The 103,838-nt window shown below is 46.6% G+C and carries 85 protein-coding genes, 4 pseudogenes and 1 riboswitch (1 of these 90 running past the window's edge); of the genes and pseudogenes, 21 read left to right on the plus strand and 68 right to left on the minus strand.

What is annotated here, in order from left to right; genetic code table 11:
- From ACFQZT_RS00810 to ACFQZT_RS00840, 7 genes are all read right to left on the minus strand, one after another.
- Positions 1–1,083: the 5' portion of a nicotinate phosphoribosyltransferase gene (locus ACFQZT_RS00810; RefSeq protein WP_379295581.1), read on the minus strand. Its footprint begins 360 nt before the window's first position; 1,083 of the gene's 1,443 nt are visible here — the first part of the coding sequence; the start codon lies at positions 1,081–1,083; its stop codon lies off the left edge, out of view.
- Between the two features lie 48 nt (positions 1,084–1,131).
- Positions 1,132–1,674, minus strand: coding sequence for a cysteine hydrolase family protein (locus tag ACFQZT_RS00815; RefSeq protein WP_379295583.1), 543 nt, complete (start codon positions 1,672–1,674; stop codon positions 1,132–1,134).
- 142 nt (positions 1,675–1,816) lie between these two features.
- On the minus strand, positions 1,817–2,620 hold the full coding sequence (locus ACFQZT_RS00820) for a pyruvate, water dikinase regulatory protein (protein ID WP_379295585.1): 804 nt from the start codon (positions 2,618–2,620) through the stop codon (positions 1,817–1,819).
- 63 nt (positions 2,621–2,683) lie between these two features.
- A complete protein-coding gene (gene ppdK, locus ACFQZT_RS00825; protein WP_379295587.1) occupies positions 2,684–5,362 on the minus strand; it encodes a pyruvate, phosphate dikinase in 2,679 nt (892 codons plus the stop codon).
- A complete protein-coding gene (locus ACFQZT_RS00830; protein WP_379295589.1) occupies positions 5,359–5,538 on the minus strand; it encodes a GapA-binding peptide SR1P in 180 nt (59 codons plus the stop codon). The genes ppdK and ACFQZT_RS00830 overlap by 4 nt, the downstream gene beginning before the upstream one ends.
- Entirely contained in the window at positions 5,517–6,569 is a 1,053-nt protein-coding gene (gene gap, locus ACFQZT_RS00835) for a type I glyceraldehyde-3-phosphate dehydrogenase (RefSeq protein ID WP_379295591.1), read from the minus strand. The genes ACFQZT_RS00830 and gap overlap by 22 nt, the downstream gene beginning before the upstream one ends.
- Before the next feature lie 533 nt (positions 6,570–7,102).
- Positions 7,103–7,423, minus strand: a complete 321-nt coding sequence (locus tag ACFQZT_RS00840; protein WP_379295593.1) for an SPW repeat domain-containing protein — start codon at positions 7,421–7,423, stop codon at positions 7,103–7,105.
- A 225-nt stretch (positions 7,424–7,648) separates the two neighbouring features.
- On the opposite strand from ACFQZT_RS00840, the gene ACFQZT_RS00845 reads away from it, so the two are divergent.
- Positions 7,649–11,413, plus strand: a complete 3,765-nt coding sequence (locus ACFQZT_RS00845; RefSeq protein WP_379295595.1) for a response regulator — start codon at positions 7,649–7,651, stop codon at positions 11,411–11,413.
- 117 nt (positions 11,414–11,530) lie between these two features.
- Positions 11,531–12,430 carry an oxygen-dependent tRNA uridine(34) hydroxylase TrhO gene (gene trhO / locus ACFQZT_RS00850; RefSeq protein WP_379295597.1) on the plus strand — a complete coding sequence of 300 codons (900 nt, stop codon included), beginning with the start codon at positions 11,531–11,533 and terminating at the stop codon, positions 12,428–12,430.
- A 95-nt stretch (positions 12,431–12,525) separates the two neighbouring features.
- Here trhO and ACFQZT_RS00855 read toward each other — a convergent pair whose 3' ends face one another.
- Both ACFQZT_RS00855 and ACFQZT_RS00860 read right to left on the minus strand, forming a co-directional pair.
- Positions 12,526–13,056 carry a hemerythrin domain-containing protein gene (locus ACFQZT_RS00855; protein WP_379295599.1) on the minus strand — a complete coding sequence of 177 codons (531 nt, stop codon included), beginning with the start codon at positions 13,054–13,056 and terminating at the stop codon, positions 12,526–12,528.
- Positions 13,057–13,206: 150 nt separating this feature from the next.
- Positions 13,207–15,414: a methyl-accepting chemotaxis protein gene (locus ACFQZT_RS00860; RefSeq protein WP_379295601.1), complete on the minus strand. Its 2,208-nt coding sequence runs from the start codon at positions 15,412–15,414 to the stop codon at positions 13,207–13,209.
- A 332-nt stretch (positions 15,415–15,746) separates the two neighbouring features.
- On the opposite strand from ACFQZT_RS00860, the gene ACFQZT_RS00865 reads away from it, so the two are divergent.
- The 3 genes from ACFQZT_RS00865 to ACFQZT_RS00875 are packed head-to-tail and all read left to right on the plus strand — an operon-like array spanning position 15,747 to position 19,060.
- Positions 15,747–17,201, plus strand: a complete 1,455-nt coding sequence (locus tag ACFQZT_RS00865; RefSeq protein WP_379295603.1) for a circularly permuted type 2 ATP-grasp protein — start codon at positions 15,747–15,749, stop codon at positions 17,199–17,201.
- 42 nt (positions 17,202–17,243) lie between these two features.
- Entirely contained in the window at positions 17,244–18,203 is a 960-nt protein-coding gene (locus ACFQZT_RS00870) for an alpha-E domain-containing protein (protein WP_379295605.1), read from the plus strand.
- Entirely contained in the window at positions 18,200–19,060 is an 861-nt protein-coding gene (locus tag ACFQZT_RS00875) for a transglutaminase family protein (protein ID WP_379295607.1), read from the plus strand. The genes ACFQZT_RS00870 and ACFQZT_RS00875 overlap by 4 nt, the downstream gene beginning before the upstream one ends.
- Before the next feature lie 57 nt (positions 19,061–19,117).
- On the opposite strand, the gene ACFQZT_RS00880 is transcribed toward ACFQZT_RS00875, so the two are convergent.
- Positions 19,118–19,909, minus strand: coding sequence for a DUF817 domain-containing protein (locus ACFQZT_RS00880; RefSeq protein ID WP_379295609.1), 792 nt, complete (start codon positions 19,907–19,909; stop codon positions 19,118–19,120).
- A 164-nt stretch (positions 19,910–20,073) separates the two neighbouring features.
- On the opposite strand from ACFQZT_RS00880, the gene ACFQZT_RS00885 reads away from it, so the two are divergent.
- Positions 20,074–20,310 carry an AbrB/MazE/SpoVT family DNA-binding domain-containing protein gene (locus tag ACFQZT_RS00885; RefSeq protein ID WP_379295611.1) on the plus strand — a complete coding sequence of 79 codons (237 nt, stop codon included), beginning with the start codon at positions 20,074–20,076 and terminating at the stop codon, positions 20,308–20,310.
- Between the two features lie 69 nt (positions 20,311–20,379).
- Here the strand turns inward: ACFQZT_RS00885 and ACFQZT_RS00890 are convergent, their stop codons facing one another.
- The 4 genes from ACFQZT_RS00890 to ACFQZT_RS00905 form a co-directional block, all read right to left on the minus strand.
- Positions 20,380–20,673 (minus strand): hypothetical protein, encoded by a 294-nt coding sequence (locus tag ACFQZT_RS00890; RefSeq protein WP_379295613.1) that lies wholly within the window; start codon positions 20,671–20,673, stop codon positions 20,380–20,382.
- A gap of 96 nt (positions 20,674–20,769) precedes the next feature.
- Positions 20,770–21,336 (minus strand): peroxiredoxin, encoded by a 567-nt coding sequence (locus ACFQZT_RS00895; RefSeq protein ID WP_379295615.1) that lies wholly within the window; start codon positions 21,334–21,336, stop codon positions 20,770–20,772.
- 47 nt (positions 21,337–21,383) lie between these two features.
- Positions 21,384–21,623 (minus strand): glutaredoxin family protein, encoded by a 240-nt coding sequence (locus ACFQZT_RS00900; protein ID WP_379295617.1) that lies wholly within the window; start codon positions 21,621–21,623, stop codon positions 21,384–21,386.
- 21 nt (positions 21,624–21,644) lie between these two features.
- The gene (locus ACFQZT_RS00905; RefSeq protein ID WP_379295619.1) at positions 21,645–22,568 is read right to left on the minus strand and encodes an FAD-dependent oxidoreductase; all 924 of its coding nucleotides are present in this window, start codon (positions 22,566–22,568) and stop codon (positions 21,645–21,647) included.
- Positions 22,569–22,962: 394 nt separating this feature from the next.
- Between ACFQZT_RS00905 and ACFQZT_RS33990 the strand changes: the two genes are divergently transcribed.
- On the plus strand, positions 22,963–23,187 hold the full coding sequence (locus ACFQZT_RS33990) for a Ger(x)C family spore germination protein (RefSeq protein ID WP_460871380.1): 225 nt from the start codon (positions 22,963–22,965) through the stop codon (positions 23,185–23,187).
- A 513-nt stretch (positions 23,188–23,700) separates the two neighbouring features.
- Here ACFQZT_RS33990 and ACFQZT_RS00910 read toward each other — a convergent pair.
- The 5 genes from ACFQZT_RS00910 to ACFQZT_RS00930 all read right to left on the minus strand — a co-directional run bounded on the left by ACFQZT_RS00910 (position 23,701) and on the right by ACFQZT_RS00930 (position 28,854).
- Positions 23,701–24,486 carry an arylamine N-acetyltransferase family protein gene (locus ACFQZT_RS00910; protein ID WP_379295621.1) on the minus strand — a complete coding sequence of 262 codons (786 nt, stop codon included), beginning with the start codon at positions 24,484–24,486 and terminating at the stop codon, positions 23,701–23,703.
- Positions 24,487–25,184: 698 nt separating this feature from the next.
- Positions 25,185–25,574 (minus strand): tautomerase family protein, encoded by a 390-nt coding sequence (locus ACFQZT_RS00915; protein WP_379295623.1) that lies wholly within the window; start codon positions 25,572–25,574, stop codon positions 25,185–25,187.
- A 49-nt stretch (positions 25,575–25,623) separates the two neighbouring features.
- Positions 25,624–26,478, minus strand: coding sequence for an alpha/beta fold hydrolase (locus tag ACFQZT_RS00920; protein WP_379295625.1), 855 nt, complete (start codon positions 26,476–26,478; stop codon positions 25,624–25,626).
- Positions 26,475–27,638, minus strand: coding sequence for an NAD(P)H-dependent flavin oxidoreductase (locus ACFQZT_RS00925; RefSeq protein WP_379295756.1), 1,164 nt, complete (start codon positions 27,636–27,638; stop codon positions 26,475–26,477). The genes ACFQZT_RS00920 and ACFQZT_RS00925 overlap by 4 nt, the downstream gene beginning before the upstream one ends.
- 10 nt (positions 27,639–27,648) lie before the next feature.
- A complete protein-coding gene (locus tag ACFQZT_RS00930; RefSeq protein ID WP_379295627.1) occupies positions 27,649–28,854 on the minus strand; it encodes a YbfB/YjiJ family MFS transporter in 1,206 nt (401 codons plus the stop codon).
- Positions 28,855–29,036: 182 nt separating this feature from the next.
- Here ACFQZT_RS00930 and ACFQZT_RS00935 point away from each other — a divergent pair, with 182 nt between their 5' ends.
- Complete coding sequence (locus tag ACFQZT_RS00935; RefSeq protein ID WP_379295629.1) at positions 29,037–29,213, plus strand: LysR family transcriptional regulator; 177 nt, start codon at positions 29,037–29,039, stop codon at positions 29,211–29,213.
- A 375-nt stretch (positions 29,214–29,588) separates the two neighbouring features.
- On the opposite strand, the pseudogene ACFQZT_RS00940 reads toward ACFQZT_RS00935, so the two are convergent.
- The 9 genes and pseudogenes from ACFQZT_RS00940 to ACFQZT_RS00980 all read right to left on the minus strand — a co-directional run.
- A pseudogene (locus ACFQZT_RS00940) lies at positions 29,589–29,702 on the minus strand (aldehyde dehydrogenase family protein); the annotation flags it as partial.
- A gap of 118 nt (positions 29,703–29,820) precedes the next feature.
- The gene (locus ACFQZT_RS00945; RefSeq protein WP_379295631.1) at positions 29,821–30,681 is read right to left on the minus strand and encodes a polysaccharide deacetylase family protein; all 861 of its coding nucleotides are present in this window, start codon (positions 30,679–30,681) and stop codon (positions 29,821–29,823) included.
- Between the two features lie 178 nt (positions 30,682–30,859).
- Positions 30,860–32,329 carry a serine hydrolase domain-containing protein gene (locus tag ACFQZT_RS00950; protein ID WP_379295633.1) on the minus strand — a complete coding sequence of 490 codons (1,470 nt, stop codon included), beginning with the start codon at positions 32,327–32,329 and terminating at the stop codon, positions 30,860–30,862.
- Between the two features lie 12 nt (positions 32,330–32,341).
- Entirely contained in the window at positions 32,342–33,304 is a 963-nt protein-coding gene (locus ACFQZT_RS00955; protein WP_379295635.1) for an ABC transporter permease, read from the minus strand.
- Between the two features lie 31 nt (positions 33,305–33,335).
- Positions 33,336–34,835 (minus strand): sugar ABC transporter ATP-binding protein, encoded by a 1,500-nt coding sequence (locus ACFQZT_RS00960; RefSeq protein ID WP_379295637.1) that lies wholly within the window; start codon positions 34,833–34,835, stop codon positions 33,336–33,338.
- A 20-nt stretch (positions 34,836–34,855) separates the two neighbouring features.
- Positions 34,856–35,815: a sugar ABC transporter substrate-binding protein gene (locus ACFQZT_RS00965; protein ID WP_379295639.1), complete on the minus strand. Its 960-nt coding sequence runs from the start codon at positions 35,813–35,815 to the stop codon at positions 34,856–34,858.
- 31 nt (positions 35,816–35,846) lie between these two features.
- On the minus strand, positions 35,847–36,818 hold the full coding sequence (locus ACFQZT_RS00970) for an NAD(P)H-dependent flavin oxidoreductase (protein ID WP_379295641.1): 972 nt from the start codon (positions 36,816–36,818) through the stop codon (positions 35,847–35,849).
- A gap of 717 nt (positions 36,819–37,535) precedes the next feature.
- The gene (locus ACFQZT_RS00975; RefSeq protein ID WP_379295643.1) at positions 37,536–38,450 is read right to left on the minus strand and encodes a pyridoxamine 5'-phosphate oxidase family protein; all 915 of its coding nucleotides are present in this window, start codon (positions 38,448–38,450) and stop codon (positions 37,536–37,538) included.
- Positions 38,450–38,890 carry a VOC family protein gene (locus ACFQZT_RS00980; protein WP_379295645.1) on the minus strand — a complete coding sequence of 147 codons (441 nt, stop codon included), beginning with the start codon at positions 38,888–38,890 and terminating at the stop codon, positions 38,450–38,452. The genes ACFQZT_RS00975 and ACFQZT_RS00980 overlap by 1 nt, the downstream gene beginning before the upstream one ends.
- Positions 38,891–39,022: 132 nt before the next feature.
- Here ACFQZT_RS00980 and ACFQZT_RS00985 point away from each other — a divergent pair, with 132 nt between their 5' ends.
- Complete coding sequence (locus ACFQZT_RS00985) at positions 39,023–39,619, plus strand: CGNR zinc finger domain-containing protein (RefSeq protein WP_379295647.1); 597 nt, start codon at positions 39,023–39,025, stop codon at positions 39,617–39,619.
- Between the two features lie 657 nt (positions 39,620–40,276).
- Here the strand turns inward: ACFQZT_RS00985 and ACFQZT_RS00990 are convergent.
- Positions 40,277–40,372 (minus strand): annotated as a pseudogene (locus tag ACFQZT_RS00990) (DMT family transporter); the annotation flags it as partial.
- 498 nt (positions 40,373–40,870) lie between these two features.
- On the opposite strand from ACFQZT_RS00990, the gene ACFQZT_RS00995 reads away from it, so the two are divergent.
- Positions 40,871–41,770 carry a LysR family transcriptional regulator gene (locus ACFQZT_RS00995; RefSeq protein ID WP_379295649.1) on the plus strand — a complete coding sequence of 300 codons (900 nt, stop codon included), beginning with the start codon at positions 40,871–40,873 and terminating at the stop codon, positions 41,768–41,770.
- A gap of 626 nt (positions 41,771–42,396) precedes the next feature.
- Here ACFQZT_RS00995 and ACFQZT_RS01000 read toward each other — a convergent pair.
- The 13 genes from ACFQZT_RS01000 to ACFQZT_RS01060 form a co-directional block, all read right to left on the minus strand.
- Positions 42,397–42,747 carry a cupin domain-containing protein gene (locus ACFQZT_RS01000; RefSeq protein WP_379295651.1) on the minus strand — a complete coding sequence of 117 codons (351 nt, stop codon included), beginning with the start codon at positions 42,745–42,747 and terminating at the stop codon, positions 42,397–42,399.
- A 199-nt stretch (positions 42,748–42,946) separates the two neighbouring features.
- Positions 42,947–43,156, minus strand: a complete 210-nt coding sequence (locus ACFQZT_RS01005; RefSeq protein ID WP_379295653.1) for a hypothetical protein — start codon at positions 43,154–43,156, stop codon at positions 42,947–42,949.
- Between the two features lie 21 nt (positions 43,157–43,177).
- Complete coding sequence (locus tag ACFQZT_RS01010; RefSeq protein WP_379295655.1) at positions 43,178–45,550, minus strand: glycoside hydrolase family 95 protein; 2,373 nt, start codon at positions 45,548–45,550, stop codon at positions 43,178–43,180.
- 41 nt (positions 45,551–45,591) lie between these two features.
- The gene (locus tag ACFQZT_RS01015; protein ID WP_379295657.1) at positions 45,592–47,949 is read right to left on the minus strand and encodes a right-handed parallel beta-helix repeat-containing protein; all 2,358 of its coding nucleotides are present in this window, start codon (positions 47,947–47,949) and stop codon (positions 45,592–45,594) included.
- A complete protein-coding gene (locus tag ACFQZT_RS01020) occupies positions 47,912–49,123 on the minus strand; it encodes a family 43 glycosylhydrolase (protein ID WP_379295659.1) in 1,212 nt (403 codons plus the stop codon). Before ACFQZT_RS01020 ends, ACFQZT_RS01015 begins: the two co-directional genes overlap by 38 nt.
- Positions 49,124–49,262: 139 nt before the next feature.
- Entirely contained in the window at positions 49,263–50,189 is a 927-nt protein-coding gene (locus ACFQZT_RS01025; RefSeq protein WP_379295661.1) for a family 43 glycosylhydrolase, read from the minus strand.
- Entirely contained in the window at positions 50,186–51,844 is a 1,659-nt protein-coding gene (locus ACFQZT_RS01030; RefSeq protein ID WP_379295663.1) for a glycoside hydrolase family 43 protein, read from the minus strand. The genes ACFQZT_RS01025 and ACFQZT_RS01030 overlap by 4 nt, the downstream gene beginning before the upstream one ends.
- 16 nt (positions 51,845–51,860) lie before the next feature.
- Positions 51,861–55,319, minus strand: a complete 3,459-nt coding sequence (locus ACFQZT_RS01035) for a discoidin domain-containing protein (protein WP_379295665.1) — start codon at positions 55,317–55,319, stop codon at positions 51,861–51,863.
- Positions 55,320–55,521: 202 nt separating this feature from the next.
- Complete coding sequence (locus tag ACFQZT_RS01040; protein WP_379295667.1) at positions 55,522–57,141, minus strand: extracellular solute-binding protein; 1,620 nt, start codon at positions 57,139–57,141, stop codon at positions 55,522–55,524.
- A gap of 64 nt (positions 57,142–57,205) precedes the next feature.
- Complete coding sequence (locus ACFQZT_RS01045) at positions 57,206–58,078, minus strand: carbohydrate ABC transporter permease (RefSeq protein ID WP_379295669.1); 873 nt, start codon at positions 58,076–58,078, stop codon at positions 57,206–57,208.
- On the minus strand, positions 58,075–59,037 hold the full coding sequence (locus ACFQZT_RS01050; protein WP_379295671.1) for an ABC transporter permease: 963 nt from the start codon (positions 59,035–59,037) through the stop codon (positions 58,075–58,077). Before ACFQZT_RS01050 ends, ACFQZT_RS01045 begins: the two co-directional genes overlap by 4 nt.
- A 170-nt stretch (positions 59,038–59,207) precedes the next feature.
- The gene (locus ACFQZT_RS01055; RefSeq protein WP_379295673.1) at positions 59,208–60,647 is read right to left on the minus strand and encodes a response regulator; all 1,440 of its coding nucleotides are present in this window, start codon (positions 60,645–60,647) and stop codon (positions 59,208–59,210) included.
- The gene (locus ACFQZT_RS01060; RefSeq protein WP_379295676.1) at positions 60,640–62,406 is read right to left on the minus strand and encodes a sensor histidine kinase; all 1,767 of its coding nucleotides are present in this window, start codon (positions 62,404–62,406) and stop codon (positions 60,640–60,642) included. Before ACFQZT_RS01060 ends, ACFQZT_RS01055 begins: the two co-directional genes overlap by 8 nt.
- Positions 62,407–62,826: 420 nt before the next feature.
- On the opposite strand from ACFQZT_RS01060, the gene ACFQZT_RS01065 reads away from it, so the two are divergent.
- Complete coding sequence (locus tag ACFQZT_RS01065) at positions 62,827–63,723, plus strand: AraC family transcriptional regulator (RefSeq protein WP_379295678.1); 897 nt, start codon at positions 62,827–62,829, stop codon at positions 63,721–63,723.
- Positions 63,724–63,831: 108 nt separating this feature from the next.
- Here the strand turns inward: ACFQZT_RS01065 and ACFQZT_RS01070 are convergent, their stop codons facing one another.
- The 4 genes and pseudogenes from ACFQZT_RS01070 to ACFQZT_RS01085 form a co-directional block, all read right to left on the minus strand.
- Positions 63,832–66,564 carry a glycosyl hydrolase family 95 catalytic domain-containing protein gene (locus ACFQZT_RS01070; RefSeq protein ID WP_379295680.1) on the minus strand — a complete coding sequence of 911 codons (2,733 nt, stop codon included), beginning with the start codon at positions 66,562–66,564 and terminating at the stop codon, positions 63,832–63,834.
- Positions 66,565–66,951: 387 nt separating this feature from the next.
- A pseudogene (locus ACFQZT_RS01075) lies at positions 66,952–67,086 on the minus strand (sigma factor-like helix-turn-helix DNA-binding protein); the annotation flags it as partial.
- A 38-nt stretch (positions 67,087–67,124) separates the two neighbouring features.
- A complete protein-coding gene (locus tag ACFQZT_RS01080) occupies positions 67,125–68,015 on the minus strand; it encodes a Gfo/Idh/MocA family protein (protein ID WP_379295682.1) in 891 nt (296 codons plus the stop codon).
- 222 nt (positions 68,016–68,237) lie between these two features.
- A complete protein-coding gene (locus ACFQZT_RS01085) occupies positions 68,238–70,304 on the minus strand; it encodes a peptidoglycan D,D-transpeptidase FtsI family protein (protein ID WP_379295684.1) in 2,067 nt (688 codons plus the stop codon).
- A gap of 793 nt (positions 70,305–71,097) precedes the next feature.
- Here ACFQZT_RS01085 and ACFQZT_RS01090 point away from each other — a divergent pair.
- Both ACFQZT_RS01090 and ACFQZT_RS01095 read left to right on the plus strand, forming a co-directional pair.
- A complete protein-coding gene (locus tag ACFQZT_RS01090; protein WP_379295686.1) occupies positions 71,098–72,654 on the plus strand; it encodes a PAS domain-containing sensor histidine kinase in 1,557 nt (518 codons plus the stop codon).
- Between the two features lie 22 nt (positions 72,655–72,676).
- On the plus strand, positions 72,677–72,829 hold the full coding sequence (locus ACFQZT_RS01095) for a hypothetical protein (protein ID WP_379295688.1): 153 nt from the start codon (positions 72,677–72,679) through the stop codon (positions 72,827–72,829).
- 24 nt (positions 72,830–72,853) lie between these two features.
- Here ACFQZT_RS01095 and ACFQZT_RS01100 read toward each other — a convergent pair whose 3' ends face one another.
- The 7 genes and pseudogenes from ACFQZT_RS01100 to ACFQZT_RS01130 all read right to left on the minus strand — a co-directional run bounded on the left by ACFQZT_RS01100 (position 72,854) and on the right by ACFQZT_RS01130 (position 77,966).
- Positions 72,854–73,012, minus strand: a complete 159-nt coding sequence (locus ACFQZT_RS01100; protein ID WP_379295690.1) for a hypothetical protein — start codon at positions 73,010–73,012, stop codon at positions 72,854–72,856.
- A gap of 161 nt (positions 73,013–73,173) precedes the next feature.
- Complete coding sequence (locus ACFQZT_RS01105) at positions 73,174–73,494, minus strand: hypothetical protein (protein ID WP_379295692.1); 321 nt, start codon at positions 73,492–73,494, stop codon at positions 73,174–73,176.
- Positions 73,466–73,690: a hypothetical protein gene (locus ACFQZT_RS01110; RefSeq protein WP_379295694.1), complete on the minus strand. Its 225-nt coding sequence runs from the start codon at positions 73,688–73,690 to the stop codon at positions 73,466–73,468. Before ACFQZT_RS01110 ends, ACFQZT_RS01105 begins: the two co-directional genes overlap by 29 nt.
- Positions 73,691–73,811: 121 nt before the next feature.
- On the minus strand, positions 73,812–75,707 hold the full coding sequence (locus ACFQZT_RS01115) for a PrkA family serine protein kinase (protein WP_379295696.1): 1,896 nt from the start codon (positions 75,705–75,707) through the stop codon (positions 73,812–73,814).
- Positions 75,708–75,941: 234 nt separating this feature from the next.
- Positions 75,942–76,160 (minus strand): glycoside hydrolase family 95-like protein, encoded by a 219-nt coding sequence (locus tag ACFQZT_RS01120; RefSeq protein ID WP_379295758.1) that lies wholly within the window; start codon positions 76,158–76,160, stop codon positions 75,942–75,944.
- Positions 76,117–76,245 (minus strand): annotated as a pseudogene (locus ACFQZT_RS01125) (glycosyl hydrolase family 95 catalytic domain-containing protein); the annotation flags it as partial. The gene ACFQZT_RS01120 and the pseudogene ACFQZT_RS01125, both read right to left, overlap by 44 nt.
- A 401-nt stretch (positions 76,246–76,646) precedes the next feature.
- A complete protein-coding gene (locus ACFQZT_RS01130) occupies positions 76,647–77,966 on the minus strand; it encodes a sn-glycerol-1-phosphate dehydrogenase (protein WP_379295698.1) in 1,320 nt (439 codons plus the stop codon).
- Positions 77,967–78,110: 144 nt separating this feature from the next.
- Here ACFQZT_RS01130 and ACFQZT_RS01135 point away from each other — a divergent pair, with 144 nt between their 5' ends.
- Complete coding sequence (locus ACFQZT_RS01135) at positions 78,111–78,812, plus strand: DUF2161 domain-containing phosphodiesterase (protein ID WP_379295700.1); 702 nt, start codon at positions 78,111–78,113, stop codon at positions 78,810–78,812.
- On the opposite strand, the gene ACFQZT_RS01140 is transcribed toward ACFQZT_RS01135, so the two are convergent.
- The 5 genes from ACFQZT_RS01140 to ACFQZT_RS01160 all read right to left on the minus strand — a co-directional run bounded on the left by ACFQZT_RS01140 (position 78,802) and on the right by ACFQZT_RS01160 (position 84,419).
- The gene (locus tag ACFQZT_RS01140; RefSeq protein WP_379295702.1) at positions 78,802–79,752 is read right to left on the minus strand and encodes an NAD(P)/FAD-dependent oxidoreductase; all 951 of its coding nucleotides are present in this window, start codon (positions 79,750–79,752) and stop codon (positions 78,802–78,804) included. The genes ACFQZT_RS01135 and ACFQZT_RS01140 overlap by 11 nt on opposite strands.
- A 115-nt stretch (positions 79,753–79,867) precedes the next feature.
- On the minus strand, positions 79,868–81,100 hold the full coding sequence (locus tag ACFQZT_RS01145) for an MFS transporter (protein WP_379295704.1): 1,233 nt from the start codon (positions 81,098–81,100) through the stop codon (positions 79,868–79,870).
- 104 nt (positions 81,101–81,204) lie between these two features.
- Positions 81,205–82,527 carry an ABC transporter substrate-binding protein gene (locus ACFQZT_RS01150; RefSeq protein ID WP_379295706.1) on the minus strand — a complete coding sequence of 441 codons (1,323 nt, stop codon included), beginning with the start codon at positions 82,525–82,527 and terminating at the stop codon, positions 81,205–81,207.
- Between the two features lie 171 nt (positions 82,528–82,698).
- On the minus strand, positions 82,699–83,535 hold the full coding sequence (locus tag ACFQZT_RS01155) for a carbohydrate ABC transporter permease (protein WP_379295708.1): 837 nt from the start codon (positions 83,533–83,535) through the stop codon (positions 82,699–82,701).
- On the minus strand, positions 83,535–84,419 hold the full coding sequence (locus ACFQZT_RS01160) for a carbohydrate ABC transporter permease (RefSeq protein WP_379295710.1): 885 nt from the start codon (positions 84,417–84,419) through the stop codon (positions 83,535–83,537). The genes ACFQZT_RS01155 and ACFQZT_RS01160 overlap by 1 nt, the downstream gene beginning before the upstream one ends.
- A 159-nt stretch (positions 84,420–84,578) precedes the next feature.
- Here ACFQZT_RS01160 and ACFQZT_RS01165 point away from each other — a divergent pair, with 159 nt between their 5' ends.
- The 4 genes from ACFQZT_RS01165 (at position 84,579) to ACFQZT_RS01180 (ending at position 89,731) form a co-directional block, all read left to right on the plus strand.
- Positions 84,579–86,369: a cache domain-containing sensor histidine kinase gene (locus ACFQZT_RS01165; protein WP_379295712.1), complete on the plus strand. Its 1,791-nt coding sequence runs from the start codon at positions 84,579–84,581 to the stop codon at positions 86,367–86,369.
- Positions 86,366–87,997 carry a response regulator gene (locus tag ACFQZT_RS01170; RefSeq protein ID WP_379295714.1) on the plus strand — a complete coding sequence of 544 codons (1,632 nt, stop codon included), beginning with the start codon at positions 86,366–86,368 and terminating at the stop codon, positions 87,995–87,997. Before ACFQZT_RS01165 ends, ACFQZT_RS01170 begins: the two co-directional genes overlap by 4 nt.
- A 235-nt stretch (positions 87,998–88,232) precedes the next feature.
- Positions 88,233–88,664, plus strand: coding sequence for a hypothetical protein (locus tag ACFQZT_RS01175; RefSeq protein ID WP_379295716.1), 432 nt, complete (start codon positions 88,233–88,235; stop codon positions 88,662–88,664).
- Positions 88,664–89,731, plus strand: coding sequence for a phosphodiester glycosidase family protein (locus ACFQZT_RS01180; RefSeq protein ID WP_379295718.1), 1,068 nt, complete (start codon positions 88,664–88,666; stop codon positions 89,729–89,731). Before ACFQZT_RS01175 ends, ACFQZT_RS01180 begins: the two co-directional genes overlap by 1 nt.
- Before the next feature lie 283 nt (positions 89,732–90,014).
- Here ACFQZT_RS01180 and ACFQZT_RS01185 read toward each other — a convergent pair whose 3' ends face one another.
- On the minus strand, positions 90,015–90,269 hold the full coding sequence (locus ACFQZT_RS01185) for an AbrB/MazE/SpoVT family DNA-binding domain-containing protein (RefSeq protein WP_379295760.1): 255 nt from the start codon (positions 90,267–90,269) through the stop codon (positions 90,015–90,017).
- A 181-nt stretch (positions 90,270–90,450) separates the two neighbouring features.
- Positions 90,451–90,915: a tRNA (uridine(34)/cytosine(34)/5-carboxymethylaminomethyluridine(34)-2'-O)-methyltransferase TrmL gene (gene trmL / locus ACFQZT_RS01190; RefSeq protein WP_379295762.1), complete on the minus strand. Its 465-nt coding sequence runs from the start codon at positions 90,913–90,915 to the stop codon at positions 90,451–90,453.
- 143 nt (positions 90,916–91,058) lie between these two features.
- Between trmL and ACFQZT_RS01195 the strand changes: the two genes are divergently transcribed.
- Positions 91,059–91,772 carry a response regulator gene (locus ACFQZT_RS01195; protein WP_379295720.1) on the plus strand — a complete coding sequence of 238 codons (714 nt, stop codon included), beginning with the start codon at positions 91,059–91,061 and terminating at the stop codon, positions 91,770–91,772.
- A 263-nt stretch (positions 91,773–92,035) separates the two neighbouring features.
- On the opposite strand, the gene nrdF is transcribed toward ACFQZT_RS01195, so the two are convergent.
- The 4 genes from nrdF to serC form a co-directional block, all read right to left on the minus strand.
- Entirely contained in the window at positions 92,036–93,022 is a 987-nt protein-coding gene (gene nrdF / locus ACFQZT_RS01200) for a class 1b ribonucleoside-diphosphate reductase subunit beta (RefSeq protein WP_379295722.1), read from the minus strand.
- Between the two features lie 22 nt (positions 93,023–93,044).
- Positions 93,045–95,129: a class 1b ribonucleoside-diphosphate reductase subunit alpha gene (gene nrdE, locus ACFQZT_RS01205; RefSeq protein WP_379295724.1), complete on the minus strand. Its 2,085-nt coding sequence runs from the start codon at positions 95,127–95,129 to the stop codon at positions 93,045–93,047.
- Positions 95,116–95,475, minus strand: coding sequence for a class Ib ribonucleoside-diphosphate reductase assembly flavoprotein NrdI (gene nrdI / locus ACFQZT_RS01210; protein ID WP_379295726.1), 360 nt, complete (start codon positions 95,473–95,475; stop codon positions 95,116–95,118). The genes nrdE and nrdI overlap by 14 nt, the downstream gene beginning before the upstream one ends.
- Positions 95,476–95,667: 192 nt before the next feature.
- Positions 95,668–95,876, minus strand: a riboswitch (cobalamin riboswitch).
- Between the two features lie 1,122 nt (positions 95,877–96,998).
- Complete coding sequence (serC, locus tag ACFQZT_RS01215; protein ID WP_379295728.1) at positions 96,999–98,087, minus strand: 3-phosphoserine/phosphohydroxythreonine transaminase; 1,089 nt, start codon at positions 98,085–98,087, stop codon at positions 96,999–97,001.
- 144 nt (positions 98,088–98,231) lie between these two features.
- Between serC and thpR the strand changes: the two genes are divergently transcribed.
- Positions 98,232–98,876 carry an RNA 2',3'-cyclic phosphodiesterase gene (gene thpR / locus ACFQZT_RS01220; protein ID WP_379295730.1) on the plus strand — a complete coding sequence of 215 codons (645 nt, stop codon included), beginning with the start codon at positions 98,232–98,234 and terminating at the stop codon, positions 98,874–98,876.
- On the opposite strand, the gene ACFQZT_RS01225 is transcribed toward thpR, so the two are convergent.
- Positions 98,873–99,493 carry an NUDIX hydrolase gene (locus ACFQZT_RS01225; RefSeq protein ID WP_379295732.1) on the minus strand — a complete coding sequence of 207 codons (621 nt, stop codon included), beginning with the start codon at positions 99,491–99,493 and terminating at the stop codon, positions 98,873–98,875. The genes thpR and ACFQZT_RS01225 overlap by 4 nt on opposite strands.
- Complete coding sequence (gene mug, locus ACFQZT_RS01230) at positions 99,490–100,020, minus strand: G/U mismatch-specific DNA glycosylase (RefSeq protein WP_379295734.1); 531 nt, start codon at positions 100,018–100,020, stop codon at positions 99,490–99,492. The genes ACFQZT_RS01225 and mug overlap by 4 nt, the downstream gene beginning before the upstream one ends.
- A gap of 122 nt (positions 100,021–100,142) precedes the next feature.
- On the opposite strand from mug, the gene ACFQZT_RS01235 reads away from it, so the two are divergent.
- Positions 100,143–101,036 (plus strand): GNAT family N-acetyltransferase, encoded by an 894-nt coding sequence (locus ACFQZT_RS01235; RefSeq protein ID WP_379295736.1) that lies wholly within the window; start codon positions 100,143–100,145, stop codon positions 101,034–101,036.
- Positions 101,037–101,081: 45 nt separating this feature from the next.
- Here the strand turns inward: ACFQZT_RS01235 and ACFQZT_RS01240 are convergent, their stop codons facing one another.
- Both ACFQZT_RS01240 and ACFQZT_RS01245 read right to left on the minus strand, forming a co-directional pair.
- Positions 101,082–102,317 (minus strand): DUF1501 domain-containing protein, encoded by a 1,236-nt coding sequence (locus ACFQZT_RS01240; RefSeq protein WP_379295738.1) that lies wholly within the window; start codon positions 102,315–102,317, stop codon positions 101,082–101,084.
- Between the two features lie 21 nt (positions 102,318–102,338).
- Positions 102,339–103,652, minus strand: coding sequence for a DUF1800 domain-containing protein (locus ACFQZT_RS01245; RefSeq protein ID WP_379295740.1), 1,314 nt, complete (start codon positions 103,650–103,652; stop codon positions 102,339–102,341).
- Positions 103,653–103,838 lie beyond the last annotated feature (186 nt).

Genomic DNA, 103,838 nt, shown 5'->3' on the forward strand with positions numbered 1-103,838 from the left:
CTTGAAGCCGGGATTCGATACTTTTTCGGGATTTCCCGATATCTTGATCACCGGCACATATTCCCCGTTCTTCTCACGCGCGACCAACTTGTACACCCCGCCAAGCGCGGGTTGATCTGCCGCCGTAATCAGCTGGGTGCCTACGCCCCAGATATCGATTTTGGCATCCTGACTCTTCAAATTGAAGATAATGTTCTCATCCAAATCGTTTGACGCTACAATCTTCACGTCCGGGAAGCCTGCATCATCCAGCATTTTCCTCGCTTGCTGCGATAAGTAGGCCAAATCGCCGCTGTCTAGGCGGATCGAATTCATACGCTTGCCTTGGCTTTGCAGCAGACGCGCCGTCTTGATCGCGTTCGGCACGCCGCTCTTCAGCGTGTCGTACGTGTCCACGAGCAGCGACACTTGATCAGGAAGGGCCTCCGCGAATTTGCGGAAGGCCTCTTCTTCCGTGTCGTGCGCCTGCACCCAAGCATGGGCGTGCGTACCCTTGGTCGGGATGCCAAACAGCATACCCGCACGCAGGTTGGATGTCGCGTGGAAGCCAGCGACATAAGCCGCTCTTGCTCCCCAGATCGCGGCATCCGCCTCCTGGGCGCGCCGTGTGCCGAACTCCAGCAGCACATCGCGCGGCGCTACCTGCTTAACGCGTGAAGCTTTAGTCGCGATGAGCGTCTGGTAGTTCATAAAATTGAGCAGCGCCGTTTCCACCAGCTGCGCTTCAAACACGCTCGCCTCCACCCGGATGAGCGGCTCATTCGGGAATACGAGCGTGCCCTCGGGCACAGCATGCAAATTCCCATTGAATTTGAACGTTCTCAATTCATCGAGGAATGCTTCGCGATAATTTTCCTCCTGCGTTCGCAGATAAGCAATTTCCTCATCGCCGAAACGCAAGTTCTGGATGTAATGAACAATTCGTTCCAAGCCCGCAAAAACAGCATAGCCATTGCCGAAGGGCAGTTTGCGGAAATAGACTTCAAAAACCGCCTTCTCCTTATGCGAGCCCTGCAGCCAATGCGCGTACATCATGTTGATTTGATATTTATCCGTATGAAGCGTTAAATTATCGTAGTTCATTGCGTTCGTCCCTTTCAGCATCGAATATCCTATTTTCAATAACTACCATTAATCCCTGCGAACAACCTGAGCCCCAAGCGTCCCTTTAAAATGCTGCAGTGCCCAGTCGTGGCCTTGCGGGTTGAAGCTGGCAACTGCATCCTCGTGCACAATGATATCAAACCCCTTATTATAAGCATCAACAGCAGTATGCAGGACACAAATGTCGGTGCAAACGCCAACGAGGTGCAGCTCTTGTATGCCTCTCGCTCTTAATTGAAGCTCCAGATCCGTCCCGCAAAAGGCGCTGTATCTCGTTTTATCCATCCAGTAGATCCCTTCGAGATGTTCTTCGTAAACCGCCTTCAACTTCCCATAAAGCTCGCGCCCTGTCGTACCGCGAAGATTATGCGGAGGAAACAGCTTGGTCTCCGGATGATTCACATCTCCATCATCATGAAGATCAACGGCCATGACGACATAATCCTGAGCGGCAACAAACTGCTCTGTAAGCTCGCAAATCCGCCCCTCTATTGCTACAGCGGGTTCCCCGCATGGAAGCTTGCCAACTACAAAATCAACCGTATAATCAATGACGATTAACGCTTTCATAACGAACACACTCCTAGGTCGAAATCATTTTCATTATTATACCATTTTCTCCCGCGGAATTCCGGGGTGAATTCCCCGCCTCATACAAATAAGAGGCATGCTGTCAGCATGCCCCAACTCGTTTTCGATCATTTTCCTAACGTTATTGCATCATTTCCATAATAATTCCAGCCGTTTCTTCAATGGCTCTTTCGGTTACGTCAATCACGCGGCAGCCAAGTTGTTTATACAAATCAAGTGCAAATTCAAGCTCATCGGCTACTCTCTCCAAGGCTGCATACTTGGCTCCGAAAGGCAGACCCACGGATTTCAATCGTTCGCTTCGTATCTTCATAAGTTGTTCCGCACTCATGGTCAGACCGATTAATCTGCCAGGGTTAAGGCTAAATAAATTGGAGGGTGTCTTCACTTCCGGTACAAGCGGATAATTGGCTACCTTATACCCTTTGTGGGCCAAAAATATGCTTAACGGCGTCTTTGATGTCCTCGACACGCCAAGCAGCACGAGATCAGCTTTGTTTAAGGCACTGGTATCTTTTCCATCATCGCATTTAACGGCAAACTCGATAGCTTCCACCCGCCGGTAGTAATCTTCATCCAGCTGGTGCAGCAATCCAGCTTGCCTTTTGGGCGAACCATTGAAGGTATCGATAAAGGCTTGCATCACAGGGCCCAGGATATCTACCGTGCTAACGTTTAATCGAATGGATTCTTTGCGAATCATCTCTCTTAATTCCGGAAGCACGAGTGTATATACAACAAAAGTGCCTACACGGGACGCTTCCTCCATCATACTGCGGATTTCTTGCTCCGTACGAACGGAACCGAAACGTCTAACGTGAACTTGATTCGCGTTAAACTGTCGAATCGTCGCCTGAACGACCGTATTTGCGGTTTCCCCGATCGAGTCGGAACAAACGAAAATCGTTTGCGATTTCTCCTCCACCCTTGAATTCCTCCTAATTCCTTGCCTTAAGCTGCTTCCTGCTGAGATCTCTGAGATCCCTCGTCAAACCGCCTCAACGGTTTTCCTTTCACCGGTAATGCCATAATGAATAAACGCTTGTGCCGCTGCTATGCGGGCGAGAGGAATACGGTAAGGAGAACAACTGACATAATCTAAGCCGGTTTGGTGGCAAAAGAAGATCGATTCTTTATCTCCGCCATGCTCCCCGCAAATGCCTGTTTTTAACGACGGCTTCACTTGCCTGCCGGCATGTACGGCCAAGTCAATCAATTGTCCGACTCCTTCCGTATCAAGCACCTGAAACGGATTATGAGGAAGCAGCTTCTGCTCGATATAATGGGATAAAAACTTTCCTTCCGCATCGTCCCGGCTGTAGCCGAATGTCATTTGGGTCAAATCGTTCGTACCGAATGAAAAGAAGTCCGCATATGCAGCAATTTGACGTGCCGTAAGAGCGGCACGGGGCACTTCAATCATGGTCCCGACCTTGTACGGACAATCGTGTAGCTTATCTTTGCCTAAAACCTGATCTGCTACGAAATCTACAAGCTCTCTTAAAAGCTTGAGTTCACTGGCATGCCCGACAAGCGGAATCATGATCTCCGGATGCACGCGGACTCCCCTATCTATACAGCGGGAAGCTGCCCGAAAGATAGCTTCGATTTGCATATCATAAATTTCCGGGTATACGATCCCCAGTCTGCATCCTCTTTGGCCCAGCATCGGGTTCGTTTCGTGAAGGGTTTGGACTTTGCGGAGAAGCTGAGCTACCTCCTCTTTTTCCAACTCAGTCCCGCCTTCGTAAGTGAGCTGGGCATACTTCTTCTGCAGCTCTTCAAGGTTAGGCAAAAACTCGTGCAAAGGCGGATCCAGCAAACGGATTGTTACTGGAAGGCCATCCATGGCCTCGAACATTCCTTCAAAGTCCGACTGCTGCATCGGAAGCAGCTGCCGAAGAGCTTGATTGCGTTCACGGGTATCGTCAGCCAGAATCATACGTTGAACGACGGGGAGTCTTTTGGGCGAGAAAAACATATGCTCTGTACGGCACAGACCGATCCCTTCCGCTCCCATTTGTCTGGCGATACTTGCGTCGTGCGGATTATCCGCATTCGTGCGCACTTTTAATGTGCGTATTTCATCCGCCCACTTCAGTACGGTTAGAAGTTCCTCCGTCATTCGCGCTTCCTGTAAAGGCATAGCGCCGAAAATGACTCGACCGCTTGCGCCGTCCAAGGTGATCCATTCGCCTTCCTCCAGCACTCTGTCTCCAACCAGCATTCGCTTCTCATTTGGCAAAATCCGGATGTCTTCACAGCCGCAAACGCAAGGCTTGCCCATTCCCCTTGCCACAACGGCAGCATGGCTCGTCATCCCGCCACGGCTTGTCAGAATGCCTTCAGAAGCAAGCACACCATGGATATCTTCAGGCGTAGTTTCCGGTCTGGCGAGAATAATGACTTTGCCTGTGCGATTCCAATCGGCTGCGGTATCCGCATCGAATACCAGTTGTCCCACCGCTGCACCGGGGGATGCAGGCAATCCTTTGGCGAGTACATCCTTCACGGCATGTTCTTCAATGCCTCGATGCAGAAGCTGCTCCAGATGAGATACTTCGATTCTTGCAACGGCTTCTTCTTTGGACAACAAACCCTCTTGAACCAGATCGACAGCAATTTTCAATGCAGCTTGCGCGTTGCGTTTACCGCCACGTGTTTGAAGTAGATACAACTGATTATCTTCAACCGTAAACTCAATGTCCTGCATATCCTGGTAATGCTTCTCAAGCTGCTTGGATACCCGGTACAATTGGTCGTAAATCTCGGGCATCTCGCTTTTCAATGCGGCGATGGCCAGCGGAGTTCGTACCCCAGCCACCACGTCTTCTCCTTGTGCGTTAATCAGATATTCGCCAAAAAACTCATTCTCACCCGTAGAAGGATTTCGCGTAAATACAACCCCAGTGCCGCAATTGCTTCCCCTGTTGCCAAACACCATGCTCTGTACGTTGACCGCGGTTCCCTGCTCATCAGGAATCCGGTTTATTTTACGGTATATCTGAGCCCGCGGGTTATTCCATGATTTGAATACTGCCTCTACAGCCATTCTTAGCTGCTCATATACATGCTGCGGAAAATCGCGCCCGGCTTTAGCCTTAATGCATGTCTTGTAGTCCCCGATAAGCCGCTTCCAGCCCTCAGCTGTAACATCTTGATCTTGTTTGACGCCTTCTTTTTCTTTTAATCGGTGCAAGAGCTGCTCAAAATGAAAGGACTCAATGCCCAGCACAACACTTCCGAACATTTGCATCAAACGACGGTAACAATCGTAAGCGAACCGCTCATTGTTCGTAAGCTCAGCCAAGCCCTGTACGGTCACATCATTGAGCCCGAGATTCAAAATCGTATCCATCATGCCCGGCATCGAAGTTACGGATCCGGAACGTACCGAAACCAACAGCGGATTGCGAGCATCCCCGAATGTTTGCCCTTTTTGTTGTTCAAGCTGCTTCAGCGCGCTCGCGATTTGTTCAAGCAATTCTTCTGACAACCGATTTCCGACCTTAAAAAAAGTGTGGCAAGCTTCAGTTGTGATGGTAAAGCCAGGAGGTACAGGAAGCTGGGCACGCGTCATCTCCGCAAGGTTGGCTCCCTTTCCTCCTAATAATGCTTTCATGGAAGCATTCCCTTCCTGAAAAGGAATCACTTGATTCTTCATCATTGACTTTCCCCCGCCTTCTTTTTCTCCAAGCAAGCAGCTGAATTGCAAATACTGTAAAATTTCTTGTACCCGTTCGTTGGTAACGTACCTATAACCGCATTGCACTCCTTGCAAAGGATAACGCCAAGATCATGTCTTTGAATCGCCGCTAATTTTACACCGTTTGTGTTAGACATTTCGTTTCCCCCTTCAGCTCTGTGCTTCCCGCACGTGAAATATAGGATACAAAATCAATCACTCTGCTTGCGTAGGCCCACTCGTTGTCATACCACGCTAACAGTTTGATTTGGTTTTCTTGCGTCATCATGCTGAGGCCATCGATAATAGCCGATTTGTCATTCCCGATATAATCCGCAGAAACAAGCGGCAGCTCGTTGTAATCAACGAATGTGCCCATACTTCCGGCAAGAGCTTGTTTGATAGCAAGTCTCACATCCTCAACTGCCACTTTACGGCCAACAGCTACATGAAGATCGAGCAATGAAACGTCCGGCGTCGGCACCCGGATCGAGACACCTTGAATCGAATTTGCCAGATGAGGAAGCACATCGATAAGTGCTTTACCGACCCCGGTAGAGGTTGGAATGATGGAATTCGTACATGCCCGAGCCCGGCGAAGGTCTTTATGCGGATTGTCCATATGATTTTGATCGTTGGTGAAAGCATGCACCGTTGTCATCCATCCCTGCATGACACCAAATGCTTGATCCAGAATGTGAAGGATGGGCGCAATACAATTGGTTGTACAAGAAGCTGCCGATAGCAAATGATGCCGCTCGGGGTCATACCGTTCTTCATTCACGCCCATGACTACCGTCAAATCCATGTTACCGGCTGGCGCTGTAACCAAAACTTTCTTCGCGCCGGCAAACAAGTGTCGTTCTGCACCATGCCGGTGATTGAATTTGCCGGTTGCATCGACGACCAAGTCAACGCCATGCTCTTTCCACGGCAGCAAATTAGGCTCTCTTTCACAGACCACAGCAATCCGCTGACCGTTAATTATCAAGCACTCATCGGTCGCTTCGATATCCGCATCCCAAATACCGTGTACGGAATCATACTTTAATAAATGCGCTAATGCATGAATAGAGCTGGTTGAGTTAATGACGGTAACCTGATAATCCAGGTGCCGTTCTGTCAATGCTTTTCGCAAACAAAGCCTGCCGATTCTACCTGTACCGCTAATGCCTACTCGCATCTCCATCCTCCAAAATTCATAATTAGTATGTATTAAATATATATTATGACGATTAAATACGCAATATATAATTGATTAAATCATATAAAATAGTCATAAATAACGATAATAGAAGGTAGATACTATTATATGACGTCATATAAAATAGAAATTAGCATAAGAACAACCGTCAGGGACTTCCCTAACGGTTAGATATGCATCTGTTGTCCACTACAAAGTAACGATGGAAAACATGCTTATATGCTCGATTCCCTTTTCTCTTACGTCTGTAACGATGAAAATCAAGTTGTGCGGGGGAGTTCCCACGCGCCAGCGAATAAAGGCGAACTGCAACGATGAAAAACATCGCTATTCACTTGTTTCCATTTACATTTACGTCTGCAACGCTGAATAACATCATTAACGCATCGATCAGCGCTACATTGGGTCAAACTCGCTTAGAAAGGTGAGCCACACGTCCTCACCATTATTCATTAGATAAACAAAAACCTAAGCTCAGCGCTTAGGTTCGATATATAAGTATGATGTTCTACATACCATCAGCTTTGATCCGAATATAAATTCGAATAATTCACCAGCATTGTCAGAAAACCCAGTACAACAAACACGAAAAATTCCGTCATGTCCCAATGATACAAATTCGGAAGCACAATGAATACAGCGCCTGTGAAAAAGCAAACCCAGTTCTGCCATACGTTCTTGCCAGACTTGCCAAGCGCAAGCAGCGAGCAGACGAACTGCAAACCGCCAAGAATACAACAGGCAAGCAATGCACCATTTTGAGCGGCAAAGCCAAACACCCATGGGGTCAATAGGAACCAGACACCTAAACATGCGGATAACAAATTTTTGAAGGTCATCTCCATTCCACCTCCCAATTACGAGATGTTCTATTATATGCAAACGCTTCCAATAATGTGTTACTTTTAATGCCCCCAAATTTGAATGAATGTTCGAACTCTGTCGCATACTCAGATCAACTGTTGGGATTAATTGTATTGGAAATACGTTAGAAATTTACCGATACAAAGGTTATGTAGCTATGCGTTTTTCTAACATTTTTTATGACACCCGGAGGCTGCTTCATGCTCAAAACTTCATCCCTGCGCTTTAAATTGCTAACAACGCTCGTACTCATTACCTCACTCTCGCTTTCGCTGGTAGGTGCGGCGAATTATATGCTTTCCAAAAGCAAACTTATCCATCAAATGGAAGACCAATCCATATCATCCGTTATCAACTCGGCCCAAAATTTGTATGACTTTTTGTCCATCCGGATAGCTGAAGCAGAACTGATTAGTCGAGTAAGCGTGATGACCAAGGGGACAATGCCTGAGCAGCTCGATTTTCTGAGAGAAGAAATGAAAACAGGCTCTGGGCGTTTTTACGCTATGGGTATTGCAGATCTATCGGGTAAACTTACGCTAACATCAGGTCAAACGGTCAATATGTCAGAAACGCCTCAATTTAAAGAGGCCATGTTGGGCAAAACGTTTATATCCGAGCCGCATTTCGGAAAAATAACTCAAAAGTATATTATTTCCATCACAACCCCTGTTTTTAATGACAAAAACGTCATCACGGGTATTATCGATATGTCCCTGGATGCGAACCAAACATTTCGTCAACATCTCCATCCGCCTTCTGAATTCAACAAAATTTTTATCGTAAATAAAGAGGGTCTCTTGCTCTATAATACCGATCCCTCTGAGGCTCTGATGTCCAATATACTAGAGAAATATCCGGATTTTGCTTCTAAATTTAATCTGGCCATCACGAAAGAATATGGAATCGTTGACGATGTTCACGATGATCAAAGGGTTCATCTATTTTATGCCCATATTCCGCATTCCGATTGGTATCTTGCTTTTTCAACGCCCATAGCTGCTTTCGAAGCGCCAACGAGTCCCTTGTTGTGGTCAACTATAGGGCTGCTGATATTGACCGAATTGGTCCTTTCAGGACTCATTTACTGGACGTCAAACTCTATGATTATCGCACGTATTCAGGAGATTCTCAGGGTCACGGAAGCTGTCGCCGATGGAGACTTCTATATGAAGCCCCTTACTTTCAAAAGTAAAGATGAACTCGGTGCGTTGGCGTACTCGGTCAATGGAATGATTGAAAATTTACGGGAGCTTTTTGAACCGTTTAACGCTTTTATTCACCACAATAACTATGCCATGATCGTCACGGATCCTTCATTTACGGTGAATCACTTCAACCGTTGCGCGGAGGAAATGTTGGGCTATACCTATACGGAGATCTATAAGAAAGCAACGCCTCTGCTATGGTTGGATCATGAGCAACTGAACCAAAGGGCCGCTCAATACTCAGCGGAGCTTCAAGAGAATATACCCGCTGACTGCACAGTGCTCGTGATCCGAACCCAGCGCCACCTTAAAGAGGATACGGACTGGACGTGGCATCATAAAGACGGGAGCCGTATTTATGTGCAGGCCAATGCCAGCATCATTACGCATCCCGACGGCAGCCTGAAAGGCTATGTATTTATTGCCCGCGACATCAGTGATATCAAAGAAAGCATGGAAACCAAAGAGCGGTTGTTATCCATTGTAGAGAGCGCGCATGAAGCGATTATCTCTTTCGATAAAGATGGTAATATTTTCTACATGAATCAAGTGGCAAGACGTTCCGTAGGGCTGATCGATCTACAGAAAGATTTCAGTCACTTCAGTAATTTTGTGGATGTTCTAAGCGACAGCAACCTGGATGAAGGGCTGGCTATCGCAACCGAGCAAGGTTTCTGGGAATTCGAAGCAGAGATCACAACCAAGGGCAACCTACGAATTTTCGCTTCACTTACGATAGTCCCGCATTTTCCTGTTGATGGCGGAGATTATTATTATTCAGCCATAGCGAGAGATATTACCGATCAGGTGCGGTCGAAAGCGGAACTCATTCAAGCCAAGCAGGAGGCCGATGAAGCGAATTTAGCCAAAGGCATTTTTCTGGCCCGAATGAGTCACGAGATTAGAACGCCGCTCAATGGGATCATCGGGTTATCGTACTTGATGGAGCGAACGAGCATGACGGCTCTGCAAAAGGATTATATGAGTAAGATAACGGCTTCTTCGCTTTCATTATCTAAGATCATCAATGATATTCTGGATTTCTCCAAGCTGGACGCGAACAAGCTGACTATTGAGCATGTCGCATTCGAGCTGGATGAAACGATTAATCGTGTCTGCGAGACGCTTAGCGTGCTGCTTGGCCATAAGCCGATAGATTTTATATGCCAAATCAATGAAGATGTTCCCCTTGCTTTGATTGGCGATCCGCTGCGTATGTACCAAGTGCTGCTGAATTTGACGAGCAATGCGGTTAAGTTCACGGAGCAAGGCACGATAACGCTTCATGTGGAAACTGAGCAACTGAACGATGAGGAAGTCCGGCTCGCTATCAGCATTATCGATACAGGCGTCGGGATGAGTGAAGATCAGCTGTCGCAGCTTTTCCAGCCTTTCGTTCAAGCTGATGGTTCCACGAGCCGCAAATACGGAGGAACGGGTCTTGGACTTGTCATCGCCAAAAATCTGATTGAAAATATGGCCGGTTCGATCGAGGTATGGAGCGCCCCCAACCTTGGCAGCGAATTTCGCATCTCCATCCCTTTCGCTCTATCGCGAGCACCGCTTGCTCATGTAACGAAGCTCCCGCTCCGAGCGCTGGTTGTGGAGGATCATCCGCTCTTAAATCAGGTACTCGTTGGACAGCTGCAAAGCATGTGTGATCATGCGGCAGGCGTATATGCCTGGAAAGAGGCTAGAGATCGAGCAGAAATGGAGCCATTCGATGTTATTTTACTCGATATGGAAGCTCCGGACATGTACGGCTTAGAGATATGGCTGGATATGATGCGCCTTTGCACCGGCAAACAAATCCTGACGATCGCATGTACGACTTTGCCGGGTCGGGATGCCTTGGAGCAGCTTCCGCGGGATAAGGCGCCTGACGCCATTTTAGTCAAGCCGATCTCAAGCTGTGTCCTAAATCAGACTTTAAAAAAACTGACGAATCGCCCCGCTGCCAGCCCTGCTACCAGCCACGCGGCAAAGCCGACGGTAAGCAAGAGGACGCCGATCGGAAAAACGCACCGAATACTGCTCGTTGAAGATAATGAAATTAATCAGACGGTCGCAAGGTCGCTCCTGGAGAACGAATCTTGCCAGGTCGATGTTGCGAACAACGGATTTGAAGCTTTAGATCGGTTGCAGAACGAATCTTATGATTTAATTTTTATGGATATTCACATGCCGGAATTAGATGGCATAGAGACTACAAAACAAATACGCCAAAAGCCTGAATGGCGCCATATCCCGATCATAGCGCTAACGGCCGATTCCACTTCAGAGCAGCGTAAAGCTTGTATGATGGCTGGTATGAATGACACCGTATCTAAACCGATTACTCCGGAGCGTTTGTTCGAGGTCGTCGACAGATATTTACAAGAGGGATGCAAAACAAAAGTTCATGGACTGGATATCGATCAAGCGTTGGTCCGTTTCAGCGGCAAATCTTATCTATATGATCAAATGCTCCGCAAATTCTACGAACAATATGGAGATGCGACCCAGCAGTTAAAAAAATGGATCCAACATGAAAATTATTCCGAAGCGATCCATTACCTACACACTTTACGCGGGACTTCAAGCAATCTGTCAGCCAACCGGGTTTACGAGGCAGCGACAAAATTAGAAGACGCTTTGGCTAGCGCGCAAGAATCTTCTGAAAGTTTGAGCCCGTGTAAGCTTGATCTCATCTTGCAGACTGTTGCGGACGCGTTGCAGGAAGTTTTTCACACAATTGAAAAGCGGCTGTTTGATTGAAAGTTGTGCCGATTTATGTCACTATATGCTTATGCAACTATCCAGCATGCAATTTATCGAGAAAGGAAGAGACTTAGAGCTGCGACTCAAAGGTCCCTATATTAGGTGGTTAACGTTATGACAACAGCAGAATACCGCATATTGTTATATTATAAATTTGTAACGGTCGATAATCCGGAGGCTCTCGCCAAAGAACATTTGGCTTACTGCAAAAAGCTCGGCGTCAAAGGACGCATTCTCATTGCACCCGAAGGCATTAACGGTACCCTGTCCGGAACGGTCGAACAGACCGAAGCCTACATGAACATGATGCGCCAAGTCCCGCTTTTCAAGGACATGGTTTTCAAAATAGACGAGAGCGAGAAACACGCGTTCCAGAAAATTTTTGTCCGTCCCAAAAAAGAGCTCGTTACCTTCCGTCTGGAAGAGGACGTGAACCCGAACGACTTGACGGGTACTCATTTGAAGCCGAAAGATTTCTACGAGAAGCTGCAGCAGGAAGATGTCATTGTGCTCGACGGCCGCAACAATTACGAATTCGACATCGGCCATTTCCGAGGCGCCATCCGTCCTGAAGTTGAATCGACCAAAGAATTCCCGGAATGGATTCGCAATAACCTGCAAGAATATAAAGACAAGCCGATTCTTACGTACTGCACAGGCGGTATTCGTTGTGAGAAGCTGTCCGGGTTCCTGCTGAAGGAAGGTTTCAAAGAAGTGTACCAGCTTGATGGCGGGATCGTTACGTACGGCAAAGATCCTGAAGTACAGGGCCGCCTGTTCGACGGCAAATGCTACGTTTTCGATGAGCGGATTTCCGTACCGATCAACCGCACCGACGAAGACGTCATCGTCGGTCATTGCCACCACTGCGGCAAGCCGGAAGATCGCTACATCAACTGCGCAAACGATTACTGCCACTTGCAACATATTTGCTGCGAGGAATGCGAAGAGGAGCATAACCGCTTCTGCTCGAAAGAGTGCGAGGAAGCGACGCTCGCCCGTTTGGAAGCTTGAGTCCATACCGGATATTAACATGAAAAATGAGGGATCTCTTTAGTCTCACGACTTTAGAGATCCCTCATTTTTTTGCGACGTTGTTACAGCATTCATCATGCCAGATTATTTACAATTTGATCTGCCAGCGGATACACCAACTCTTCCTCCAGAGTTATATGCTTAAGCAAGATAAGACAGGCGGTAACGAGCTCGGACGTCATCAGCTGCAGAAATTCCAGATCTATCGGCACTTTCATTCCGTTCACGCCATCTACATAAGATTGGACGACTCTTTTGGCCAGATCGTGATCTTGCTCTAAAACCGTAATCGAACGTGAAATGGAGAGCGCCGTGGTCGGATGGAGGAAAGTATGCAGCTTAGGAAAAAGCTCCTGCTCTTCCCACTCGGAATGCTGTTCCAACTCTTCGATTAACGAAAGTATACGATCCTGCAGCTCAATGAGCCTGCACATCCCTATTGAGCAATCCTCAAGGGAGTACAAGGATACCGCAGTCATTCGGATTTCTGAGAGCTGATTGCGCATCTGCCGATGCTCTTCCTTCCATCGCTCCACAATCGCCGGGAAGGGTATCCCCTGGGCAGCATACTCCCTATTCGTTTGAATGCTCAAACGGTATTCCATTCGACTTCCTCCTTCATGTTCAGCTTCATTCACGCAACATTACCATTGTATGCGTTACAGGTAGGCCTACATGCGAAGGAAGTTAAAAAAGCCCACGTCAGGGCCTTCTCGGTTCTGAAAGCGGGCTTTTTTAACTCTCATCTTAGCGTTTTAACGAATTCGGCTTTCATTCAGCCGGAATTGATTCACAAGCAGGAGCAGCGACTGCGTGATCGCGCCTACATGATTAGTGGTGTGCCGCACATGATGCATATCTTGCAGCAGCTCTTGTACGGTGCGCTCGACCTCCGCCGACACTTGGCGGTTCTCGATGCTGACAGCCGCCACGCGCTCCATCAGCGCGACGACCTCGTCCACCACCTGCGCCTTCATGGTGTCATGCGCGTTCGCGCTGCTCAAAATCTCGGAGGCCGCAGCGACAATTTGCGTCCCCTCCTGCACAACCTTCGTGCCTTCCTGCATGGATTGGAAGGCATCGTGAGCGTGACGTTCGATGTGCTCGATCGTCTCCTTGATCTCCATGGTCGACTGCTTCGTTAGGTCGGCCAGTTTGCGAATTTCGCCGGCGACGACGGCGAAGCCTTTACCATGTTCCCCTACGCGCGCCGCCTCGATGGAAGCATTGAGCGAAAGGAGATTCGTTTGCGCAGAAATCTCTTCGATCACCTGCAGCAATTTTGGAATTTGTTGCGTCGTCTGTAAGAACGTTTGAATGGTACGGTTCGTATCCGCAACCTTTTGCGAAATGTCGTTCATTTTATCGCCGATACGGCCGACTTCATCCTGAGCGACCACGATTTGCGCGGAGGCCTTGTTCTCCAGTTCGCGCAGCGTACCACTCATATTTAGCGAGACATCCTTCGCTACATCGATATCCTGCAGTTGACCTAGCAAGGATCGGATCATGACGTGAATTTTACTGCTCATCCGCTGCGTCGATTCCTCGGTTAATCCCGTTGATTCGCTCAAAATTTCCTGACTACCCTGCACATCGGCTGCGGCCTGCTTCACGAGCAGCATGATGCCCTCTAGGGAATCGATCATGTTATTAATCCATTTGGCTAACTCTCGAGTCTCATCACCTGCAAAATCCTGCACGCGCAAACGCTGCGTCAAGTCCCCGCTCCCCTCAGCGTTCATGCGGATGAACTTGTTAATTCGCGCCAGCTGCCGCGCAATCGGCTTCGCCCCCTTGTTTTGCAGGAAACGCGCGCCGATACCACCGTACAGTAATGTTGCAGCTGCAAGAATACCTGCTCCTGCCCATTCAGATACACGCTGACTGAGCAATAAAAAGCCACCTGCTGACAGCAGCATAAAGCCAAGCACGAACCACATTTGCATCCGAAGCAGCTTCCAATCAATCGTTCGAATCCGGTACACCTCTTCGAGATCACCTTCGCACATCATCCCCCACACGTCCGGGCAATGAGGCAGTTGGAACGTCACACCCTTACCGATAACAGATATATGCCGGTAATCGGAATAGCCCGGGAATTCGACGAACAGATTGCTTCCATTCGCAATTGTGCCTGCGACCCCCGGATGTAACTGCCCCGTAGCCGGATCCGTGAAGATCAGCTCAAGCTCCGTATGCGCCTTCACATTGACGGTTCCGTAGTCGGTTCGCACACCATCTTTCAAATTATCTCCATGCGTGAACGTCAAATCTTCAAACCGACTGCGGGACAACGCAGTGCCCGGGGCGATATGCGTATTCAATCCGGGCTTCGCCATAAATAGGTAATTATCGCCTGAATCCGGGTACACATGTCCCGATTCGCGTTGTATTAAATCTCCCAATACGTCATTCGGCACACGGCCACAAATAGCGCCTTTCCAGATGCCTCTTTCCATAACGGGAACGATATAAAGCAGCGTCATCGCATCGTGAAAAAGGGAAGTACTCGGTCCAATTTGCAAAGTGAGCGGGTCCGAAAATGGTCCGAATAAACATTTCTTTCCTTTGCGGGCTTCCTGCAGACCTTGATAGAGGATACTTTGACCCGAATAGGAAATCCCTACGTGCGTGACATGCGTCGAGCATACAACAATGTCTTTTTCATTCAGCACGAAAATCTCTGAAAAGTCCGGACCGCGCCTTCGAGCAGCAGCGAGCAGACGCTGGGCTGCCTCATCATCTTGACGCAGCAGCCCCTGTTGATCCTGTAATTCCATAACTTGCTCGTGCAAACGGTCCAGATATGACCAATAAGCCTCAACCCAACTTTGTAAAATGTGCATTCGTGTTTGAGCAATCCCTTCAAAAATATGCTCCACATCTTCCTTGCGGTGCCGATTCAACCAATAGGACCACCACAGAGGAAAACCTTTTCGTAACCCAAGCCAATCGAACATACCCCAACCCCCTTTTTAATCACATCAAACGTTATTTTATATAACATGGTCTTATTCGACATTTTAAAGTGCTTTTCGAAGCAAAGCAAGGAAGATTCACAAAAAATATATTTGTAACATTCAACAATTTGTTCATTTCTTGCGGTTAATATTTAGGTGAGATATATTGACATAATTTTCTGAAATCTCTACAATGAAAGAAATACCAAGAACTTCTTGTTATATTTATTAACATCAAATGAACTCAGATCGGAAAGGAGGCCTGGTTTCTGCTTCGGGCCCACGATCAACCGCCGCTTCCGAATGCAAACTGATGAAACCAGGGAGCCGCGATGTCCAAACCTGTTAAACTGGTCTCCACCCCTTATGAACCCGGCCCTTTTTTTGACGAGATGTTCATGAGCCCCTACGCAGTCAGAACGCATTACCAGAATGCGTACCGCCAGTTTATGGCGATGAAAGCAGGGAACTTAAGCAAACGCCAGTCCGCCACCATGAAACGGATGATGGAAGAAGGCATTACATTCACCTTGTACAGCCCCGATCAAGCAGAAGCTTTAGAACGAACCATCCCTTTCGACCCCATCCCCCGCATCATCCCGCAGGAAGAATGGCTGAAGCTCGAACGCGGACTTCAGCAGCGTGTCAAGGCGCTTAATTTATTTATCAAAGATATTTATCACAATCAGGACATTTTGAAAGAGGGCATTATCCCTCGAAAAATGGTGCTGTCGAACCGATATTTCCGACCCGAGATGATGCGATTATCTGTACCCAATGATGTCTATGTCACAGTATCAGGCATCGATTTAATCCGCGATGAGCAGGGTGAGTATTTCGTACTGGAAGATAATCTTCGCTCGCCCTCAGGCTTTTCCTACTTGTACAAAAGCCGTTCCATCATGACGCATTTATTCCCTGAACTCGTCTTCAGTCACACCATCCAAGATATTGAGCAAAGTTTAAACCTATTTTTGTCCGCATTACGCAGGTTGAGCCCATCCGGCAAACCCGACCCTGTCATCGGTTTATTGACGCCAGGCTGTTTCAATTCCGCCTACTTCGAACATACGTTCCTTGCACAGCAAATGGGCATAGAACTGGTGGAAGGACATGATCTTGTTGTAATCGACCATAAGGTCTACATTCGCGGCATCAACGGCCTCCGCCAGATTGACGTCATCTATCGGAGAATCGACGATGATTTCCTCGACCCGCTGGCTTTTAATCCAACCTCGATGTTAGGCGTAGCCGGCATTATGAACGCCTACCGTGCCGGGAATGTTAATATCGTCAATGCGCCTGGAACAGGTGTAGCCGACGATAAAGCCATTTATGCTTATGTGCCTGAGATGATTCGCTACTATTGCAACGAAGAACCTATTTTGAACAACGTCCCTACCTATGTGCTTTCCAGGCCTGAAGAGAGGGAGTACGTCCTTGGACGGCTCCATGAAATGGTCGTCAAAGAAACCTCGCTTTCCGGAGGTTACGGCATGCTGATCGGCCCTTCCGCGTCCGAGCATGAAATCGCAGATTTCGCTCAGAAAATCATTGCCGAACCGGATCGCTATATCGCTCAGCCTACCATACAGCTCTCACGGGCTCCCGTCATGCTGGACGGACAAATGGCGCCTCGCCATATCGACCTTCGTGCTTTTGTCATCAAAGGCGAGAGCACACAAGTGATCCCCGGCGGGCTAACACGCGTTGCGCTCAAAGAAGGGTCGCTGGTCGTGAACTCCTCGCAAGGCGGAGGCTGCAAAGATACTTGGGTTATTAGCTAAGAAGAATAGAAACGTAGATGGAGATGGAGGAGGCCACGGAATATGGTCATGATGGGGCGTACGGCTGAAGCTTTATTCTGGATCGGACGGTATGCGGAACGCACGGAAAACCACGCGCGATTGATCGATGTGTATTACCACATCCGCGAAGAAAAGGAGATCGGTGGCGGACAGTCCTGGAGCCGGCTAATCGATACGATCGGTGATCGCACCGTGTTCACAGAGCAATATGGCAGTTTCACCGAGCAGAACGTTCTGCAGTACATTACACTCGACAAAAATAATGCCAATTCACTGCTAGCCTGCACGAATCATGTTAGAGCCAATCTCCGCAATATCCGGGAGAAAATGCCAGGAGAACTGTGGGATATTCTCAACAGCTTGTATTTGTGGCTCAAAGAAAAAGAAGTCCGCGATATTACAGCGGACTCGCCTCATCTTTTCTATCGGTATATACGTGACTCCTTGTCCATGTTTCAAGGCTCAGCCACCTCTGTAATGCCCAGGGAAAACGAATGGTACTTCATCGAAGCCGGCCGATACCTGGAGCGTGCCGAAAATCTGTTGCGCTTGCTCCAATCGCTTTGCAACGATTACGCCCGAGAGGAGCTCTGCTCGTATCCGCTCATGCTCGCTGTGCTCAAGTCAGTGAGCGGTTATGAAACTTACCGCCGTCAGTATGCGGATACGGTAAGCCTAGGCCATATCGTCCGATTCCTCATGCTAAGCGAATCGTTCCCACGTTCGGTCAGTTACTCATTTAGCACGCTCGAAAGCTCACTCTGTTCGATCGAGGAGGACGAACCGGATTTGAACGCCGCCTTGCAGAAGCTTGCCAAGCTTGCAGGTAAAGTAAAAGCAACTCTCGCCTGTATGGATGAGGACGATATTTTATCCGGCAAGCTCGAATTGACCTTGCATGCGCTACTAGAATCTTGCAGCCAGTTGGGCGTGCGGATGTCCAAAATCTTTTTTCCCTCGCGGGAGGAGGTTAGCGCATGAAGCTCGAGATCACACATATCACACGCTACGCCTACGCGGAATCGGTGCAGGACAGTGTCAATGAAATACGATTGACGCCCTCCACCAACAACCGTCAATCCTGCTATCATCATACAATCGTGACCGAGCCCGTTTCCTCGCTGTTTACGTATGAGGATTTTTTTCACAATCGCGTTCACGCGTTTACGGTCAACAAAACGCATCGTGAACTTACGATTAAAATGGTTTCCACCGTCGTAACTCACGACAACGATAACATCCCTTCCTCCGAATCTCCTCCATATGCGGAGAAGTCTGTAAGGCTCAGCGATGCCTTCCAGAATCAATACGCCGAGTACCTCCTGCCTACCGGCTATACGGAGCTAACCCCCGAGCTCAAGGCGTACTCGGATGCGATTCCCGATGATGATCTGAGCCTATATGAGCTATTAAGTCATATCTGCAAGACTATCCATCGGGACTTCACCTACGACCCTATGGCCACCTCCGTTCAAACCACGGTTGGTGAAATGCTCCAGATTAAGCGTGGTGTCTGCCAGGACTACTCCCACTTCATGATCGCGGTCTGTCGCGACAAAGGCATCCCCGCCCGATATGTAAGCGGCTATCACTTCGTAGGCGATTTGCAAGGCGGAAGCGCCGATTTCACCCAGGCGTCACACGCTTGGGTAGAGTGTCTCATCCCCGGGACCGGTTGGTTCGGATATGATCCGACGAACAATTGCGAAGTCAACTGGCGTTACGTCAAGTTGGGACACGGCCGGGATTATAACGATATCGTGCCCGTCAAGGGCGTTTATCGGGGGACCGGCCAGCAGGAGCTTGAGGTGATCGTTGACGTTCGTTTGATCGACTAGACAATACGAAGAAAGCCAGGCCCGCTTTTACCATAAGCAGACTGGCTTTCCTTTTTTTCACCCTTTTACACTGAAATCCGTATGCTGTGCCTGAGCTTCCTTTACACGTTTGAGCTGCCCGACAATCATAAAGCTAACAATCACTAGCAATGACCAGGAACTGATTTTACCGAAGGAGACCAGGCTCCATCCCGCTTCCTGATTCGGATATTGCCATGCGCCAAGCAGCGTCGCGATATTTTCGGCAATCCAGATGAAGAAACCGATCAACCCGAAAGAGACTACCAGCGGCATACGGTACCGCTCCGTTCCAACTTTAAAGGAGACCCAAGTACGGAAGTACAAAATAAAGAGCAGAACAGTTAACACCCATCTAAAATCATAGATATAGTGATGCGTCATAAAGTTCAGGTAGATTGCGATCCCAAGGGGAATGGTCCATATCGATCGCGGCCAGCCATCCAGATGGATCTGCAGCCGTCGCCACGCCTGGCATAAGTAACTCGCTACACTTGCATACATAAATCCGCTGTATAACGGCACGCCTCCAATTTTGGTCCAAGCCTCCTGCGGATATTGCCACGACCCCATATGCACCTTGAACAACTCTAGGCCCAAACCAATGAGATGGAACATGCAGATCACTTTCAACTCATCCCATGTCTCCAGTTTGGTCCATAGCATCAATGCCTGAATGACGATGCAAATCAGTAAGATCAGGTCATACCTAGGTATGTAGGGCACATGAACAAATTTAAGTACGGCTAATGTGAGAAAAATGAGGGCTGGAAACAAGCACGAAAGCGCCTCTAAATAAGCAAAAAGAAACCATTGACGAATCGCATACATAAATGAACCTCCCCTATGACCCTGTGCGGATTCCCTTGTCTATTATAGCTTCTTTTTATCGAGGATGTTCAAAGTAAATAAAAGGAATTGGAGTTCATATGTGGAATATAAGTAATGAATCCATTTATGTTCGACGATATGAAACGAATAAGGAGGTTGAACGGATGAAATCGACGGGAATCGTAAGAAAAGTAGACGAATTAGGTCGAATCGTACTCCCTATTGAACTGCGGCGCACACTGCGAATTGAAATCGGGGACGCGATTGAGGTTTATGTGGATCCGGAGCGCATTACGCTAAAAAAGTACAATCCGGCCTGCGTATTTTGCGGTAATTTTGACAATATGACCTATTTCAAAGGAAAGCTTGTCTGTCATACTTGCATCGAAGAGATTGTCTGATCGCACGCGATTCGGATTTAAAATGAAGGAGCCTGGTGACCTCGCTTAAAGCGAATACCAAGCTCCTTTTCACAAATAAGAAAGACCAATCGAGATCAAAATGCCAGCCACCGCAATCCAAAATAAGTAAGAGCGATATACCCGTTGCAAGCTCTTGTCCTGACGTTCCATGACAGCTCTCTTTCTCGAGCTGTTTCCTTGCGTTTCCCCATCCGCTTCATCAGAAATCTGCGTACGCCAATTTATAAATTGAAAACCAATTCCGCTTATGACCACGGATATCATGAGTAAAATTAAAGACCCCATAAATAGCTTGTCCGATATGGATTGCAGCATGCCGTTTCTTACCTCTCTGTTCATCATTATCATAGTCGCTTTTATTATACTGCAAACGGCGCTTAAAAACACAAAAGCCTTAACCGAGTGAGAGTCGGTTAAGGCTTTTTACATCGATCCGGCTTACAGTGTTTTGTCACCGGGTTTCCAATTCGCCGGGCACAATCCGCCGGCCTGCAGCGCTTGAAGAACGCGAAGCGTTTCATCGACGGAGCGTCCAACGTTCATATCCGTGACGACTTGATAACGCAAGACGCCGTCAGGATCGATAATAAACAATCCACGGTGCGCTGCTCCGGATTCTTCATCCAACACGCCATAGGCGTGGGCTGTTTCTTTAGAAAAGTCGCTCACCAACGGGAACTTGACGGGACCGATCCCATTTTGCTCGCGCGGCGTTTGCGTCCAAGCTCTATGCGTGTAGACACTGTCCACCGATGCGCCCACAATCTCTGTATCCAGTTCCAAGAACTGCTCATAGTTATCGCTGAATGCCGTTATTTCAGTCGGACATACAAAGGTAAAATCAAAAGGCCAGAAGAAAAATACAAGCCACTTGCCTCTGTAATCCTCCAGTGAAATTTTCTCCTCCAAAGTTTCCATATTTTTCGTTGAAAGCAGTGAAAAAGAAGGGGCGGGTTGTCCAATTTTGGCAAACGGATAGGATGTTTGTAAAGTTGCTTGTGTCATCGTATGTTTCTCCTCTCTTTTATCCAATCTATTTCTGTATGCTGATATTAGCTGGCGATTTCGGCTAACGCTTTTTTCAATTTGGTTACGTTGAGTCCTAAAATTTTGTGCTCGCCGATAACGGTCACCGGCAAAGACATGAGCCCCATATCGTGTAGCTCTTGACCGAACTGATCGTTTAGGTCAATATTTCTTTCTTCGTAAGCGACATTTTGCTCGGTTAAATATTTTTTCAATTGTTGGCAATAAGGACAGTTTGTGCTGGAATATACGATTACATTAGACATTGAAATCATCTCCTATATGAATTATTTGTACTGCGGGATCAATTGCGCCCGCTTATTTATAAATTTGTCAACCGCCATCGCGGCAATCGCGCCGTCAGCTGCAGCTACGACAGCTTGCTTGACCGGCGTTCGTCTGACTTCGCCTGCGCCAAACACCCCCGGAACTGCAGATTGCATGGAGCTGTCGAGAATCATAAACCCTTCCTCGTCAAGCGGGACCTGATCCTGAAGGAAATCCGTTCCGGGCTTGCTGCCGGATAAGAAAATAAACACGCCGTCGACCGGCAAAACATCTTCACTGCCCGAAGCCGTGCGGATTTTCAGCCCCTGTACATGCTGTTCGCCAACCACTTCAAGCGCTTTTGTTTTATAAAGAAGCTCGGTATTCGGCAGCTCCGGCACATGGTGAACACCCTGCAACTCCGGCCGCGGTACAACGAAGTAAATTTTCTCCGTAAACTTGGTGAGCGCTTGGGCTTCCTCCAACGCCTCCTCCGAGTCGCCAATGACCGCCACCGTTTTCCCTTCGAAAAAGGCACCATCACACGTTGCACAAGTACTCACTCCGCGCCCCAACAGATTCTCTTCACCCGGAAGCATTCGGTTGCGACCTTTAGAGCCTGTGGCGATAATGATGGTCTTACCTTCGTAAATTCCATCAGCCGTAAACACATACTTCGTATCGCCTTCCACATCAACCGCGGTGATCGTCGTTTGAACGAACTCGGCGCCAAATCCCTTCGCCTGTTCGCGCATTGTATCCAGCAGTTGTTTGCCGGAAAGCTCGCCGATGACGCCAGGATAGTTTGCAATTTTGTGCGTAATCGCCAGCGCGCCCGTATTAGGAGCCTTATCAATGACCAATGTCTTTAAATTTCCTCTTGCCGTATAGATCGCAGCCGAAGCCCCTGCAGGCCCCGCGCCAACAATTATGACATCATACATGTGATAGCCACTCCTTTTGATCAGGATCATTCTCAGGACCCAAGTCTAGCATGTCCATTGATAATTTATATCAGATAATAATTATTATAAATAAAAATATTTTAAAGTCAATCTCTTTTTAGAATTATTATAAATAGTCCTCCTATCCATATGAGTCCGGAGATCTTGAATCAGGCTGCGGAAAAAATGGCTGCCTGACATTAGCCCCTGTTCCGATAATCGTATACGCTAGCAACGGTATTCTATGGTCCTTGTACATTAATGATCTAATTTCCTCATCGTTGAGGCACCCTCTATAGTCCAATAAATATTCAGAAGGTGTTTCAACGAAAAAAGGCGGTTCAGGGGGCGCAGCCGTATACACGTTTGATTTCAAGGAATATAGTTCGGGGAGATTTGCGATAAGACCAGCAGAGTAATGCCAAGGTTGTTTTATACACCTCAAATACAGTGTTATATTGTTTCGCAACGGTATGCCCGGCAAGGGTTATTAGATTTAATTAATTTTCTGGAGCGAGATCCGGAACATCGTACGAATGTGGATATTATCGTCTCCGATGCACTGCTATCAGTTGTCATGAACAGTTTTACCTCTCTGGAAAGGGTACCGGGTCGGTAGTATATTCGCTCTTTGTTTGAACTTCATGCGTGCAATTTTCATATGAGTGTATTTCCTAGCAGGTTAAACGATTTAGCGAAAGGTATCAATTTCCACCAACCGACCGTCATTCCCCTTCTAGAATATAGCAGCAAGCAACCTGCTTCAAAGACACTTGATGGTGTTGGGTATTAAACCCTTGGAAAACCCATCATACCGAGGCGTTCCTTTTTTGACAAAGGCCATTTCTTAGCATTAGCAGGAATGGTTTAGCTTAATGGCCATGTGTTTGTTCCGCAAAACGATTAAGCACCTATGTTTGTGTCGTGACCTTGCGACACAAACATAGGTGCTTTGAAATAAAAAATCCCCGATTGGCGGGGATCTAAAAGCACTAATGTTTGTGTCACCGGACAACTCTATAACACTTGCAGCTAATTCCTAGCTCCATTCCATTTACAGACGCTTCAAAAAATTGATTAAACGGCGTCTTATTTAGACTCCCGATTTAATTTTCATGGGAGTTCAGAACCTTCAATAAGAGTTTATGCAAAACTTATCCATGAGTATCTCTTTGAATAAGTTTTTGTCAATTTCTTTTTTATCTTCTTTTCCATCAATCCATTCGGTGAACGAGGTATCTGTTAGAATTATGTTTCCTCGTTGATTTTGCCTAGTGATTAATGGTCTCTTATTAAAACGAGATTCTGGATGCTCCGCTATTATCCTCTGTACCTCATTCAGTTCCGAAAAATCCTTAACTGCAACTGTGGAATCAAACACATACCCTAGTTTCCAACAATCATGTTTATGTTTCAACCTCATATACAAAAAGTAATCACCGTACTCACTGTCCGCTTTTTCTACTTTAAATTTACCATTATTGGATATAACAATGTCCCCATTTAATGGAACTGGCTTTAACGGTAAGTTCCCTCCAAATCCGGTGTCGACCAAAAATTGTTGTCCATCGTGAGTTATGATATTGAGTACATGTGTTCTTCCTGTCGCGCTCCATCGTTGTCCAATATGGTCATAAGTAACACCTCTAACCAGGGTTGTATTAAAGAAATTTTCAATTAAAAATAAATATAAAATAGAATTTAGCTCATAACAAAGCCCTCCCTCATTTCTTTTGATTATTTTGTCGATTAGATTCTCTTTTGTAATGTCAGTGGTTCTATTTTCAATTACACATAAATTTTCAAATGGGATTTCTCTTGCAGTCTTTTCAAGAACAATGTCTAAGTTTTCAAAAGTTATTATTTCGTTTTTTAAGATACCTATTCTATGACGAAATAGCAAATCTAACTTGTCCATTAATCATTTACCTCCTAACAAACTATGTACGAAATAATTTTAACATGAACTGAATAAGGCTGCCGTTCATTTTTCGCGGCAGCCTTAGTTTGGAGTTGTTTAGCTCTAGTTCAACGGCATTATTTTAACGCTTTCTCCGTTAGCACAACTTCAGCTTTTTCTTTTAACACCTCTGGGTTGTTCTACGAATATCTTTACACGCGAGTCTTGATTACTCTTTTGCATTAAGGGCTGCTCGTTTCCTCTTTCATCAATCGAGCGTGTCATCACACAATATTCTCCCACAGATCTTGGACACCAGTTTAGGACGAATCGCTGCCATTCCATATTCTCGCGCGGTTCAACACTTGCTTCTTCCCAGGTTTCTCCCCCGGCGGGGGCTATGCCGGTCTAACACAGGTTATTGTCATTAACGGCACCAAGAAGAGAGTGATGCTTGCTGACACGGATGAACCGATGAGTGTTGGAACAGAACAGAATCCAGCGATTCAAGTGATCGAGCCGACGCCGTATATTTAATAACGCAATCGAATAGGACATTTGATATGGGACGATTTTTCAAGGTAAACCTCTCCCTTTCGGTTCATACGCTTGGAGCGTGTTCATATGATCTTGTAAGGTTCTCTCATCAGCCGCATCCAATTTTCTTTCATGTCTATCGCCGCTAATGGCTGTTATTTATGCATACCATCTTCGCCTCATAACTTTCCGGTTAAAAACTGTGCCTCACCTAGTCCAAAACTCCAGTCAGAATCCGTATTTTCGACGATAGACACCATTAAATCGCTTGGTGCGATGCCACACTCAGCTTCCAGCCGTTCGGACAGTAAGGAATAGAATTCTTGCTTCTTCTCTTTTGGTCGGGCTTTGCTTACAATGGATAAAACAACTAAATTATTGGTGCGGTTAAGTCCTAACCCTGTATCTTCAATAATCATATATTCTGCTGGGTGTTCATGAACAATTTGATAACGGTCACGCTGAGGAACGTCGAAAACTTCTACGACAACAGTATGAACAACTTCTAAAAGTTTTTTCAGACTTGCTTTATCTCGACCTTCTATAAGGTCAAAACGAAGTAAAGGCATATATTTTTTTCTCCTTCAATATTGAAATATAACTTTCTGGCGTTTGGTGTTATAACTCATTTCTCTTTAAGAAATCTAAAATTAATTCACCTATTTCATTTGCATGTGTTTCCAATGCAAAATGACCAGTATCTAATAAATGAATCTCGGCATTAGGTAAATCTTTTTTAAAAGCGTTAGCTCCCTCTGGAATAAATGAAACATCATTTTTACCCCAAGTTGCCATAAATGGTGGTTGATATTCGCGAAGATACTGTTGAAAGATTGGGTACATCTTTACATTATTTTGGTAATCAAAAATTAAATCTAATTGTTTTTCATCATTTCCAGGTCGAGACATATATGCAATATCTAAAGAATAACCATCCGGAGAAACTTTATTAACTTGTGTTCCATCAAGATATTGATTTTTAATCGTGACAGGTTCAAATGCTGTCCGATAACTTTCTCTTTTTTCTTGTGTTGGATTACGCCAATATTCTGCTCGGACAGCCCATTTCTTACCCAAACCCTCGTTATATATATTTCCATTTTGGCTAATTATCGCTGTCACACGATCTGGATGGTTCATTGCTAAACGAAAGCCAATAGGCGCCCCATAATCAAAGACATACAGTGCATACTTAGTAAGTCCCAATCGGTCAACAAAAGCTTCAATTATTTCAGTAAGATGGTCAAATGTATAGATAAATGTACTTCTATCAGGTGATGTTGTTTGCCCGAATCCTGGATAATCAGGAGCAATCACGTGATAGTCTTTTGCCAAAACAGGTATTAGATCTCGGAACATGTGACTTGAGGAGGGAAAACCATGGAGTAATATAATTACCGGTTTATTGGGATCCCCAGCCTCGCGGTAAAAAACACTTAATCCCTCTACCTCTGAATAATGATATGTCGTCAATTTAATCCCTCCCACTTACAAATTCTAGTGCTCGAATCAGAATCGTTCCCCCGAATAGAGGAAACTTTTTTAACAAGTTCATCTGCTTGCTCGATGGTTTGTTTGACGATTGCAGCTGCAGATTGGTCGCTGGCTAACCTAAGACCCTGCCCCGCCCAGAGTGACATATATTCAGGGTCATTCGCTTTTGCAGCTGCCTGTCTAATGTCTCGCGTCATAGCGTTTTGTATTGGGTAGGCAGGGATTGTTCCGGGATACTGATGCATGTCGTTCATAAATGTCGTTCGAATACCTCTTGCCGCTTTGCCCGAGTATGCGCGTGTAATTTCAGTGGAGTCCTCATTGGCTGAGAGGATCTTCTGTTTGTACGTTTCATTGGCGCCGCTCTCCGGACACGCCAGAAACGCAGTGCCCATCTGTACAGCTCCGGCCCCTAATGCAAGGCTTGCTACAAGTCCCCTTCCATCCATGATGCCCCCCGACGCGATGACCGGAATCGACACATGGTCTACAATCTGCGGAACAAGAGCCATGGTGCCAATCAGCGATTCGGAAACATCTTTCAAGAATGTGCCTCGATGACCACCTGCTTCACATCCCTGGGCCACAATTGCATCTACGCCGGCCACTTCCAAATGATTAGACTCTTCAACTGTTGTTGCAGTGCCTATTACGACTGTTCCACGCTGCTTCATAGCTTGGATCAAGTCATGTGGCGGTATACCAAAAGTGAAACTAAATACCGGGATCTTCTCTTCAAGCAACACTTGCACTTGCTCTTCAAACGATTCCGAAGACTTCGGAATTGACGGATTTTGAGCAATACCAAGCCTGACCCGGTAGTTATTGAGATAATCTGTCATTTGAACAACTGCTTCTTCCGATTCTTCTGATTGCTCAGGTACAAACAAGTTTACCCCGAAAGGCTGGTCTGTTAATTCTCTGATCTTTTGAATCGCGCCGCGAAGTTGTTCCGGCGTTAAGTATCCGGCTCCCAGATTGCCTAGGCCTCCGGCATTTGAAACTGCTGCTACTAACTCGGGAGTCGTGGGACCACCTGCCATCGGCGCTTGGAAAATTGGGTATCGAATTTTTAGCGTGCGTGTTAACTCAGTTTTGAACACCGTTGAACGCCTCCTGTTACTGTGCTTTGGACGAATACGAAATTTATTAATAATTTCTTAACAATCCTCTTTTATTTGAATTGACTGCACCGGTTATCAATAACGTAACAGCCATAACGAGCACCAAAGTAGCAAGAATGAGCGACAGACTGTAACTATGCGCCACTTCCAAAACGATCCCGGCTCCGATCGGACCTAGTATTTGCCCGATTCCATAAATGCCAGTCATCAGTGCAATTGCTCTATTGCCACTGGATGGTCTCGCCATACGAGCTGCAGCGATTGCGAGCATGGAAATCCCCATAAACGTCCCGCCGAAAAGGATAGACCCTAGTGTTACACCGATTATATTGGGCAGCCATACAGGCATTATGACCCCGAAAGCTTGCAGGATAAACGCAGTAATCAATGGTTTGATGTAACCTGCTTTACTCGTCCACCAAGACCAGAGAACTGTCGATGGTACTGCCGCTATTCCAACGATAATCCAACTATAGTCAGCAAAACTTGACATATGGGGCATTTGTTTGACCATTGCTACTAGAAACGTCGCACTAACAATATAACCAAGCCCCTCAAGTCCATAAGTAACAAGTAGCCAACCAAAGATAGATTCATTTTCGGCTGATGAAGTCGGGGAATCAGTATTTGGAGCTATCGGCTTCGTTTTATCATCTCGGATAAAAGTCCAAACTGGAACTAATAAGACGATGCCGATAACCAAAAGACCAATCCAAGTTCCCCTCCATGAGAAATGGCTCAGAATGGGTGTAAGTAAACCAGTTAAAGCAATACCGGTACCAACCCCGCCATAAAAAATACCTACCCACTTTTCGCGTTTGTCTGAAAGCAGAGCATCCAATACTAAACTTGATGACAAGACGAAAATAAGGCCACTGCTAATTCCAGTTAAGAAGCGCAAAATCATCCACCAAATAAAAGATGAAGCAATTCCCATAAGCCCCGTTGAAATGATGCAAAGTACCAATTGAATCTTAAGATGGTAAGCTCTACGGGTTCCCCAAGCAATAAAGCCTGCGCCAAAGGCAGCGATAAGGTAACCCAAGTTATTGCTACCAGCCAAATACCCAGATTCCGTGACGGAAAGATGAGCTTGTGATTGCATCAATGGAAGTATGGAAGTGTATGAAAAACGTCCGATTCCCATTGCAATGATGAGCATAACAAATCCACCTATCATGATCTTGGTGGATTCAAAAATTTTCGTATGTTTAGTTCCTGCATTCTCCATGAGACAAGCCCCTTTCTAAATTCATTGTACCTCCCCTTAGATATCACGTAAAATGAATATAATCGATAATAAACATTAAAATCTTCAATACCTAAACGAAGGAACGGCAGTGAACATCCGGGACTTGCAGATTTTTCTGGCTGTTGCAAACGAGGGCGAGTATTTCAAGGGCAGCTGAGAAAATGGAATACGTTCAGTCGAGTATATGTATCCGTATCCAGCAGCTCGAAAGTGAATTGAAAACTGAGTTATTCCGCCGTGGGCGGCAAGGGGTTCGGCTAACAACCTCCGATGAGGCATTAAAATCCTATGCTGAGAAAATTATCTTTCTTACGCAAGGAACGTGCCGTCGCAGATAACTCGATCCCTAGAGGGACACTTCGGATCGGATCGTTTGAAACCACAGCAGTCACTCGGCTTCCATATATTATCTCCGATTACCATATGTCTTATCCGGAGGTCGATTTGACATTTAGGTATAGGAGGACTAATATTTCCGATCTCTCCCAAAAGGAAACAATTCTTAGCTTCGAGCATTGCATAAGCGAATCGATGCGTAAACGCAATGCGCAACTGATCTAAATACGAAGAGAGGCACTCCCTACCGGAGTGCCTCTCCCCACAGAAATCAATAATGAATCACCCACTTGATTGTAAGGATCAAATTGATTTTTATAAGTTTCCAATCGATAAATATTTTGTTTCCAAATATGGTTCGATACCTTTTATTATAGTTCCTCCAGGGTCTTAAAAGTAATGATTGGAGCGACCGGCCCAAATGTTTCTTCCTGCTTGATCGCCATATCGAGTTGGACGTTAGTCAATACGGTAGGGTAGACAAAGAAATAGCCTTATTCCTTATCGCATTCCCAACTTTTAGTTTGGCTACTTCTTTGCCGCACTAGGTCTTGTTCCATACGGATACCTATTGATAAGGTTTGGGAACATGGGACTCTCTTGATTTTTTTATTCACCCCGTTGCAGACTACGCAATTCTTTCCAACCAATGAGTTGGATATTTTGTTCGTGGATGATGGATTGAATGAGTGGTTCACGAAATACCATATACTCGAAATGCCTTATTTCCCACGTGTCGGTGATGGCCATCAGCTCATTAGTAGCGACGGATGGATGAAAAACGATCTCCGTGACTCCAGGCTTAAGATTGCGTAGGCACTCTGAAACATGTTCAATGACAAAACTGTATCTTTGTGTCTTGCTTGGCAAATGAAACGGTAGGACTACCACATAGTCAGGTAATTTGACACCCTTGTTGTCCGCTAAACGAATCAATTTCTCATTGTGTGGAATCGGCGCACTCGTTTGCCTCGGCATCCTAAGCGGTAATCCATAATTCGCACAAAGTTCAATTACAGTATTCATGAAGGGCTCTGCAGAACCGATTTGAAGACTCAACATGTGATTATCCAAGTGTGTGACATCAACCCCCATCTGCAACGCACATTCTATTTGTGCAATGCATTCCTGTTTAATGTCATCCGCTATCGCCAATCCGACCGGGGCTACGTCCTCGGGAAAATGTCCAAACTCATCGACAAAAGGTACAGGATGTGCAAATGATGAAATCGGCCCCCACTTGTAATTCTTCCATTCACTCGTAAACGTCAAATGAACTCCTACGTCATAACAACGTGTACTAGCCAAGTTTGCAGCTTGAGTCATCCAAGGACATGTCATCATAAGCGAAGAAGAAGTGATGGCTTTTTCTTCGAATAAGGTTCCAATTGCTTGATTCGTACTGCAACACATTCCGAAATCGTCCGCATTGATGATTAACAACTTTTGATCTCCATTGCTTAATCCCATTTGCTAATCCCCCTACTGTAAACGAAAGTACATGGCCATAACCAAGACTAGTATCATGGGAAATTCCAGTCATCACAGTATTTGATGAACCGAATTGGCCTTGGCAAATTGCTTGGGTATTCGTCCCTTTGGTATTATTTCGCCACTACATTCATCCCCTTTATTAGATCGAGATGTCTCAATTACCGCGACCGCTGCGGCCTAGCCACATATCGCGATCATCAGTTGCGCTTCCTGTAAGAGTGGGTAAAAGTGCAGCATTCGAAAAAGGGGTAACCCAGACATTGCGTGAAATAGTCACTTGAACACTATCTCCAACAAAGTGGCAGGTTAAAGTGTCAGTAAATGGCAATTCTACCATGCATAGGGTCATAATGAACTTGCTGTTGTTCATCCAAGAACCTTTTGCAGAGATCTTAACTAATTTACCTGAAATAATAAGTTCACCTTCACACCATTTCCCCATACCAGAGGTGATGGTTTGTACTCTTTGCTCATCCCGTAGCGTAAAAACGCATTCATCTGAGGTAAATTTAAATGAAATTGCTCGAATCCCTAACAAATTTTCCTCTACCAAATACAATTTACTCGATATAGATTCACCATTAGCAGAAACATGCTTACCTAGAAATGATTCGATTTCTAGTTCCTCATATTGAGAACAACTTTCTTCAAGATCTAAAGAAGCTCCTGTACTCATGCCAGGCAACAAAAATTGCCATACAAGATCTAAAACAGCTTGCATATCCATTTCACCTGCTGTTGTTACGATCACTGCATCTTGCTCTGGTAATATGACGCAAAATTGTCCAAATGCACCATCGCCCCTGTAAGCTCCATAGCGACAACGCCAAAATTGAAACCCATAACCTTGAGCCCAATCACTACATTCATCGTCTCCATTAACAATATGCATCTGTGTCGCTTGTTCAATCCATTCTGCTGACAGGATATTCAGTCCGTTCCACTTGCCTCTTTGTAAATACAATTGTCCAAACTTTGCAATATCTTCAGTTCGTATACTTAAACCGAATCCTCCCGCAGTTATCCCTTTAGGACAAGATTCCCAAGTATAGTTTTCTATACCCAACGGCTTAAATAATCGAGGTTGCAAGTAATCTTGCAAAGTTTGTCCAGAAACCTTTTGTACGATTGCAGAAAGAATATACGAAGCACCAGAATTGTATAAAAATTTTGTTCCTGGTTCATGTTTTAGCGGAATTTCAAAAAATACTTTTGCCCAATTATCACTTTGTCTCATCTGATGAATGGTGTCCATGTCATGACCTGTCGACATGGACAGCAGATGTCTTACTTTTAATGCTGCCATGTTTTCTAAATATGTTTCTGAACTTAATTCGGGAAAGAATGTAATAACTTGATCATCTACTGTCAGCCGCCCTTCTTCCACTGCAAAGCCAATAGCTGTTGAAGTAAAACTCTTACTCAATGAATTTAAAAGATGAACGCTATCTTTTTTATAAGGTTTCCACCAGCCTTCCGCCACTACATGACCATGACGAAGTATCATGAAACTATGCAATTCCAGCTTCTGCTCCTTTATTGCATCTAAGAAAGAATTTATTGAACTAGATGTCATGCCTTGTTCTTCTGGTTTGCAACGGGGCAATGGATAAGATGTATTCATCTTTGTACCTCCTTAAGCTTCTTTAACTTTAAGTTTTACTTTCTTTTCCCTTCTTTGTATGGAATCAACGCCAACGGCTGCAATAAGTACAATACCTTTAATTAATCCCTGCCAATTAGAATCTACATTCATTAACTGAAGACCATTGTTTAGGATACCAATAATCAGAACACCTACAACTGCTCCCCCTACTTTTCCTTCCCCTCCTGCAAAGCTGATCCCCCCCAGTACTGCTGCAGTCATACAGTCAAAAGGATAGGATGCGCCAGCAGCTGGTTGAGCAGAATTTGTACGGGATAACATAATTAAGGAAGCAATGCTGGTTATAAATCCGCAAAGTGCGTAAACAAGATAGGTCATTTTTTCGATATTAATCCCCGCTAATCGAGCCGCTTCACGACTACCACCCATAGCATAAACGTAACGTCCGAAGTATGTTTTCTTTAAAATAAACCAAGCGACTGCTATAACGATTACAAAAATAATGACTGGTATTGGAATGGGTCCAAAGTATCCTTGACCAAGCATGGCAAACCCGCGAGGAAGCCCGAAAACAGGGATTCCTTTAGTAATAACAAAAGCTAGACCCTGTAACGCCAACATTGTACCCAGTGTCACTATGATTGGAAGAATGTTGAATTTCACCGATATTAACCCATTAATGGCCCCTATTAATGTCCCAATAATAATACCTAAAATACAAGCTGGTACTATACCTATACCCATCTTAACCATCAGATTACCGACAATCATACCCGTTACCGCCATTTGCCCGCCGACAGAAAGATCCATACCACCGGAAATCATGACAAATGTAACACCAACGACAACGATGCCAAACATGGATACTTGACGTAATATATTCATAACATTATCTACACTCATGAAATGTGGAGCAAAAGAGCCAAAAAAAGCTAGAACAAACATTAACACAATATATATTCCATATTTTTTGTATATTTGATAAAAGTTCATATAATACTCCCCTTTAGTTCCCTTATGCGTATTAAGAAGCGTGCTGCTCGCCACCTGATGCAAGATCCAAAATTTTAGTTTGATCAAATTCCTCTTTTGAAAGAATACCCGTTTGTTTACCCTCTGCAATAACTACGATACGGTCGCTCATACCAATTAACTCCGGCATCTCTGAAGATACAATAATAATGGCAATTCCTGAACTTGCAAGTTCATTCATTAATTTATATATTTCTTGTTTTGCCTGTACATCAATCCCGCGAGTAGGTTCGTCAAAAATAATGACTTGTGTTTGTGCAGCCATCGTCTTTGCGATGACAACTTTTTGTTGATTACCGCCACTTAGTGTACCTACATGCTGCAGAAGCGTGGGAGCTTTGATCTGGAATTTATTTTTGTAATACTGAGAAAGTTCCAGCTCTTTTTTTGTATCAACAACTCCAAATCTACTTATATTTTTAATAGAATTAATGACCGTATTCCATTGAATGGACATCGATAAAAATGCTCCAGATTTTTTTCGGTCTTCAGGAATAAGTCCAATTCCCTTTGCAATGGCATCTCCGGGTGATTTGATTTTCACTTCCTTGCCATTCAAAAATATTTTTCCATTGGTACAACGGGCAGCACCGTATATTAACTGCATCAACTCTGAACGACCTGCACCAACTAATCCGGCAAAACCGAGAATTTCTCCCTTATGGAGTGAAAAATTAATATTTTCCACTCCATTACCGCTCAAATGTTCTACCCGCAAAGCTTCTCCGCCAATATCTTTTCTTCGTTCAGGATAACTTTCAATTAAATCACGGCCTGCCATTAACGAAACTAATTCTCTGCGGTTTGTATCGGAAATATTTTTTGTATCAATATAAGTGCCATCCCTCATAATCGTTACTTTATCTGCAATTTCAAACAGTTCTTCTAACCGGTGGCTTATATAAATAATGGTAACTCCCTTAGATTTTAAATCTCGAACAATATCAAATAACATATCCACTTCCGATACAGTTAAGGGTGCCGTTGGCTCGTCCATAATAAGTACTTTAACTTCTCTGCTAACAGCTTTTGCAATTTCAATAATCTGCTGGTATGCAGGAGAAAGGTCACGAACAGGTTTAGTCGGATCAATGTTCACCTTCAGTTGTTTAAAAATCTCAGCAGCACGCTTTCTTCGTTCATGATCATCTACAACAAAAGCCCCGAATTTTATCTCGCCCAAAAACACATTATCCGCAGCTGAAAGAGATGGAACTAATGTAAACTCTTGATAAATGACTTCTACACCGTTTTCTTTAGCAAATTGCGGTTCCATAGCTTTATGCCTGTTTCCATTAATCATGATTGTGCCGCTATCTGGAGCAATTGCACCGGAAATGATTTTCATCAAGGTCGATTTTCCGGCACCATTCTCACCAACAATCGCATGTACTTCACCCTTGGCAAATTCAATGGATACATGGTCTAATGCCTTCACACCAGGATAAGATTTACATATATTTTCAATGCTTAGCACCATTTGTTCTTCCAATTGTTAAGCCTCCATTCTTACTATTTTACATACTTGCTTATGTTTTCTTTCGTAACTTTAATACCTGGAACGACAACCTTCTTGCCCATAGAATTGTCTCCACTAACTAAGCGATAGGCATTATCGGCAGTCATTGTAGGAAAGTTTCCCCAATCAATGGTACCTCGGAATATATCGCCATCAGCAATTTTTTGTAATCCCTGCTTAGTTGCGTCTGCTCCGAACGCAGCAAAACCATCACCAGTCTTGCCTGCAGCTTTAAATACTTCAACTGCTTCCAGGGCCATTGCATCACCATAAGCAACAACTACCTTTGTATCCGGATATTTCTGAAGCAGGTTCTCCGTAAAGGCAGTTCCTTCACCAATATTGATAGCCTCCTGCTTCATAACGATCGTACTGTCCGGAAGAAGCTTCTGAAGGGTGTCCACGATTCCACTAGATCTCAATGTCAAATCTGTATTCTTGGTATTCGTCATAACTCCAATTTGTGTTTTACCATTATATTTTTGTTTTACATAATCAGCCGCCATTTCAGCAATATTGTTTCCCACTGCAGTATTATCAGCAATCTCAAGAAAATCGTAATATTTTGTTTCTTTTCCTACAGCAAAAATCTTGATTCCTTTATCCATTGCTGCTTTCATTGCTTCGCTAGCGGCATCGTCTTGCAACATGACAATGATTTCATCAACACCTGCTACCGTATAATTTTCAATAGCAGAAATTTCTTTACTTGAATCAGAGTCAAAAGAAGTAGCTTCAACGGTATAACCTTTTTCTTTAAGCTTATCAGTGACATCTTTAACCAGATTGATAAAAAATTCACCTTGAAGAGTTGGTACTAAGAAACCTATCTTCTTTGTAGGCGTTTTAGTTGGAGCAGAAGAATTAGCAGGTGATGTAGTTGGCTGCATGCTGCAAGCTGCCAAACTAAGACCTAGTAACACCGTTAATGCAACTGAAATCATTTTTTTCATTGGAAATCTTCCCCTTTTCTGTTGAGTGAAATCATGACCAAAATTTTTTATCCAAAATAGATATAGCCTCCAGAATTACATTGTCAACGGCTTCTTTTGCATTTTGAATGCTGTGTATCCTATCAATTCCTTGGCCTGCGAATACGGCAGCAGTATTAAAATCATTAGTAGTCTGAGCATTTTGATATAAAATCTGTACTTCGTTCAATCGCAGCTGCATCTCTTCGACTCGATTATGCCAGTACTCCGTAAATTCATTTTTTAATGCACGTGCGTTATAAGGTACCGGCCAATTTAGCCCGCGTGCAATATCGAAAGTCGGAGTTCGAATGGTATCGGAGCCCTTACCGCGAATTATTCTGGACTTTGCCTCTGTATCGCCGGAAGACTCGACAGAGGCATAAAATCGACTTCCCATGACGACACCGTCTGCGCCAAGCATAAGTGCAGCGGCCAAACCGCGACCGTCACAAACTCCTCCCGCTGCCAATACAGGCGTTGGTGCTACTGCATCAACAATAGATGGAACTATACAGAAAGTTCCTTGCTCGTTTGTAGAATGCCCCCCTGCTTCCATTCCTTGCGCGACAATAAAATCAGCACCCTCATCACGAGCAATCAGAGCATCATCAATATTCTGCACTTGACAGACAAGCAGCTTACCCGCCTTTTTAATTTTTGAAGCAAATGGGCGAATATCCCCGAAAGAAAGAAAAAGGATATGCGGGTCATATTCAAGAGCAATGTCTAAAAGATATGGTTTGAGAGAGAGTGACCAAGTGATAAATCCAACACCCCAAGGATGATTAGTCCTATTTGCTACAATTTCCAATTCAATTGGGAGACTTTTCTCGTCACCGTAACCTCCACCGACAATCCCCACACCTCCTGCCTCGGATACTGCCGCAGCTAGTCTTCCACCTGAGATTCTTGCCATAGGGGCTAAAACAATTGGAGTCTGAATATTCAATCTTTTCGTTAGGGCTGTCTCCCATTTTTTCATTGGTTTCATCCCTTTCCGTTAAATTTATTTAGAACACGCAATTAGTATCGTCCTGTAATCATTTTCTTACGGGAGTAGAACTCCACAGCATCCCTCCCGTTCGCATGGAGATCTCCGTAGAAGGAATCCTTCCAACCTGAAAATGGAAAGAATGCCTCGTTTGGTTGAGATCGGTACGAATGCCATTGTTTCTCCTGTTGCCGGATTAAGAACTTCAATGCTTTCGGCCTCAGTGGCTTCTTTCCATTGACCACCGATGAGATTCATGAGTACTAACGGAGTTCGGAGTTTCGTTCATTTTTTCCCTCCAATAATTTTTTTCATTAATCCATTTGAGTAGCTCGCTTTGGTAACCGTTTTCATTGAGATATGCCCCTTTCTAAATTCATTGTACCTCCCCGCAGATATCACGTAAAATGAATATAATCGATATCAAACATTAAAATATTCAATACCTAAACGAAGGAATGACGGTGGACATCCGAGACTTGCAGATTTATCTTTTCTGGGGATTTCAGGAATGATAGCCTAAATGCTTCAAGCTATTTCAAGGCAACAAGTATTCGTTCATTTGATCACGGACGGGATTCCTCCCCCTTTATAATGCGGGGATAGCATAAAATTCATACAAATATATACAGTAAATGTAAGACAAAAACAAAAAAGCTTCTCCTTCGTCGAGAAAAGGGAGAGAAGCTTGTCGTCTTTCCTTATCGTTCATTCCTCCTGGGTTCTTGGATTGGCGGGTGAAAACTGTGCCGAGCTCCAGTTCAATGGCATCGCGTTCCTTGTTAAATGTCCACGTTCCAAACGAAACTTTATGAGACGCTCGGCGCCAGGGAGCGAAAACCTGCTCTTTGACACGTCCCATTCGACCACGGCGGTACCCGTCAACTGCAAGAGACTACCTGAATCGAAATCCATGAACAACAGCCCTGCCTGGGGATAGCCAATTAAGTTGCCCAACGTATTGAACATGGCATTCCCTGTATAATCGGGAAATACCAACGTTTTATCATTTTCTGTCTTTATGAATCCCGGCATGCCGCCACGGTGCGATACATCCGCACCGTATTCAGGATGGTGGCTAGCAATAAAGCACGTGTCCGCATGTCTCACAATTGACATGGCTTCATTCGGAAGCGCAGTGAAACTGATGCTTGACTGTGCAAGTCTACTAGTATCCTCTTCTTTCGGCGACCACTTGCGGGCTTGAATGTATTTTGGACAATTAGCGTAAACCTGTTCCGTAACGATTTCCAAACGCCCCCGGTCTACGGCGGTAATGATGCCGTTCGCACGCATTCGGCGTCTCTCAGCGAAGTCCATGGCGATAGTCGCGACGGGATAGCCTAAGCGAAGACCGCAGCTAATCGGATCTGTTACCTCAGGAGATCCATCTATAGCGATGCTTCGAGAATCCACGACCTGAACGAAGCCGGGGGCACCAAAAAGAACCGAAGCCCACACAGTTCCGTCGTCCTTCGGTGCGCCGAGAATTAGAAACGGCTGCTGCTCGAGAAAGATCTTCGCCACATCCGGAATGTCGGAACGAATCCCTCTGCTCCGTTCGGCGATATGCCTCACACCCGCACGTTCTTGAACCTGAATTTCCCCGGGATGGTACGTCATCAGAAGAAACCGCAGGCTCTGCCGTGAGCCACGTTGTTCGTATGTCCGCCTATTCCTTGGCGCACGTAAATTTCTAGACGGATGCCGTCAGGATCCTCGAAGAAGATGCCTCCTGAATCCCCTCCTTCAGCATGAGCGGTGATGCCATTGTAGATGAACTTGACGCCGTGCTCCTTCAGCCTTGCTTCGTAAGCCTGAATGATTTCAACCGATTCTACTTCAAATGCCAAATGATGCAGACCGGGAGTCTGTTTGGAGAACGAGCCTTCGCTTTGTTCCCATAAAGTTACCCGATTCACCTGATCATCGCCCAGAAAAGCGAATTTCCTGCCGGGTTCCTCCGATTTCATACGAAGCGTGAAGCCAAGCACCTCCTTATAAAACTGAATCGAACGGTCCAATTCTGTAACATTCAAACCGACATGTCCTAATACTAGCATCTCCATTCATCCCCTAACCACCAAAATAATATTACAGGTATTATAATATCCTCAATATTATAATTTGTAAACATAGTTTTAGACGGTTATAATTTATTTGAATCCAAATCATTTAAAAGGAACTAAAAAGTCATGGAGCAAACGAATTTTGTATTTATCGGCAATCATTTTGCCACAGATTTCGTGAATACGCGCAAAAATGTCAAGGAGCAGCGCACAGAATTACTGCATTCTTGGGAGGATCTCATGAAATGGCTGGATCGTTCCGGTAAGCGGGACGTTATTACGGGGGATTTTGAACAACTCCCGGCAGCTGAACGAATGAATCTATTTCAAAAGACCCTTGCCTTCCGCGGCAAGTTGGAGCAAGCCTTCATAACGATCGTTGAGGAACGAGCCGTCCCCGTTTTATTCATCGCCGATCTGAATGACGAGTTGTCTCGGTATCGCAGCTATTACCAGATCAAAGAGAAAGAAAATGGTATAACCACTAAACGTTTCTACGATATATCGCAGCTGCCTGCCTTGTTTTTGGAGGAGGCGGCGCTGTTCTTGACGACGTTCAAACCGGATAACCTGAAGAAATGTGAAAATCATAAATGTATTCTGTTTTTCTACGATACGAGCCGAAATCAACAACGACGCTGGTGCAGCATGGAAAGATGCGGCAACCGCGTGAAGGTCAACCAGCATTATCACCGTCATAAATCGGCAACCGAGGAAGCCTGACGCCCTTCTAAGAGGTTTTCATTCTTATGTGGCCTAAGTATTACTGAAATTACTCATCAAGTTCTTGCATGTACTACTCCGGATTGTTCTTGGCTACGATAGTCAATCGACAGCCCCCGTTGGGACTTTCACCTTAAAGATAACTCCCATGCTGGGCGTATCACATAAAGAGCTAGGTAACAGCCTTACTGTTTCCTAGCTCTTTATTCGGCCAAGTTATTCGTCAATAGCTGGACAGCAAATTCAGTCTAAAAGTCATTATGTGGTGTTACTATAACTTCGACTTTCGGCGGTGAGAAGGATTGTCACGATTCTTTTTACAGATATGCTTTAATCCACATGATACAAAGAAAGTCAAGAAAGCTTTGATCATCTGGAAGCTCGGACGCGTCATCACGGTCGTCGACCGCCGCTTTTGTTCCGAAGTCAACTTGCATGTGCTCCAGCAAACCGGCAGACACTACATCGAAGACGAATAGATAAGCTCTGTTGATATAGAGGCATTACATATATAAAAAAGAAACTAGATCACCAAAGTGTAAAGTCTGTTCAAATCAAGAAGAATTCATCATCAATGGCTTTATATGCCACTTTAAAATTTAAAATTTTTGAACGATAATGACTCCTCCAATAATCAAAAGCGCTCCTAGTAATCGAGAATAACGATACAATCAGTAAAGCTAAGGCACCTACTGTAAAAGAAATAGCAGAAGCTACAATAGGTGAGCCCACTACAGTTCTCAATTGCGCATTAGCCATTCAGAACTCAACTCCTAATTAATAATTGAAAGTTTTTTATATACACGTCTTCTGCGGCGAATGACGCAAGTCAATAAAACGATGAAGCGATTCACATATGCCCAGTTGAAATGATACAGAACAGCAATTGAATAAGATGATCAGCTTTCAGGGTTCCCCAATTTACGAACCGTGCGCCAAAGGGAGCTTCAAGGTAAACGAAGTTGTCGCTTCTTGCCAAACACCCTGATCCCATGACGGAAAGATGAAACAGTGATTGCATCAATGGAAGTGTATGAAAAACGTCCGCCCCCTATTTCAATTATGAGCATAACAAATCCACCTTATCTTTGTTTTGGTGGAATCAAAAATTTTCGTATGTTTAGGTCCTGTATTCTCCAAGAGACAAAACCCCTTTCTAAATTCATTGTACCCCCTAATATACATCGTGTATAATGAATTTAAGCGATAGTATACATTAAAATCTTCAATACCATAAACGGAGGAATGACAGTGGACATCCGAGACTTGCAGATTTTTCTGGCAGTTGCAAACGAGGGGAGCATTACCAGGGCAGCCGAGAAATTGGAATACGTTCAGTCGAGTATAAGTATCCGTATCCAGCAGCTCGAAAGTGAACTGAAAACAGAACTATTCCGTCGTGGGCGGCAAGGGGTTAGGCTCACAACAACCGGTGAGGCACTAAAGTCCTATGCTGAGAAAATTGTCTTTCTTACGCAAGAGGCGGAACGTGTCGTGGCAGATAACTCGATCCCAAGAGGGACACTTCGGATCGGATCGCTTGAAACGACAGCAGCTATTCGGCTGCCATTTATTCTCACCGATTACCATAAGTCTTATCCAGAGGTCGATTTGACATTAAAAACCGGAACGACGGAAGAACTCATCCATTTAGTGTCGAAGTACGAATTGGATGGAGCTTTGGTAGCTGCGCCAGTTGAGCACTCAGAACTCGATATTATAGAGGTTGGGGTTGAGGAACTTGCACTCATCTCAGGGGGACAATTCCCAGCAATTGATCGGCCGGAACAATTACGAAATCTAACTTTACTGGTATTTCGTGTTGGTTGTTCTTACCGTCGAAAACTCGAGGATTGGTTACATTTAAAAGGAATTATTCCTGCTAAAATCATGGAATTCGGAACATTGGAGGGAATCCTTGGATGTATTCACGCCGGCCTCGGGGTCTCCCTTTTACCCCGCTCAGTGGTTGAGAGAGCTTTGGTTCAATATAACTTGCGATCTCAAAAAATCTCGGAAGATCTCTGCAAAACACCGACGCTTTTCATTCGCCGCAAAGATGCCTATGAAACTGTTGCTGTGTCAGAGTTCATCCAGATTGCAAAACGTAGGTTCCACCTTGTGGAATCCGCTTTTATTCAAGCAAAATAATCTTAAACGAGTCGAAAGATGCTTTGGTGTTGGATGGTACATGTAGGACAGTTCATTTAGCAAAAATAAAGGTATATTGTTTGAAATTGTTGTGATTTTGTCCGTTGGAAGAATAGGCTGTATGGAACTTCCAAAAGTGACTGATGCTGACGTTGTCAAAAATTGCATCGCCGGATGTACGGATGCACGCCTTCTCAGGCTAGAACAAAATAAGATGGACACCAAACCTTTTTTATAGAAAATGATGGTTATGACAACCATAATTCCTATTTAAAGTAGATTTATCGGTGGTTAGATTGGAAAATTCAATTGTGATTTGCAATTATAAACGCCCACTCTCCGATTGTTTTGTAAGAATGGGCGCACAAATCAATTCTAGAAGATGCCGGAATAGATACGATTTCACTTGGACTGGTGTAGTCGCCGATTTACCATTAGCAGATACTACGGTAAGGCAGAATGTAGCTACATTCGCGTCAGCCACACATGCTGGCGTCGAATCGTCCGACTTGACAATCGTCATATTACCATTCTGATCGATTTGCACCATACCAACTGGTTTCGAATTATCGATCGCTTTCACTATTCAGTACCGAAATTAATTCAGTACCGAAATTATCAAATACTTACATCCATGACGTCCCAAGTATCGCCATAGGTTGATGCAAACGCAAACGAAATTGAGGCAGCATGGTAGGGCTGCAAACAAAGCGAAGTACTGCTGACTCCCATCCATCCTCCACAGCTTGAGTCTCGTACACGCTTCCCGGCCTGATAATAACGGCCTGTTCCGGATGGAGTACGAAAGGCTCTTCACCTCGAATTCGAACAATGCCTTTACCGATCGTACCGATCATCACTTCATAACACTGTATGGTTACCGATTGAACCTGATCTTGTTGTTGATTATATCCGATCGAGCTTATTTTGAAAGGGAGATGCAGATTATCTCTGTTACCTAAAGCAAATGATTTCATCGGCAGGATATTGGCTTTCCATGATCACCTCTTCAACCCCTGTCGTATTGGGCAAGCAACCTCTCATATTCGGAACGTGAAACTGGCAATACGGACCCATGAAGAGGCTTAAATGGCAACGAAAATTCCGTAAGCATTGTCCATACGCCCGAATCTAGTTCGGTCATCTTCCTTGAGATCCGTTCCCAGCATGAAAAACTTATCCCCTTGGGGCGATCGGATGATGAACGGATCGCACTTCTCCTTCCCCTAATTGAGGAGTAAGAACGGACTCTCCGTCATTTAGCTCTCGCCAATGCAGTGGATCGTTCCCTTCGCTTAGAGCAAAGTAGATTTCCTCCCCGCCTCCCTTGCCATCATCGGTATTATAAACAAACAGGTACCCGGCATATAATCCGTGATCGGACATGCTCCTCTCCTCCCAAATACATCATACGGCCGATACGGCGTAACGTTTTCCGCTTTCCGCATGGAACCCGATACAGCCGTTTCCTATATGAGAACAAGTAACTTCCTCGCCCTCTTGCGTAATCCTTACCTTCATCTTCGCTAGCACTTTACAAGTCTGCGTTATGGAAACTGCGATCTCTGCCTTTGACAATGCGCCGCCCTTCCATTCCATATCGACTTCATAACCTCCTCGGCCCCGCAAGCCTTTAACAAATCCGTCTTTCCAGGCATCGGGCAAAGTCGGAAGAAGCTCCAAGTATCCTTGATGCGATTGCAGCAGCATCTCTGCGATTCCCGCAGTGGCGGCAAAGTTTCCGTCGATCTGGAAAGGAGGATGCGCGTCGAACAAATTGGCATACACGCCGCCTCTTTCATGATTAATCGATTCGTCACTTTTAATGAGGTTCAGCAAATTCGAGATTAACCGCTCTGCGCGGTTGCCGTCCTTGAATCTTGCCCATAAGCCGATTTTCCAGCCAAGACTCCATCCCGTGCCTCCGTCCCCTCTGATTTCAAGCGATGTCTTCGCTGCACGGAACAGATCGGGCGCAGACTTCTCTGTGATCAGCCGCCCCGGATAAACCCCGACTAGATGAGAGACGTGACGATGATGGACATCCTCGCCTTCGAAATCTTGGGACCATTCTAGCAGTTGACCCTGCTTGCCGATTTGGAGAGGCAACAGCCTTATCTTCGTCTCTGCTAATAACTTCGCAAATTCCTCGTCGTTCTTCAGCTGTTCCGCCGCCTGGATACAGTTGTCGAATAACTCGCCGATCAGAGACAAATCCATAGTCGTCGCCACGCTTACGGCATGACGCTTGTCGCCGACAAGAAATTTCTGCTCTGGAGAAGTCGAAGGCGAAGTAATGAAATATCCGCCTTGATCTTCGATGAGCCAATCCAAACAGAATAACGCCGCTTCCTTCATAATGGGGTACGCCGTATCCCGCAAAAACACCTCATCCCCGCTGAAGGCATAATGCTCCCACAAATGCTGGGTTAGCCATGTGCCGCCCATCGGCCAAAGCGCCCATACCGGGTCCCCGATTCCATAATCGCCAACCGGAGCCGTTTGGGCCCACAAATCGGAATTATGATGCGCTACCCACCCTCTTGCGCCATAATTCGTATCGGCCGTCTTCTTGCCGTTCCGTGCCAATCTACCGATAAAATCAATCAACGGCTCATGCGTTTCCGCCATATGGCAAGTCTCTGCAGGCCAGTAGTTCATCTCCGCATTAATATTCAGCGTATAATTGCTGCTCCATGGCGCCCGCGTTTCTTCATTCCATATGCCTTGAAGATTGGCAGGCTGAGTTCCCGGACGGGAGCTTGCAATCAGCAGGTACCTACCGTAATGGAACAATAGCTCCACCAAGCCCGGATCGCTGCTGCCGAATTCGGCAATCCGCCGATCGGTCGTCATGTCTGAGGGGGCGTTGCTTTCCCCCAGAGACAAGGCTACTCTGCCGAATAGCTCATTGTGGTCGTCAAGATGCCGCTTTAGAATTTCCTCATATGGTTTTCCGTGAACGGCTTGGATTGCATCAGCGGTTATTTGCTTCGGATTGCACTCCGAACTGCTCGCGCCAATTCTAGGATCAAAGGAGGTTGAAGCATGGAAATATAAGATCACGCCAGTCGCTCCAATCACGTGCACACCGTCCGCATCAACCTTCAACGTCCCGCCTTCATGCACCACTGCCAATCGTCCATGGAACTTCAAAGCTTGCGTCGTCTCTGGGTCGCCGTAACGAATGGGATCTTCGATATGATGGTAACTTGGAGAAACATAGTCCGGCGCAATGCCGGATATGATGTAATGTTCGGACTCATAGGACGATGCGTACCTTAGCGGACTGTCCATTTTGGCCCGAAAGCTGAGCTGTCCCGCCTTGCTGGATTGCAAACGAACGACAATGACTTGGTCGGGATAGGAGGCAAATATTTCACGGGAATATCGAACGCCCCCAACGGAATACTCGACTGTCGCGATCCCCGTAGACAGATCAAGCTTGCGGCGGTATTGTCTGGCCACATTGCCGTGATCCATAACCAGGTGCAAGTCGCCGAAAGGCAAATACGTTTGCGTAAAGGGACCCATCATTTCCTTGCAGAGTTGATCCGCTTCTTCATATCTTTCTTGTGCGATCAGCTCTCTTACCTTCGGCAGCACTTCTTTCGCCCCTGGATTATTCCAATCCCTGGGGTAACCGGACCAAAGAGTATCTTCATTCAATGCGATGCGTTCTTTCTCGATACCGCCAAAAACCATGGCGCCAAGCCTGCCGTTTCCGACAGGAAGGGCTTCCGTCCAATAAACGGCCGGGGAATGAAATTGAATATGCATAATTGTCCTCCGCTCAAACGAACAAGTTTTAAAATTTCCTTTTAGAGTTCTTTCTCGCCTGTCAATTCTACTTCTCGTTGGCCACGAAATACCTTAATACGAAAGCTATTTCCTGTAGTGATCGTATTATACAACCCCAATAAATCGTCGACCGTATCCACCTTTTCCCCGTTCAGCTCCAAAATCACGTCCGCAACTTGGAACCCTTGCTCCATTTGCCAGCTGCCCCATGGCATTGTTTCAATGAGAACCCCTGTTTCCGCCGGCAATCCGGCAGCGGACACTTCCCCCATTCCAACGATGTTCTTTACTTTGCACTGCCCCCAACGGGTATGCTGTTGAAGACGGCCGGATTCGCTTGCCACGGCTCCAAGCTCAGGAAGCCTTGGCGTTCGCGCGATCCTTTTCAACTCCGGCTTTCGCACCCCGAATTGATCCATGGGGAAATTGCGGAAGCCTAAGCCAAGTGCCGGCGAACCGTCACGCACCTGATAATTTCCAGAGGCAGGATCGACAAACCATGCATCGGAGATCAGCGAATGCTCATCCACACCGCTCTGTTCTTGTAACTGCGAAGCCGGTTTCGGCTCCAATCCGTCGACCTCGTGAAGCAGATTCCAATCGCATAGTTGTCCCCAAGGTTTCGATACCCGAATTGGAGCATATTCGGCAAGAACAATGTTATGGCGGAATATATCCCGGCTTCCCCGAAACCAGACATGAGGGTGGAAGGAATTATTCACCATGATGTTGTTTTCACATATCCGGTAAAAGCCCTCCCGCAGCTTGATCCCGCCGGCCAAACACAAATTGTCGTGTATTTGGTACCAGGTCGAGCCGTCGTCAAGATCGATATCCCATCCATAATCGCAGCGCCATCGGTTATTCCGGAGAGTAATCGGTCTCACCATATCCAAAATGGGCAAAGTACTGTTCTCCGACTCGCTGTCCGAATTAATTTGATCCATGTCAACATCATCCAGAAGCCAATACCGATCCCGTCCCCACGAGTTGAACGAACCATGATCGCCTGTCTCCAGAACGGTATCAAATACATCGCAGTGTTCAATCACATGACCGCCGAAGGTCCCTTCCGAAATATTAATCCCCGCTCTAGGCACTTCGTAAATACTGCAATGACGTACAGTGATGTCCATCGCCATGGAAATTTGTACGGGAGCGGACTGTTTTTCCACACGCCCAACTCGATAGATCAAACAATCCTCGACCAAACCGCCCGCAGGATAACGGTTCGTTTTCGGCCCTGGCGTTTGATCGATGTCCTGAAGCTTCTGGCGTTCATTAAATTCAAACAACGGACTGCGAACAGCCTCCGGATCCCCGACGAAAGCGATTCCGCTCGCGCCTACATTCGAAATCCGGCATCCCTTGATGACGGGGTTTCGATTATAGCTGTCTACAAAGACGGCATTCCCGCCCAACTGTTCAAATGTGCAATCCGCGATCGTACAATCTTTCGTCCCGCGCAGCACCACCGCTCCACCACGATATATGGTCCAATCGCTGCGAAGAAGAGGCTTTTTGCTTTCCATAAAAGTTCTCGCCGCATGCGTAAACGTAAACCCTCTTAGCTGTATATGCCGAGCCGGAGCATCCTCGCTGCCGACGAATTCAACCAAATGTGCGAGCCGAACTCCCTCGATTAACGCCTCATGTAAATTCGTTCCCGGATAAGGATATACATAGAGAGTCCCGTTCTTTTCGTCGTGAAACCATTCACCCGGAGCATCCAGTTCCTCGAAAATATTTTCTACATAACGATAGTTGTCGTGCATGCCCATTTGCCGATTGTTTTGCCAACCGCCTTCCAATATCAGTTGGTTGTTTTCATCTTTTCCCTTAATGAGGTAATGGTAGTCTCCCCATAAATGTTTGTGCATGGCATGGACGTATCCGCCGGCCGGGCTGGCCCAGCGCCGCACGCGTTCCGCATGAATGCAATCAGCCGCATAACCGTTCATGATCCGGGTTTCTTCACAGTAATTCGGATATCTCGCCATATGCATTTGCCGGCCGTTTACAAAAAGTTGATCCAACTGCAGCCCGTGCGGAACCTCGGCCTGCAGTACCCCTTCGTCATACGGTCTCCATTGAAGCTCAAGTTGCATGCCTCCGCTGATAACGACCTCCTCGCCGGGAACCGCCTCATAAATAACCGGAGCATCTTCGGCTCCGGAGTCCTCCGGTAAAAACCGAAGCGTATCCGGCAGGTAATACGTGCCGCCGAATACTCGAACACGGACCGGCTTTCCTGCTTTAACGGCGGGCCGGGCCGCCATCTGTGCCCGCTGTAAAGTTGCAAAAGGCCGCTCTTTCGTGCCTTCCGCTCGATCATTTCCCTCAGTTGAGACGTAGATCCATTCCTCTGCTTGCTTCATTTTCAGCTTCCTTTCTCACATCGCGTATGATCACCTTGGCACTTACCCGAAGACCGGATGGATCCGGCCTCCATCCCGGCTTACCAAAGAACGGCGTGCCGTCCGGCTTCCACAACAATCGTTGCACGCGCGCATGTCGATTGGGATCATACAGGGGGTCGCTATCGATTTCTTTATAGGGACGCGCATGATAAACGATAAGATCAGCGGAGCCATCCTCCGATACCGTGAAGCTGTTATGTCCTGGACCGTACTCGGAGGCGGCCTCGTTACTGACGAATACTGGCTCTTTCGATTTGGCCCATGATGCGGGATCCAACAAATCGCTCGTATCGGTCGCCGTCAACAACCCCATACAATAACGGTCGTCCGTAGCGCTGGCGGAATAGGCCAAAAATAGGCGTCCGTTCCTTTTCAGTATGGCTGGACCTTCATTCACGCGATGCCCTTGGATCTCCCATTCATACTCCGGGGACGAGAGCTTGACCGGTTGGCCTGAAATCGACCACGGTTTATCCATAGGGGCGATATAGAGACAGGAATCTTCGATGATCTGAGCCCATACCAAATATCTTCGCCCCTTATGCTCGAATATTGTCGCATCCAGAGAAAAGCTATCTACCGGAAGCTCGATTTTCCCTTTCTCTTCCCAAGTCCCTGTTAAGGGATTCTCATCCGCACATTCGAGCACATACGGTCGGATGTCCCATTTGTTCTCTGCAGTTCCGGCCGCAAAGTAGATGTACCATTTTTCGTTGATTCTATGAAGCTCCGGCGCCCAAATATGGTTGCCCATCTCCCCTACATCGTGCTTGGTCCAGATAACAGTCTCCTCTGCGGTCGACAGACCTGCGATGGTTCGGGAACGACGCAGCACCAATCTGTCATACTCCGGTACGGACCCGGTAAAATAATAAAAGCCGTCCGAATGCTTCAGTACGTAGGGGTCGGCACGATTTGGAATGAGCGGGTTCGGATAAACGTCCCCCTTCACTGTCCCTTCAGCAATGGCAACTCCTGACTTCTCCAGAAGCGATGGATCGATAGGCTCCCAGCTGACCGGAAAACGTTCGACGATTCCTCCTTCCAGCTCGACCTCAACGAGCTGCGGCAAACTTAATGGTTCGCCGACCGCCATATCGATTTGCGGCTCCTTAACATTCACAATTTGCACGTTATTCCACACTCTCTTTGTCCCATATTCTGCTGAATTGCTGTATATAGAAAAATCCCGATTTCGGGCCACTAATGGAATGGCTTGAGAATGACCTTCTTAATTTACTCTGGCCGCGATCCCCGCAGTGGCAGCAAAGTTAACAGTCTTCCACTCCAAGATTCAACTCGAACTCCTTGTCGCGGTCACAGATCAGCACACCGTCCACAACTTCCAGCTTGGCAACCTGAATGGACGAGCGACGCGTCTCATAGCCCGAATCTTCATTGTGCCCATTACCACGGCCAGGATGAGTGAAATAAAAGATATACCCCTCTTCTCCTAGTACGACCACATCTGCGTGCAGGCCGATCGTCCCGTCATCCTGACGCTTGCCAGGTTGGTCGAGAATGAGGCCGTTTCGTTCCCACGTCTCGAGATCATTCGAGCGGTACACGCCCTGCCCGTGCCACTCATCTACGATCATCCAATAATAGCCGCCCAAGCGGAACACGTTCGGTCCTTCCTGGGAACGCTCGGTAATGACCGGACCCGTAACCTCCCAGTGGTAGAGATCGCTGCTGTCTGCTGCATACATATGAGAGTGGTGGCCCTCATCCTTGTACCACATCCGGAAGCGGCCGTCCGGCAACGGGTAGACGCAAGCATCAATGACATTTCCCGAGCTCAAGCCGAGCTTGGAAACGAAGTACCATTCCAGCAAATTCGGGCTGGTATAATGCAGCATGTCCCTCGGATGCCCCCAATGATCAGGTACTCCCTGAATATAACTGACGTACATGTGATACAATCCGTCGTGCCAGATGATTTCCGGCGCCCAGAACGTATTTCTTCCCCATTCAAAATCCAGCCCCTGCAGTACACCGCGGTAAACCCACTCCTTGCCGCCGTCGCGGGAAACCGCCACGCCGAGGTCGGTTCCGTGAACCCACGCCACACCTGTTCCCTGTGCGGTCGCACGGCGGTTCGTATAAATCATCCACCATTCCTTGGTCTGACGATTCCAAATGACCACAGGATCTGCCGCTCCGTCATAGATCGGATCCCTAAACAATGGCGATTTCATTCATGCTCCCTCCCTGCTCCTGCGACCTCATAACAAAATTGATCTACATCGATATAACCCTGTTCATTTTCAATGTTATAGCTGTATAACCCGATCCGGTCTCCTCTGTATTTCCCCCACCCCAGCCGATAGGCGTCTCCAAAGCTCGTGAAATGGTCCCCATCGACGCTATATTCGAACCGGCTGATTCCATCTATGTTCCACTCAGACCTTAACCAAAGGTTGCTTCCTGTTATTTCCAAACCCCATGCAATCGTACCCGCATTATTAAACTTCAGAACCCTTATCCCATTCTGTTGTTGAACTCCAATCGTGCAATAGGTTTGCGCAAAATGGCAAAGCCCCGCTTCTTGTCCGTCCGCCATGCCGCTGATCTCTATTTTTACGGTTGCCGCATTGCGAACGGTTCTAAACGCTCTTTGTGTAAGGACGTTGCAGACGGTAAAAAAATCGTCTTTATCGATGGGCTCGCATGCGTATAGACGCAAATAGCCGGGCCGGGCCGTTAACGACCATTTGTCGGCTCGCGGCTGATGGTTCCATTCCCAATACGGCTCAAGCATCGCCCGGTCAAAATCGTCATTCGTGGAAAGAACCGTCACCGGATGTCCGTTTATGGGCTTCCTGCCTCCCCATACCATCTCTCCGATTCCGTCGCCGTCCGAATCGCTACCGATGATCGGCCATCCGTCAACCCACGTTACGGGCAGCAAGTGAAGCGTTCTCCCTTCGTAATATCCGCCCGTTCCTTGATGGGAAATGAAATACCACTCCCCGGAAACGGTCTGGACAAGCCCGCCCTGATTCGGCTCGCGGTCTATCTCCATGCCGTGCGTATGGATAAGCTCCTTTTCCTCATAGGGTCCATAAATATGTTCTGCTCTTAACATCATGACGACTCTGACTTCAACGCCTTCTTCACGGCGAACCTCGCTGTGGAAAAAATAGTAAACTCCATTGATTTTGTAGAGCTTATTGGCTTCGCTCCCTTTGTACTGATGAATAATCGTATCGCTGTCATGCAGCAGCTCTTTTCCGTCTTGACTGAGTTTAAATAAATGTATGTTATAATTATTGGCAAAATTAGTGGCAACGAAGTACCCTTGTCCGTCATCGTCCCAGAACGGACAGCAGTCGTCCCAGCCGCTAACCGCCCAGACTTGATGAAGCGGCTCCCAAGGTCCCGCCGGATCGTCAGCCGTGCTCATAAACAATCCTTCGTCGGGCGTAAAAAAATAGACCCAATATTTATCATTGTGGAATCGGATCGCGCCTGCCCAGACTCCTCTGCCATAACGGTTCATTCGGTCGTAATTGTATTCCGGGCCGATGCAAGTCAAATCCTCAACAACATGCCCGATCATTCTCCAATTCACAAGATCTTTGGAATGAAGTACACCCATCCCCGGAGAGCAATGCAAGGTGGAGGAGATAGCGTAATAATCATCTCCGACTCGAATGACATCCGGATCGCTATAATCTCCCGGCAAGACAGGATTGACGTAGGTGCCGTCCCCCTGATCTCCCCAAGCTCCCTTCTTCGATAATAGATTGTAGTTATCTTCCATAAAATAGTCGTCCTTTCCGAATCCATGACGGAAAGTCCGGAACACGCCGTTCGTGTTCCGGACCCCCGCTAGTTCATTCACTGTCACTGCAAAATATTCTAAATTAATTTGCTTTGCTGATCTGCCACTGCAGATTGTTGTTGGTGATATCCGACCACTCCGTGACGTTATATCCTTCCGTGCCGCCGCCTCCGTTCAGCACCTTTCCGTCCGTATGATTCTTGATCTTGTAGTAACCGTTGCCCAGATCGACGATCTGCCACTGCAGATTGTTGCTGGTGATATCCGACCACTCCGTGACATTGGACCCGTTCGTGCCGCCGCCTCCGTTCAACACCAGTCCGTCCGTACGATTCTTGATCTTGTAGTAACCGTTGCCCAGATCGGTGATCTGCCATTTCGAATTGGTGCTGGTTGTATTCGACGACTCCGTGACATTGGACCCGTTCGAGCCGCCCCCTCCGCTTAATGCCAAACCGTCCGTATGGTTCGTGATGGTGTAGTAGGCATTGGGATCAAAGATGTTATTGTTAGGATTAAAGGCATCGACAAGCATATACGTACCCGTTTTTTTGACAACTTTTATCGTATGCGTCCCGCTTGCCAGACCCGTAATGCTGTATACCAATTGCTGCGCTATTCTGGTCGAACTGCTGCAATCCACTGTCGTCTGGTAAGCTCCGTCGATGTAAATATCCACCTGGCCCTGATCGCTGTTTTTTTCAGTAATATAATCGACTCCTCTTCCCGTAAATGTGTATTGGACCGAGTCATTGTTCGTCATCGTATAGTGAACATCATCCTGATAATCGCCAAAACTTCTGCCGCCGGAGTAGCTCCAGCTGCCGTTGTAAACAATGTTGGAGTCTGTATCGTTCACATAAGTATTTGGGGTTCCAAACACCTTGAACTCGTTGATGCTGGCATTAGCACCGCTTGGCAAACCGGTCGAGGTAACACGGACATAACGGGCGGTGCCGGTAAAGAAATGGTTGTAGACCTGAGCATTGCTGAGATTGACAGTCCGGTCAATCACTGTCGTCCAATTCGTATTATCCGTTGAGGTTTCAATCTTATACAAATAGATAGAACTAGGCTGTTGCCACATCACCTGGATACCATTGGTGATATTCATGGTTGTGCCAAGGTCTACCATCCACCAATGGCCGGTGCTTCCGTCATTCGCAATCCAGCTGGTTGCAGTACTACCGTCGTTACCATTGCTGGCCGGATTCGTTGTCTGGGAGCTATCGCTACTTGAGGCCTTGTTCAACGCCAGGTTCGTTGGATCCCCAAATATTTTGAAATCGTAGATACTGGCATTAGCGCCGCTTGGCAGTCCAGTCACGGTAATACGGACATACCGGGCGATACCGGTAAAGTAATCGTTTTGAACCTGGTCCGTGCTGGTATTGGCGGTCTTGTCAATGACTGTCGTCCAGTTGGCATTATCCGTTGAGGTTTCAATCTTATACTGATATACGCCGCTCTTCTCCCACGCCACTTGGGTACCATTGGTAATATTCATGTTTGCTCCAAGGTTTACCGTTAACGAATGGCCGGTATTGGCATCATTCGCAATCCAGCGGGTTGCAGCATTGCCGTCTGTCCCGAATGAGGCCGGATTGGATGACTGCGAGCTATCGCTACTTACATTCTGGTTCAACGCAAGATTGGCTTGATCTCCAAACACCTTGAAATCGTAGAAACTGGCATTCGCACCGCTTGGCAGTCCGGTTACGGTAATACGGACATAACGAGCGGTATCGTAGAAGATATCGGATTGAATCTGATCCGTGCTAGTATTCGAAGTTTTGTCAACCTTTAATTTCCAGTTGGTATTGTCATTTGAGGTTTCAATCTTATACTTATATCCTCCGCCTGCGTTCTGCCACTTTACCTGGGTGCCGCGGGTGATATTCTTGCTGGAGCCAAGGTCTACCGTCCACGAATGACCGGTATTTCCATCATTCGCAGACCAGCGGGTCGTCGTATCGTTACCGTCGTTGCCGCTGGAAGCCGGATTGCCTGCCTGCGAACTATCGCTACTTGCGGTCCGATTCAAGGCCAGATTGATTGGAGTATAATGCGGAATAGGTGTCGTTGACGGCGGAGTAGCACCGGAAGCAATGAAATTAATGTTGCTCGCATAGTTGCCGATTGTAAAATTCCCGTCAGCGGCACTCAGAACCGGAGTCCCGTTTACGGTCAAATTCTCAAATGTAACGTTCTGAGTCAATTGAGTGGAGCTATTGCCGTAAATTTGGTTCGCGTTGGTATTCGTGCCGTTATAGGAGATATTCTTGAAGTAGACGTTATTGATTCCACGCCCCACTGCAAGGCCGTAACCCGGATTTTTAAAAGTAATGACATCTACGAACTTATTAACAACGGCATCGTCTATCCGAATATCCGAGAAAGTGGCATCGGATATCAGACTGCCATCGCTGGCGGTGAAGGAAATGCCTAATGGTAAACCGGCACTTAACGGGTTATACGTTAAGATGTCCAGATTCGAAAAGTTGAGTGTATCAATGTTATCGCCTCCACCTTCAGCACCCGGATTGCCATGGGTCCCTATATTGATCGGATGGGCTTTGCCCGGCATGAGAATCGAGTTGGTGACACTGATATTGGACGAATTTCCTGAGTATCCGAAACGAGAAGCGTATACAGCAATAGAATCATCGCCTGAGCGATCAAATACGTCATTGATGGAAACATTGGTAGAGCAGAAATTATCGATACCATCGGTCCATTTCAGGTAAGCCATTAATTTCACATTATTTATGGTGACGTTGGTGGCATTTCCAACTTCAATACCGGCATTGTAATCGTTAAGGATGATACCATCAACAGTGACATTGTTGGCAAAACTGAGATCAACGGCAGCTGCTGGTGAATGATCAAGAACACCGCGCCCGATAACCTTGGCATTCGTGGAATTGTTTAAAATCACACCGCCTTTGACGACCGCTCCGCCGGCAATGTAAAGCGTCTGGCCGCTAGACAGGGTGTAGCTCTGATTATAAACACCGGGACCCAGGTAAATGACATTGGGATCGGTAGGGCTTGGAGGATTCACTTCTACCGGATTGGCAAAAATCATCAGATCATTGTCCACATTGCCATTCACATCAAATACGAGCTTTTGGGGACCGGAAATACTAAAGGTCATTGTATTGCCGCTGATGGCAGGAGTAATACCAAGCCTGTTAGGCTTGACAGAAGCCGATGTTACCGTTCCGCCATTATAGGTCACAGATAGATCTACCGGACCATCGGTATCGAAATAAACAAATGAGGCAAAAGTAGCTCTGCTCGCTGCGCCGACCCTCGTTTGATACTCATCCAGATCCTGCCACACTCCACCCGGCACACGCACTTTTACGGTAAAGTCTGTGGACAATGTGGTACCCGCAGGGGCCGGATATGTCTTCAAAGTAGTAGCCGCTTGAACATTTGTCGGGAAGATTGGGATGAAAGATACTAACAAAGCCATCAACAAAAATAACGCATTAGACCTTTTTTTACTTCTGTTCAAAAACAGACCTTTAAACATACTTTCAACTCCTTCTTTTTCCGAAAATTGGCATTCCTACTCCATCTTAATTATCCTAAGCTAAATTTTATCCCCCCCCCCTCTCACAGGTTTATCTCGGAGATGCTTGAATACGAAACTGACACGAAGGAAGCTTCACGAACATGGTATCTATAGTTTGGAAGCTTCCCTGCGTCACTGCATTGTCATTGAACCTTAATTGTTACTTAATGCCTCTCTTGGCTGCCTCATCGTTCACTTCTTTAATCGCGTCTTGCACGCCTTTGGCATCATATCCCTTAACGATTTCTTTCCACTGGGCAACCGGGTCCCCTGTGCCCAACATGACTTTGACCATGTCATCTATGATATTGTTGCTGAGACCCGTAATTTTGTTTTTCGCCGGAGTTGACATCAGGAAGATATCAAAGTTAATGGGCGCCGGCTTGTTCTCTGTCAAAAACTTTTTGTTCGAGTCGACTTGCAATTTGGTGAGTGCCGCCTGTTCGGGGTCCGAATTCACGACTTTTTTCCCTGAATAAAGAGGACCTTCCCATGTGCCTAAATAAGCAAGACTTTTATCTGTAATCGGATATTTATCGACGAGTTTTGCATTTTCTTTAAGCAAAGAAATAGATTGACCATTTTCGACCTTATAGTCCACATTTTCTATTCCATTATCCCTTAAAAGCTGAAATTCCGGCGATACGAGGTAATCCATCAATTGCAGCGCTCGTTTAAACTTTTCGTCGCTGAGGGATGCCGGGAAATACGTTTCTGACCAGTAAGGGGGACCATTGAAGTAATAGCGTTGCCCGTCGGGAGCAGGCCAAATATTTAAATAACCAAGTGCTTTGGAAGGGCTAACGCCTGGATTCGCTTTTACGAATTGGGCATATAGCTCGTCGGTAAGGCCGTCCAGTCCATAAAACGCGAAGCTTTGTCCGGACACAAACTTGTTCGCGCCATCTGCGTCTTTCTGAATAGCAAAATCCTTGTCAAGGATTCCATCCGCAAAGAGCGTACGAAGCTGCTGGATCCCCGTATAAGCTTTCTCCGACGTAAATGCCGGAATCCACTTGCCATTTTCATTCACCCAGTTTTTCGGCTCCGACAACTCGGGGAAAGATCCCAAAAATTGCGTTAACAGATAAGGTTTTCCGTTAACCTCCAAGCCGGCGATACCAGAATGTTTCTTCATAACCGCCTTGGTCATGGCCATGAATTCATCAAAGGTGGCAGGATCCTTTGTAAATCCGGCTTCCTCCGCCCAATCCTTACGATAACGGATCGGTCGCGCCATCGTTACAGGCGTAACGGTGGCGTTCCCGCGCGGAATCATATAAAACTTCCCATCCACTTTGAGAGGTTGCACGCTCGGCAACGAAAACAGGTTTTTCAAGTTCGGATACGCGCTCAGATCGTCAGGAATCGCCTTGATCACGCCTTGCTTCGCCCAGGTTTCGTACAACGCGGTATTATCGGTGGCGAGCGCGTCGACGAACATATCGGGAAGCTGATTTGACGCAGCCCATACCTTCGCTTTATCCTGCCAGTCGTTCCAGGTAATCTGAACCGGCTTGATCGTGACATTGAACTTCTTGGCCAAATCGTTGTAGATGGCATCGTTCTTTGCATTCGGTGCATCAAAGCCGGACTGGATGTCCCAGGCGGCAGCACTGAGTTCCAATGTCTTGCTCATTGCCGAACCATCTGACTTCTGTTGCGCCGTTGCGCTCGGGGTTGTGGCTGACTTGCTCTCCCCATTGCCGCAGGCGGATAGCGCCGTCCCTGCGAGCAGAAGCAGGGTCGAGCATACCAATACTCTTTGTTTGGACTTCATTTCGTAACCCTCCTTGTTTTTTTGAAGCTAAGGATGTATATAATAACGGCCGTAACCATTATTATCATTCTTTGACGGAACCGATCATGATCCCCGCATTGAAATATTTTTGCACGAAGGGATACATCATCATGATAGGTAAGGCGGATACAATGATCATTGCGGATTTTACTGAATCCGCATATACGGCTTGAGTCATGGAAGCCATCTGTGCGCCCGTCGTGCTATTGATTGTCTGACTCAGATTAGTGATCGAGTCTCTTAACACAAGCTGCAATGGATGCAAGTTTGTATCGTTGATAAACAACAACGGAAGCCACCATTCATTCCAACGATCAACCGCATAAAACAATGTCATGGTCGCCATGATCGGCAACGAAACCGGTATAACAATGCGAATGAGGATACTCAGATCGTTGGCCCCGTCGATTTTTGCCGACTCCTCAAGAGCCGGATTGACGGTTCCGAAGAAGTTCTTCATCAGGATGAGGTTGAATGCGTTTACAGCCACCGGCAATACCATGACAAGCAAATTATTCTGCAAGTGCAGGCCTTGAATCGTCAAATAATAGGGAATGAGACCTCCTGAAAAAAACATCGTAAAGATGATGCAAGTAAAGATCACATTTCGCCCCGGCATCGATTTCTTGGCTAACGCGTAAGCACCTGTCGTCGTCACAACCAAATTCACCAATGTGCCTAGTACGGTCACGAGGACCGATATAAGCAATCCATTAACCACCTTCCCTTCATGAAAAATATATCGATACGAAGAGAGATCCATGGATCTCGGAAATATCATGACGCCTCCCGCTTTCAAGTCTAATATGGTAGACAAGGACAGTACGAACGTTTCATAGAATGGGAATACAGCCGCGATCGCACACAACCCCAGGATGAGCGTGAACAGCGCATTGGTAACCGATAACCGCTTCAATAGAGGCCCTCCTCCTTCATAACATGCTTCACAACAAAATTGGCTCCGAACAGCAACAAGCAACTGATAATGGATTTCAGCAAACCGACCGTTGTGGAGTAGCCGAACCCCGTTGCGTCAACAAAAGCGCTGCGGTACACGTACGTATCGAGAATATCGGAGCGATCATAAACGGCAGGGTTGTATAAATTGAAGATCTGGTCGAATCCGCCGTTCATAATGCCACCGACGGCCAATATAAGCAGTATGGCTGCCGTGTTGCGAAGTACCGGCCATGTAACTGCTTTCATTTGTTGGTAACGGTTAGCACCGTCTATGGCCGCCGCCTCATAAAGCTCGGGATTGATACCTGCGATAGCTGCCAGATAAATAATGGAGGACCAACCTGCTTCTTTCCATATGTTCGACGTGAACAGCAGTGCCAGAAAACTCTCGTTGTTGAGCAAGATCGTATTTTTACCCCATCCGAATAGCTGCAGAATCTGATTGAGGACGCCCTGATCGCTCAGGATACTTGTTATGATTCCGCTTAACACGACCCAGCTGATGAAATGCGGAAACGTTAATATAGTTTGATATATCCGTTTTAATCTCCTGTGCCGCATTTCATTCAGCATGATCGCCAGCACGATGGGGATCGGGAATTCGATAAGCAAACGCCCGAAGCTAATCAGCAACGTGTTGTTGAAGGCATGGATGAAATTGGGATCGCCCAGCACATCCCGAAAGTTTTGAAAGTGATTCCACGGACTTTTCATTATACCCAGTGAGTAATTGAAGTCCTTAAAAGCCAAGATCACGCCGTACATAGGCACATACGCGAAGATCAGAAAGAACAGCACCGTTGGGAGTACCATCAAGTAGAAGTACTTATGCCTGACAACTTCCTGCCACCGGCGACGAGTGGCTTCTCTCCCCAAGCGCCTCTTGTATTTCACGTGACTTACTGTATTTTGCATTTCTCTCGCCTCCTGAAGCCATTATAAAGCAAGCGCTTTCCAAGAGGTATGTCGTACAATTAGCCTTTATTTTGTATTTTTAAGTAACTTTGAGTCGAATGGGAGTCGGAATGGTCTTTCACCTAATTCAAGTACAAGTTACCGATTTGTAGTACAAAAAAAGGCCTCCTTTATTCAGGGGCCGGAAAAAAGCCGTTTTGACTTTTTTCATATCGATAAGTTCTAGGCGGAGAGCCTATTATTTTTTTGAACATTTTGCTGAAATAAAAATAGTCCTTAAATCCTACCTGATCCGCTATCTCGTTGATCGGAATGGAGGTGGTCTTGAGCAACTCTGCAGCGCGGCTCATTCTAAGGCCGGTCATGTATTCGGTAAAGGTTTTATCCAGTTCTTTTCTGAATAATTGCGAGACGTAATTTGGGTTTAAGTTGAATCGTTTACTTAAGCCGAGAATGGTAATGTCCTCGCTGAAGTGCTCGTTGATATATTCCAGCATGGCAGAGAATGTATGGCCGTGTCCAGGTTGGATGGAAACCTGCTTATGATCGTTCTGCTCTTCCTGGAACAATCGTTGTAAATAATCAATCATGTCCCGAGAATCTTCAAACTGATCTGCCAATTGTTCCAATGAGTATAAGTATAAATCGTCCGACACCTTACCCTTTTGACTTAACTTCGTAATGCAATCGTTATACAACAACAGGGCATGCCGGATATTCAGAAGGCCGCTTTGAAACATGGATAACAAGGAATTCAACTGCGCAATGATCGCCTGGTTATTGCCTTCAGTAAGTTCTACAAATACCGGCTTCATGTCATTGGCTTCGCATGACCCTTTCCAGGTCAAGTTTTCGGCTAACGTGAAATATTGATAGGCTTGAAGTTCTGCATCTTCAATAGCCTGCGTAAATCCTGCCGTATCGACACCCCGCTTGCTAATCCCGATTCCTTTCAAGAAATGAAGTCTTTCAGAAGAAAATTGGTTCATTAATTCTACAGCATCTTTGTCTGCCATCACGTATATAAACTTGCGATAACCAATACGTATCGAAAGGCATGGTATTTTTTCATTAAGCTGCAGTCTGTCCCTTCTTACGGTAAGCATGATACGAAAGTCGTCTCTTCCGGATTCGGTAATGCCGGCCAAAGCTAGCTCACGACGCAATTTGCTGCTTGCTTCCTGCGTACCGCTCTCGATCAAATCAAGAATTTCCCCTTCATGCAACGGACGGCGGGCGTCTAATTCCCGTTTGAGCTTTTTAAGATACCCTTCGATTTCCATCTCGTCGAATGGTTTCAGGCAATAACCGGAAACGCCGTTCTGGATCGCTTTCTGAACGAGGGCAAACTCCGCTAGACCGCTCACGACTACAAATTTGGCGGATATACCGGCGTCGTCCAATCGTTTTTTCAATTCTAGCCCGTTCATTCCAGGCATCTTGATATCGGAAAAAATCACATCAGGATGAAGTTGTTTTACGGCTTCCATGGCCTCCTCCCCACTTAGTGCATATCCGATAACCTCATAACCGCATTCCGTCCAATCCACTGTAGCCTTCAGGCTATCTATAACCAATTCCTCATCGTCCACAATTAAAACTTTATACATGACCTTCACCCCTGACCGGAATTGTAAGCGAGACTTTTGTTCCGCATAAGAGACTGCTTGTCATCCTGATTCCAAATGGATCTCCGAAGTTGATGCGGATTCTGTCATGAACATTTGCCAGTCCGATGCCGGATTTGGAACCATTATCATAGCCATCATTTGCAGATCGTCTTTCAATCGATTGATTAATCTCCTTTAATTTTCCCGAACTTATTCCTGCACCGTTATCTTCTACGGAGAGATGCAGGTTCTCCTCATGCCTATTTCCTTTAATCACCAATAATCCGGTTCGTTCGAGCGGCTCAATACCATGTTTGATGGCGTTCTCCACGATAGGTTGAAGGATCATTTTTGGAACAAGACATTCAAGGCATTCCGTGCGAATGTCATATTCCACTTGTAATCGATTCCCAAACCGGATTTGATGAATGAAGATATAGTTTTTGATAATGCTCAATTCTTCTTCCAGCGAAATCATATCGGGTCCCTTGATACTGTAACGAAAAAACAAGGAGAGCGCTTTTGTAAGTTCGAATATTTGTGAAGAATTCTGTCTCACAGCAAGCCCTTTGATCGATTCCAGCGTATTGTATAAAAAATGCGGGTTGATTTGGCTTTGCAAAAAGCTAAGTTCCGCTCTCCGTTTAATCAACTCCGTCTCGTAGAGGACACGCTTGCTTTCCAGTAAATGATCCGTCAACTTATCAATTTCCGCCAACATTTCATTGAAACGCGAAGCCATAATAATCATTTCCGCATAACCATCTACTGCGATTCGTTTGCTGAGATGTTTTTTTTCACCGAGACTCACTTCTCCCATCAGCCTCATAAACTTCTTCAAGGGCTGTAGAATGTTGCTGCTTACGTACAGAAGAGGTATGATCATCAATAAAAGTGCGATTGCGACCATGATAAGCTGCTGTCGACGAATCTCATTAAGACCTTGCAGGAGCACACGATTCGGCATTGCGATAACAATTTCACCGCCCAAATCCGGAATAGCTTCCCTCTGAATCATATATTGACCGTGATTCAACAACATGTCTTTGGGAATCGGCTCCCCCAGATTACTTGAATCGTCATTCGTATAAAATAGCCTTCCGTTACGATCATCCATGTAGACTAAGGCACCTTCGGGTAAATTGACAGGCTTGCCGTCGCCGAAAAGCAATCGATTATCTAATACCAGCAGCAAAGTGCCGAGTTCATGTTTGTCAGCATCAAAATCAGTTATTGAGTAGATAGGTGCTCCCGCCACCAATACCGGCGTTGTCTGATAAGGAAAACCAATCATTTTAAGTCCCAAAAAATAGGACAAGTTATTTCGAGGAATCTCCCTGGAAATTACTGCGAGTTGATCCGTATTAGCAAGGAGATTGGAGACAGCGCCATTTTTCTCGACCAGCGCGATATCCAGAATTCCCGATTTCATTCCCGCCATATCTGACAAATAAGCCTTCAACTGAGAAAACAATTCAACCTTTTGGGCTAAATTAGTAGCAGTCAAATAGTTTTGTACGGTTTCTCCGTTGTAGGCAACCGTTTCAATAATTCTTTGAATATCTTTGCTATTCGCAGAAATGGATTGATTCAGCTGCGAAATAACACCTTTGATATAATCGCTGTTATTCCTTTTTACAACATTAATCGCACTATAATAATTCGCAGCCATGATCGAAAGCATAACAGCAACAATGAATAAACCTAGTAAAGATAGCTGCATCATGATAGGAAGTTTTTTCAAATAGGATAGTTTCATGTGACATGTCCTTTTTTTATCCTGGATTTCGAAACAATTGTAAAGGTGCGCCAAACTAAGGGTAATGGTATCTGCGAAGAATCCCAAAAAACCTTGAGAGGAGCACCAATATGGTGAATAGTAAACGATAATAATCCTCAAGTAAAGTAGTGCCGGCATTTTCCATAAACGATTTCCAAATCGGACAAATCATGGGAATTCACAGATGTTTACTACAGCAAAATCCCGCCACGTCGGGTTTTTGGCTCACTGCCGTCATTTGGGAAAAGCTCTTTCCCTCTTTGGATATTTGGAAATTTTCGTTATTGTTAAGTGCGAACTTGCGTTAAGATTATGGGACACACATAATGAAGTTTAAAGGACATCTCGAGGTCATTTTAGGAAACAAAACCAAGAATCTGCTAAGAAAGGATTGATCAAGTGGAGCTCCCGAAAGTTAGTGTCGAAAATATGAACCTCAAAATTTCGTTAGGCGGGTTATTATTAAACCTTCTGTATGTCAGATTCGGGATTTTTTATCAATCCTTTCTCGAACACAGCCATAGCATGAAAAGCTATGAACTGCATTATATTCCTCGGGGACAGGGGATTTTGGTAGCAAACGGCAGCCAATATCCGATACAGCCTGGCACACTATACATGACTGGCCCGGATATTATGCACGAGCAAAATACGGTTCTCTCTGACCCTATGGCGGAATACTGCATATGCTTTGAAGTGCTGTCCAATAATATTAACGATGATCCGGATCTTTCCTTCATTGCAGACCAATTCGTTCAAACAACCTTTTGGTTCGGTCAGGACAAGCAGAATATGATGCAATTGTTCGAGCAGCTCTCCTATGAAACGACCAACCAGTATATCGGCTACTACCTGACGATTCAACATATTATAGAGCAGATCGTCATCAAGCTGGTCAGAAACTACACCAACAATGTTCTGACCTCCTCTGCGATGCCGCTTAAAACTTTAGACGACGAGAGAGTCGTTATCATTGAAGACAGCTTTCTGTCAAACTTTCAAGATTTAACTATACAGAATCTCGCTCAAAAACTGGGGCTAAGCGTCAGACAGGCGGAGAGAACAATCGGGCAGTATTTTGGCGTATCGTTTACGCAAAAAAAGACTCAGGCAAGAATGTCGGCTGCCGTTCACCTTCTTACAACGACCTCAATGTCCATTAGCGAAATAGCGCTACATGTCGGTTTTTCTTCACTGGAACATTTTTGTGCCGCCTTTAAGAAATACTACAATGTTTCGGCAAGGGAATATCGCTCCTTACGCAAGCCCTCTGATCTCAATGTGACATCCCAATGAAGACATATTACAAACCGAGGCTATCCTGAATCATTTACATGATTTCAACATAGCCTCAATCTGCCTTTGCTGTTTTTCTGAAACGTCCTGTTACACCTCATTCAAAAATTATATACCATGAACATCACAACTATCGGACAATATAAATTCAACTGTAACGTCTAAGTCGGAATGCAGCGTTAAGCGAATATGTTTACCATATTCATCGTAAAGCCCCTTTGTTTCTTGGGCGTTAACCATGGCTTTTATCCACGGAATGCCTACTTTTAATTTGATTTCATTATGATCTACGACTGATTTTAATGTAACATGCACAACGTTGGTGTCCCATATTAACTCTTTAACTTCCACTCGAGTTCTTGCCATCAATCCGTTTATGGACCCCGATTTCCATCCGGAAGGCAGCGCCGGAAGAACTTCAATTTCACCTGTATTGGAGAATAGTAGAGCTTCATTTATTGCTCCCACTGTGCCAAATAGGGTATCCGTACAATAACAGTCGCTTCTTCTGTTTGTGTCATGGTCTGTCATCATGGAAGTGTAGAACCCGGAATCCGCCATCATCGGCAGAAGGGAAGAGATGACCCCGTCCCCGTTTTTTAACCTTGCGTACACAAGAGCCTTGTGCATCCAGCCGTGTCCGGCTGTCGCGTCCCCAGTGTTGTATTTATTTCTGTTCTCGATGGAGATATTTGCCGCTTTCGTCAATTCATTATTGTTCTGAGTTTCATACGCAGGCCATGCCGGGTAGAGATGGCTCAAATGGCGGTGGTTGTTGTTTTCGGTGTATTCATTCATCGCCCATTCGCGTAAAGCGCCGTCCTTGTCAATCTTATAATCCGGCAGCAGTTCCAGCAAACCTTCCCATTTAGCGACTGCGGCTTCATATCCGTCGCGTTTTACCACTTTTTCCATGGTTATAACCATATTCAGTCCATCCCGCGCCGCGGAAATATCCATAGTGGCATTTGCCGTAATCGTACTGTTGTAACCGATTGGATTATTCTCCGGCGAATAGGTAGGGATAAACAGATATTTCTCGCCCGGATATAACGCTTTCTTGCCTTTCTCATAGCACGCATTCTCGTTTATATCCGTATAATATTCCGGCGTACAAAGCTGCTCCCAGAAATTAGCTTGCTTTGTTAGCAGCGGAAGCAAAATATCCCTTTCCAAATCCAAATATCCCTTTTCGATCAGTTGACTGAATTCATCATCCGTCAGCCCCCCGTCCCTTACACTAAGAAGCGTTTTCAGATCATGGATTCTCATGTTATCACAGATGGGAATCTGCTTGTTACCGTAACACTGCCAAAACTCGAAGATGGGAAGCAGACACCAGCTTGCTCCTGCATTCCAATATTCAAACGGATAATCATTGTCGTACTCCACATGCATTCCGCGATCGATATCCGAGTTTACTGATACCTGCAGGGCATCATGCATCCCGTAGGCCATTCGTGCATTGTATTCGAAGTCGGGTGCATTTCTCAAGAAGAATGTGATATACCCAAGCTGCGCTTGCGTTAAGTGGCCAGTATTCATGGGGGAAACCTGCAAATTCACGTTGGCGTCGAGGGTATAGATGCCACGCCAACCGGGATTCCATTCTCCGGTCCACATACCATACAACCGCGGCGCGCTTGAACCGCTGCAGCAAATTAAGGCATATCGTCCCTGGTTGTACACCTGCTCCATAAAAGCATGATTGATTTTGGTTTTCGATGCCTTTTGCGCGTTGATTAGCGATAAGTTGTCTGCGCTCTTATCATCCTCGTCGCCTTGAAGCGTAAAACATACAGCGTTAAATTCTGCGGACTGTTTTTGGGCATGCGGTGCAAGTGAGGCGTTGTAATCGAAATTGCCGCAGGAATCTTTATACTTTACCGCGACAGCATTCGTGTTTTTAAAAAGATTATCTACTATATCGTATTGCGTCATTCCGACAAAATCTTCGCTTTTGCCCATATCAAATGTCCTGTTCGATTGCGTTATTAGATATACGGCGTCGGCATCAATCACTTGAATCGCAGGATTTTGTTCCGTTCCGACGTTCATCGGTTCATTCGTGTCAGCAAGGAGTACTCTCTTCTTGAATCCATTAACAACAATAACCTGCGTCAGGCCTGCATATCCACCATCGATCAATTCGCTTCCCGGGTAGGACGGGTAATGGGCAACCTGTGCGATATATGCCGCATTCGGATCCACCAGCTTTTTGTATTGGAGTGCCGAAAGCTCGGTCGCGCCATCCTGCGCTTTGTACATACCCGAGATGTCGTCAATAGAGATAATCATGTTGATCTTTGCGCCGGCTGAGGATTGTTCAATCTTCGTAATCGAAACATTGTCTTCTCTGGATGTAAACGAGGTTCGAATCCACTCACCGAATTCATCGGTGTAACGCACACCAGTTTCCGCCGTCTCGTAATTCGTCCATCTTTCATACCCGGACACGCTTCTCTTATCCGTCACGCTCAATCTGAGCTGGTGTCCCGGATGGTAGCTGTAAAAAAAGGTTCTTTGCCTAGTTGTTCCGTCCGGAAAAGTAATCTTCCATTGATCATTCAGATGAAAAACATTCCATCTGGCCTCGGCAAGCTGCCCCGTTAATTCTTCCGGAATCACTCTTGGATCTCGGGACGGATAGTTGTACCACATATATTGAAAAATAAAACTGTCCGTATACGGCGAGCCTGACGTGATATACCCGTTTTCGCCGTTTCCGCTAATCATGCCTTCCCGCCACGCTAATCCGGGATTTATTGTTGGCACTTCTTTATAGGTGTTAGCGTAATTTCCTTTTTCGTATATTCGTGCGGTTCCCGATCCTTTAATCATGCTATTACTCTCCTAATCTGCTCGTTATAGTAATTATTATATCGAGTAGGAGAAGCCCCATGAATCGTTCAGAGCGACATAATAGAACACAAATATGTCGCAATTGCGCAGGCAGCAGGGGCAGAGAGAGGCTAAACCATCCGTCAACGTAGCGTTCCGGGTATTACTCACATGTAGCGAGCTCTTGCAGTTTGGAACCCTGCTACTATCCACTGGCCTTTTTTCCCAATCTCAATTCGCTCCCCACGCTTTTCCACGAATCGATCCCAACTATGTTTATCGAAAAAGATCTGCTTCAAAAGGTTCGCATTCATACCTCGAGATTATCAAAAAGAACCCGAAAAGATATAAATTCAATGTCAAAAAAGAAGAGAAGTTCCCCTCTCTTCAACGCTTTGCCTTATAAAAGTATAGCTTCATGAATGCCCATTTCTCGATCCGCGATACATACAATCGGCCGATCCCCAGTTCTTTAGCAATCTTCCACTGCGTCCGCTCTTTCACGTCGAGCTCAAGCCCAAATGGCGACATCCATAAACGCGGTGAAATGGATGCTGCTATCACAAATCCCATTTTATTTTCACTTCATTCCCAGTTCGAGAAGACTCATATATAGCATCCAGTATTAAATTATTGGTATACCCGGACATTGCAGAACAAATAGGTTCTTTCCCTTCACGGATACATTCCAGGAAGTGGCGGCTAAAACGATTCCGATCCCCCTCATCTTGATCCGGTTCGCGCAGTTCAATATCGATCGGTCTGTCGAACTTTTCCGTAAACAACTTGCCTTGAGCTCCTCTAAAGCAGGCTCCTCCCTCGGTCCCAAGCAATTGAATCAACGGTAAATTATCCGTATCCACATTGGCCGCCCAGCTTACATCTAGCGACAACGTGCTTCCGTCTTCCATTCGAATCAAAGCGGTAGCGAGAACCTCAACATCATAAATTCCATCCCAATTGGGCTTGCCCCATTTACCGATCCCTTTCTTCCGGGGGCCGAACGTATTGTCATCCTCAAAATGAACAAAGATGGAACCGCAGTCTTCGGTATCTACTTCTATCTCATCATATTCCTCATTGTAACCGTCGGTAAAAGTGGGCACCGCTCGCTTGGGACGTTTCCTGATCGGATGAATGGTCTTAACATCGGCAAACACTTCGATGATTTTTTTACCGAGCACATACTGAATCGTATCGCACCAATGGGAGCCAATATCTGCTACGGCTCTGGAATGACCATTCTTTTCTTTATCCAATCTCCAGCTATAATCCGTATCAAATAACAACCAATCCTGCAAATAACCTCCGGTGACAAGATGAACTTTTCCCAAGCGATCGTTCAACAGCATCTCTCGGGCCTGCCTAACCATAGGAAAATGACAAGCTTCGGCTAGACGCGCAAGTTCATTTGATTCCAAGCTGCTCCGTGCAAGCGGCTTCTCCGACATAAAAGTGACGAAATATATACTCTAACGACAAGAAATTCCCTACAAGGATTGGCTATGCACGTTTTGTCGGGTCGTGGTTGATTATGATACTTCACGCTTCCTACTCGCTTTATCCAAAGGGGGGAGCAAGCCGATAATGGGGCTCCTCGAGCTCTCCAGACTCTCCGCTCCCCGGCCTCTCAGCCAACTCCCGCATTCCGGCTAGTCAGCTGATTCCCACACCTACCAAGGCCGCTTCCCGCCGCCAAGCTTCGTCAAGATGCCGTCGTTGGCAGCGTCGTAAGCTTGAAATATTTTCGCCGCAATCGGGGATGCGCCATAACGCCCGAAGCCGCCTTCGGGCACGACAACCGCGACGGCAAGCTTCGGGTTCTCGACGGGAGCAAAGGCGATGAACACCGCATTTTCAATCGAACCTCCCGACACACTTTGGGTGGAAGTTCCTGTTTTGCGCGCCACATTAAACGGTAACTCCTCAATCCCCTCAGCCCCACTTTTCATCCCGTGGATAATGGTGTTCCAATCCTCTTTGGCAAACTCTGAGGAGGAATCCTCCAATACTTCAGGCTCTATTTTTCTAACCAACTGGCCCTGGTAGTCGCGAATTTCATCTACAAACAACGGCTTCATCCGCTTCCCGCGACTAGCCAAAGTAACTGCGTACTGAGCAAGCTGCAAGGTTGTCGTTTTCTCATTTTGTCCCCATGATGCGTAGACCATCGCTGATTGATAACTGTCTTTCACCGCATTTTTGATAAAATCATTAGATCCTGCAAGCTCACCCGGCAGGTCGCTCCCTGTTTTGATACCCATTCCGAATTTCGCCATATATTCTGCCCATTTGGCAGTCACAGCGGGATTCTCTTTGCCATATTTGGCCCAGAAAGGAATACCGACTTTTTCAGACATGAACGTGTTAGAGGAATGTTCAATGGCTCCGGCAGCATCCATATCCCCGTAAGCCGCTTTCCCCGAATTGGTGATGGTGCTATTGCCTCCCTTACCAAAGCTAAACGACCCCGTATCGTAATAAACTTTGCCATACCTGCTGAAAAATTTCTCTTTAAGCCCTATCAACACAGACATAGGCTTGATCGTTGAACCCATGAACACAATCGATGATGGATGTTTCGCATTTTCTTTTTCGTCTGGATACTTAGCTTTAGCCGTTCGAATGCTGCCATTGGGAATAAAGGTTTCGATTTCTTTATAGACACTTGCCGACATACCACCGGTCCACGCATTTGCATCGTAATCTGGATAGTTCGCCATCGTAACCACCCGTCCCGTATCCACTTCCATAGCAACTGCAAACCCGGAAGCTGCCTGCATCCCAACACTCATATACAAATCATTGGCGTGCGATGGGCTGCGCAAGTAGCGAATATGCTCCTCCAGCATTCGTTCTGTCGCTTTTTGGATATCTTTATGTATGGTCAAATATAAATTATTTCCTTTAACTGGAGCCGCGACTTCGGCTCTCCCTATTATTTTGTTAACGGCGTCAACGGGGTATGTCTTACTGCCGTTTCTGCCGCGCAGCTCATCCTGATACATACGTTCGATCCCATCAAATCCCACCTTTTCCGAGCTTAAATATTCCTGAACCATAGGGCTGTCTTTGTAGATTTCCTTAGCTGTCGGTGAAGTATAAGAGTTCGTATATCCCACTAAATGCGTAGCAATTGTAGTGTTGCCGTCATCATCCATTTCATAGGTGCGGATGCTTTCCTCCGTTACGTCTAACCATTTAAATTCATCCCTATGCTCTAAAATATAGGCGATCTCATTGTTGGACAAATCCGCCTTAATTCTTCGCGGAACCCAGTAATAGCTTGGTTTTTTGATTTCAACCTTATGGTAGTCATAGCCAATGTCCATGGCTAGAATGATTTCTTCTGGAGTCGGACTTTTCGAGTTTGGTTTGGCATACTTGTCGAAAACATCGGCTTTAAGCCGATCCGCTATAGCAATTAAGTCATCTAACTTTTGAGCGCTGGGATCAATTCGAAAAAATAAGGATTGCATAGGAATAGTGTACGCAAGCGGAGATTTCGAGGAGTCATAGATGTTGCCGCGAATGGGAGCAATTTGAATCGTTTGTGTGCCATTTCTATTCTCTGCGGCTTTATGCATTTTCGTTTGAACAAACTGCAGCATAGCCAATCGCACGATCAGTATGGAAAATAATACAAAGGTTACAAAGAAAAAAAGATTGATCCGCAGCGAAAAATGCCTCTTTTGAGCAAGCTCTTTTTTTTTCGGATCATCCGCAATCGGCGATTTCATCACTGTAAACCCCCTTCTGTGTTAGGATGTATCCTGAAACAGACGAAGGAACACATCAATCGGTTCACTAAAATATGGAAAAATTGGTTTAAGCCTGAGACAAGCCTTTTAAACGTTTTATTTAATGACTCTCAATAACGGACCTCACGATCGTTATGTTCAATATATCGCTCTTATCTCATGAATAACGGACTCCAGAGTCGTTATTACGCGAATAGAGAACACATTTTCATGCGTATTCGCAAATAGCTGCTTTGGTGTCCGTTTGCACAAGGTTGGAGTAAACCGATTGTCAAACATAATTGCTAAAAAGCAGCGGCTACCACAATCATAGGAGCTAAGGGTATTGTTCGATTTGTCTTCCCGCAGCGGAACTATCCGTTCCCGGATTTTCCACTTCTCATCCAACAAATCCGCAATCCGCAGCTTCAATAAATCGCTGAATACCCGTACTGTTGATTTAGACGGAGTAGAATGTATGGTACTTACTAACCTAACATCATAATACTCCACCTCGGTTACTAACCCATAAGGGGCGAAATAAATTCGAATTTCTTCCCTTGATTGAAGATATGTTTGTGTTTCAAATACGGCGATAAGCTTCCAAATTCACTTTCATTTATTTTTCACAACAATTCAACACTTATTGCACATTGTTAGTAGGCATTTTTATGTCGTTGTACTCGAATGTTTTATATTTATTTGAGCAATGTATATTTTGGTACACCCTTTTTTCTCAGAAATAGGTATAATGAAACGTACAGCACAGAGTTAAAAACCAGGAGTTGAAAGGATGCGCAAAATTCCTGTTACACGCGACGGAAAAAAAAGTTCGGAAACGATACTTATTTCATCTGAAGATGTCGTGAAATTGGATTTCGTTCGAAAACACGAGTACCTCGTTCATACGTTAGACGACGTGTTTTATTATTCAGATTCAGCCGATGCTTTCGAAGAATGGTTATATGAGGATGGATTTCGTTTAATTGATCAAAATAACCTTGTCAATATGAACTATATAACCCACTACGACACGGTCAAAGGGACCGTCTATTTAGGTACGCCTGACCGTTCACGGCAAAAAACAGCATCCGCCGCACGGATTCACCGCGAACATATTCTTAATGTTATGGAGATGCTTCGTATTGCCAACGAGCAGGACAATAACGCCCGCGGCAGTGACTTCCGAGATAAGTTGAAGGACGTTATCCCGTCTAACGACAACGATCAATTTCACCGGTCCTACGCCATGATTCAAGCTATTTATGAACGGACTCGAGCGGAAAAGCTGTTAGAGCAAAGCGAGCAACGTTACAAATCACTTCACGAAAACAATCCGGACGGAATTTTTTCTTTTGATAAAGAGGGAAACATTCTTAGTGTCAATCCGGCTGCTGTGCGGATTACAGGCTATTCATCGGACGAGCTCATGCATATGTCCATGAAACAAATCATTCCTCCTGAAGAAATCGAGCAATGGCGTCACTCGTTTAGAAACGCTTTGCATGGAGAAACGGAAAACTATCGGACATCATTTCTTCATAAGCTTGGGCACCCAGTTCCCCTCAGTCTGCTTAACGTGCCTATTGTCGTTGATGATGATATTACGGGTGTGTATGTCATATTTAAGGATATCTCAGAAGAACAAAGAGCCGAAGAACTGCTGATCAAGTCAGAAAAGCTCTCCGTGGTAGGCCAGCTTGCCGCCGGTGTCGCACATGAAATTCGTAATCCGCTTACATCGCTCAAAGGCTTCGTTCAGCTGCTCAAGGGTAAATCCAGCGATCATTCTTACTATTACGACATCATGCTGTCTGAATTGGAACGCATCAACTTCATTGTCAGTGAATTTCTGGTCATTGCCAAACCACAGGCCGTCCATTTTCAGCCTAAAGAATTGAAAGATATTTTGGCCAATACCATCGTTCTCCTTAATTCACAGGCGATGATGAACAACGTTCACATTCATAGCCGTATGGAAGTGCAAGTCCCCCCAATCCTTTGCGATGAAAATCAAATCAAACAAGTTTGTATTAATATTCTTACGAACTCCATTGATGCGATGCCGGGGGGCGGGGAAATCACTGTAGAAATCCGTCCAAACGGTGATGGTGAAATCGCATTGGTGTTCACCGATACGGGTGCCGGTATTCCTGAGGATAGGATTCCCCGACTTGGCGAGCCCTTCTATACGACGAAGGAAAAAGGGACTGGCCTTGGGCTCATGGTGAGTTACCGAATTATTGAAAATCATCATGGCCGCATCCGTATACAAAGCCAGGTGGACCAAGGAACTGTTGTTGAGATCATCCTGCCAACCTATATGGAAAGCAAAAAGCCTCCTTATTAAGTATTAAGGGAGGCTTTTGCCGTTGTTGCCTATAAACTCGCAGTGGGGCCAGGAACTGCTTAAGATACTGGATACACACTGCCACCGTATGGATACGGATAAGGGTACGGATATGGACATGGATATTGGTAAGGCGGGAATGGGCATGGGTACGGGTAATAAATTGGATACGTAGGATACGTGTTATAGTAGTAGGGAGCTACGACAATCGGAAATACGTCGATATCAGGAAAGTGACCGTGCACAGGATGGTGAACAAATTGTTCATGGCCAAATCCGGGACCAACGTGCCCAATTCCATGAGCGGGTCCGCCATGGAAACCTCCTGGCCCACCATGGGCTCCTCCGTGTCCACCATGGGCTCCTCCTACAGGCGGGCGTAATTCTTGCTCTTCTGCTTGCGTCATCTTCAGGATCACTCACATTTCTATTTAGTTTATTTGCCTAATGTAAGTTATGTGTGCAGGTGCCCAGTTGGTGAATGCCTATTTCAGAAATGGGCATTTACCTATATTCAACTCATTTTCCTCGACCTCTCCACATGTCACTAAGACCGACGAAAAAAACCACAATCGTCATCACGATGATAAATCGAAAATCCCACGCGTTAGGAAATTGATTCACTTGTGTTCCCGAAGCCCGAAGAACCAGAACAAACAACAGCAAAGCCAGATCAAAGAACATACAGTAAGCCATCCGCGCCGAGAGCTTTTGAAGCGGAAGCTTCTCCATCATTTTTTCAAAACCAAACAGGTCTGACCATTTTCCGGGATCATTGGAACGTTTTTGGGGGGAATTGTCTTTGGGCGGGTCAGCGCTCGATTTTTGCTCTTCCGGCATCTTGCTCACCACGAATGCGCACGCTTTCTTGCGCATCCATCCACATGATAACGGCACCGCTAAGACCGATCCCCATTATGAATATTCCCCCCAAGGGTGATAAGAGCTCTACCTGCCACGTCAACACAAACGCCAGAAAACTTACAGAAAATAAGAGAAACGAACCTACTTTTTTCAATAGGCCACCAAACCTCATTCATTGCACCTCCCTTACTACTTGAGATCATATAGTATATGAGAGATTGATAGATTTGGTGAAAAAGAAAAGACCGCTTCTTCTCTCGAAGTTGCTAGAGGAAGAACGGCCATGATCCTATTTACCTATTCAAAAGACTTCCCACGTATCTCAGCAGCTCATTCGCACATACCGGGCAATAGCCATGCTCATCGATTAACTGTCTCGTCACTTCGTTAATTTTCTTCAGCTGCCGCTCATCCGGCGTTTTCGTGGATGTCGTGATCTTCACGATATCCTTCAGATCCGCGAACAGTTTCTTCTCAATCGCTTCTCGCAGACGCTCGTGACTGCTGTAATCGAACTTCCGCCCTTTGCGGGAGTAGGAGGAGATGCGGATCAGAATTTCTTCGCGGAATGCTTTTTTCGCATTCTCGGATATGCCGATTTGCTCTTCAATGGAGCGCATCAGCCGCTCATCCGGATCCATTTCCTCACCGGTTAACGGATCTTTGATTTTACCCCAGTTGCAATAAGCCTCGATGTTATCCAAATAGTTGTCGAACAACGTTTTGGCCGACTCTTCGAAGGAGTACACGAATGCTTTTTGCACTTCTTTTTTGGCGATATCGTCGTATTCCTTGCGGGCAACAGAGATGAAATTGAGATAGCGTTCTCGCTCATCTTTCGTTATCGATGGATGCTGATCAAGGCCGTCTTTCAGGGCGCGAAGCACATCTAGCGCGTTAATGCACTGAAGATCTTGGCGGATGAGTGCGCTGGAAATCCGGTTAATGACATAACGAGGGTCGATGCCGCTCATGCCTTCCTCGATAAACTCATTTTGCATTTCCTTCAGATCGGCTTCTTTGTAGCCTTCGACCACTTCACCGTCGTACATGCGCATTTTTTTGACCAGATCCATGCCTTGCTTTTTCGTTTCTTTCAAGCGGGTAAGGATTGAGAAAATGGCGGCCACACGCAAGGAGTGCGGAGCAATATGAATGTGCGACATGTCGCTCTGCCCGATCAGCTTGTAGTAGATTTTCTCTTCATCAGAAACGCGCAGGTTATACGGAATCGGCATGACGATCATCCGCGATTGTAAGGCTTCATTCTTTTTGTTCGCGATAAATGATTTGTACTCCGTTTCATTCGTGTGTGCGATGATTAATTCATCCGCACTAATTAACGCGAACCTGCCCGCTTTGAAGTTGCCTTCTTGGGTCAATGAAAGCAAGTTCCATAGGAACTTTTCATCGCATTTGAGCATTTCCTGGAATTCCATGATACCGCGGTTCGCTTTGTTCAGCTCCCCATCAAAACGGTAGGCGCGCGGGTCGGACTCTGAGCCGTATTCCGTAATTGTGGAGAAATCTATACTTCCCGTCAAATCGGCGATATCCTGGGATTTGGGGTCAGACGGGCTGAATGTTCCGATACCGACTCGCCCTTCCTCCGAGACGAGCACGCGTTCGACAAGCACATCTTCGATGCAGCCGTTGTACTCGGTTTTCAGGCGCATTTGGCAGGAGGGACATAACGTACCTTCAATTCGTACACCGAGTTCCCGCTCTACCTCTGAACGAAGCTCTTGTGGGATCAGATGAAGCGGATCCTCATGCATCGGGCATCCTTTGATCGCATATACGGCACCTAAATCCGTCTTGGAAAATTGCTCCAGACCGCGTTTCAGCATGGTCACAATTGTCGATTTACCACCGCTGACAGGACCCATCAGCAACAATATGCGCTTACGAACATCCAATCGACGGGCGGCGGAGTGGAAATATTCCTCCACTAACTTCTCAATGGCGCGATCAAGGCCGAAAATTTCCTGGTTGAAAAATTTGTAGGACTTGTGGCCGCTTTGATCATTAATGCCTTGGGAAGCGATCATTTCGTATACTCTGGAGTGCGCGGTTTTCGCAAGGCCAGGGGTTTTTCGAACCAAGTCTATGTACTCCGCGAACGTACCGGTCCAGGCCAGCAATTCCTTCTCCGTACGATGCTCCGTAATCCTTTTGAATATGTCCATGGGTACCTCCTTTCACTGCCGCCTTTAACTATCAGGTCAGCTCGTGATGGTGAATTGTGTATTACAATCCTATGCGCTCACGGAGGATAAGTTTCCCGAAATTTTTAAGCAAGTGTGATTTATCGCGACAGAGCGCGAATCATTGTGCAGGAGAAAGTTCATGGGTTTTCCCTGCCTCAATGGAAACTCCACGCACAAATTACGGCCATCCACGGCAATCTATTCTCCCTCGCATTACGCCTGAATCGCATTACATATACGTACTCTGCATAAGCCCGTCTTCGCCGCAAGTATGGATGCCTCCAATACTTGTCCATGGTGCCACTTCAGGGTGTAGTCGCCACGAGCCCGCAGAACGAATGCATTTCCTTCCGACCAAGCAGCAGGCAGAGCGGGAAGCAAGGACAGCTGTAGAGCCGAAATCCCCGTCAATTTGAAATGGAGGCTGCGCATCGAAGAGATTGGAATATGTAGATTTGCGCAGCATGTGACTTAAATGCCTATAGGACTGTTCACTATCTTCCAATCTGGCAAACATCCGGGTCGTGCCCGACAACTGAGGATCGAGCGCCAAATCGGCAATCAAATTTGAGAGCAGGTATAGTCAGTAGATTTAGAGAACAAGTTCGCAATTAGCGCACTTGTTGGACTCAATTTTATTGGAGGCATGTCCAAAACAGGTCTCGAAAGAACAAAGGTCTTTAATTAAAGAACCATCTTCGTTATATATGGACATTTGTTCTTTAATCGATCCCTAGAGGAGATTTCTCCCCTTTTAGCGTCTCTTCGGGCTTTTATTAGAGAACGTCGTTCTCTACAAGAAAAGTCAGCAGACTTAGGTGACGGACTCCTAAGAGTAAACAAAAGTCCTTTAGGTCCGGAACTTTTTCCGGACCTAGAGGACTTTTTGGAGGTTGAACGGGAGTAGAGTTGCCACGCTTACAGCAATCGCTGTAAGCGTAAGATCGTGAACCGGTTGCGCACGAACAGCGCATCCCGCAGCGACGCCTCCAGCAGCTCCGGCTCCACGCCGAGCTGCCCTGGCGTCACCGGTCCCTGCACAGCCTCGAGCCAAGCGCTCAGCTGCTCGGGGGCAGGGACCGCGCGGGCGATGCTCAGCACATCGCCCCAGCGCTCGGCGATGCGCGTCTTCAGCGCGCGCGCATCCAGAACCTGGCCATCCGCCGGGAAGTTCTCGGCGATGACCTGCTCCGCCATGTCCCCATAAGCCTGCCGGATGCGCACCGCATCCGTCTCCCTACTGGGGACCTCGCTTTGCGCGAGGCGCGCGGAGGCCTCGCCGGCCTTGATGCCCAGCAGCGCCTGATAGCGCTGCGCCATCATCACGGTCGCGACGCCGACCTTCGCGCCGTGCAGCAGCGCCCTGCGGCGCTGCTGCAGAAGCACCATTTCCCAGTAATGGGAGAGATGGTGCTCAGCCCCGGAGGCCGGCCGGGAGTGGCCGACCAGGAGCATGGAAAGGCCGGATAGGATCAGGCCTTCCATGAGCTTGCGCATGCCGAGATCGGTGCGCTGCACGATCTCGTCCAGGTGGGCCGTGCACAGATCCACGGCCTCCCGCGTCAAGCGAGCGCTCAGCTCGCAGTAGTGCTCGCCGAGGAGCACGCGGCCGAGCGCCCAGTCGGCGAGCGACGTGTGCTTGCCGAGCATGTCGCCGAGGCCGGCGGCGATCATCGCCTGCGGCGCCTCCGCGAGCAGCGCGAGATCGGCGAAGATCGCCTCGGGCGCGCCGGCGGGGATCGTCTGCTTGAAGCCGCGGACGATCAGCGGCGCGCCCACGGACGCGAACCCGTCGACGGACGGCGCCGTCGGCACGGACAAGAACGGCCGCTTCGTGCGATGGCTCACAAAGCGCACAATGTCGTGGACGGTGCCCGCGCCCACGGCTACGAGGGCTTGCGATGAGAGCGGCGTATCGAGCAGTACCTGCACGATCGCCTCTTCATCCGCGGCAACTTCCCCCAACGCGTTCTCGCGAATCACGCTGACTGAAACCTCCATCTGCGCGGCTTCCAGCAGCACGCGCAGCCGCTCTCCCGCCGCTTGCTGCGTCCTCCCGTCCGCTACAAGCGTCACATGGCGGTAGCCGGCTTCCTTCACATAACCGGCCGCCAGCTCCATCGCGCCTCGCTCAATCACAATGCGCCGGATCGGCACCTCATGCCTCTGCCCGCATGCGCAATCGATGCTTCTTCCTAACCAGTGATCCATCGTCAGATCGTCTTGGATTGAACTCATGGTCTCGTCCTCCTTGTTTTACATTCCGGCTTCAACATGTACGTACAAGTTACTCTCTTTATTCTAGCAAAACCTGTGATATAATGATACAGATTCTGATGCTCTCATTAAAAAGCCTCATAGAAATAAAGGAAGCTGAGCGACATGCCAATCCGAAACGAAACGGAGCTTTACGCTCCGATTAAACAATATTTTGAAGAGCGAGGCTATACCGTGCGCGGTGAAGTCAAGCATTGCGACCTGGTCGCCATTCGAGGCGAGGAACCGCCCATTGTTGTTGAATTGAAGAAGAGTTTAAATATCCCGCTCCTCGTGCAAGGGATCGACCGCTTGCGTTTAACTCAGGAGGTTTACGTCGCGTTTGAGTTACCCAATAAAGGACGCGCTCCGCATCGGCTCCAGTGGGAAGACATTCGGCGCTTATGCCGAATGCTAGGACTGGGCGTCATCACGGTCCAATTTTACAAACGCAAAAAGCCCGCAGTCGACATCGTCTGCGAGCCAACACCCTATACCTTGCGCCACAACAAACGCGCTGCAGGGCTAATGGTGCATGAATTTCATGAACGCAGCGGCGATTATAATGTAGGCGGCAGCACCCAACAGAAGCTGATGACCGCTTACCGGGAAAAATCGCTCCACTGCGCCTATCTCATGCGTGAACGGGGGCCACTAAGCCCGCGTCAGCTGCGCGAATTAACCGGCAACCCTGCCGTCAGCTCCCTGCTGCAAAAAAACTACTATCGCTGGTTCATCCGTCAAAGCCGCGGCATCTACCACATCACGCCGCTTGGCGAAAAAGCACTGACAGAGTACGCGCACGTCGTGCCTACATTCAAGATCTAACCAGAACTTTATACATATTTTTTTCTTCTTTCATCATGAGAAGCGCCTTGTTCATCCAAATTGCAGCTTGAGAACCTTCCCCCATCGCGATCGTCACTTGTTCGGCATGGACGCCGACATCTCCCGCAGCCCATACGAAAGGCACACTGGTCATTTTACTGCGGGGGTCTGTGACGATATGCCGATTCTCCAACCGTTCCGCTCCTAGCTGTCTGGCCAAGTCCGACTTGACTTCATTGCCCCCGAATGCAATAAAGCCTCGCTCCGCTTCGATCTCTTTCCCGCTCGCCAAACGAATGCCCCTTATGCTGCCGCTTGCTTCTGCGACTACTTCATGAATGTCCTCCGACACATAAGTAATCCCTTTGTTCTTCAGCTCAGTGAGCAACTCTGCCTTAATTGCACGCTGCTCATGATTGACATAAATTAGGTCTTGGGTTCGGCTGCTAAGCGTCAGCGCCATGCGTGCGCCTACGTCTCCGGAGCCCATGACAATCGTTCGTTTCCCCTTGACTTCATAACTATCACAATCCGGACAGACATATACGGTTAGCCCCAGGCATCTTTTCAGCCCCGGCAATTCAGGCATGCGATCAAGCAGCCCGGTAGCTAGCAGCAGCGTTTTGGTCTCATATCCCTGACCTGACTTGCCCCACAACTCAAAACCGTCTCCCGGCTTTCCTTTGGCAACAGCTTGTACAACTTCATCCATTACGAACTGTACGCCCAACCGCTCTGCCTGCATGCGTCCGAGCCGCCGGAGCTCTTCACCGGAAACGCCTTCCGGCCAGCCGAGCACGTTATGATAACTGCGGCATAACGTAGAACGGCCATACCCAGCGTCAACCACGAGCACCTGATGCTCGTATCTGCCTAGCTGAATGGCCGCTTGAAGACCGGCGATACCTCCGCCTACTATAATGCTATCATAATGCTTCATGCTAATCGCCCTCTTTTCCCACCATGCTAGATATTAGCATTCCCGAGACGGAGCGCTTCCATGCCGGAGCCTCAAACCCTTCATTCAAAAGGTTGGTTACAATTTCATCGCCTTGTCATCGCTCCTTTTTCACCGACCACACCAAAGCAACCTGCAGCAGCGACGCTACGATGAGAATCCAAGGAATCCAGCCTCCATCCAGCTCGCTGCCAATAGAGATCAAACAAAAGATCGAAATCACTCTGCCCACATTGAGGAAAAATTCCCGAACGACGACGCTTTCAACTTTGAGCTCACCTTTTAACGGCAGCTTACTGATCAGCCCGTAGTAGTAGCCAGTCATTGTGTTTCCCTGCAAAGGAGAAAAGATTGAGTACAAAATCATAAAACTGACAACTGACCATACATTTAGACTCCCAAGCAATAATGAAGCGCCGACTAAATATCCAATTGTCGAAATGGCCAGATAGATTCTCGCTTTATTGGCTTGTGCGTATTTGGAAATGAACACGCCCATCACGATGCTGAGGCTTGAATATAGGACTCCCAAGTACCCGACGATATCTTCACGCGGAACCACTTTAAACAAAAGAATATTAGGTAAAAAAAGCATAGTCCCCTGAAGCAGCCCCATGCCGAAGAAACCAAGCAAAGATTTCATCCAAGCGTCATTCTTTTTCATCAAAAGTCCAGCATATTTCAAGTAATAGACCTTATGATGTCCGCCAGAAGCCTTAATTTTCAATGAAATCAACGTAGCTAAAAGAAACATAAAAAATGCAATAGAGAAGACGATGGAGTATCCGCGCAATCCCTCCTGCAACCGGATGACAAAGCCAGCCAGAGCGGGTCCTGCCAACGTTGCAACCGTGAAGAAAATCATATTGAACGCCAGATACCGGATGCGATTCTGTTCCGTAGACACATCATACATTAACGTGAGATAACCTACCCAATAAAATGCGGCCGCCAATCCATTGAAAATGGCAAAGAGGATATAATACTCTACCAGCTTTTCCTGTGAAATGATAACGCTTAAATAGAAGAGAGCAATCAATGTAATGCCGAGTCTATAAGAAACCATACGGTCTTTCTTTTTAATCATCCAGCCGCCAAGCGCGAAGCCGATCGGTGTTAGTATGTAAACGACGATATTGTATGTACCGTTTACAGCCAGGCTATGCGTCAGCCGCCATAAATACAGATTCAAAAATACGCCCGACATCGAAGCGCCGAATTGAAAGGTCGAATGAATAATTAACGAAATGATCGCCTCTCGTGACAATTGTTTCTCCAGTGGAAGCGGATTCCGTTTCACTTGCAGCCAAGTTCTAATTCCAGTGTTCATTATAACCCTCCAGTCTTCCCCATTGTAACAGCCGGCAGCATTCCTGTTAAACGGCAAAAAGCCCCAGCATTGACGCTGAGGCTTTATAATTCGCCATTATGGAGTTACTTCTTGAGGCTCTCCCATGTTTTCTGGAATTCATCCAGCATTTGATCCTTCGTATACTTCTTCGCGATATAACCTTGCATAATATCGCCGAATTTTTTACTGGAAGCTTCGCCGCCAGGGAATTTAAACCAGTTCCAGCTTAAAGTTTTATTGTCTTTGCTGTATTTGATAATGTCGGCAGCAAGTGGTCCAAGTACTTTTTCATCCGCAGGGATCGTTGTGAAAGCAGGGATGAATTTAAATTCTTCCGTAATGTATTTTTTACCTACATCGGAACTAACCATCCAGTTCAGGAATTTCTTCGCTTCGTCTTTTACAGCGGAATTTTTGTTAATAACCCAGTTGTTCGGTACGCCTACATACAATTTATCGGTTGCTGCAGCATCATCGCTGATTGGCATTGGCAAGAAGCCGATTTTGATATCCGGATTTGTTTTGGAAATCTGTACTTGCGTCCAGTTACCTTGTTGTGTCATAGCCGCTTTGCCTGTTGCGAAATCAGTAACTTGTGTGTTGTAGTCCGTTTGCAGCGGGTTTTTGTTGCCGTATTTCAATTGAAGGTCGAACAAGTTAACCCATTTGTTGAATACTTCGTTACCTGGAATTTTCGCTGTACCTTTATTCAAACCATCGATGAACGCATTAGGATCCGGTTGGTTCGCAAACGGCAAGTTCACGAAGTGGTTACCGAGTACCCACCATTCGCCATAGCCATTTTCAAATGGCGTAATGCCCGCATCTTGCAATTTCTTAGCAGCTGCTTCGAGTTGGGAGTAGGTTTTAGGAAGATCCGTGATGCCTGCTTTTGCGAACAGATCTTTGTTATAAATGAAGCCGTAACCTTCCAAGTTCAACGGTTGACCATACAGCTTGCCGTTTTTGGTCATCGGTTCTTTCGCAACGGATACCAGATCTTTTACCCAAGGCTGATCGGACAGATCTTCGAGGTTGTCGATCCATTTGTCCAGATCGGAGAAACCGCCGTTATTGAAAATATCCGGTTTGTCGCCCGAGTTGAACTTGGCCAGCAATGCCGCGCCATAATCTGCGCCGCCGCCAACGGTATCTACTTGGATTTTTACGTTTGGATTTTGTTTTTGATATTCTTGAATCAATTTGCCGAGTTGATCGGCAATCTCTACTTTAAATTGGAACATTTTAATCGTAACTTGTTTACCGCCTGCTGCTGGCGCTGCTGTTGCAGCCCCTCCTGCAGTAGCCGATGGCGCCGGAGTTGTGGTGTCTTTTTTCGCACAGCCCGCTGCGACTACAGATAGTGAGAGAACTGCTGCCATACTGATCATCGTCAGTTTTTTCATTTGGGTGTTGCCTCCCTTTTCTAGTTTAAATCAGGATTTCGAGTGACCAATCAACTTGAATTCCGTTGCTTGAAAACTCTTACATGGTTTATTGTAAACACTTACTTAAACCCGGAACACAGAGAATATTGAACATAAAGGTGGAAGATTTTGAACTTAATAGCATAAATGTCAACCTTTAACGGATCCGGCAGTAATTCCTTCAACAATGTGTTTCTGCATCGCCAAGAAGAAAATAACGATTGGCAGTACGCCAAGTGTTAAGCCGGCCAAAGCCAAATCCCATTGCTTCGTATATTGACCGAAGAAGGAGAATGTAGCTAACGGAATCGTTCTCAGCTCTGGGCTGTTCAGAACTAATGAAGGCAGCAGGTAATCATTCCAAATCCACAAGCTGTTCAGAATAACGATCGTTGTCGACATCGGCTTTAACAGTGGGAATACGATTCTCCAGAAAACGCCGTAAGGAGAGCTTCCGTCCACTGTGGCCGATTCTTCAATTTCCATGGGAATGGATTTAATGAAACCATGATATAGGAACACGTTCAGAGAAACCCCGAACCCGAAATAACAAGCAACCAAACCTAACTTGCTATCCATTAGTCCAACCTGACTGGCCACGCGTACAAGCGGGATCATGATGGATTGAAACGGAATGACCATCGCAGCGACAAAAGCCAGAAAGACGATATTATTAAATTTGCTGGACTTTCTAACCATCCGATAGGCAGCCATCGAACTGATGACGACAAGCCCTACGTTACTGAGCACCGTAATGATTAAGGAATTCAGAAACGCACTCGGGAATTTCATAATCGTCCATACTTTAGTGTAGTTGTCAAAGTACAAAGATTTCGGGAGTTTGGCCGTATTGGCCGCCAGTTCCGGAAACGTTTTAAACGAATTGGCAATAACGAAGTAGAAAGGTATTAGGAATAACAGAGCGATCAAGATGCCGAGCACCTCAAGCGTAAACAGTCGAGCTGAGTATTTTTTTACGGTACCCATTAGGCTTCAACCTCCTTGCGTTTCGTATACATAACCTGGATGGTCGAAATAATGGCAACTACAATGAAGAACACTAATCCTTTTGCTGTTCCCAGACCGTAATTGTTATTGCGGAAAGCCTCCTGGTAAATATTGATGGACACTGATTCGGTCGAATTGAACGGCCCACCTTTAGTTAAGGAGAAGTTGATGTCGAATATTTTGAAAGACCAGGAAATCGTAAGGAAAAGACAGACGGTTACAGCCGGCATTATGAGCGGCACAATAATATTACGCAGCACCTGTGTACGAGTAGCCCCATCAATATACGCTGCTTCGATCATATCTTTAGGCACATTGGAAAGTGCCGCAATATAAATGATCATTAAGTAGCCGGCTCCCTGCCACACGCTCACGATGACAATCGCCCAGAAGGCGGTTGGCGCATCGCCCAGCCAAGGAAGTTGGAAGAAGCTGAGGTTCGTCAAATCACCAAGCGTTGCAAAACCTTTTACAAAAATAAATTGCCAAATAAAACCAAGCAACAACCCGCCGATGACGTTCGGCATGAAGAAAATCGTACGAAGCACATTTCGCGATTTCAGAGCTTGCGTAAGCAGCAAAGCCAGTAGAAATCCGACAAGATTCGTGATAATAACATTCGTTACGGTCAAGCGCGTCGTGAACCAGAACGCATTGCGGTAATCGGTGTCACTGAACAGAATGTGTTTAAAATTGTCCAAGCCGTTGAACTTCACTGTCGTGGATACGCCATTCCATTCGGTAAACGAATAATAAATGCTCATGAGAAAAGGAATAACGACAATGATCGCAAAAAAGATCAATGCCGGGCCGACAAACACCCATTGCTGGAGAAGTCCTGCCATACCTTTATTGTTTTTCATGGGAATTTTCCCCCTTACGTATAAGTAACTGTACATTTAAGTATAAGTTCCTTAAGACTTGCTAAACACAGATAATCGTGATGCATTAGGTGGAATTTGTTGACCTCTCCTGCTACAATGTAGGGAAAAAACACCCACAGGAAATCGAGTTGATGCATCTTGATTCGTAACAGCATTCGTAATAAATTGATCCTCTTTTTGCTGCTCGCCACCTTGATTCCGTTTATTACCTCTGTTATCGTTTCGTATTTTTTTACGAAGCAAAAAGTGACTGAGGATACGATAAACAGCAGTGCCGTGTTGATTTCACAAGGAAAGACCAATCTCATCAACTACTTGAACAGTGTGGCACAGGCGTCTCTCACGATCTATACCAACGAGAAACTATATAACATTTTGGAACGGCAGACCGATATCGATTATTTAAATGAAAAAGATATTTCCGTCGGACTTCAGGTTATGTCCCATTCTGTGAAAGAAATTAAGCAAATCTATCTATACGCAGCCCCGAGTGACCGTTCTTATCTAATGGTTAGCGACATTCCGCGGAGCTCAAACGGCAAATATGAGAATTTACGGCCTTTTCCCCAAGATAAGGTTGTTTATTTCGAAACGACCCATGAAAGCAATAGCTATGGCATTCCGCTTTCAGTCTATTTTGCTCCTTCACCCGTCTTATCTATGCATCGGAAAATCATGTACTCACCGAACAACACCGCGATCGGCGAACTGGTTATCGATATTGGGCTCGATTTAATCTCGGAAATTTGTCAGAACTTGTACACTCATGATCAAGAAGAATTGTACATCATCGACGAGTCCGGATTTATCGTATTCGGTCCGGATCCGGCGAAATGGGGACAACCGATCGAAGGCAATTGGGCGAGCGAAGCCATTCATAGTCAAGCGTTAAGAGGAAGCTATGAATGGACCAATGGTCGATATGCAGGAACGAATGTCTATGAGAAAATGGTTACGGACAACGTGAACTGGACGATCGTCAAGCGGCTTCCTTATGAGCAGTTAACGAAAAACGCGAAACAATTGACTTTGATCAATTCTCTAGTGCTTACGCTATTTCTCGTCGTCGTGATCGCCGGCACCGTCTTTATCAGCATTCGTTTTACAGCTCCGATCAAGCAATTGATCCGTTACATCACCCGTATTCAAACCGGTCAAATGAACGCCGAAATCGAGCTGACCCGAACCGATGAGCTGGGTATTCTGGCCAACCGTTTCCATACGCTGATGCAGGATTTGAATCAAATGGTCATGCGCGAATACCGCCTTGAACTTGCGAATAAATCCAATCAACTCATGGCGCTGCAGGCGCAGATCAACCCGCACTTTTTGAATAATGCGCTCCAGTCCATTGGTACCCTTGCGCTTCAGCACGATGCGCCGAAAATTTATGCATTGATTTCATCGCTAGCCAAAATGATGCATTATAGCATGAATACGAGTGAGTCTATCGTGACTTTACGTAAAGAACTGGATCATATCAAATCTTATCTGGAACTGCAAAAACAGCGTTTCGAGCATCAGTTTGAAATTGCTTATCAGATTGAAGAAAGTACGTTCGCGATAGCCGTACCCAAAATGATGCTTCAGCCACTTGTCGAAAATTATTTTAAGCATGGCTTTAAACCGGGCTCTAGTACGGGCTTATTAAGCATCCGAACGACGAAAATTGTAGAAGAGAGTCGACAATTGCTCATAATAACCGTAGAGGATAACGGGGTTGGAATGACGGAAGAACGGATGCAAGAGGTCAAAAGCAGGCTGAATGCGCCTTCCATCACAGATGAAGCCTGCATCGGACTTAGCAATGTACTGACACGGATTCAGTTATATTTCACTGATGAAGCAAGTTTGGAGATTGGGCATGCCGAGCCTCAAGGTCTGCGAATTATCATTACGATTCCCATAAAGAAGGAAGACAACCGATGAAAGCACTTATTGTCGACGATGAAAAGCATGTAAGGGATGCGATCCGCCTGCTTGTGGACTGGCAGGCACACCGCATCGATACGATTCTCGAGGCGCCGAACGGCGAAGCCGCTATGGAGCTCGTCGAACGCGAAAAGCCCGAAATCATCATGACGGACATGATGATGCCCGTTATGAATGGCGTCGAGCTGCTTGAATGGCTGCATGCGAACGCCCCAGATAGCAAGACGATCGTCATCAGCGGGCACGACGACTTCTCGTTATTGCGCCATACGGTCAAATATGGCGGTACGGATTACATTCTGAAGCCGATCGACGCCGATCAGCTGAACGAAGCTCTGTCCAAAGCGATTCTCGCCTGGAACAAGGATGAAGAGCACCGCCAGTTGAATCTCAATCGCAATATTGAGATGAACCAGATTAAGCCGGTCTACTGGGACAAGCAGCTATCGAATTTGATTGCGGAGCCTTCGACCTACGAAATTTCCGCCGAACAGCTCGACAAGGAACTCGGCTTGTCCCGCGATACGCGGTATTGCCGAGTGGCCATCCTCTCGCTCGATACGATGGAGCGAAGTTTGAAAAATAAGTTCGGTCACAATCTCGATCTGCTGCTGTTTTCGCTCATTAACATCTGCAACGAGTTTCTTCGCAGCGAGCAGCGAGGCTTCGCATTCCGTTATTGGAACAGCGATAATGAGATTGTGCTCTTTCTATGGAAAGAGCAGCGCGATGCCGAATCCCTTTTGACTAAAATTAATGAGGGCATGCGGATGACGCTGCGAAGCCGCGTAGATTTTGGCATTGGCGGTTCGCATCCATTTCCCGGGGAATTGTCCGTTTCCTACCGGGAAGCTCGGGAGGCTTTACGACAGCGGAATCTGCTTGCCAAAGACACTTGGATTCACAGCACGCTCAAGCCAATGGCGAAGTCTACGCATCGTGCATTGTCTTTCAGCCACTATGAGGAGCGCATTCATCTTGCGATTCGCAGCGGCAGCAGCGAGCAGATCGGTGAGTCTGTTCAGCAATGGATCGATGCGGTGAAGCAAACCGATGTGATTACGCTGGAGCAGCTTGATCATTGGTGGCGTGAATACACGGTTATGACACGACGATGGGTGCAAGAATTCTTCCCCAGCAAGAGCGAGGAAGAAGTTAAGCAGATGCTTGCCGGTGAGCCAACCAACTTGATTGTCCCTCTTGACGAGCATGGCATTCTATCTTTGCCGCTTTGGCAGCAAGAGCTGACCCGCAGCATGGTGCAGCTGTCCAAACTTTTCCTTGCGAACCAGCAAAAAGATAAGAATGTGATTTTCGAAATCGCTTCTTTTCTGGATCAGCATTATCACGAGGATATTACGCTGCAGGACATTGCGAATCGCTTTTATCTAAGCCGGGAGTATATTTCGCGAAAGTTCAAACAAGAATTCGAAGTCAATTTATCCGATTATTTAGGACAAATCCGGATGGATAAAGCGAAAATCTTGCTGCAAAATCCGCACCTTCGCATTTCACAGGTCGCTGAGATGGTCGGCTATCAAGATGAGAAATATTTCAGCAAAGTTTTCAAAAAGCAAGAGGGAATTTCTCCGAATGAATACCGGAAAAACTCGAAATCTAGCTAAATTAAGAGTTTATAAAGTCGGCTTTCAGAACCGAGAAGGTTGGACGAAATCCGGAGAAGGAGGAACGGAGCGTAGAGGGTTGCTACGAGAGTACCGGACTTCCCGGTTTCGTTCAAGATTCGATGCCGAGATACAACCTGAATTGCTTCGTTATCAAAGCTGACTTTTTAAACAACCTTCTAAATTTCTGTATAAAATATGGAATATGTTATACTAGTAGACAGAGGTGATTAACATGAACATGCCCATCGAAACAACCGCTGCGAACTCTTTTCCGCGCGCTTCGAAGGCTACCAAAGCAAAGAGGAAAACGTATGTGTATTTATTCTTGGGCTGGGTCATGCTGATCGCAATCGGAGTGGCAGCAGCCATGCTGTACACAGAGCATTTGAGACAAAAAATCGCAACCGATATCGCACAGCAAACCCAGCAGCAACTCCAAGCCGTCCAAGAGGATTATCAGAAGCAAGTCGCTCAATTGAAAGACAGCGTAACGACTGACATGACGGCCTTACAGAAAAAAGTCGACTCGCTCAACGAGCTGCTCGCTTTCACCAAGGACAGCGCCAACAGCAAAACCGACAACAGCAACCAACTATACACCCAGCTTGCCGATGTAAAAAAGAAACTGGATGAGCTGCAAAAAAATCTGGATGTGTTAAAATAATGAATCCGATTCAGCAAATTAATCGCGTCTTTTTACTCGCTTGCGCCCCATTCCTTGGGGTGCTCATTTGGCTGCTCCTCGTCAATGCGAATATACATATCACAGATCTCGCGAGGCCCGGAATAACAACCTTTTCTTTACAACGGGAAGCACAAGAACTAGACAACAAACTCGTAAAGGCGAACAGCGATGCGGTGCAAACCAAGTCAATTATTGAGAAATACTTCGAGCTGTATGAGAAAAGCACCGCCGAGGTTAACGGCATGCTTCAAAACGCCGCGGCTCAGGCTGCTAAGCCAGGCCTTATCTATGATGCTCGCATAACGGCAAAGCTGGGTACCCCAATGAAGCAGGCGACTTCGGGCAATATAGACCTTAAGCTTTTTACGCTAAACGATAGCAATTATAAAGGCTACGCGCTCAAAGTAAACCTGAAAAGCGACAAAGCCATTAAGCTTGTACTTGGCAATGACAAGATGGGCTCTAGTGAAACGACACTGAGTGCTGCTTCCCGTTACGGCGCTATCGCTGGCGTCAATGCCGGCGGCTTCGCTGATGACAGCAAGGGCAGGCGTTTCCCGCTGGATACGACCGTGATGAACGGGAAATACTTAAACGGCTTCTTCCCGAGCAATAACGATACGGTTTTCATTGGGCTGAATAAAGATCGCCAGCTCATTGGCGGCAAATTCACCAGTCAATCCGAGCTCGATAAGTTGAATCCACTGATGGGGACCACTTTCGTGCCAACCTTGCTCAAAAACGGCAGCAAAACTTCCATTCCGTATCAATGGCAAAGCTCACCCGCCAGGGCGGCACGTACCATCATAGCTAACTATAAGAACGATCAACTGCTTTTTATCGTTACTGACGGCTATGACGAGAGCGGCAACTCAGGCGCCACGCTCGCCGAGCTTCAGGACAAGATGCAACAGCTCGGTATCGTGGATGCTTATAATCTGGACGGAGGCGGATCCACCACCTTGGTTTGGGGCGGCAGCGTCATTAACCGTCCTTCTGACGGCAAACTAAGGCCGCTCGCTACGCACTTTCTTTTCTTCAAATAACGAAAATTCACATTTTATTCGTTTCTTTTTTACGGATCGTTGGGTATAATAAATTTTAACTATATGTATTTTCGTTCTTCAAACCTGTAGGAGGTGCAGCACATGTTCGGATTGTCATCTACATTTTGGCTCGTTATTACCACTTTTGCTCTTTTTATCGTCGCAATGATGACGGCTTCCTATAACGAAGATAAGACAAAAGGGCTCTAATAAACGGCAACGCAAAAAAGCATCAGCCTTCTCTCCAGAGAAGCGATGCTTTTTCTTTTTTTAACCCTATTAATTAAACTTTTGCTTTCAGCATATTCATTTCAGTTAAACATGTAGAGCAGATATGACGCTCTTTGAACTCACTGACACCATCCATGTTCCCGCAAAAGACGCATTTCGGGCGGTATCTTTCAAGAATAATATGGTCGCCCTGTACAAGAATTTCTACAGGATCCCCTTCGTTCATTTGATATCGCTTCCTAAGCGATTTAGGCAGAACAATACGTCCCAATTGATCGACTTTACGAACGACACCTGCTGGTTTCATCATAGGACTTCACCTCTCTTCCGCTCCGTTTTCCATGCCTCTAGAACCAATCTAAATTGCTCTAAACACATTGATACCGTAGGTATTCGCCGTTCTCCGAGAAATTCCTTCTATTTTCAAAATGAAACTTTCTCTTTCTGACAAATCATGTCGGTTCGGTGGTCCTATGAATGAATGACGCCTAAGTAAGCCCGGTAAATCCCGTCTGCCTCAAGCCTTCATACAGCATGATGGCAACGGAGTTGGATAAATTTAACGATCTTACTGCGTCTGACATCGGCAGCCTCAGCAGTGTCTCCGGATGCTGGCTCAATAGCTCCTCAGGCAGCCCTTTCGTTTCTTTCCCGAAAACCAGAAAATCGCCGTCTTGAAAAGTAAAGTCCGTGTAGCACTTCTTTGCTTTCGTCGTTGCGAAGAAAAACCGATGCCCCGCATAGGTTTGAAGCACTTCATCGAAAGAATCGTGATACTCCAGCTTGACGGAATGCCAGTAGTCCAGTCCGGCGCGTTTCAGCGTTTTGTCATCCGTTTGAAAGCCAAGCGGTCTCACCAGATGTAAATAAGTGCCTGTTGCAGCGCAAGTGCGCGAAATATTGCCTGTATTGGCGGGAATCTCGGGTTCTACTAATACAATATGAAAAGCCATCGCTTTAATATTCACCTCACACATTATCCTATTATAAGACAACCTGGAATGCAATTTTACACTGGGTTAACTTTATCTTAATATGTCGATGATAGAGTCTTGACATAATAGACTTATCATTCGATAAAAGGAGCCAAACATCGATGAAAAAGAAAATTTTAGTCGTGGATGACGAACCTTCAATCTCCATGCTTATAGAATTTAACCTGAAGCTTGTAGGCTTCGAGGTGCAGTGTGTTTTTGATGGAGAGGCCGTTTTCGATGCGATCCAAACCTTCCGTCCCGACCTGATTGTTCTCGATTTAATGCTGCCTAAAATGGACGGATTTCAAGTTTGCCGCAAATTAAGAAACCAGAATAACCTGGTACCAATTATTATGCTCACGGCCATGCAGGATCTTACCGATAAAATCGCCGGACTCGATAACGGAGCCGATGATTACATGACGAAACCGTTTAGTCCGCAGGAACTCATTTCCCGTATCCAAGCGATTATGCGACGTATCCAAACGCTGCCGTCTACAACTGAGAATGCTCCGATTAACATTGGCCAAATCTCCATCAAAGCGGATCAACGCGAGGTGATGGTTGGCGGCGCGCCTATCGAGCTGACACCGAAGGAATTCGAGCTGCTGCTCTTCCTCTGCAAGCATCGCGGTAAAGTGCTAAGCCGCCAGCAACTGCTGCACGGCGTATGGGACTATCATTTCTTGGGCGATACGCGTATCGTCGATGTGCACATTTCTCACTTGCGCGACAAAATCGAGAACAATGCACGCAACCCCGAATATATTATGACCATCAGGAATGTTGGCTACAAGCTAACCGAACCTGCCGTCAAAGAATCTCTCGCTTAGAAGTTGTTTAAAAATTTCACTTTGATAACGAAGTTGTTCGAGATGATATTTCGGCATCGAATCTTGAACGAATCCGGGAAGTCCGGTACTCACGTAGCAAATCTCTACGCTCCGTTCCTCCTTCTCCGGTATTCGTCCAACCTTCTCGGTTCTGAAAGCGAAATTTTTAAACTCCCATTAGAATAAATTTCCGCTTACTCCTACATTTTCGATAAAAATGGGTGCCGCTAGGCACCCATTTTTGCATGGTATTTATGCTGTCATTAAAAAGTAAAGTCATCATCGGTCAGCGGCTCCACGTGAATCGTACGCACATAACCGTTGCCTTTTTTCGAGAAAAAGTCATGCTGCTTCGTCTTCGTGCTGAGTCCGTTGAGGACAATCGGGTTGATTTCCTCTTCCGGGAACATCGGTTCCAGACCCAGATTCATGAATGCTTTATTCGCATTGTAACGCAGGAATGCTTTGACATCCTCCGTCAAGCCGATGGAATCGTACAGGCTCTCGGTGTATTTCTCCTCATTTGCATGGAGCTCCTTAAGCATTGTGCATACCGTTTCGTATGCTTCGTCCTGCTCCTTCGCACTCAGCTCGCCATACACCTCTTGGGCCAATACGCCAACGTACAAGCCGTGAATGCTCTCGTCCCGCAAAATCAAGTCAATGATTTCGCCGCTGCTCGTCATTTTACCTTGTCCGGCCAAATAAAGCGGGTAGTAGAAGCCGCTATAGAACAAATAGCTTTCAAGCAGTACGGATGCCGCCATGGCGAGATACAACTCTTTGCGCGTAACGATATTGTCGTAGTAGCGGGAGATCGTGTTCGCCTTAAACTGCAAATATGGATTGCGTTCAACCCATAGGAAAATCTCATTGATTTCCTCCGTCGACGACAGCGTCGTGAAGATGCTGCTATACGACTTCGCATGGATTTGCTCCATCATCCCCATGAAACTGAGCACTGCTTTGCGCTGCAATCCGTCCACATGCTCCAAAATCTTCGGCATGCCGACGCCGCCTTGCATCGTATCGAGCAGCGTCAGCCCGCCTAGCACTTTCATATAGAGATCGCGTTCCGCGCCGTTCAGCGTCATCCAGGACATTTTATCGTCGGAAAGCGGGATTTCCTCATCCGTCCAGAACTGCATAATGTTTTGATTCCAAAACGTAATTGTAAAATCGTCGTCAGGCCGGTTCCAGTTGACGGCTCTTTTCGTCGCGCCCGCGCTTTCGATCGTGCTTGTGCTCATCTATGTTTGGTCTCCTTCCGAATTACACCGCGCAGCTGACGCACTCCTCGACGGAGAGTTGATTGGTTCGCGTGTAGTAGAGCGATTTAAGTCCCTTGTGTGCCGCATATAGGTAGTACCTTGCCAGCTGTCTTGTCGTTACGTCACTATTGACGTGCAGAATCGTTGAGATACCTTGATCCACGTGTGCTTGAATTTCTGCAATGAGATCGAGGATCTTGAACTGATCCATTTGGTACGCCGATTTATAGTAAAAGAAATTGTCACGCTGCATGAAAGGCATCGGGTAGTACGTAGTTGAGTTCGCATACGTCCGTGTTTCGATCGGCTCAACAATCGGCATAACGCTGGAAGTAGAGTTTTGAATGTAAGAAATACTCTGTGTAGGCGCAATCGCAAGACGGTACGCATGATACAAGCCGTGCTTTTGAACCTCTTCCTTCAGAGCAAGCCAGTCGCTTTGCGTTGGGATATGCATGCCTTCGAACAGCTCTTTCACCTTATCCGTAACCGGCTGATAATTCGTATTCAAATACTTATCGAAATACGCACCATTCGCATACTCCGAAAGCTCAAAGCCATCGAACGTCTGGCCCTTCGCTTTGGCAATTTCTTTGCTTTGTTCGATCGAATAATAGTTCATCGCCATGAAGAACGTGCGGGCAAAATCTTTGGCCTCATCGCTTTCATAAGCGATCTTATTTTTGGACAGATAACCATGCAAATTCATCACGCCTAGACCGACGGAATGCAGCTCACGGTTCGCTTTTGCCACGCCTGGCGCATTCGCTACAGTCGTCATGTCACTCACCGCTGTTAAGGCAATCATGCCCTCGTGCACCGTTTCGCGAAGCTTCTTGCGGTCCATTACATTCGCAATGTTCATCGATGCAAGGTTGCAGCTGATGTCACGGAGAATAAGATCCTCCTGACCGTAATCGTTGATTTCCGAAGTCTCCTGCAGCTGGAAAATCTCCGTGCACAGGTTGGACATTTTAATCGTTCCGATCTCTTTAAGCGCATGATCCTTGTTCGCATTCGATCGGTTCATCATATATGGATAGCCGGATTCCAGCTGAGTTGTCGCAATTTTGACCAGCATGTCGCGCGCGCTCATGACGACCTTTTTCTTCACACGCGGATTAGCCAGCAGTTCTTCATACATTTCATCTAAATCCATGTCGTCCATGTGCTTGCCGTAAGCTTGATACACCGTATATGGCGCAAAAACATGCAGCGGTTTGTTCTCTTCCGCCAACTTATAGAATTTATTAGGTACGATGAGACCGATCGACAGTGTCTTCAGGCGAGACTTCTCGTCGGCGTTGATCTTTTTGCTGTCCAGGAACTCCATAACGTCCCAGCCGAAAATGTTGTAGTACGCTGCTCCAGAGCCTTTACGCTGGCCCATTTGGTCCGCATAGGAGAAAGCATCCTCCATCAGCTTGAGCACCGGCATAATCCCTTTAGCCGCATGTTCGACGCCTTTGATCGTTTCTCCGCGACCGCGAAGCTTAGATAAATTGACCGCTACCCCGCCACCGATTTTGGAGAGCTGCATGCAAGTCGCAAGCACATAGTTGATCGAGTTAAGTGAATCGTCCATCTCCAGCAGGAAACAGGAAACCATTTCGCCTCGGCGGCTTTTGCCTGCGTTCAAGAACGTCGGCGTCGCCGGCTGAAGGCGTTGTTCCATCATAGATATAGCTAATGCACGTGCAGTATGTACATCACCGCGTCCCAAATACAACGCAACGATTGCAACCCGATCCGGGTAATGTTCCAGATACACCGACTTATCGTCGCTGCGCAGCGCATAGTCCGTATAAAATTTGGATGCCGCCATGTAAGAAGCAAATTCGAACGAAGACTCGTGCGCAACTCGATAGATCTCTTCAACTTCCGACTCTGTGTAGTTCTTATATACGTCCTCATAGTAGTTATGATCGATCATATAACGAACTTTGGAAGAGGTATCGGGAAAAGTGAGACTATTGCGATGAACTTCCTCCATAAATACTTGAACGGCTTCCTTATCTTTCTCCAGTTGGAAAAAACCGTCCGCTCCGCGTTGCATTAATAGGTTATTAAGCTCAATGTGCCGCAATTGCATTTACCCCCTGTACAAAGCGTTCTACGTCATTTTTGGTTCCGGATAGTTCGAATTTCGTTAACACTGGTACATCATATAAAGCTGAAATGGTATCCGCGCTCTTGGCGAAACCGTCTCCCCAGTTGCGATTGCCGCTGGCTGCTACACCGATCAAATTGGGGTGATTTTCTTCTAAGAAGGAAGCAACCTTCGGTGGAATTTGACCAAAACCGGTTGTATATGTCACAAGCACAAAAGGCTCGTCCATCTTCATCGCTTCCTCGATTTGAACCGCCGGCATTTGCAGTTTGGCGATAAATCTGCGAACATTTCCCGTCTTTGAATCGTAAGCAATCAGCATAGGGACTCGTCTCCTTTTACAACTCTATCTAAACGTTCATTCGTTGTGAAACTCTTATGTAAACATCTGTGACATACGCAAATAAAAATGACGCACTCGGACGGATAAGGGCCGAATACGCCACAGAAAGACATGCGAAAATAAACGCTTGTCGCGCAAGTGGGAATCAGACACCTTCCTATCTGCCGTAGGGGTGTGTCACAAGAAAAGGCAGGTCTCCTGGCTCGGATTTTTAGCTATATGCTCGCCTTCGCCGTCTATCATTTCGACAAAACCAGCGATTATTCGAACAAAAGCTTTTCCTTACAGTGGCGGGACCGCGCCGGCTTTGCACCGTACTTTCCCTATTAGGTCACCACGTTCCTTTGAAACGTGACAACACCTTTTCATAACGATATGTAGTTGATAGATTCAAATTTATATCAAGATATAGTGTTTGTCAATGAGGAAAAAGGTCTATTCCCACACCAAAAATACCAAAACCCAGCAAGGTCGCGGGCTGAAAGCACTTCACAAATTCGAAATTTTTTTTGGCTGAAAATTCGCTTTTGTCGAATGTTGCAAATGTACAGAACGGCAATAAGACATCGAGCAAAATCATGCTTGAAGTGCTGATTTTACACTTATACAAGCAAGAAAACAACCCAATTCTGATTCCAATTGCATCCAATTGTCCAAGTAAAAGTTCATGTCAGATTTTGCTTCATGGCAAAGTGTAAAGCACATGGTCTTCATGGGTGGTTTAAGGAAATCTTGAATAAAGATCAGGGATTGAGACCTGGGGAGAAAAACTGAGGGATTGCAGAACAGAGAGTAGGTGCAGTGCTGTGCTGTGGCTGAGTGCAGTGCGGAGGCTGGGACTAGAATAGACACTGAGAGCAGTTGATAGAGAACAGAAAGTGAGCAGCACACTGAGAGCAGTTGATAGAGTGCAGTAGTTAGTTTGCAGTATACAGAGAACAGTAGATAGAGGGCAGTAAATAGAGGGCAGTAAATAGAGGGCAGTAGTTAGGGGGCAGTAGTTAGGGGGCAGCTGTTAGGGGGCAGCTGTTAGGGGGCAGCTGTTAGGGGGCAGCTGTTAGGGGGCAGCAGTTAAGGGGCAGCAGTTAAGGGGCAGCAGTTAGGGGCAGCTGTTAGGGGGCAGCTGTTAGGGGGCAGCTGTTAGGGGGCAGCTGTTAGGGGGCAGCGAGTATATAGAGAACAAGGGTCGTTATTAGAGCACTGGTTTGACGCTATAATTTTGAAAGCGCAATAAAATAGGGCTCCAACGAACAAAAGTCTGTAATTAGAGCACCTTGTTCGTAATTTATGGTAAGTTGTTCTCTAATCGATCCAAAGCTGGAAATCCTCATACTTTTAGCGTCATTAGAGTCTTTATTTACGAACGAGGGTCGTTATTGAAGAAGTCAGTGTTCAGGGATTCATAAATGTTCGGTTCATATTGAGTTACCTAATTGATAATAAAAGCTATCCACGACCACCAGGTGGAGTCATGAATAGCTTAGGTTAAGAAGTTGATCCGATTATCCGTTGCGTTTTTGGAAATCGATCATGAAATCAGCAAGTGCTTTACAAGAAGCGTAAGGAACTGCGTTGTAGGTGGAAGCTCTCAAGCCGCCAACACTGCGGTGCCCTTTCAAACCAACGAAGCCGTTTTGCTCAGTTTCCTTGATAAATTTCTTCTCCAGCTCTTCATCAGCCAGACGGAATGTGATGTTCATGGTCGAACGGCTGCCTTTATCGACAGGGCCACGGTAGAAGCCACCGCTTTGGTCGATCGCGTTATAGATCAGGCTAGTTTTCTCGCGGTTATTTTTCTCCACAGCGGTAAGTCCGCCTTGCTCTTGAATCCATTTCAGCACCAGGTTCACCATATAAATGGAATACACAGGTGGCGTATTGTAGAGGGAGTTATTTTTGCTGTGAATTTCGTAGCGCAGCATCGTAGGGATCGTTTTGGGCAAATCTTGAAGCATGTCCTCTTTCACGATCACGACAGTCACACCGGAAGGACCGAGGTTCTTCTGCGCCCCTGCGTAGATCATGCCAAACTTCGATACGTCAACCGGGCGGCTCAAAATGTCACTGGACATATCCGCAATCAACGGAACGTTGCCTGTGTCCGGGTAGCTTTGGAACTGCGCGCCTTCGATCGTCTCGTTGGATGTCACATGAAGATATGCGGAATCCGGGTGAATGTTGATTTCACTCAGGTCAGGGATTTTCATGAATTTTTGTTCTTTGGAGCTTGCAGCAATCGATACTTCGCCAAATAAGCCGGCTTCCTGCACCGCTTTTTCCGCCCATGCGCCAGTAAGCACGTAACTGCCTACTTTGCCCGGTTTCAGGAAGTTCATTGGAATCATAGCGAATTGCGTGCTGGCTCCGCCTTGCAAAAACTGAACTTGATAACCGTCCGGGATGCCGAAAATTTGCTTCAGCAATTGCTGTGTCTCATTATGTACTTGCTCATATTCCGCGCTGCGGTGAGAGATTTCCATAATCGACATACCGATTCCTTTAAATTCGACAATCTCTTCCTGCGCTTTTTGCAGCACTTCGAGCGGAAGCGCTGCAGGCCCTGCATTAAAATTGTAGGCCCGATTTCCCATGAATGACCACACCTTTGCTTTTTGTATTATGGCTATGATAGCAAGATTCTCCCCTTGCATCAAGTAGAACCTCAGTTGGTAATGCTAGGAGAAGAATTGACCAAAGGATGAAATTAACTTGTCGAATAAAGGAGTCTGATTCCTGTGTCTTCCTCACATTTTGCATTAACCTCAACATCAACTTCAACTTCAACGTCTTCAGCCGACTCTGCAGCTTATCGGCTGTTCGTCGGCATTCAACTCCCGCAAGAAGCCAAGCGGGAGCTGGACATATGGAAAGGCAGCCTCCAAGAGAAGCTGCCTTTCAGCAAGTGGACGCATCCACAGGACGTCCACATCACACTGCAGTTCCTCGGCGACACGACCGCCGAGGTTGCCGATGCGCTGGCGCCCGATCTGCGCCAGCTGGCCGCGGCGGCGACGCCGCTCGCCCTGCGCGCCGAGGGCCTCGGCGTGTTCGGCCCTCCGGCGGCGCCGTCGATCCTGTGGGCGGGCGTCGCCGGCGACACCGCCGCGCTCGCGCAGCTGCAGCGCGCTACCGAAGCCGCCTGCGCCCGCCACGGCTTCCCGGCCGAGGCTCGCGCCTACCGGCCGCACATCACGCTGGCCCGCCGCTACCGCGCAGCGGCGGGACCGTTCCAGCGCGCCGCGCTCGCGGCCGGCGTGCCAGCCGGCGGCTGGCCCGCGTGGCAGGTAGAGGACATCGTCCTCTACCGCAGCCACTTGGGCCGGTCGCCGGCCTACGAGCCGCTAGGCGTGTTCCCCCTGGGGGGACACGCGCGCGGCTAGTCGAGCAGCACCTGCGAAGCGGTGCTGCGGGCAAGCGCGAACATCCGCCGAAGCTGGTCGGCGGTGTTCCGCTCAAGCGAGAGCGGCGGCAGCTCGCTCTCGCTAAAGAACCCTACGCCGTTCGTTTCCAGACCGGCGTCCAGCGCCTCCCCGCCTACCAGCTCGCACAAGATAAAAATCTTGTACACGTGGTTAGGCGACGGCGGATGAGCATGGCGCTTCTTGTCCAGAACCGCCAATAACCGAACCGGCCGGACATCGTAGCCGGCCTCCTCCTTGGTCTCCTTGACGGCGACCTCGGAGGGGGAGAGGCCGATATCCGCCCAGCCACCTGGCAAAGACCAAGCGCCGTCCGCACGCTCCCTCACAAGCAGCATCTGGTCTTCGTGAAGCACGACGGCGCGAATATCCACTTTTGGCGTCGCATAGCCGCTTTCACCCGCAAAGAGCTCCCTCACTTTATCCACGGGCGTCTCGGTGAAATAGCTCATCATCTCCACGCTAATGCTGCGCAGCGCCTCGTAACGCTCCAAATCGTACCCGTCTTTGCCATACTCCAGCCCAGCCTGGCTGATCGCTTGAATTTGTTTGGCCCAATCCAGCCATGGAATGTTCATGTCGTGCTCCTCTCCGCTTGGCTATATGCCAGCATCCCGCTAAAGATTTCTACCATCTCTTCCAGCTTCATGCGCACCAGGCCGCTCGATGAAGGACATACATATTCGATGACCCCCGTTACAACGGGTACAGGCTGAACCCCCCAAGCCATCCCACGTTTACCGCTGTACTGCTCATAAACACCCTTACCGACGAAACAAACAACCTTTGGTCGATAAGTTTCGATTTTATCTTTAAGCACCGCTCTTCCCTCCCGGTACTCCTCGGTTGTGATCTCCGCTGCCGTTAATGTGGGCCGAGCGACTATATTCGTAAAACCATACCCCAACTCCAGTAAATCTCCATCTTCCTGAGGCTTATACAAACGTGGCGTTAAGCCGGCTTGATGTAAAATCCGATAAAACCGATTGTTTGGATTCGCATAATGATGACCGGTTTCTCCGGAACGAATGCTCGGATTATAACCAACAAATAGAATGCGGAGATTCTTTTTCAAATGATCGGATATCGGTTTAACGGGTTCCATTGAATCCACTCCTCGCGATGAACAGCCGTTTTCTCTTTTCAATATATTACCATTAATAACGCCGTCGTGCTAAACTAGTAGAGGAATTCTTAACTTACTAGAATGAAGGGCGTGAACAACCTTTGATTTCATTCCGTACTTTTAGCGATCTTTCTTTAAAGGATGCCGTCTCACTCTGGAACAAGGGCTTCGAGCAATATATTGTCCCCGTTACCCTAACTGTAGACTCCTTTGTGCAGCGGACCGCGAATGAGGGCATATCGCTTGACCTCTCCGTTATTGCCTACGATGGGGATACGCCTGTCGGCTTTGTGGCTAACGGATTTCGAACGTACCACGGCCAAAAAAAGGCCTGGAACGGTGGCACAGGCATCATTCCAGATTATCGCGGTAGGGGAATCGGCAAGCTTCTCATTGAGCAGTCGCTGCGTTTATACCGAGAACAAGCGGTTCATGTAGCTGTGTTAGAAGCGATTTCTCAAAATGAACGTGCTATTCGGCTCTATGAAAAAATGGGTTATCAGATTAAAGATACATTGTTTATTATGCAAAATACGGAAGCACTGCCTGCCGGATCTTTCAGTTCGTCTTCCTCCGGTCACCTACCTACCTATACATTGAAAAAAGCTTCCCCCGCCGAACTCGCCTTCATCCCTATGTATCGCGGAGACCGGGCTTGGCAAACTCAATGGGAAAGCCTGCGCAGTGGAGAACTGCTGCTCGCCATCGATTCAAACACAGGAAATGTAATCGGTTACTCCTTATATAGAAGGAATTATAATGAACAAGGCGAATTGACCGCCATTGTGCTCTTTCAATGCGAAGTATCACCTGGCTCCAGCAACGAAGCCGAGATCGTAAACTCCATGCTACACGAAGTATTCGCTCCTCATCAAGGTGCATGCAAAAGAATGACAATGAATCTATCCAGTTCCTGTTACATGGTCGTTGACGCACTGCTTCGCGCCGGCTTTACCGGGCAAATGGAACAGGTCTATATGGTTCACCAACTATGAGATAAACCACACTTAAAAAGCCGAGGATTTCTCCACGGCTTTTTCTCATATAAATGTAAGCTTTTCATACGATTTACCCAAAACCCCGTTCGCATCGCCTTGTAACCATTTATCAATAATCGTGCCGTATACCGAACGAAAATCAACTTCATACTTTAAATCTCCATTGTCTAAAGTCGTCAAGCTCGGGTACGCGCCATACAATCCGCCTTTAACCTTGCCGCCTAGAACGAACATCGGAGCCGCTGTTCCGTGATCGGTTCCGCCGCTTCCATTCTCCCTAACTCTTCTTCCGAACTCAGAAAACATCATGACGACTACGCGGTCCTGCAATCCTTGAGACTCCATGTCCTTATAAAATGCAGTCAATCCCTCATCGAGCTGCTTAAGCACTCTGGTATGCTGATCCTTCTCATCGGCATGATCGTCAAATCCGCCTAGCTGCACATTAAACACTCGTGTTCCTGATTTACCCGCTAGCAGCTTGGAAACGGTCTGTAAGTCCCTCGCAAAACTCGAGTTCGGATATTCGATCGTATTCTTATAACTGAAGGATAGCGCTTGAATCGCTTCCACGCTCTGATAAGCATCGCGACCTCGCTGCGCGGTGACCCGCAATTGCTCCAATTGACCTTGAGCGCCGTACATATCTTGAAATGCTTTCATGATCCGGTTCTTCTCGGGCATCGCTGTTTTCGGATCAATCAGATGATAAGAGTCGAGTGACTGAATCAAAGGAAAACTCATTGTATCGGAATTAAACGCCTTGCTTCCTGAACCTCCGATCTGAACCGCTTTGAGCGGATTGCTGCTCTGGCGCAGCGAGGTTTCGGCATAACGAGCCAGCCAGCCGCTGTGGCTCAACTTCTCAGGTTCAGCGGTCTGCCAAATTTCCATCGAGCGAAAATGGGAATGATCAGGTTTCGGATAACCAACTCCCTGGATGACAGCTACTTTCCCAAGTTTGTATAGCGCTGCTAAGCCTGCCAAGCATGGATGCAGTCCGACCTGGTTATCTAACACAAGCACTTCATTTTGCTTATAAGCAAGTGTGGGACGATTATCGTAGTAGACGCCCTGCCCGTAGGGGATCAACGTATTAATCCCATCGTTGCCCCCGCTTAGTTGCACTACGACCAATATAGGTTCGTCGACGCCTTCACCGGAACTACTACCGGCAAAAATAGATTTGCTGGCCTGTGTATACATCAACCCTCCCAACCCTATTGTCGCGAATAAAGCAGTGCCTTTAATTAGAAATTCTCTTCGAGTTAATTTCATGTTTCGTCCCTCCCTCTGCCCCTACTTCATTTGCGCTTCCGGACTGATCAAAACGAGCTGCAGTAATCCACGCAGCCCAGCAGACCTTTGTTTGCTATGTAAAATGGTATCTTCTACGTATGCGCTCAAACCTTGCAGTGTCTTGTCTGTTATTTGTGCGATCCCCAGATTACGACTCCACAACCTCACCCATTCTTCAGCATGATCCGCATCTTTTGGCGTGAAATCATCTGATGCTAAAAAGGCGCCGCTTATTTGCTTTGCAACAGACTCGGCAAATTGATACCTAGCGAGCAATGAACTAGTGCTAAGCCATGTCTGGCCGCCCCGCCACCCCGCAACGTCCGGAGGGGAGTATAGCTCTTGCCCCATTTTTCTCATCGCCTGCACAATCCCTTTAGACAACGATAGCTGACATACTTTCATCATACCTGCAACGTATTCGGCAGGAGTTTTAATTAACGTCATGTGTAAGCTTTCATTATAGAAATCATCTGATACGAACAGCTCATACAGAACTTCACCTATTGTTTGTTTAGTCAAAATATCATCTGCAACCTTACGGACCCAAGTCTGTGAAGGATTGTCAGCAACAAAATAAGTCAGCAGCTTGACCGCAAGAAAGGTCGACAGCGCCTTTTGATGAAAAATGACATCAATCGCTCCTTCCGCATCCAGCTTTCCTGTTTCGCCAAGCAGCGTTTTATTGTCATTGTCATGCTGTTTCGGATTGTAGCTCACCTTGTCATCGTTCTTGTTGTAGGTCCAGCCTGTAAAAGAACGGGCAGCTTCCTTCACATCCTGTTCGGTGTACTGACCAATTCCTAACGTGAAAAGCTCCATAACCTCACGGGCGTAATTCTCATTAGGCTTTCCTTTTTTATTCTTGTTCACATCAAGCCAAATCATCATCGCTGGATCTTGCCCCATTGCAAGCACCAATTCCTTGAAATTGCCCAGCGCATGTTTGCGAAAAAGCTCGATTTGCTGAACCATCAGCGACACATCTCTGACTTTATAATTGGCCGTTGCAAAATGTCCATGCCAAAACAGCGTCATCTTCTCAATAAGCGGAGTTTCGGAATGAACCATCCGATATAACCAGTACATCTGTTGGTCCGCTAGTTGCATAGGATCGAGCGTTTTCTTACCATCTGCTTTCACTTGATCAAATGAAGCCATTTTCGGTAGATCGCTGCTGAGTGGCTCACCTGCGACTAGTCGTCTTACCGTCTCCTCTCGACCCAGCGCCAAACTCGCCGCTATCTCCATCTGGCTAGCCCCGAAGGCAGCTCGGTTAAATAAATGCATCACGTCCTTATACGTCCATGTCATCAGCCTGATCTCCCCTCTCCTTGATGCCTTCACCCTAACATAAAAATATGTCAAAATTATGTATAAAAAACCCCGATTGCCAGTTCCTTGGGAGCTAACTTGGCCTAATGAATTCTCCACCTTCCCGTCTGTAAAGATGAAAAATATCGTCCCTCGGTTTTAAGGTTTTTTCTCATGTATTCTCGC

The organism is Paenibacillus sp. GCM10027628 (assembly GCF_042676385.1).
Taxonomy (GTDB): Bacteria; Bacillota; Bacilli; order Paenibacillales; family NBRC-103111; genus Paenibacillus_E.

Coding starts and splice junctions, on each gene's coding strand:
- ACFQZT_RS00815 (WP_379295583.1), bottom strand. CDS start 1,674: ATGAAAGCGTTAATCGTCATTGATTATACGGTTGATTTTGTAGTTGGC.
- ppdK (WP_379295587.1), bottom strand. CDS start 5,362: ATGATGAAGAATCAAGTGATTCCTTTTCAGGAAGGGAATGCTTCCATG.
- ACFQZT_RS00830 (WP_379295589.1), bottom strand. CDS start 5,538: ATGTCTAACACAAACGGTGTAAAATTAGCGGCGATTCAAAGACATGAT.
- gap (WP_379295591.1), bottom strand. CDS start 6,569: ATGGAGATGCGAGTAGGCATTAGCGGTACAGGTAGAATCGGCAGGCTT.
- ACFQZT_RS00840 (WP_379295593.1), bottom strand. CDS start 7,423: ATGACCTTCAAAAATTTGTTATCCGCATGTTTAGGTGTCTGGTTCCTA.
- ACFQZT_RS00845 (WP_379295595.1), top strand. CDS start 7,649: ATGCTCAAAACTTCATCCCTGCGCTTTAAATTGCTAACAACGCTCGTA.
- trhO (WP_379295597.1), top strand. CDS start 11,531: ATGACAACAGCAGAATACCGCATATTGTTATATTATAAATTTGTAACG.
- ACFQZT_RS00855 (WP_379295599.1), bottom strand. CDS start 13,056: ATGGAATACCGTTTGAGCATTCAAACGAATAGGGAGTATGCTGCCCAG.
- ACFQZT_RS00860 (WP_379295601.1), bottom strand. CDS start 15,414: ATGTTCGATTGGCTTGGGTTACGAAAAGGTTTTCCTCTGTGGTGGTCC.
- ACFQZT_RS00865 (WP_379295603.1), top strand. CDS start 15,747: ATGTCCAAACCTGTTAAACTGGTCTCCACCCCTTATGAACCCGGCCCT.
- ACFQZT_RS00870 (WP_379295605.1), top strand. CDS start 17,244: ATGGTCATGATGGGGCGTACGGCTGAAGCTTTATTCTGGATCGGACGG.
- ACFQZT_RS00875 (WP_379295607.1), top strand. CDS start 18,200: ATGAAGCTCGAGATCACACATATCACACGCTACGCCTACGCGGAATCG.
- ACFQZT_RS00880 (WP_379295609.1), bottom strand. CDS start 19,909: ATGTATGCGATTCGTCAATGGTTTCTTTTTGCTTATTTAGAGGCGCTT.
- ACFQZT_RS00885 (WP_379295611.1), top strand. CDS start 20,074: ATGAAATCGACGGGAATCGTAAGAAAAGTAGACGAATTAGGTCGAATC.
- ACFQZT_RS00890 (WP_379295613.1), bottom strand. CDS start 20,673: ATGATGAACAGAGAGGTAAGAAACGGCATGCTGCAATCCATATCGGAC.
- ACFQZT_RS00895 (WP_379295615.1), bottom strand. CDS start 21,336: ATGACACAAGCAACTTTACAAACATCCTATCCGTTTGCCAAAATTGGA.
- ACFQZT_RS00900 (WP_379295617.1), bottom strand. CDS start 21,623: ATGTCTAATGTAATCGTATATTCCAGCACAAACTGTCCTTATTGCCAA.
- ACFQZT_RS00905 (WP_379295619.1), bottom strand. CDS start 22,568: ATGTATGATGTCATAATTGTTGGCGCGGGGCCTGCAGGGGCTTCGGCT.
- ACFQZT_RS00910 (WP_379295621.1), bottom strand. CDS start 24,486: ATGGACAAGTTAGATTTGCTATTTCGTCATAGAATAGGTATCTTAAAA.
- ACFQZT_RS00915 (WP_379295623.1), bottom strand. CDS start 25,574: ATGCCTTTACTTCGTTTTGACCTTATAGAAGGTCGAGATAAAGCAAGT.
- ACFQZT_RS00930 (WP_379295627.1), bottom strand. CDS start 28,854: ATGGAGAATGCAGGAACTAAACATACGAAAATTTTTGAATCCACCAAG.
- ACFQZT_RS00935 (WP_379295629.1), top strand. CDS start 29,037: ATGGAATACGTTCAGTCGAGTATATGTATCCGTATCCAGCAGCTCGAA.
- ACFQZT_RS00945 (WP_379295631.1), bottom strand. CDS start 30,681: ATGGGATTAAGCAATGGAGATCAAAAGTTGTTAATCATCAATGCGGAC.
- ACFQZT_RS00950 (WP_379295633.1), bottom strand. CDS start 32,329: ATGAATACATCTTATCCATTGCCCCGTTGCAAACCAGAAGAACAAGGC.
- ACFQZT_RS00955 (WP_379295635.1), bottom strand. CDS start 33,304: ATGAACTTTTATCAAATATACAAAAAATATGGAATATATATTGTGTTA.
- ACFQZT_RS00965 (WP_379295639.1), bottom strand. CDS start 35,815: ATGAAAAAAATGATTTCAGTTGCATTAACGGTGTTACTAGGTCTTAGT.
- ACFQZT_RS00970 (WP_379295641.1), bottom strand. CDS start 36,818: ATGAAAAAATGGGAGACAGCCCTAACGAAAAGATTGAATATTCAGACT.
- ACFQZT_RS00975 (WP_379295643.1), bottom strand. CDS start 38,450: ATGACGTACCATCCCGGGGAAATTCAGGTTCAAGAACGTGCGGGTGTG.
- ACFQZT_RS00980 (WP_379295645.1), bottom strand. CDS start 38,890: ATGCTAGTATTAGGACATGTCGGTTTGAATGTTACAGAATTGGACCGT.
- ACFQZT_RS00985 (WP_379295647.1), top strand. CDS start 39,023: ATGGAGCAAACGAATTTTGTATTTATCGGCAATCATTTTGCCACAGAT.
- ACFQZT_RS01000 (WP_379295651.1), bottom strand. CDS start 42,747: ATGAAATCATTTGCTTTAGGTAACAGAGATAATCTGCATCTCCCTTTC.
- ACFQZT_RS01005 (WP_379295653.1), bottom strand. CDS start 43,156: ATGTCCGATCACGGATTATATGCCGGGTACCTGTTTGTTTATAATACC.
- ACFQZT_RS01010 (WP_379295655.1), bottom strand. CDS start 45,550: ATGCATATTCAATTTCATTCCCCGGCCGTTTATTGGACGGAAGCCCTT.
- ACFQZT_RS01015 (WP_379295657.1), bottom strand. CDS start 47,949: ATGAAGCAAGCAGAGGAATGGATCTACGTCTCAACTGAGGGAAATGAT.
- ACFQZT_RS01025 (WP_379295661.1), bottom strand. CDS start 50,189: ATGAAATCGCCATTGTTTAGGGATCCGATCTATGACGGAGCGGCAGAT.
- ACFQZT_RS01035 (WP_379295665.1), bottom strand. CDS start 55,319: ATGTTTAAAGGTCTGTTTTTGAACAGAAGTAAAAAAAGGTCTAATGCG.
- ACFQZT_RS01040 (WP_379295667.1), bottom strand. CDS start 57,141: ATGAAGTCCAAACAAAGAGTATTGGTATGCTCGACCCTGCTTCTGCTC.
- ACFQZT_RS01050 (WP_379295671.1), bottom strand. CDS start 59,037: ATGCAAAATACAGTAAGTCACGTGAAATACAAGAGGCGCTTGGGGAGA.
- ACFQZT_RS01055 (WP_379295673.1), bottom strand. CDS start 60,647: ATGTATAAAGTTTTAATTGTGGACGATGAGGAATTGGTTATAGATAGC.
- ACFQZT_RS01060 (WP_379295676.1), bottom strand. CDS start 62,406: ATGAAACTATCCTATTTGAAAAAACTTCCTATCATGATGCAGCTATCT.
- ACFQZT_RS01070 (WP_379295680.1), bottom strand. CDS start 66,564: ATGATTAAAGGATCGGGAACCGCACGAATATACGAAAAAGGAAATTAC.
- ACFQZT_RS01080 (WP_379295682.1), bottom strand. CDS start 68,015: ATGTCGGAGAAGCCGCTTGCACGGAGCAGCTTGGAATCAAATGAACTT.
- ACFQZT_RS01085 (WP_379295684.1), bottom strand. CDS start 70,304: ATGAAATCGCCGATTGCGGATGATCCGAAAAAAAAAGAGCTTGCTCAA.
- ACFQZT_RS01090 (WP_379295686.1), top strand. CDS start 71,098: ATGCGCAAAATTCCTGTTACACGCGACGGAAAAAAAAGTTCGGAAACG.
- ACFQZT_RS01100 (WP_379295690.1), bottom strand. CDS start 73,012: ATGGTGGACACGGAGGAGCCCATGGTGGGCCAGGAGGTTTCCATGGCG.
- ACFQZT_RS01105 (WP_379295692.1), bottom strand. CDS start 73,494: ATGCCGGAAGAGCAAAAATCGAGCGCTGACCCGCCCAAAGACAATTCC.
- ACFQZT_RS01110 (WP_379295694.1), bottom strand. CDS start 73,690: ATGAGGTTTGGTGGCCTATTGAAAAAAGTAGGTTCGTTTCTCTTATTT.
- ACFQZT_RS01115 (WP_379295696.1), bottom strand. CDS start 75,707: ATGGACATATTCAAAAGGATTACGGAGCATCGTACGGAGAAGGAATTG.
- ACFQZT_RS01120 (WP_379295758.1), bottom strand. CDS start 76,160: ATGCGCAGCCTCCATTTCAAATTGACGGGGATTTCGGCTCTACAGCTG.
- ACFQZT_RS01130 (WP_379295698.1), bottom strand. CDS start 77,966: ATGAGTTCAATCCAAGACGATCTGACGATGGATCACTGGTTAGGAAGA.
- ACFQZT_RS01135 (WP_379295700.1), top strand. CDS start 78,111: ATGCCAATCCGAAACGAAACGGAGCTTTACGCTCCGATTAAACAATAT.
- ACFQZT_RS01140 (WP_379295702.1), bottom strand. CDS start 79,752: ATGAAGCATTATGATAGCATTATAGTAGGCGGAGGTATCGCCGGTCTT.
- ACFQZT_RS01145 (WP_379295704.1), bottom strand. CDS start 81,100: ATGAACACTGGAATTAGAACTTGGCTGCAAGTGAAACGGAATCCGCTT.
- ACFQZT_RS01150 (WP_379295706.1), bottom strand. CDS start 82,527: ATGAAAAAACTGACGATGATCAGTATGGCAGCAGTTCTCTCACTATCT.
- ACFQZT_RS01155 (WP_379295708.1), bottom strand. CDS start 83,535: ATGGGTACCGTAAAAAAATACTCAGCTCGACTGTTTACGCTTGAGGTG.
- ACFQZT_RS01160 (WP_379295710.1), bottom strand. CDS start 84,419: ATGAAAAACAATAAAGGTATGGCAGGACTTCTCCAGCAATGGGTGTTT.
- ACFQZT_RS01170 (WP_379295714.1), top strand. CDS start 86,366: ATGAAAGCACTTATTGTCGACGATGAAAAGCATGTAAGGGATGCGATC.
- ACFQZT_RS01175 (WP_379295716.1), top strand. CDS start 88,233: ATGAACATGCCCATCGAAACAACCGCTGCGAACTCTTTTCCGCGCGCT.
- ACFQZT_RS01180 (WP_379295718.1), top strand. CDS start 88,664: ATGAATCCGATTCAGCAAATTAATCGCGTCTTTTTACTCGCTTGCGCC.
- ACFQZT_RS01185 (WP_379295760.1), bottom strand. CDS start 90,269: ATGAAACCAGCAGGTGTCGTTCGTAAAGTCGATCAATTGGGACGTATT.
- trmL (WP_379295762.1), bottom strand. CDS start 90,915: ATGGCTTTTCATATTGTATTAGTAGAACCCGAGATTCCCGCCAATACA.
- ACFQZT_RS01195 (WP_379295720.1), top strand. CDS start 91,059: ATGAAAAAGAAAATTTTAGTCGTGGATGACGAACCTTCAATCTCCATG.
- nrdF (WP_379295722.1), bottom strand. CDS start 93,022: ATGAGCACAAGCACGATCGAAAGCGCGGGCGCGACGAAAAGAGCCGTC.
- nrdI (WP_379295726.1), bottom strand. CDS start 95,475: ATGCTGATTGCTTACGATTCAAAGACGGGAAATGTTCGCAGATTTATC.
- serC (WP_379295728.1), bottom strand. CDS start 98,087: ATGGGAAATCGGGCCTACAATTTTAATGCAGGGCCTGCAGCGCTTCCG.
- ACFQZT_RS01225 (WP_379295732.1), bottom strand. CDS start 99,493: ATGAACATTCCATGGCTGGATTGGGCCAAACAAATTCAAGCGATCAGC.
- mug (WP_379295734.1), bottom strand. CDS start 100,020: ATGGAACCCGTTAAACCGATATCCGATCATTTGAAAAAGAATCTCCGC.
- ACFQZT_RS01240 (WP_379295738.1), bottom strand. CDS start 102,317: ATGAAATTAACTCGAAGAGAATTTCTAATTAAAGGCACTGCTTTATTC.
- ACFQZT_RS01245 (WP_379295740.1), bottom strand. CDS start 103,652: ATGACATGGACGTATAAGGACGTGATGCATTTATTTAACCGAGCTGCC.